The organism is Aeromonas sp. S16(2024), from assembly GCF_041403065.1.
Lineage (GTDB): Bacteria > Pseudomonadota > Gammaproteobacteria > Enterobacterales > Aeromonadaceae > Aeromonas.
Genome location: NZ_JBGLQX010000001.1, coordinates 282,541 through 387,298 on the forward strand (window position 1 = coordinate 282,541; position 104,758 = coordinate 387,298).

Annotated in this window: 95 protein-coding genes and 1 pseudogene (1 of these 96 cut by a window edge); 44 read left to right on the forward strand and 52 right to left on the reverse strand. The window is 62.6% G+C overall.

Annotated elements, in window-relative coordinates:
* A protein-coding gene (gene moeA, locus ACB030_RS01380) for a molybdopterin molybdotransferase MoeA (protein WP_371157546.1) crosses the window boundary here: on the reverse strand, positions 1-455 show its 5' portion. The gene continues 772 nt to the left of window position 1, outside the view; 455 of the gene's 1,227 nt are visible here — the first part of the coding sequence; its start codon is at positions 453-455; the stop codon falls past the left edge of the window.
* A 346-nt stretch (positions 456-801) separates the two neighbouring features.
* Here moeA and folE point away from each other — a divergent pair, with 346 nt between their 5' ends.
* On the forward strand, positions 802-1,458 hold the full coding sequence (gene folE / locus ACB030_RS01385; protein ID WP_106887327.1) for a GTP cyclohydrolase I FolE: 657 nt from the start codon (positions 802-804) through the stop codon (positions 1,456-1,458).
* A 343-nt stretch (positions 1,459-1,801) separates the two neighbouring features.
* A complete protein-coding gene (locus ACB030_RS01390; protein ID WP_371157395.1) occupies positions 1,802-3,451 on the forward strand; it encodes a methyl-accepting chemotaxis protein in 1,650 nt (549 codons plus the stop codon).
* Positions 3,452-3,653: 202 nt separating this feature from the next.
* Here ACB030_RS01390 and ACB030_RS01395 read toward each other — a convergent pair whose 3' ends face one another.
* Entirely contained in the window at positions 3,654-5,384 is a 1,731-nt protein-coding gene (locus ACB030_RS01395) for a formate--tetrahydrofolate ligase (RefSeq protein ID WP_371157397.1), read from the reverse strand.
* 66 nt (positions 5,385-5,450) lie between these two features.
* Here ACB030_RS01395 and ACB030_RS01400 point away from each other — a divergent pair, with 66 nt between their 5' ends.
* Positions 5,451-5,858: a hypothetical protein gene (locus ACB030_RS01400; RefSeq protein ID WP_371157399.1), complete on the forward strand. Its 408-nt coding sequence runs from the start codon at positions 5,451-5,453 to the stop codon at positions 5,856-5,858.
* Positions 5,859-5,876: 18 nt separating this feature from the next.
* Here ACB030_RS01400 and ACB030_RS01405 read toward each other — a convergent pair whose 3' ends face one another.
* On the reverse strand, positions 5,877-6,779 hold the full coding sequence (locus tag ACB030_RS01405) for a LysR family transcriptional regulator (protein WP_371157401.1): 903 nt from the start codon (positions 6,777-6,779) through the stop codon (positions 5,877-5,879).
* Positions 6,780-6,889: 110 nt separating this feature from the next.
* Between ACB030_RS01405 and ACB030_RS01410 the strand changes: the two genes are divergently transcribed.
* From ACB030_RS01410 to ACB030_RS01425, 4 genes are all read left to right on the forward strand, one after another.
* On the forward strand, positions 6,890-7,450 hold the full coding sequence (locus ACB030_RS01410; RefSeq protein WP_371157403.1) for a YceI family protein: 561 nt from the start codon (positions 6,890-6,892) through the stop codon (positions 7,448-7,450).
* Positions 7,450-8,187 carry a hypothetical protein gene (locus ACB030_RS01415; protein WP_371157405.1) on the forward strand — a complete coding sequence of 246 codons (738 nt, stop codon included), beginning with the start codon at positions 7,450-7,452 and terminating at the stop codon, positions 8,185-8,187. The genes ACB030_RS01410 and ACB030_RS01415 overlap by 1 nt, the downstream gene beginning before the upstream one ends.
* Positions 8,188-8,372: 185 nt before the next feature.
* Positions 8,373-9,494 (forward strand): adenosylhomocysteinase, encoded by a 1,122-nt coding sequence (locus tag ACB030_RS01420; protein ID WP_371157407.1) that lies wholly within the window; start codon positions 8,373-8,375, stop codon positions 9,492-9,494.
* The gene (locus tag ACB030_RS01425; RefSeq protein ID WP_371157409.1) at positions 9,491-9,802 is read left to right on the forward strand and encodes a SelT/SelW/SelH family protein; all 312 of its coding nucleotides are present in this window, start codon (positions 9,491-9,493) and stop codon (positions 9,800-9,802) included. Before ACB030_RS01420 ends, ACB030_RS01425 begins: the two co-directional genes overlap by 4 nt.
* 63 nt (positions 9,803-9,865) lie before the next feature.
* Here the strand turns inward: ACB030_RS01425 and ACB030_RS01430 are convergent, their stop codons facing one another.
* Complete coding sequence (locus tag ACB030_RS01430; RefSeq protein ID WP_371157411.1) at positions 9,866-11,593, reverse strand: lysophospholipid acyltransferase family protein; 1,728 nt, start codon at positions 11,591-11,593, stop codon at positions 9,866-9,868.
* Positions 11,594-11,739: 146 nt separating this feature from the next.
* The gene (gene pepT, locus ACB030_RS01435; RefSeq protein WP_371157413.1) at positions 11,740-12,966 is read right to left on the reverse strand and encodes a peptidase T; all 1,227 of its coding nucleotides are present in this window, start codon (positions 12,964-12,966) and stop codon (positions 11,740-11,742) included.
* Positions 12,967-14,029: 1,063 nt separating this feature from the next.
* Between pepT and speA the strand changes: the two genes are divergently transcribed.
* Positions 14,030-15,931 (forward strand): biosynthetic arginine decarboxylase, encoded by a 1,902-nt coding sequence (speA, locus tag ACB030_RS01440; protein WP_205641432.1) that lies wholly within the window; start codon positions 14,030-14,032, stop codon positions 15,929-15,931.
* Between the two features lie 279 nt (positions 15,932-16,210).
* The gene (locus ACB030_RS01445; RefSeq protein ID WP_205641433.1) at positions 16,211-16,399 is read left to right on the forward strand and encodes a hypothetical protein; all 189 of its coding nucleotides are present in this window, start codon (positions 16,211-16,213) and stop codon (positions 16,397-16,399) included.
* 60 nt (positions 16,400-16,459) lie between these two features.
* Here ACB030_RS01445 and ACB030_RS01450 read toward each other — a convergent pair whose 3' ends face one another.
* Entirely contained in the window at positions 16,460-16,750 is a 291-nt protein-coding gene (locus ACB030_RS01450; RefSeq protein ID WP_205643311.1) for a hypothetical protein, read from the reverse strand.
* Between the two features lie 286 nt (positions 16,751-17,036).
* Positions 17,037-18,332, reverse strand: coding sequence for a hypothetical protein (locus ACB030_RS01455; RefSeq protein ID WP_371157416.1), 1,296 nt, complete (start codon positions 18,330-18,332; stop codon positions 17,037-17,039).
* A gap of 248 nt (positions 18,333-18,580) precedes the next feature.
* On the opposite strand from ACB030_RS01455, the gene ACB030_RS01460 reads away from it, so the two are divergent.
* The 4 genes and pseudogenes from ACB030_RS01460 to ACB030_RS01475 all read left to right on the forward strand — a co-directional run.
* Positions 18,581-18,964: a RidA family protein gene (locus ACB030_RS01460; protein WP_111912562.1), complete on the forward strand. Its 384-nt coding sequence runs from the start codon at positions 18,581-18,583 to the stop codon at positions 18,962-18,964.
* 22 nt (positions 18,965-18,986) lie between these two features.
* Positions 18,987-20,276 carry a serine dehydratase subunit alpha family protein gene (locus tag ACB030_RS01465; protein WP_371157418.1) on the forward strand — a complete coding sequence of 430 codons (1,290 nt, stop codon included), beginning with the start codon at positions 18,987-18,989 and terminating at the stop codon, positions 20,274-20,276.
* Positions 20,277-20,331: 55 nt separating this feature from the next.
* A complete protein-coding gene (locus ACB030_RS01470) occupies positions 20,332-20,985 on the forward strand; it encodes a transcriptional regulator (protein ID WP_371157420.1) in 654 nt (217 codons plus the stop codon).
* A 268-nt stretch (positions 20,986-21,253) separates the two neighbouring features.
* Positions 21,254-21,477: pseudogene (locus ACB030_RS01475) on the forward strand (IS66 family transposase); the annotation flags it as partial.
* Positions 21,478-21,601: 124 nt separating this feature from the next.
* Here the strand turns inward: ACB030_RS01475 and ACB030_RS01480 are convergent.
* The gene (locus tag ACB030_RS01480; RefSeq protein ID WP_371157422.1) at positions 21,602-23,707 is read right to left on the reverse strand and encodes a putative bifunctional diguanylate cyclase/phosphodiesterase; all 2,106 of its coding nucleotides are present in this window, start codon (positions 23,705-23,707) and stop codon (positions 21,602-21,604) included.
* Between the two features lie 457 nt (positions 23,708-24,164).
* Here ACB030_RS01480 and ACB030_RS01485 point away from each other — a divergent pair, with 457 nt between their 5' ends.
* Positions 24,165-24,752 carry a histidine phosphatase family protein gene (locus ACB030_RS01485; protein WP_371157424.1) on the forward strand — a complete coding sequence of 196 codons (588 nt, stop codon included), beginning with the start codon at positions 24,165-24,167 and terminating at the stop codon, positions 24,750-24,752.
* Positions 24,753-24,800: 48 nt separating this feature from the next.
* Here the strand turns inward: ACB030_RS01485 and ACB030_RS01490 are convergent, their stop codons facing one another.
* On the reverse strand, positions 24,801-27,944 hold the full coding sequence (locus tag ACB030_RS01490) for a DUF3427 domain-containing protein (protein ID WP_371157548.1): 3,144 nt from the start codon (positions 27,942-27,944) through the stop codon (positions 24,801-24,803).
* A gap of 154 nt (positions 27,945-28,098) precedes the next feature.
* On the opposite strand from ACB030_RS01490, the gene ACB030_RS01495 reads away from it, so the two are divergent.
* Entirely contained in the window at positions 28,099-28,566 is a 468-nt protein-coding gene (locus ACB030_RS01495) for a hypothetical protein (RefSeq protein ID WP_371157426.1), read from the forward strand.
* 114 nt (positions 28,567-28,680) lie between these two features.
* Positions 28,681-29,049, forward strand: coding sequence for a VOC family protein (locus tag ACB030_RS01500; RefSeq protein ID WP_371157428.1), 369 nt, complete (start codon positions 28,681-28,683; stop codon positions 29,047-29,049).
* 13 nt (positions 29,050-29,062) lie between these two features.
* On the opposite strand, the gene ACB030_RS01505 is transcribed toward ACB030_RS01500, so the two are convergent.
* The 3 genes from ACB030_RS01505 to ACB030_RS01515 all read right to left on the reverse strand — a co-directional run bounded on the left by ACB030_RS01505 (position 29,063) and on the right by ACB030_RS01515 (position 31,392).
* Positions 29,063-29,278: a DUF3955 domain-containing protein gene (locus tag ACB030_RS01505; RefSeq protein WP_371157430.1), complete on the reverse strand. Its 216-nt coding sequence runs from the start codon at positions 29,276-29,278 to the stop codon at positions 29,063-29,065.
* A gap of 182 nt (positions 29,279-29,460) precedes the next feature.
* Positions 29,461-30,819: an NADP-specific glutamate dehydrogenase gene (gene gdhA / locus ACB030_RS01510; protein ID WP_371157432.1), complete on the reverse strand. Its 1,359-nt coding sequence runs from the start codon at positions 30,817-30,819 to the stop codon at positions 29,461-29,463.
* 207 nt (positions 30,820-31,026) lie between these two features.
* On the reverse strand, positions 31,027-31,392 hold the full coding sequence (locus tag ACB030_RS01515) for a hypothetical protein (RefSeq protein WP_371157434.1): 366 nt from the start codon (positions 31,390-31,392) through the stop codon (positions 31,027-31,029).
* A 78-nt stretch (positions 31,393-31,470) separates the two neighbouring features.
* On the opposite strand from ACB030_RS01515, the gene rluF reads away from it, so the two are divergent.
* The gene (gene rluF / locus ACB030_RS01520) at positions 31,471-32,484 is read left to right on the forward strand and encodes a 23S rRNA pseudouridine(2604) synthase RluF (RefSeq protein WP_371157436.1); all 1,014 of its coding nucleotides are present in this window, start codon (positions 31,471-31,473) and stop codon (positions 32,482-32,484) included.
* 43 nt (positions 32,485-32,527) lie between these two features.
* On the opposite strand, the gene ACB030_RS01525 is transcribed toward rluF, so the two are convergent.
* Positions 32,528-33,766, reverse strand: a complete 1,239-nt coding sequence (locus tag ACB030_RS01525) for a cyanate transporter (protein ID WP_371157438.1) — start codon at positions 33,764-33,766, stop codon at positions 32,528-32,530.
* Positions 33,759-34,262, reverse strand: coding sequence for a nucleoside deaminase (locus ACB030_RS01530; protein WP_371157440.1), 504 nt, complete (start codon positions 34,260-34,262; stop codon positions 33,759-33,761). The genes ACB030_RS01525 and ACB030_RS01530 overlap by 8 nt, the downstream gene beginning before the upstream one ends.
* A gap of 124 nt (positions 34,263-34,386) precedes the next feature.
* Between ACB030_RS01530 and ACB030_RS01535 the strand changes: the two genes are divergently transcribed.
* Positions 34,387-35,229 (forward strand): LysR family transcriptional regulator, encoded by an 843-nt coding sequence (locus ACB030_RS01535; protein ID WP_371157550.1) that lies wholly within the window; start codon positions 34,387-34,389, stop codon positions 35,227-35,229.
* Between the two features lie 21 nt (positions 35,230-35,250).
* Here ACB030_RS01535 and ACB030_RS01540 read toward each other — a convergent pair whose 3' ends face one another.
* The 4 genes from ACB030_RS01540 to ACB030_RS01555 all read right to left on the reverse strand — a co-directional run bounded on the left by ACB030_RS01540 (position 35,251) and on the right by ACB030_RS01555 (position 36,798).
* Positions 35,251-35,718, reverse strand: a complete 468-nt coding sequence (locus tag ACB030_RS01540) for a GyrI-like domain-containing protein (protein WP_371157442.1) — start codon at positions 35,716-35,718, stop codon at positions 35,251-35,253.
* 49 nt (positions 35,719-35,767) lie between these two features.
* Positions 35,768-35,923 (reverse strand): pleiotropic regulatory protein RsmS, encoded by a 156-nt coding sequence (gene rsmS / locus ACB030_RS01545; protein WP_111912584.1) that lies wholly within the window; start codon positions 35,921-35,923, stop codon positions 35,768-35,770.
* 87 nt (positions 35,924-36,010) lie between these two features.
* On the reverse strand, positions 36,011-36,481 hold the full coding sequence (locus ACB030_RS01550; protein WP_163134852.1) for an acyl-CoA thioesterase: 471 nt from the start codon (positions 36,479-36,481) through the stop codon (positions 36,011-36,013).
* Between the two features lie 14 nt (positions 36,482-36,495).
* Entirely contained in the window at positions 36,496-36,798 is a 303-nt protein-coding gene (locus ACB030_RS01555) for a hypothetical protein (protein WP_371157444.1), read from the reverse strand.
* A gap of 206 nt (positions 36,799-37,004) precedes the next feature.
* Here ACB030_RS01555 and ACB030_RS01560 point away from each other — a divergent pair, with 206 nt between their 5' ends.
* Entirely contained in the window at positions 37,005-37,658 is a 654-nt protein-coding gene (locus ACB030_RS01560) for a tellurite resistance TerB family protein (RefSeq protein WP_371157446.1), read from the forward strand.
* A gap of 60 nt (positions 37,659-37,718) precedes the next feature.
* Here ACB030_RS01560 and ACB030_RS01565 read toward each other — a convergent pair whose 3' ends face one another.
* Positions 37,719-39,137 (reverse strand): PLP-dependent aminotransferase family protein, encoded by a 1,419-nt coding sequence (locus tag ACB030_RS01565; protein ID WP_041204236.1) that lies wholly within the window; start codon positions 39,135-39,137, stop codon positions 37,719-37,721.
* A gap of 120 nt (positions 39,138-39,257) precedes the next feature.
* Here ACB030_RS01565 and ACB030_RS01570 point away from each other — a divergent pair, with 120 nt between their 5' ends.
* The 3 genes from ACB030_RS01570 to cydX are packed head-to-tail and all read left to right on the forward strand — an operon-like array spanning position 39,258 to position 42,094.
* Positions 39,258-40,829 carry a cytochrome ubiquinol oxidase subunit I gene (locus tag ACB030_RS01570; RefSeq protein ID WP_371157448.1) on the forward strand — a complete coding sequence of 524 codons (1,572 nt, stop codon included), beginning with the start codon at positions 39,258-39,260 and terminating at the stop codon, positions 40,827-40,829.
* Positions 40,829-41,956: a cytochrome d ubiquinol oxidase subunit II gene (gene cydB, locus ACB030_RS01575; protein ID WP_371157450.1), complete on the forward strand. Its 1,128-nt coding sequence runs from the start codon at positions 40,829-40,831 to the stop codon at positions 41,954-41,956. The genes ACB030_RS01570 and cydB overlap by 1 nt, the downstream gene beginning before the upstream one ends.
* A 24-nt stretch (positions 41,957-41,980) precedes the next feature.
* Entirely contained in the window at positions 41,981-42,094 is a 114-nt protein-coding gene (cydX, locus tag ACB030_RS01580) for a cytochrome bd-I oxidase subunit CydX (protein ID WP_005310033.1), read from the forward strand.
* Between the two features lie 64 nt (positions 42,095-42,158).
* On the opposite strand, the gene ACB030_RS01585 is transcribed toward cydX, so the two are convergent.
* The 6 genes from ACB030_RS01585 to ACB030_RS01610 form a co-directional block, all read right to left on the reverse strand.
* Positions 42,159-43,331, reverse strand: a complete 1,173-nt coding sequence (locus tag ACB030_RS01585; protein WP_371157452.1) for an MFS transporter — start codon at positions 43,329-43,331, stop codon at positions 42,159-42,161.
* A 519-nt stretch (positions 43,332-43,850) separates the two neighbouring features.
* Positions 43,851-44,654, reverse strand: coding sequence for a 2,5-didehydrogluconate reductase DkgB (gene dkgB, locus ACB030_RS01590; protein WP_371157454.1), 804 nt, complete (start codon positions 44,652-44,654; stop codon positions 43,851-43,853).
* 87 nt (positions 44,655-44,741) lie between these two features.
* Positions 44,742-45,032, reverse strand: a complete 291-nt coding sequence (locus tag ACB030_RS01595) for a putative quinol monooxygenase (protein WP_371157456.1) — start codon at positions 45,030-45,032, stop codon at positions 44,742-44,744.
* A 117-nt stretch (positions 45,033-45,149) separates the two neighbouring features.
* Positions 45,150-45,350, reverse strand: a complete 201-nt coding sequence (locus ACB030_RS01600; protein WP_371157458.1) for a DUF1737 domain-containing protein — start codon at positions 45,348-45,350, stop codon at positions 45,150-45,152.
* 73 nt (positions 45,351-45,423) lie between these two features.
* Positions 45,424-45,780: a VOC family protein gene (locus ACB030_RS01605; RefSeq protein WP_371157460.1), complete on the reverse strand. Its 357-nt coding sequence runs from the start codon at positions 45,778-45,780 to the stop codon at positions 45,424-45,426.
* 38 nt (positions 45,781-45,818) lie between these two features.
* Positions 45,819-46,193, reverse strand: coding sequence for a DUF6404 family protein (locus ACB030_RS01610; RefSeq protein WP_371157462.1), 375 nt, complete (start codon positions 46,191-46,193; stop codon positions 45,819-45,821).
* Positions 46,194-46,388: 195 nt separating this feature from the next.
* Here ACB030_RS01610 and ACB030_RS01615 point away from each other — a divergent pair, with 195 nt between their 5' ends.
* Positions 46,389-47,291 carry a LysR substrate-binding domain-containing protein gene (locus tag ACB030_RS01615; protein ID WP_371157464.1) on the forward strand — a complete coding sequence of 301 codons (903 nt, stop codon included), beginning with the start codon at positions 46,389-46,391 and terminating at the stop codon, positions 47,289-47,291.
* A 164-nt stretch (positions 47,292-47,455) separates the two neighbouring features.
* Here ACB030_RS01615 and glpK read toward each other — a convergent pair whose 3' ends face one another.
* Positions 47,456-48,958 carry a glycerol kinase GlpK gene (glpK, locus tag ACB030_RS01620; protein ID WP_371157466.1) on the reverse strand — a complete coding sequence of 501 codons (1,503 nt, stop codon included), beginning with the start codon at positions 48,956-48,958 and terminating at the stop codon, positions 47,456-47,458.
* 41 nt (positions 48,959-48,999) lie between these two features.
* Entirely contained in the window at positions 49,000-49,848 is an 849-nt protein-coding gene (locus tag ACB030_RS01625) for an MIP/aquaporin family protein (protein ID WP_371157468.1), read from the reverse strand.
* 488 nt (positions 49,849-50,336) lie between these two features.
* Between ACB030_RS01625 and glpT the strand changes: the two genes are divergently transcribed.
* From glpT to tyrA, 6 genes are all read left to right on the forward strand, one after another.
* Positions 50,337-51,695, forward strand: coding sequence for a glycerol-3-phosphate transporter (glpT, locus tag ACB030_RS01630; RefSeq protein ID WP_371157470.1), 1,359 nt, complete (start codon positions 50,337-50,339; stop codon positions 51,693-51,695).
* A gap of 100 nt (positions 51,696-51,795) precedes the next feature.
* Complete coding sequence (locus tag ACB030_RS01635) at positions 51,796-52,554, forward strand: DeoR/GlpR family transcriptional regulator (RefSeq protein WP_005328190.1); 759 nt, start codon at positions 51,796-51,798, stop codon at positions 52,552-52,554.
* A 464-nt stretch (positions 52,555-53,018) separates the two neighbouring features.
* Positions 53,019-54,506, forward strand: a complete 1,488-nt coding sequence (gene glpD, locus ACB030_RS01640) for a glycerol-3-phosphate dehydrogenase (RefSeq protein WP_371157472.1) — start codon at positions 53,019-53,021, stop codon at positions 54,504-54,506.
* Positions 54,507-54,606: 100 nt separating this feature from the next.
* Positions 54,607-55,686: a glycerophosphodiester phosphodiesterase gene (gene glpQ, locus ACB030_RS01645; protein WP_371157474.1), complete on the forward strand. Its 1,080-nt coding sequence runs from the start codon at positions 54,607-54,609 to the stop codon at positions 55,684-55,686.
* Between the two features lie 330 nt (positions 55,687-56,016).
* A complete protein-coding gene (locus tag ACB030_RS01650) occupies positions 56,017-57,090 on the forward strand; it encodes a 3-deoxy-7-phosphoheptulonate synthase (RefSeq protein WP_371157476.1) in 1,074 nt (357 codons plus the stop codon).
* Positions 57,091-57,208: 118 nt separating this feature from the next.
* Positions 57,209-58,348 (forward strand): bifunctional chorismate mutase/prephenate dehydrogenase, encoded by a 1,140-nt coding sequence (gene tyrA, locus ACB030_RS01655; protein ID WP_371157478.1) that lies wholly within the window; start codon positions 57,209-57,211, stop codon positions 58,346-58,348.
* Positions 58,349-58,414: 66 nt separating this feature from the next.
* On the opposite strand, the gene hdfR is transcribed toward tyrA, so the two are convergent.
* From hdfR to ACB030_RS01705, 10 genes are all read right to left on the reverse strand, one after another.
* Positions 58,415-59,290 (reverse strand): HTH-type transcriptional regulator HdfR, encoded by an 876-nt coding sequence (hdfR, locus tag ACB030_RS01660; protein WP_025326467.1) that lies wholly within the window; start codon positions 59,288-59,290, stop codon positions 58,415-58,417.
* Positions 59,290-59,649: a DUF413 domain-containing protein gene (gene maoP, locus ACB030_RS01665; RefSeq protein WP_005328181.1), complete on the reverse strand. Its 360-nt coding sequence runs from the start codon at positions 59,647-59,649 to the stop codon at positions 59,290-59,292. The genes hdfR and maoP overlap by 1 nt, the downstream gene beginning before the upstream one ends.
* A gap of 290 nt (positions 59,650-59,939) precedes the next feature.
* Positions 59,940-60,422, reverse strand: a complete 483-nt coding sequence (gene eco / locus ACB030_RS01670; protein ID WP_005328180.1) for a serine protease inhibitor ecotin — start codon at positions 60,420-60,422, stop codon at positions 59,940-59,942.
* Positions 60,423-60,610: 188 nt separating this feature from the next.
* Positions 60,611-61,168 (reverse strand): DUF1566 domain-containing protein, encoded by a 558-nt coding sequence (locus ACB030_RS01675; protein ID WP_371157481.1) that lies wholly within the window; start codon positions 61,166-61,168, stop codon positions 60,611-60,613.
* Positions 61,165-62,523, reverse strand: coding sequence for a DUF1566 domain-containing protein (locus ACB030_RS01680; protein ID WP_371157552.1), 1,359 nt, complete (start codon positions 62,521-62,523; stop codon positions 61,165-61,167). Before ACB030_RS01680 ends, ACB030_RS01675 begins: the two co-directional genes overlap by 4 nt.
* Before the next feature lie 61 nt (positions 62,524-62,584).
* Positions 62,585-64,999, reverse strand: a complete 2,415-nt coding sequence (locus tag ACB030_RS01685) for a proprotein convertase P-domain-containing protein (RefSeq protein WP_371157483.1) — start codon at positions 64,997-64,999, stop codon at positions 62,585-62,587.
* A gap of 35 nt (positions 65,000-65,034) precedes the next feature.
* Positions 65,035-67,077: a prolyl oligopeptidase family serine peptidase gene (locus ACB030_RS01690; protein WP_371157485.1), complete on the reverse strand. Its 2,043-nt coding sequence runs from the start codon at positions 67,075-67,077 to the stop codon at positions 65,035-65,037.
* On the reverse strand, positions 67,077-69,227 hold the full coding sequence (locus tag ACB030_RS01695; RefSeq protein WP_371157487.1) for a TonB-dependent hemoglobin/transferrin/lactoferrin family receptor: 2,151 nt from the start codon (positions 69,225-69,227) through the stop codon (positions 67,077-67,079). The genes ACB030_RS01690 and ACB030_RS01695 overlap by 1 nt, the downstream gene beginning before the upstream one ends.
* A 259-nt stretch (positions 69,228-69,486) precedes the next feature.
* Positions 69,487-71,334 carry a DUF3413 domain-containing protein gene (locus ACB030_RS01700; protein WP_247626783.1) on the reverse strand — a complete coding sequence of 616 codons (1,848 nt, stop codon included), beginning with the start codon at positions 71,332-71,334 and terminating at the stop codon, positions 69,487-69,489.
* 43 nt (positions 71,335-71,377) lie between these two features.
* Complete coding sequence (locus ACB030_RS01705; RefSeq protein WP_011705556.1) at positions 71,378-71,605, reverse strand: DUF1414 domain-containing protein; 228 nt, start codon at positions 71,603-71,605, stop codon at positions 71,378-71,380.
* Positions 71,606-71,678: 73 nt separating this feature from the next.
* Between ACB030_RS01705 and yejK the strand changes: the two genes are divergently transcribed.
* The 5 genes from yejK to ACB030_RS01730 all read left to right on the forward strand — a co-directional run bounded on the left by yejK (position 71,679) and on the right by ACB030_RS01730 (position 78,139).
* Positions 71,679-72,728: a nucleoid-associated protein YejK gene (yejK, locus tag ACB030_RS01710; protein ID WP_202046239.1), complete on the forward strand. Its 1,050-nt coding sequence runs from the start codon at positions 71,679-71,681 to the stop codon at positions 72,726-72,728.
* A 396-nt stretch (positions 72,729-73,124) separates the two neighbouring features.
* The gene (gene malE / locus ACB030_RS01715; RefSeq protein ID WP_371157490.1) at positions 73,125-74,306 is read left to right on the forward strand and encodes a maltose/maltodextrin ABC transporter substrate-binding protein MalE; all 1,182 of its coding nucleotides are present in this window, start codon (positions 73,125-73,127) and stop codon (positions 74,304-74,306) included.
* 71 nt (positions 74,307-74,377) lie between these two features.
* A complete protein-coding gene (gene malF / locus ACB030_RS01720; RefSeq protein WP_371157492.1) occupies positions 74,378-76,030 on the forward strand; it encodes a maltose ABC transporter permease MalF in 1,653 nt (550 codons plus the stop codon).
* 12 nt (positions 76,031-76,042) lie between these two features.
* Positions 76,043-76,933: a maltose ABC transporter permease MalG gene (gene malG, locus ACB030_RS01725; RefSeq protein WP_025326477.1), complete on the forward strand. Its 891-nt coding sequence runs from the start codon at positions 76,043-76,045 to the stop codon at positions 76,931-76,933.
* A gap of 69 nt (positions 76,934-77,002) precedes the next feature.
* Positions 77,003-78,139: an ABC transporter ATP-binding protein gene (locus ACB030_RS01730; RefSeq protein ID WP_371157495.1), complete on the forward strand. Its 1,137-nt coding sequence runs from the start codon at positions 77,003-77,005 to the stop codon at positions 78,137-78,139.
* A 105-nt stretch (positions 78,140-78,244) separates the two neighbouring features.
* On the opposite strand, the gene ppk2 is transcribed toward ACB030_RS01730, so the two are convergent.
* Positions 78,245-79,060 carry a polyphosphate kinase 2 gene (gene ppk2, locus ACB030_RS01735; RefSeq protein ID WP_371157497.1) on the reverse strand — a complete coding sequence of 272 codons (816 nt, stop codon included), beginning with the start codon at positions 79,058-79,060 and terminating at the stop codon, positions 78,245-78,247.
* Positions 79,061-79,311: 251 nt separating this feature from the next.
* On the opposite strand from ppk2, the gene ACB030_RS01740 reads away from it, so the two are divergent.
* On the forward strand, positions 79,312-80,112 hold the full coding sequence (locus ACB030_RS01740; RefSeq protein ID WP_371157499.1) for an alpha/beta fold hydrolase: 801 nt from the start codon (positions 79,312-79,314) through the stop codon (positions 80,110-80,112).
* A gap of 76 nt (positions 80,113-80,188) precedes the next feature.
* Here the strand turns inward: ACB030_RS01740 and ACB030_RS01745 are convergent, their stop codons facing one another.
* From ACB030_RS01745 to ACB030_RS01755, 3 genes are all read right to left on the reverse strand, one after another.
* A complete protein-coding gene (locus ACB030_RS01745; protein ID WP_371157501.1) occupies positions 80,189-80,998 on the reverse strand; it encodes a MipA/OmpV family protein in 810 nt (269 codons plus the stop codon).
* Positions 80,999-81,184: 186 nt separating this feature from the next.
* Entirely contained in the window at positions 81,185-82,252 is a 1,068-nt protein-coding gene (locus tag ACB030_RS01750; protein ID WP_371157503.1) for an AI-2E family transporter, read from the reverse strand.
* A gap of 80 nt (positions 82,253-82,332) precedes the next feature.
* Positions 82,333-82,575 carry a sulfurtransferase TusA family protein gene (locus ACB030_RS01755; RefSeq protein ID WP_371157505.1) on the reverse strand — a complete coding sequence of 81 codons (243 nt, stop codon included), beginning with the start codon at positions 82,573-82,575 and terminating at the stop codon, positions 82,333-82,335.
* Positions 82,576-82,705: 130 nt separating this feature from the next.
* On the opposite strand from ACB030_RS01755, the gene ACB030_RS01760 reads away from it, so the two are divergent.
* Positions 82,706-84,160, forward strand: coding sequence for a M48 family metalloprotease (locus tag ACB030_RS01760; RefSeq protein WP_371157507.1), 1,455 nt, complete (start codon positions 82,706-82,708; stop codon positions 84,158-84,160).
* Positions 84,161-84,229: 69 nt separating this feature from the next.
* On the opposite strand, the gene ACB030_RS01765 is transcribed toward ACB030_RS01760, so the two are convergent.
* Positions 84,230-84,724: a TlpA disulfide reductase family protein gene (locus ACB030_RS01765; RefSeq protein ID WP_371157509.1), complete on the reverse strand. Its 495-nt coding sequence runs from the start codon at positions 84,722-84,724 to the stop codon at positions 84,230-84,232.
* Positions 84,725-84,782: 58 nt separating this feature from the next.
* Here ACB030_RS01765 and arsC point away from each other — a divergent pair, with 58 nt between their 5' ends.
* Together arsC and ACB030_RS01775 are read left to right on the forward strand one after the other, a co-directional pair.
* Positions 84,783-85,133, forward strand: coding sequence for an arsenate reductase (glutaredoxin) (gene arsC, locus ACB030_RS01770; protein WP_371157511.1), 351 nt, complete (start codon positions 84,783-84,785; stop codon positions 85,131-85,133).
* Positions 85,130-85,513: a DUF2069 domain-containing protein gene (locus tag ACB030_RS01775; RefSeq protein ID WP_371157513.1), complete on the forward strand. Its 384-nt coding sequence runs from the start codon at positions 85,130-85,132 to the stop codon at positions 85,511-85,513. The genes arsC and ACB030_RS01775 overlap by 4 nt, the downstream gene beginning before the upstream one ends.
* A gap of 34 nt (positions 85,514-85,547) precedes the next feature.
* Here ACB030_RS01775 and ACB030_RS01780 read toward each other — a convergent pair whose 3' ends face one another.
* Positions 85,548-86,168, reverse strand: coding sequence for an ACP phosphodiesterase (locus ACB030_RS01780; RefSeq protein ID WP_371157515.1), 621 nt, complete (start codon positions 86,166-86,168; stop codon positions 85,548-85,550).
* Between the two features lie 175 nt (positions 86,169-86,343).
* Here ACB030_RS01780 and iadA point away from each other — a divergent pair, with 175 nt between their 5' ends.
* Entirely contained in the window at positions 86,344-87,474 is a 1,131-nt protein-coding gene (gene iadA / locus ACB030_RS01785; protein ID WP_371157554.1) for a beta-aspartyl-peptidase, read from the forward strand.
* Between the two features lie 80 nt (positions 87,475-87,554).
* Here iadA and ACB030_RS01790 read toward each other — a convergent pair whose 3' ends face one another.
* Positions 87,555-88,457 (reverse strand): lysine exporter LysO family protein, encoded by a 903-nt coding sequence (locus tag ACB030_RS01790; RefSeq protein WP_371157517.1) that lies wholly within the window; start codon positions 88,455-88,457, stop codon positions 87,555-87,557.
* A gap of 531 nt (positions 88,458-88,988) precedes the next feature.
* Between ACB030_RS01790 and ACB030_RS01795 the strand changes: the two genes are divergently transcribed.
* The 4 genes from ACB030_RS01795 (at position 88,989) to ACB030_RS01810 (ending at position 92,329) form a co-directional block, all read left to right on the forward strand.
* Positions 88,989-89,759 carry an ABC transporter ATP-binding protein gene (locus tag ACB030_RS01795; RefSeq protein ID WP_025326493.1) on the forward strand — a complete coding sequence of 257 codons (771 nt, stop codon included), beginning with the start codon at positions 88,989-88,991 and terminating at the stop codon, positions 89,757-89,759.
* Between the two features lie 65 nt (positions 89,760-89,824).
* Complete coding sequence (locus tag ACB030_RS01800; RefSeq protein WP_205641475.1) at positions 89,825-90,598, forward strand: ABC transporter substrate-binding protein; 774 nt, start codon at positions 89,825-89,827, stop codon at positions 90,596-90,598.
* 204 nt (positions 90,599-90,802) lie between these two features.
* Positions 90,803-91,543, forward strand: a complete 741-nt coding sequence (locus ACB030_RS01805) for an ABC transporter permease (RefSeq protein ID WP_371157519.1) — start codon at positions 90,803-90,805, stop codon at positions 91,541-91,543.
* A 93-nt stretch (positions 91,544-91,636) separates the two neighbouring features.
* On the forward strand, positions 91,637-92,329 hold the full coding sequence (locus ACB030_RS01810) for an ABC transporter permease (protein ID WP_371157521.1): 693 nt from the start codon (positions 91,637-91,639) through the stop codon (positions 92,327-92,329).
* A gap of 66 nt (positions 92,330-92,395) precedes the next feature.
* Here the strand turns inward: ACB030_RS01810 and ACB030_RS01815 are convergent, their stop codons facing one another.
* The 3 genes from ACB030_RS01815 to ACB030_RS01825 form a co-directional block, all read right to left on the reverse strand.
* A complete protein-coding gene (locus ACB030_RS01815) occupies positions 92,396-93,037 on the reverse strand; it encodes an energy-coupling factor ABC transporter permease (protein WP_371157523.1) in 642 nt (213 codons plus the stop codon).
* 93 nt (positions 93,038-93,130) lie between these two features.
* A complete protein-coding gene (pflA, locus tag ACB030_RS01820; protein ID WP_371157525.1) occupies positions 93,131-93,973 on the reverse strand; it encodes a pyruvate formate lyase 1-activating protein in 843 nt (280 codons plus the stop codon).
* A 75-nt stretch (positions 93,974-94,048) separates the two neighbouring features.
* The gene (locus tag ACB030_RS01825) at positions 94,049-96,988 is read right to left on the reverse strand and encodes an EAL domain-containing protein (RefSeq protein WP_371157527.1); all 2,940 of its coding nucleotides are present in this window, start codon (positions 96,986-96,988) and stop codon (positions 94,049-94,051) included.
* Between the two features lie 134 nt (positions 96,989-97,122).
* Here ACB030_RS01825 and ACB030_RS01830 point away from each other — a divergent pair, with 134 nt between their 5' ends.
* Positions 97,123-98,811, forward strand: coding sequence for an FAD-dependent oxidoreductase (locus tag ACB030_RS01830; protein ID WP_371157529.1), 1,689 nt, complete (start codon positions 97,123-97,125; stop codon positions 98,809-98,811).
* A gap of 93 nt (positions 98,812-98,904) precedes the next feature.
* Here ACB030_RS01830 and ACB030_RS01835 read toward each other — a convergent pair whose 3' ends face one another.
* The 5 genes from ACB030_RS01835 to ACB030_RS01855 are packed head-to-tail and all read right to left on the reverse strand — an operon-like array spanning position 98,905 to position 104,012.
* Positions 98,905-99,333, reverse strand: a complete 429-nt coding sequence (locus ACB030_RS01835; RefSeq protein ID WP_371157531.1) for an ion channel — start codon at positions 99,331-99,333, stop codon at positions 98,905-98,907.
* A gap of 1 nt (position 99,334) precedes the next feature.
* Positions 99,335-100,363: a DUF2955 domain-containing protein gene (locus ACB030_RS01840; protein ID WP_139434159.1), complete on the reverse strand. Its 1,029-nt coding sequence runs from the start codon at positions 100,361-100,363 to the stop codon at positions 99,335-99,337.
* A gap of 8 nt (positions 100,364-100,371) precedes the next feature.
* A complete protein-coding gene (locus ACB030_RS01845) occupies positions 100,372-101,466 on the reverse strand; it encodes an HlyD family secretion protein (RefSeq protein ID WP_371157534.1) in 1,095 nt (364 codons plus the stop codon).
* Positions 101,459-102,970: an efflux transporter outer membrane subunit gene (locus ACB030_RS01850; protein ID WP_371157536.1), complete on the reverse strand. Its 1,512-nt coding sequence runs from the start codon at positions 102,968-102,970 to the stop codon at positions 101,459-101,461. Before ACB030_RS01850 ends, ACB030_RS01845 begins: the two co-directional genes overlap by 8 nt.
* A 4-nt stretch (positions 102,971-102,974) precedes the next feature.
* Positions 102,975-104,012: an AI-2E family transporter gene (locus tag ACB030_RS01855; protein WP_371157538.1), complete on the reverse strand. Its 1,038-nt coding sequence runs from the start codon at positions 104,010-104,012 to the stop codon at positions 102,975-102,977.
* Positions 104,013-104,758 lie beyond the last annotated feature (746 nt).

Genomic DNA, 104,758 nt, shown 5'->3' on the forward strand with positions numbered 1-104,758 from the left:
GCCAGCACTCGGGATCCTTGCGCCAGATCCTCGCCCCGGCGGCGGATGTTCTGGCCAGGGAAGGGGGTGGTCAGAAAAGTGATCCCGTTGGCGCCTTCCTGCGTTTCTTCCTGCATCACGACCGCCTCCGTACCCGCCGGCACAGGGGCGCCGGTCATGATGCGGATGCAGTGACCGGCCGGCCACTCCCCCTCATAGGGTTGGCCGGCGAAGGCCTTGCCCGCCACCGGGAGCGGGGCGCCGGCGGCGAGATCGGCAAGGCGCACGGCATAGCCGTCCATGGCGGCGTTGTCGAAGGGGGGCACCGACAGGGGGGAGCTTATCTCCTCGGCCAGTATCCGATCCAGCGCCTGGGGCAGCGGCAACTGCTCCGTCTCGCAGCGGCAGCCGAGTTGTTCCAGCATCCCTTGCAGGGCCTTGTCCAAGGGGAGGAGTGCACCGGTATCGAATCCCATCATCATGACCTCTCTGGTGTATAGGGGGCGGATTATCCCAAAAATCCGCCCGTATGGGCAGGCGGATCACGCAGGAACGCGGGGGAACGCCGATTTTTGCCGGGATGAGAGGGAGGTCAACTCCTTGAATTACCTCCTTGTGGGTGGCATGGCAGGGGGCGTTGCCGGACCATTTGCCCTATGCCCCTCGAACGGGGAGGGGGAGAGGGTAAAACAGGGCGGTTTGGCATAAAGTCAGGTGCCGGGCTTGAGTTAGTTTGAATTATGACAATAATCGCCCTGTAACATTGCGCCACGGCATCACGTCGATGGCCAGCACAGTCCCTGAGCGTGGGAGAGAAACAAGATGACGAGCTTTAGCCAGGAAGCCCTGTTGGTCAGGGCAGCGCTCGAGGCCGAGGGCCTGGAGACACCACTGGTGGCCAATGGGTTGAACGGCCAGCAGAAGAAGGAAAACATCGAAGGCCATATGCGCGCCATCATGGAGACGCTTGGGCTGGATCTGGCCGATGACAGTCTGGCCGAGACGCCGCACCGCATCGCCAAGATGTACGTGAACGAGATCTTCTCCGGCCTCGACTACGCCACCTTCCCCAAGGTGACGGTGATCGAGAACAAGATGAAGGTGGACGAGATGATCATGGTGCGGGACATCAGTCTCACCAGCACCTGTGAGCACCACTTTGTCACCATAGACGGGCTGGCCCACGTGGCTTACATCCCCCGTGGCAAGGTGATCGGGTTGTCGAAGATCAACCGCATAGTGCAGTTCTTCGCCCGCCGGCCCCAGGTGCAGGAGCGGCTCACCCAGCAGATCCTGCTGGCGCTGCAGACCCTGCTCGGCACCAGGGACGTGGCCATCAGCATCAAGGCGACCCACTTCTGCGTGAAGGCGCGCGGCGTGATGGATTCGACCTCCTATACCACCACTACCTCCCTTGGCGGGGTATTCAAGACCCAGCCAGACACCCGTGCCGAGTTTCTCGGTGGCCTGAAAGGCTAGTCACCCGGGGGCATGTCCCACCGACATGCCCCGACTTCTTCCCTTCCTGTCTGCCGCCCCGGTTTATTTTCTGAAAAAATCCTAAAGTGATGCCCGTGCGGGCCGATACAGCTCGCAGCGGGATGTCCTGTTTGACACCCGTTTGGCCCCCTTGCCCCGGCGTCCTTGCCAGGCTAGGGCGGCGTGTCGACGGGGAGCGGCACGCCAGGGCTTAAGATGCCCCCTCGTTCGTGCCGACACGGATGAGGTTTGAACGACTGCTATGGATGGCAGCTATCGCGCTCGCGCCTCGAAGGGCCGGCGCCGACGAATGCCATTTGATGACCCATATGCAGGACATGCCATGAACACCATGACGATAGGCAAGAAACTCACCGCCGGCTTTGCCGTACTCGGCCTGATGATGGCCTTTATCGGCGGCTTTTCACTGTTTGAATTCAGCACCATGAACCGGGCCGCCATCGGTTTTACCGACAGCATACTGCCCGCTGTGGTGCGCACCACGGCCATCGGCGAGGGCATCAGTGAGTTGCGCCGCTATGAGCTGGGCTACTTCCTGGTGGCCTCGGATCCGCAGAAAAAAGCGGAGTACCGTAGCGAGACCGCCCGCAAGTTTGCCCAGGTTGCCCAACAACTGGCCGAGCATGATGCCACCATCTGGGCTGAAGATGTGGAGGAGCGCCGCATCTTCGAGGGCGTGAAGGCAGACTGGGCCCGCTATGCGGCGCTGCATGAGCGGGTCAGGCAATTGCAGGAGGGGGATCAGCTGGCGAGTGCCCAGCAGATCTTCATCAATGAGGGGATCCCGCTCTACCTCAGTTTGACCAAGTCGGTTGGTGACCTGGTGCGCACCAACCATGGCTACGCCGATGCCTCCCGCAAGGTGGTGGTGGCGGCCTATGACTCCGCCAAGCTGAGTGTCACCCTGGCCCTGCTGGTCGGTCTGGCGCTGGTGATCGCGCTCTCGGTGGTGCTGACCCGCCAGATCCGCGACCCGCTCATCATGCTGGCCCGTCAGGCCCAGCGCATCGCGAGCGGCGATCTCGGCAAGGGGGAGCTGCAGGAGTGGATCCGCGGCAGCCGCTTCAACCGCGACGAGCTGGGTCAGCTTGGCTCTGCCATCGACCGCATGCAGGGGGCGCTGGCGGACCTGGTGAGCGAGATAGCCGGCTCGGTGAGCCAGCTCAGCAGTGCGGTGGAGGAGGTGAGCGCCATCTCGGAGCAGTCCGCCAAGGGCATGGCCAGCCAGCAGAGCGAGGTGTCCCAGGTGGCCACCGCCATGAACGAGATGCAGTCCACCGTCAATGAGGTGGCTCGCAACACCACGGATGCCATGAGCGCCGCCAAGGATGCCTCCCGCACCTCGACCCAGGGCAACCAGGTGGTGCGCAGCGCCATCGGCAGCATAGAGCAGGTGTCCCGGCAGATAGAGCAGGCGGGCACTGTGGTGTCGCAGCTGGAAGCGGACAGTGCCAGCATCAGCATGGTGCTGGACGTCATTCGCGGCATCGCCGAGCAGACCAACCTGCTGGCGCTCAATGCGGCCATAGAGGCGGCCCGGGCCGGCGAGCAGGGGCGTGGTTTCGCCGTCGTCGCGGACGAAGTGCGCTCCCTGGCCCAGCGTACCCAGGCCTCCACCGCCGAGATCAGCAAGATGATAGCGCTGTTGCAGGAGCGCACCGCCGAGGCGGGCAACGCCATGCAACTGAGCCGCCAGCAGATGCAGGAGAGCGTCGGGCTGGCACGGGAGGCGGGGGATAGCATCGACAGCATCAACGGGGCCGTCACCCAGATCAGCGATATGAACACTCTGATCGCCACCGCCACCGAAGAGCAGAACGCGGTGACCGAGGAGCTCAACCGCAGCATAGTGAACATCCACAATGCCGCCGACGAGAACGCCCAGGGGGCGCAGCAGACCGCCCAGGCTTGTGTCGAGCTGAGCAAGCTGGCCAACAGCCTGCACCAGATGACCCAGCGCTTCACCCTCTGAGCCTTGACCCACGGATAACAGAAGGCCCCGCCAATTGGCGGGGCCTTGTTGTTTCTGGCAGGTTTGTTGATCGTAGGGTCGATTAGCGCAGCGTAATCGGCCGGCGCCAGACTGTTTATCCGATCATTTAGCTCAACCCGACTATCTCGCCGTCGTCGTCGATGTCGATATGACGCTCAGGGAAGGCAGGCTGCCAGGGCTCTTAGCTCAGGCCCACTATCTCGCCGTTATCGTCGATGTCGATATGGCGATAGGCTGGCAGGCTGCCAAGGCCAGGCATGGTCATGATGGGGCCCGCCAGGGCATAGACGAAACCGGCGCCGGCGCACAGGCGCACCTCCTCGATGGGCACCTCGAAGTCCGTCGGTACTCCCTTGAGGGTGGGATCATGGCTGATGGAGAGCGGCGTCTTGGCCACGCAGATGGGCAGGTGATCCCAGCCCTCGGCCGAGAGCCGGGCCAGCTGCTGGCGCGCCTTGTCCGAGAGCCGCACTCCGCGCCCGCCGTAGCCGCACTCCACCAGGGTGGCCAGCTTGGCCGCGAGGCTCATCTCGTCGGGGTAGAGCAGTTTGACCTGGCTCGGCTGCTCGCAGGCGGCGACCACGGCCCGGGCCAGCTCGCTGGCGCCCTTGCCCCCGTCGGTGAAGGCGTGGGAGATGGCGGCGTCGCAGGCGCCGGCGGTCAGCGCCTCGCGGGCCAGCAGATCCAGCTCGGCCTGGCTGTCGCTCGGGAAGCGGTTGATGGCGACTACCACGGGCACGCCATAGCGGCGGGCGTTCTGGATATGCCAGGCGAGGTTGGCACAGCCCTCTTTCAGGGTGGGCAAATCTTCCCCCAGGAGGCTCGCCGGCAGCGGCTGGCCCGGGCGAATGTCCAGCAGGCCGCTGTTGGCCTTGAGGCCGCGCACCGTGGCCACCAGCACCACGCAGGCGGAAGTGATGCCGGACTGGCGGCTCTTGATGTTGAAGAACTTCTCCAGCCCCATGTCGGAGCCAAAGCCCGCCTCGGTCACCACGTAGTCGGTGAGGCCGAGCGCCATGCGATCGGCGATGACAGAGGAGTTGCCGTGGGCGATGTTGGCGAAGGGGCCCGCGTGCACCAGCACCGGGGTCTGCTCCGTGGTCTGCATCAGGGTCGGCTGCAGGGCGTCTTTGAGCAGCACCGTCATGGCCCCCGCCACCTCCAGCTGCTCGGCGGTGATGGGGTTGCCGTGGATGTCCAGTGCCAGCTGGATGCGGCCGATGCGCGCGCGCAACTCTTTCAGATCGCTCGCCAGCGCCAGAATGGCCATCAGCTCGGAGGCGGCCGTGATGACGAAGCGATCGCTACGTTCCACCCCGTCGGCGGGGCCACCCTGGCCCAGGGTGAGGTGGCGCAGGGCCCGGTCATTCATGTCCAGGGTGCGCGGCCAGAGGATGTTGGCCGGGTCTATCTCGAGGCGCGGCAAACCGGTTCTGGTGCTGAACTGGTCGCCGAGTTTCTGCTCGTGGAACAGACGGGCATCCAGGGCCGCCGCCGCCAGGTTGTGGGCGGCGCTGAGGGCGTGAAAGTCCCCGGTGAGGTGCAGGTTCATCTCCTCCATGGGAACCACCTGGGCATGTCCGCCCCCGGCGGCGCCCCCCTTGACCCCGAACACGGGCCCCAGACTCGGCTGGCGTATGGTGGCGATGCTGGGCTGGCCTATGTGGTTGAGCCCCATGGAGAGGCCCAGGGTGGTGACCGTCTTGCCCTCGCCAAGGGGGGTCGGGGTGATGGCGCTCACCAGCACCAGCTTGCCCTGCTTCTTGGGCGGTTCTTTGAGCAGGGCCAGACTGAGTTTGCCCTTGTGGTGGCCCTGGGGGCTGAGCTGGTGGGGCGGGATGGCGAGGCGTTCGGCCAGCGCGTAGATTGAGAGACGGGGGGACTGGCGGGAGATCTCGATATCGCTTAGCATCAGCACCTCGTTGGCATGTCAGGTCAAAGATGCGGCGAAGTCTAGAGGAATCAATAAGGTTATCCAATGAGTAATACTATTTTATCCGGCAGTCGTGAGCCCCATCAAAGCCCCATACTGCTGGATCTCAATGCCCTCTACCATCCGCCCAAGCAGCCGCTCACCGCCCTTGGCATCGTCAGCGCCTTGATCCCGCTGTTCGGCTACGGCTGGCAGGCGATGACCCAGGATCCCGAGACTCACTTTCGCCAGGAGCTCGCCAAGCGCATCAACAAGCGCAAGACCGACGAGGCCAACCTCGCGCTGATCCTGCAATTGGCGGCCATGCTGGACTGCCACTGCCTGCACATCACCCTGCCCTATGCGCTTGGCGAGGGGCAGCTCGCCACCCTGGCGCGGCGTCTGCCGCGCTGGCGGCTGACTTTGCGCGATTTGCTGCTGGTGGCCGAGCTGCCGGTCGTCCCCACCCCCTGATCACCCTCCGGCCCGGGCTCAGGTCTCCCTGTCCCAGTAGTGGGGAGCCAGGTAGCGCTCCTGCACGAACTCGATGAAGCAGCGCACCTTGGCCGAGACGAAACGGCGGTGCGGATAGAGGGCATAGAGGCCCACCTGTCCCTTCTCCCATTCCGGCAGCAGGGACACCAAGGCGCCTGAGCGCAGCGCATCCCCGACGATGAAGGTGGGCTGCAATATGATGCCCTGGTGGTCACAGGCGGCCCGGGTCAGGGCCACCCCGTTGTTGGCGCGAAGGGGCCCCTGGGGGCGCACGCTCTGCTGCTCCCCATCCCGTTTGAAGACCCAGTCCGGCTGGGTCAGGGTGTAGATGAGGCAGTCGTGCTGCTTGAGATCCTCCGGGGTCTTTGGGGTGCCCCTGCGGGCCAGGTATTCCGGGCTGGCGCACACCACCAGCTTCATGGTGGCGAGCTGCTTGGCCACCAGGGAGGAGTCCGGCAGGTTGCCGATGCGCAGCGCCAGATCGAAACCCTCCTCCACCAGGGCCACCCGCCGGTCGCTGTACTCTATCTCCAGCTTGAGCTCGGGAAACCGCTCGCGAAACAGTGGCAGGGCGGGGGAGAGGTGCAGGTAGCCAAAGTCCATGGGCACCGACAGCTTGAGGGTGCCCTGGGGCTGCTGGTTGTTGCGGGTGAGCTGGCTGTGGGTCTCTTCCAGTTCCGCCAGCAGGGCCAGGGAGCGCTGGTAGTAGAATTGGCCCGCCTCTGTGGGGTTGACCTGGCGGGTGGTGCGTGACAGCAGCCGGGTCGACAATGACTCCTCGAGCTGCTGCATCAGCTTGGAGGTCATGGCGACCGAGATGCCGAGCTGATGGGCGGCCTTGGTAAAGCTCTGGCACTCCACCACCTTGATGAAGGTGCGCATGGCGGCTATCTGATCCATATTCCACTCTCGGTTGATAATTATTTTAATAAATCGATGATTATCCATTCCTGCTCGGAGGTTAGCATGTCGGTTATCGATGTGAACCCCCCAATGAAGGAACGATCGGAATGAAAATGACCAAGGCCCTGCTGGCTTCCTGCCTGTTTATGGCGGCTCCCCTGATGGCGGCCGACTACGATGTCGATGCGGCTCACACCACAGTCCAGTTCAAGGTGGGCCACCTCGGCTTCTCCGAGCTGGTCGGCCGGTTCAATACCTTCAGCGGCACCTTCAGCATGGATGATGCCAATCCGACCGCCGCCAAGGCGAGCTTCGAAATCGACGCCGCCAGCGTGGACTCCAACCACGAGGCCCGCGACAAGCACCTGCGCAGCCCCGACTTCCTGGACGTCAAGCAGTACCCCAAGATGACCTTCGTCAGCTCAGGCTATGAAGGCACCAAGGAGAAGGGCGTGCTCAAGGGCACCCTGACCCTGCACGGCGTCGCCAAGGACGTGGCCTTCGACATGGTCCACATCGGTGAAGGCAAGGATCCCTGGGGCGGCTACCGCAGCGGCTTCAACGCCACCACCACCATCAAGCGCAGCGACTTTGGCGTGAACTACATGCTGCCGGGCATTCCGGACGAGATGAGCATCAACCTGTTCGTCGAAGGCGTGCGCAAGTAATGGGCGCAGCACTCTTGCTACAGACCCTGGCGGCCCCTTTGGGGGCCGCTTTGCTGTCATGGCGCTGGCCACGACTGGGCTACCTGTGGGGGGCGCTCGCGCTCTGGCTGGTGGGTTGCCTGCTGGGGGGCGCCTATGGCCTGCCGGTCAAGGCGTGGCAGTGGCTGCCGCTGTGCCTGCTGGTGCCCGCCATGGCGCTGCCACTGGCAGACAAGGGCATAGCCCTGGCACTGTTCGCCGGGCTCGGTGCCCTGGTGTGGTGGCAGGGGCTGGCCTCGGTCCTCGCCATCGAGCCGCGCATCTGGCTGGCGCTGTTGCCCGCCATCGCCTGGTTCGGCTGGACGGGTTGGCGCGGTGACAGCGAGGAGGGGCTGGGCTTTACCCTGGGCTTCATCTGGCTGGCGCTGGTCATCGGCATCGATGGCAGTCTGCTGATCGCCCAGCTGGCGGGGGCCCTGGCCGCCTTCGCCGGTTTCCGTGCCCTGCTCGGTGCCTTTGCGGGCATCAGGGTGAGCCCGGCCGCCCTGGGGCTGGCGCTGGCCTTCGTGCAGATGCTGGCCTGGCAGTATGTGGAAGTCCCGCTGCTGGTGCTGCTGCCGGTCTGGTTGCTGCCGCTGCTGGAGTGGGCCCTGCGCAAGCGCCCGGGCTTGTCTCGTTGGGGGCTGCTGATCCTGGTGGGGGTAATTGGTGCTGGTTTGAGTCTGTGGTGGGTCTGGCCAGAGGCGTCACTTTATTGATTTCTGCATGAAAAACAGGCTATTACCTTATAAATTGATGGGTTAGTCAAAGTCTGTATAGATAAAGATTGAGCCCCATGGCGCTTTCAGATAAAAAGGATTTTCAATTATCTGGACACACACAGAACCCGGCTATGCCGGGTTCTGTTTGCCTGCTTTCTCGCGGCACGCTAAGGAGGCCACAGTTGCGCAGTCAGGGATCTGAGCATCTGTTTTTTCGCCATTTCACCGAGCAGGGACGACTCGGGGATCTCTGCATTCTGCTGGTGACCCACCTGCTTCCCGACCGGCCCCATTTCATCCAGGTGCTCGATGGGGTGGGGCGCGTCGGCGCCATCCTGCCCAAACCCAAGTCCGTGCACGGGCCGACCCTGGCCTGGGCCCAGCAGCACTACCCGGTGCTACCCCTCAATCGCCACTGGACCTCGGATCCCGAGGGGGTCATTGCCCAGATTGCCCCCCTGGTGCGGGAGCATGAGCGGCTCATCATCCTGGACATAGGCGGCTACTTCGCCAAGACCCAGGCGGTGCTCTCTGAACACTTCGGCGAGCGCTTTCTCGGGGTGGTGGAGATGACCGAGAACGGCCATCAGCGCTACGAACAGGAGCTGCTGGCCGCCCCCGTCATCTCGGTGGCGCGCAGCCCCCTCAAGCAGGCGGAAGACATCCAGATCGGCCTGAGTGTGGTCTACTCCGCCGAGTCCCTGGCGCGCACCCTGAGGCGCACCTTCAACGTCTGCCAGGCCGCCCTGTTCGGCTATGGCAAGGTGGGACGCAGCATCGCCCGCGAGCTGCGCTGCCGCAACCTGCATCTGGAGCTGGTGGAGACGGATGCCCTGCGCCAGGTGGAAGCGCTCTCCCACGGCTTCAAGCTGGTGAACAAGGCCGAGGCTCTGGGCCGCGCCGAGCTGGTGATCTGCTGCACCGGCAACGGGGCCCTGGACATCGCCGACTTGCAGGCGCTGCGCCCCGGAGCCATGGTGGCCTCTGTCACCTCGGCAGACGACGAGTTCGCCTTCTGCCTCTCCCAGCTGCCCTGGCCGAGCGAGGAGGTGTGCCCCCATGTGCTGGCGCTCACGCGCCCGGATGGCAGCACCATCTTCCTGCTCAATCGCGGCGAGGCGGTGAACTTCGTCCACGGCGCCGTCATCGGCGAGTACGTCTATCTGGTGCTGGCGGAGATCATCGAAGGGGTGCACCAGCTGGCCGGGCAGAGGCCGGCCGCCGGCCTGTTCGAGCTGCCCCAGGCCACCATGCAGCACATCGCCCGCCACTGGTTAACCGATTTTCATGGAGTCATCGCATGACCGACTTACAGACCCCCGTCAGCAAACCGCGCATCGAGATCCGCTACTGCACCCTCTGCCGCTGGATGCTGCGCGCCGCCTGGCTTGCCCAGGAGCTGCTCTCCACCTTCGACAGCGAGCTCGGGGAGGTGGCGCTGGTGCCCGCCAGCAAGGGGGAGTTTCGCATCCTGGTCAACGGGATCCAGGTGTGGGACAGGGTGGCCGACGAGGGCTTCCCCGAGGCGAAAGAGATCAAGCAGCGGGTGCGGGACGTCATAGCCCCGGAGCGCGACCTCGGCCATGCCGATCGCAAACCTGCCACCGAGTAGGCCGGGGACAAGGGGTTGAACGAGAGAGGGAGGCGCAGGCCTCCCTCTCTTTTTTGCCCGGGGTCAGGCGGCGGCAGGGGACGGGGCGTCGGTCCCGCTCGCGAGAGAGCCTATGTAGCGCGCCCGCTTGTGGGCCTTGATGCGGCTCACGTCCACCCACACCAGGCCGTCGATGCAGTGGTTGAAGTCAGGGTCTATGCCAAAGTCCATGAACTGCACGCCCCCCGGCTCGCACAGCTCGGAATACTGCTTGTAGAGGGTGGGGATGGCGCAGCCCAGGTGGTCGAGGCGGGCCTTGAGCGCCTTGAGATCGGCGCCGTAATCGCGCCCCTCGAACAGGGGCGCCGTCTCGGGATAGGGGCGGCGCGAGGGGGCGAGCGCCAGCTCGGGGGCGAAGTGCTGGCGGTAGAAGCCCACCAGCAGATCCTTGGCCGCCGGCGGCAGGCTGCCGGAGAGGGTCACGGGCCCGAACAGATACCGATACTGGGGGTAGCGGGCCAGGTAGGCGCCGATGCCGAACCAGAGGTAGTCGAGCCCCCGCTTGCCCCAGTAGGCGGGCTGGATGAAGCTGCGGCCAAGCTCGATGGCAAGTTCCAGCCGGGGCAGCAGCCTCTCTTCAAACCCGAACAGGGTATGGCTGTAGAGGCCGGCCAGTCCCTTGCTCGCCAGCAGCTCGGCCACGGGGGCGAAGCGGTAGGCCCCTATGATCTCGAGGCGGGCCGGATCCCAGAGGATCAGGTGGTGGTAGTCATCGTCGAAGGCGTCGAGATCCCGCCGCCTGCCCGAGCCTTCCCCCACGGCGCGAAACGCGATCTCCCGCAGCCGCCCCAGCTCGCGCAGGATCACCGAATGGCCCTGCTCGTGGCGGCGATAGAGCAGGATGCGCTGGCCATCCGGGGTCTGCCCGAGCAGCTCGCAGCCGTCTATGGCCTGTTTGAGCTGACGGCGCTCCTCCGGCAGGGCGATGGGGGCCTCGGTCGCCAGGGGACCTTTCTTCCCCTTGCCGAGGCGATAGAGATGGCGGCGCACCAGGGCGGCGGCGGTCTTGGGGGCGAGCTCCCCGAGACTCTGGGGCGGGATGCGCTCCCCCAGGGTGAGGGAGATGCGTCGCCCCTGCTGGCGAAACAGCTGGCGCACCAGCAGCAGGGCGGAGGCGGGCTTGTGGAGCCAGGAGGCGAGATAGAAGGGGAGGCCGTTGCGCCCGTCCAGATGGATGGGCACCAGGGGGGTGCGGGTGCGCCTGGCGAGCTTGATGAAGCCCCCCTGCCAGGGACCGTCCTTCACCCCCTTGGGGCCGAGACGCGACACCTCGCCGGCGGGGAAGATGATGAGGGCGCCCTCCTGGGCCAGGTGCTCCCCCATGGCCAGGATGGCGCGCCTGTCGGTCTTGCCCCCCAGGTTGTCCACCGGCAGCAGCAGGGGACGCAGGGGGCGGATCTCCGTCAGCAGCTGGTTGGCCACTATCTTGACGTCGGGGCGGATGCGACCGAGCAGGCGCAGCAGGGCCAGCCCGTCCAGGGATCCTATGGGGTGGTTCGCGACTATCATGACCCGGCCGCTGGCGGGGATGTTCTCGAGCTCGGCCTCGCTCACCCTGTAGTCAAAATCGAGGGCGGCGAGTGCCTGCTCGACGAAGTCGAGGCCGCGCAGGTGAGGATGGCGCTCGGCAAACTCGGTGAAGGCCTCCTCGTTGAGCAGCCAGCTCAGCCCCTGTCGGAGCAGGGGACGGATCAGGGGCTGGCTGGCGAGGCGGGGCAGATGCTGCCCCAGCAGGGTATCGACGTTGAACATGGGCAAGGCTCCGCGAAACGTTGCCTCAGGGTGCCGCTCCCCGGTTTCCCCTTTGTGGCAGCGCCGTGACGGTTTGATGACTGGGGCAGAGGGCCCCGCTCATGTCGCCGCCATTGCTCCCGCCAGGCCCGGCCTTCACGGCGGCGTCACTGCTCCCGCCAGGCCGAGGTGAGCCGCACCAGGGCCACCAGGGTGGTGACCGCCTTCTCCATGGATTGCAGCGGGATGAACTCGTGCTTGCCGTGGAAGTTATGGCCCCCGGTGAAGAGGTTCGGGCAGGGCAGACCCATGAAGGAGAGGCGGGCGCCGTCGGTGCCGCCGCGAATGGGCTTGATCTTGGGGACCACGTCGGCGGCCTCCATGGCGGCCCTGGCAAGCTCGACGATGTGCATGTGCGGCGCTATCTGGCTGCGCATGTTGCGGTAGTTGTCCTCTATCTCAAGGGTGATGCGCGCCTTGGGGTTGTCCAGCTGCAGGGAGGCGACCCGCTCCTTGAGCTGGGCCTTGCGGGCGGCAAAGCGGTCGTCGTCGAAGTCGCGAATGAGGTAGTGCAGTGTGCTCTCCTCCACGGTGCCGCTCATTTGGGCCAGGTGGAAGAAGCCCTCGTACCCTGCCGTGCACTCCGGGGTCTGCTCGGGGGGCATCTCGGCGTGGAAGCGAGCGGCCAGGGTCTGGCTGTTGATCATGCTGCCCTTGGCGGTGCCGGGGTGCACGTTGTTGCCGATGAAGCGCACAGTGGCGCTGGCGGCGTTGAAGTTTTCATACTCCAGCTCGCCGAGTTCACCGCCATCCACGGTATAGGCCCACTTGGCCGGGAATCTCTCCAGGGGGAACAGATCGGCGCCGCGGCCTATCTCCTCGTCCGGGGTGAAGCCTATCCAGAGATCCCCGCGGGGGATCTCGGGGTGGGCCAGCAGGTACTGGGCGGCGGTGAGGATCTCGGCGATACCCGCCTTGTCGTCGGCCCCCAGCAGGGTGGTGCCGTCCGTGGTGATGAGATCCTGCCCCAGGTAGTTTTTCAGGCAGCGGTACTGGCGGATGGCCAGCACCTCGTCCCCCTTGCCCAGACAGATGTCGCCTCCCTGATAATTCTCGATGAGCTGGGGCACCACCTGTTCTGCCTCGTAATCGGCGGTGTCCATGTGGGCGATGAGCCCGATGGCGGGCGCCTGTGGCTGGTTGCCCGGCAGGCAGGCGGTGAGGTAGCCGTGCTCATCCAGGGTGACCTGGGTCAGCCCAAGCTGGGTCATCTCCTCGCAGAGGGCGCGGGCGAAGACGATCTGGCCCTCGCTGCTGGGACAGGCAGGATTGGTCGCATCGGAGCGGGTATGAAAAGTCAGGTAACGCAGAAAACGCTCAAGCAGGGTATCCATTGGCAGGCCTCAAACCACAAAAGAGGCACCATTGTGGACAAGACGGCCGGGCTGATTATTGCGTCAGCGCAGTTTTTGATGGATTTGTCGGGCCCGGATCCCGGGGGGACGCTGGGGAAGGGGGCTCAATTCGAGGGCTTGGTGAATAAAAATTCCGAATTTAAAACTCATCATGCATATGCGAAAGGGCTGAATTTCCCCCCGGCCCAGCAGTGGCAAGGGGTCGGGAAAAATGGCCGGTTCCCCTGTTATTTTCAGGGCCAATCCTGAGCGGCCTCATCCCTCGCCATCCCAGAGCCAGCCTTGCTGGCAGCAAGATTTGGCCCATCGTTCAAAACCCGTTTTTTAACACGATTTTTTATTGTCAGTGGCGCCGGTAAGTGTGTACACTCCGCGCCGATCCGAGGGTAACCCTGAGCAGGCAGAGGCCGCCAGACACCGACAGGATCAGACGCCTATAGGGCGAGGCACGCAGAAACGACAGACACTGCTGGGGAATGGTTTCTTTAATACCGGTTAGGCTCCGGTATCAGGGAGAACAACAGACTCTCATCACCTACTGACCGAGTGGGCCAACGGCTCATCATCTTCCCTTGTCATGGGCGGTCACTGGCGTTGAGCGGGCTGTGGTGGTTGTCGTTCATCAACACGCGTGCGTGCTGACGTCTACCCTTCTCTTCCTTGAACCTCTCTCCTTCTGTCGGGATGGCTGCCGAATGATGAACGAACGGCGTGGCTGATGCCGGTTGTCATCAAAGTACCGCGGCGCCCCATTACAGTGGCACCGCATACCGTTGAGCTTGATGTAAAGCCACCAGCCCCACATCAAGACTCGTTACTTCCCAAGATCCACCAGGCAGCCTTGGCTTGCCGCGATGTGCAATAGATGATCTGGCTGTGACAAGGCCGCGGCAGGGTCAGGCGACAACGCCTCCCCCGCTGGCCGTGACGCACCGGGTGCCTGCAGGCAGCCTTTGCTCGCCGCATGTTGCAATCGATGGTCTGGATGTGATTGAGGGTAACGAAGGCGGCCTTCTGGCCGCTCATTTGCGAGGCATAGCCCATGACTAACTGGTCCAGCAAGGACTCCTTGAAGGTCTACAACGTTCCCTACTGGGGTGCGGGTTTTTTCAATATCAATGACGCCGGTCATGTGACCGTCTCCCCCGACAAGTCTCGTCCCGAGGCGCGCATAGTGCTGTCCGAAGCCATCGAACAGCTGCGCCAGTCCGGACTGACTACCCCGGTATTGCTGCGTTTCCCCGACATCCTCAAGAGCCGGGTCGATGCGTTGTTCAACGCCTTCGGTCAGGCCATCGAGAAGTCAGGCTATGAAGGGGACTACCTGTGCGTTTACCCGATCAAGGTGAACCAGCAGCGTCGCGTCATCGAGACCATCAGTCAGTCCTACAGCGACAAGCCGCGGCTTGGGCTGGAGGCCGGCTCCAAACCGGAGCTGCTGGCCGTGCTGTCCCATCATCATGAGCAAGGTTCGGTGATCGTCTGCAACGGTTACAAGGACCGCGAATACATCCGCCACGCCCTCCTGGGCAACCTGATGGGCCACAAGGTCTACATAGTGGTGGAGAAGCCCTCCGAGCTGGAAATGGTGCTGGACGAGTCAGTTCGCCTCAACATCAAGCCCAACATCGGGGTGCGCGCCAAGCTCGCCTCCACCGGCTCCGGCATGTGGGAATCGAGCGGTGGCTCCATGTCCAAGTTCGGCCTCTCCGCCTCCCAGATCCTGGCGCTGGTGGAGCGTCTGCGCAGCCTCGGCAAGCTGGATTGCCTGCAACTGCTGCACTTCCACCTGGGCTCCCAGATAGCGAACATCCGCGACATCCAGGGTGGCATCCGCGAGTGCGGCCGCTTCTACGCCGAACTGCGTCGCCTCGGCGTGCCCATCGACGTGGTCGATGTGGGTGGCGGCCTGGGGGTGGACTATGAGGGCACCCGCTCCCAGAGCCACTGCTCCGCGAACTACAGCCTGTCCGAGTACGCCAACAACGTGGTGTGGGGCATCGGCGATGTGTGCCGCGAGTTCGACCTGCCGCACCCGACCATCATCAGCGAGTCCGGCCGTGCCCTGACCGCCCACCACGCCGTGCTGGTCACCAACCTGATTGGTGCCGAAGGGGTGGAGGTGAACGACATCCATGCGCCGGATGAAGACGCCCCGACCATCTTGCAGAACATGTGGAAAGGCTGGCTGGACCTGCGCAGTGAGGATCCCTCCCTGCTGGAGATCTTCCACGACTCTGTGGCGGATCTGGGGGATGTGAACACCCAGTTCACCATGGGTCTCTTGAACCTGGAGCAGCGCGCCTGGGCCGAGATGCTGCACCAGAACACCTGCTTGGCGCTCAAGGAGCTGCTCAACCCGGTCAACCGCAACCACCGCGCCCTGGCCGACGAGCTCTCCGAGAAGCTGGCAGACAAGTGCTTCGCGAACTTCTCCCTGTTCCAGTCCCTGCCGGATGCCTGGGGCATAGGTCAGGTGTTCCCCGTGATGCCGCTCACCGGCCTCGAGCGCCCGCTCACCCGCCGCGGCATCCTGATGGACATCACCTGTGACTCCGACGGTCAGGTTGAGCACTACGTCGACGGTCTGGGTGTCGAGAGCACACTGCCGATGCCGGAGTACGGCGAGAACGAAGAGTGCCACGTCGGCTTCTTCCTGGTGGGTGCCTACCAGGAGATCCTGGGGGATCTGCACAACCTGTTCGGTGACACCCACTGCGCGGAAGTGTGGCTGGACGAGGAAGGCAAGATGGACATCCGCAACGTGGTGCGCGGCGACACCGTCGACCAGCTGCTGCGTTACGTCAACATCGACCCGTCCGTCATCCGCGAGAACTACCAGCGGATCGTCTCCCACCCGGCGCTGGACGACGCGACCCGCAAGGCCCTGCTCGACGAGCTGGAGCTGGGTCTGCAAGGCTACGCCTACCTGGAAGACGAATAAGCCACGGGCTGGTTCGCCCCGTCGCTGCAAAGACGGGAATGAAAAAACGGCGCCTTCGGGCGCCGTTTTTGTTGCCAGGATCCATGCATCCGGTGAGGCACGGGGCGAATATCCCTCTTCATTTGGAGAGCCGGAGCCGGCCCTGGCTCTGGCAGGCCACAGATCCGGCAGATATCTGCGCCTGCCCGCCGTTTCCCTTGATCCACATCAAATGGGACTCGGACCGGTTATTTTACGGTCAGGAGTGATGTTGATGGGATGTAACAAAAGGATGTGCATATGGAACTGGAAAGGGACCCGAGATGCTATACCGACCTCTGTATCGACGGTAAGTGGTATCACTATGACCACTGCAGCACACATGTCTACATGCTGATGGGGGGCGCGGCCCCGAGTCTGGAGCTGACCCATGAGCCCCGCAGCGAAGAGGAGCTGATCGCCATGCTCCAGCAACTGGCCCGCTGCTGAGCAGGGCTGTCTCATGGCCATCGGGCAATGTGCCGCGATGGCCACCTTCTGTTTTTCCTGTCAGCCGTTTGTCTTGCGACCAAACAGTCTCTTGCCCATCTCCATCAGGGCGCTCGCTGCGGCATAGCTGCTGTCTGACTTGCCCACCTCGTCTGCCACATAGAGAAAGTCGGACTTGTATTTCTCCACCGCCTCCCGGGGGCTGGCGGCATCGATAAAGTCTTCTTGCACCTCGAATCCCTGCGCCAGCAGCGCCGCTTTCTCGGTCAGAAAGCTGGGGGAGGCCATGTCGATAAAGGTGTATTGCTGCCGGTTGGATGCCGGAATGGAGAAAAACTGGTATCTGGCCATCTGCGATTCCTCGCCTGAACGGGTGATAAAAGATGTGACCTTCTGCTCGTCGAACTGTCCCCTTGGGCGTCATGACAATGCGGCATAAAAAGTAACGTTCGAGTCTTGTTTGGCTCGAGAGTACCCTGACCCAGAGCGCGGCACAACGAAGATGGGCGACTTTTTTCACCAAGCGAAGCAATGCTATGGCACAGATGCCACGACAGCAAAAAGCCAGACCCCATCAGGATCTGGCTTGTTCCGTTCTTTTACCGCACGTGTAGCAGGATGTCTCAGTTGAGCGCCATCAGTTGAACGCCAGGAAGGGCGAGACACACAGCAGCAGGCCGGTGACGATGATGATGTAGAGGGAGGTGCCCTTGTACTTGTGCAGCGCCGGTACCTGATAGACCAGATAGGCCGGGATGAGGCAACCCACCATGCCGAAGATGGGGCTGCAGATGGAGGTGAAGCTCAGCACAGGTGCGTTGAGTACGATGGCGCCCCAGGAGAGCATGACGGTGAACACCATGATGCCCTTGCCCACCAGACCCTTGTTGATGCGATCTTCCGGCATCACCCGGCGCAGCAGGTTCATCGCCAGTCCCTGACAGGCTTCACGGAAACCGAGGTAGACGCCAAAGTAGGCGGTCATCACCGCGAAGATGTTGAGGGTCAGGCTCAGGAGCTTGAGGGTCTGGCCCGGCATGCCTTGCGCCACCATGGCCAGGGCGGAGACGTTCTCCTCGGAGGCTTTGACTGCCTGCTCGTGGCCCATGGCCAGGGTGAAGGAGACGGCGTAGAAGAACACCACCACGAACAGGATGCCGAAGGCGATGTTCATGGCGCGCATCGCCTTGAAGCGGGCCACTTCCAGCGACTTCTCCCGGGAACGGTAGGAGATCACCATGGGGCTCAGGCTCTGGATGAAGAGGATGGAGGTGAGGGTGAAGGGCAGCATGATGATGGCGTCCTTCATCCAGTCACCGGCCGCCGGCATGGCGGTGATGTTGGCCGCATCCCACTTGTCCACCATCATCAGGCCGAGCACGGCCACCACGCTGATCTTGGTCAGCACCATAAAGGTGGAGATCTTGAACAACAGGTTCTCGCCGCGCGACGCCAGCGCCACCAGGCCGCAGATCAGCACCAGGCCGTAGAAGGGGTTCTCGGAGAGCAGTTGCTGGGTTACCCCGAAGCTCTGCAGGAAGGAGGCGCTGTCATTGGTGATGGCGGTGGAGTAGACGAAGACCCAGATCACCAGCATCACGAAGTAGAGGGCGCCGAGCAGCATGCCCCAGTTCTTGCCGAGGTAGCCGGTGATGACGCTGGGATAATCCTTGCACTCGGGCGAGGTGGCCAGGGTGTTGATGAAGAGGCGCTGGAACATGTACATGGCCGGGTAGCCGATCACCGCCGACAGCAGGAAGACCCATAACCCCATCAGCCCCACCTGCACCGGTAAAAAGACGATCCCCGCGCCTATGGCCATGCCGATGCTCATGATGATCCAGCCCCAGTCGGTGCTGTCAAAACGAACCGCTTCTTTCCATTCCAGCGTGCCCATGACGGGCCGGGTGAGTGTCGTGCTGTGAGCGTCCATGGTTGACCTTGCTGTTGTGTGAGTGATTGTTGGCGCAAATATAGTTGAATAAAAAACCCTAAACAATGGCGGGTTTCTCTCATCGGCTCAAATCGGAATGGCGCTCACACTTTGTGTTAATGCGGCGTTATCGCGCTAATTTGGTTTTAAATCTATAAAATAGTTGAACGAATGGTTTTAAAAGCAAATAATGTTGCATGAATCGAATTGCGTAAATGCAACATTATTTGAATTTAAGTGGAGCCCATATGAAAACCATCATCACATCAGCCGCAGCACCCGATGCCATAGGTCCCTACAGCCATGGCACCGCCTATGGCGACCTTATCTTTACTTCAGGCCAGCTGCCGGTGTGCAAGCAGCAGGGCGGCGTGGTGGAGGGGGGGATAGCAGCCCAGACTCGCCAGTCGCTGGAGAACCTCAAGCATGTATTGGAGGCCGCTGGTGGCAGCCTGGAGACGGTGCTCAAGACCACCTGCTATCTGGCGGAGATCGGCGATTTCGCCCAGTTCAATGCCGTCTACAAAGACTACTTCCAGCAAGATTGCCCGGCCCGCAGCTGCTTTGCAGTGAAGGATCTGCCGATGGGCGTCAAGGTTGAAATCGAAGCGATCGCCCACATCGCCCGTTAATGCTGATAAAAAGGTCCCCGCAATGAAGCAAGAATGGCAGCAGTATCTGCAGATTATTCAACAGGTTGTCAAACCAGCGCTGGGCTGTACCGAGCCCATCGCCGCCGCTTATGCCGCGGCCGTCGCCGCTCGGCAACTGGGCTGTGAAGTCCGGCGCATCGAGGTACTGGTGTCGGATAATCTCTATAAGAACTCCATGGGGGTCTATGTGCCCGGTACCGGCAAGATAGGGCTGGCCATCGCGGCCGCCGCCGGCGCCATCGGCGGTAACGCCGATGCCGGACTGGAGGTGCTGGCCGCCATCACCCCGGCGCAGGTTGCCCGTGCCCAGACCTTGATCGATGCTGGCTGCGTCCAGGTCAGCCGCACCGAGGCGCCCGAGTTTATCTACTGCCGTGTGACCCTCGTTGGGTGCGATGAGAAGGGGGAGGAGCACAGCGCCGACGTGACCCTGTGCGGCGGCCATACCCGCATCGTCGAGCAGCGCCGCGACGGCGAGGTGACCTTCACCGCCGATCAGAGCCAGCGTGGGGCCACAGGCGCCATCTGTGACGGCGTCGACATCAGCATCGCCGCCATCCATGAGTTCGCTACCCAGGTGGAATTTGAGCAGATCCGCTTCATCCTCCAGGCCTCCGAGCTCAACGGCAAGCTCTCCGACGAGGGGATGAATCACCCCTACGGCCTGGAGATAGGCCGCACCATGCAAAAGAGCATCAGCGCCGGCTTCATCGGCGAGGATGTGATGAACAGCATAGTGATGCGTACCGCCGCCGCCTCCGACGCCCGCATGGGGGGCGCCAGCCTGCCGGCCATGAGCAACTTCGGCAGCGGCAATCAGGGCATAGCCGCCACCATTCCCGTGGTGGTGATCGCCGAGCGCTTTGGCGCCAGCGAGGAGCAGCTGGCGCGGGCCCTCATCATGAGCCACCTGGGGGCCATCTACATCAAGTCCCACTATCCGCCCTTGTCGGCGTTCTGTGGCAACACTGTCACCAGCGCGGCGGCCGCCATGGCCATGGTCTATCTGGCGGGCGGTAGCCTGGCGCAATCCTGTCACGCCATTCAGAACGTGCTGAGCGACAGTGCCGGCATGGTGTGTGACGGTGCGAAAGCCTCCTGCGCCATGAAGGTGAGCACCTCCTCCGGTGCGGCGGTGCGCGGTTTCCTGATGGCCATCAACAGCCATTCGGTGTCGGGGCAGGGGATCGTCTCGCACGATGTCGAGCAAACTATCAAAAATATCGGGCAGATGGTAAAAGACGGCATGTCTACCACAGACACCACCATTATCGACATCATGTCTGCTTGATCACGCGACCTGGCTGCTGCCGGTGACGGGCAGCAGCACTACCATGAAGGCCCCCATGAAACTGCAAGAGTTGACCCCGACTGACTTCGAGATCCTCAAGGCGATGGAGATCATAGTGGACGGCATCGCCGCCATGTATGGTCAGCACACCGAGGTGCTGCTGCACAGCCTGGATGTGCGCAATCCTGCCATCATCAAGATTGCCAACGGCCATATCACGGGCCGCAGTGTCGGGGCCCCCATCACCAACCTGGCGATGATAAAGCTCAAGAGCGGACAGGATATCTCCAGCCCCTACATGACCAAGTGCGCCACCGGCAAGACCCTGCGCTCCCTCACCACCGTCATTCGCAATGGCGAGGGGCAGGCCATAGGGCTGCTCTGCATCAACACCGACATGGACGCCCCGCTGCAATCCGTGCTGCGCACCATGATGCCCGAGTGCATGCAGCACCATGAAGCGAGCGGCACGCCGGAAGTGTTCGCCCGCAACATAGACGAGGCCCTCAACAGCACCATAGATACCGTCAGTGCCGAGGTGCGTGGCAACGACGCCGTGCCGCCGTCCCAGAAGACCCGGGTCATGGTCAAGCAGTTGCATGATCTGGGGATCTTCGAGCTCAAAGACAGCGCCCAGATAGCCGCCCGTCAGCTCGATATCTCGGTGCACTCCATCTACCGCTATCTGCGGGAAATCAAGAAAGGCTGAGCCCGTCCAGCCTGAACACTGTGGCAGGCGCCGGGTCAGCCCTGACCCGTTTGCTTGTCTCTTGCTACTACCCGAGTCTCCAGCTCTTCGCTCATCTGCAATCAAGGCCCTCTCATCGTCACCCTTCACCGAGAGTGGACATGAAAAAGCGACGATCGTCTCTTGCTCCCCATTCACTCGCTGCAGTATCCCGGCCGCGTCCGGCTTCCGGTAAAGAACGCGGTGCCCAGCCCAGCCCCCGGTTTGTCCCTGCTGTGGTAGCAGGGGGCTGGTTGATGACAAAGCTTATCGAGCGAATCCCGTGTTTGACTTGCCAGAGCTGGGCTACTTCGTCACCGAGCATCGACTGTTTCGCCAACGGATCTTGTCGTTGGTGGAAACAGCCAGACGACCCGGGCGTTGTTCCCAGGGGGCGCAGTCGTCCTGGCTTGCATCGAAAAAACGGATGACCCCACTTCTGCCGGCCTGTGTGCGTCAAGGCCCTGCCGATGAACGCTTGCCTTGGTTGGGCCGCCTGTCTCTCGTCAGCAAGAGGCTCAATGGCAGGAGTGTCCGGATCAGGGGAGGGGCCGGGCGCAGCAGGGGGCAATGGGATAGCCCCTGCGCCCGTCAGGGCTCAGGCGAGCACGCCACCCGCACAAGGCGCTGGGTGATGGCTGTGGGTCAGCAACTGCTCTCCCGCCATGGGGCGCCCCAGCAGATAGCCCTGCAGGGTGTCGCAGCCGAGCTCGGTCAGCAGGGCGCGCTGCTCCGCGGTCTCCACTCCTTCGGCCACGATGCGCATCCCCAGGGCCTGGCCCAGGGCGATGATGGCGCCGATGATGGTGGCATCGTCCCCCTCGTGCGCCAGGGTGGCGACGAAGCCTTTGTCTATCTTGAGCTCGTTGGCGGGGAAGCGCTTGAGGTAGAGCAGGCTGGAGTAGCCGGTGCCGAAGTCATCGATGGAGATGCCAAGCCCAAGCTCTGCCAGGCGATTGAGGATGGCCAGGCTCTCCTCGGCGTTCTCCATGGCGGTGGATTCGGTGATCTCCAGGGTGAGGTGGCGCGCCTCGAGCCGATGGCGGGCGAGGGCGCCCTCCACCTCCTCCAGCAGCCCTGGGCTCGCCAGCTGTATGGTGGAGAGGTTCACCGCCACGCTCCAGTCGTGATGACCCGCCTCCCGCCAGCGGCTCATCTGACGGCAAGCCTCGTCGATGACCCAGTTGCCGATGGGGATGATGAGCCGGGTCTTCTCCGCCAGGGGCAGGAAGCTCGCCGGGGAGATGGCGCCATGGTGCGGATGCTGCCAGCGCAGCAGCGCCTCGGCGCCGACCACCTCACCGCTGCGGGCGTCGTACTTGGGTTGATAGTGCAGGGCGAGCTCCCCTCGCTCCAGGGCATGGCGCAGCTCTTGTTGCAGCAAGAACTGCTGGTGGGCGTTGGCATTCATGGCACTGCCGAAGTAGCAGTAGTCGTTGCGCCCCCGCTCCTTGGCGTAATACATGGCGGCATCGGCGTTGAGGGTCAGCTCGTGCAGGCTGGTGCCATCCTGGGGATAGACGGCGATGCCGATGCTGGCGGTGATGTGCAGGCTGTGATGCTCCCAGGGGTAGGGCTGGGCCAGGGCCGCCAGCAGGCGCTCGGCGAAGGCCGTGGTCTGGCTCACATCCCCCGGCGCCAGGGCCAGCACGAACTCGTCGCCGCCAAAGCGCGAGGCGGTATCGCTCCCGCCAAGCTGCGCCTTGATGCGCTCGGCCACCTCGGCCAGCAGCAGATCCCCGGTGTGGTGACCGTGGGCATCGTTGATGATCTTGAAGCCGTCGAGATCGAGAAACAGCAGGGAGAAGCTGCGCTGGTTGTGCTGGCACTCCTGGATGCGCTGCTCCAGCCGGTCGGCAAACAGCAGCCGGTTCGGCAGCCGGGTCAGGCTGTCATGGAGCGCCAGCTTGAGCAGCTCGTCGTGGGCCAGGTGCAAGGAGGTCGAGAGGCGGGCGGCGTGGGCATCCAGCATGGAGAGCACCAGGGCGATGGCGAACACCACCAGGGTCACAACGATGATGACGGTCGCCAGCCACTGGGTATTGAGGCCTGTGTAGAGGGCGCCGCACAGGCTCCCTTCCGGGAACTGGGCCGCCGCCATGCCGGTGTAGTGCATGCCGATGATGGCCCCCCCCATCACCAGAGAGGCGAGAGCCTTGCGAAAGAAGGCTTGCGGGGTGCTGTTGCGCAGGCGAAACGCTATCCAGAGCGCGGCGCCGGAGGCGAGCACGGCGATCAGGATGGAGAGGACGAAGAGGCCGCGGTCGTAATGAATGCCGGGATCTATCTTCATGGCCGCCATGCCGATGTAGTGCATGGTGGCGATGCCGGCCCCCATCAGCAGGGCGCCCCCCGCGATGTGGCGCCAGGGCAGCTCGGGGCGGCTCACCAGCCAGAGCGCGAAGGCCGACGAGCCGATGGCCGCCACCAGGGAGAGGCCGGTGAGGGTCAGATCGTAACCGAGCGCGATAGGCAGGTTGAAGGCGAGCATGCCGATGAAGTGCATGGACCAGATGCCCAGCCCCATGGCGAAGGCGCCCCCCGCGAGCCAGAGGGCGGCGGCCCGGCCCTGACTCTGGCTCACCCGGCTCGTCATGTTCAGCGCCGTGTAAGAGGCGAGCACCGCCACCAGGATGGAGAAAAACACCAGATCCTGGCTGTAATAACTGTCGAGCATGGGGTGGGTCGCGGTCACTTGATTCACTCTGGGATGGATAACGGCCTGAGCCATGGCCGGGTTAGCGGGGAAAATCGGGCTGGGGATTGTACACCAGAGGTGCCCCAAACCGGCCAGCGATACGTACCAAAATGGGCCCTGGATCAGAGTAAAAGCACTGAATTTATCCCTTGATGGCAATGCCCTCTTGCGCCTTATCCAAAGGCGGGTTCCAAATTTTCCCGCTTGAAAATGAGGGGTATGGAAAATCCGGGAATAGATAGCTCCAGTCGTGACTTGCCATTGAAATACTGCTCAGTGCGAGTCCTTGAGGCGCTTTGGGCGTGGTGCTTGTTGCCGTACAGTTGCGTTCACCATGACCATTGGGATGTGATGTCACAGTGCCACATAGGTATCAGGCTTCGTCTTCGTCTTGGCTGACCCGACACAGCTGTTATCATGCATCTCCCGCTTTCGTTATCTCGTTGAACCTGCAGGATAAACCATGTCTCGAACCCTCTATCTGCTGCGCCACGGCCAGACCCGCTATAACGCCGAATTGCGGCTGCAGGGACGCTGCAACTCGGATCTGACCGCCAGGGGCGAAGCTCAGGCCCTCGCCATGGGTGCCCGCCTGGCAGATCTCCTGGTTGCGCCCGCCGCCTGGACTATTTACGCCAGCCCCCTTGGTCGTGCCCGTCAGACGGCGGAGCGGGTATGCCAGCAGCTTGGATTGGATAAGGAGCGCATCGTCTGGGACGAACGGCTGGTGGAGCTGGGCATGGGGGGGTGGGAGAGCCGCCGGGTTCCCGAGCTGTTGGCGGCCCATCCCGAGCTCGATCTGGAAGAGTCGGATTGGTATCTGCAGGCCCCGAATGGAGAGAGCTTTCAGAGTATTCAGCGCCGGGCCCAGGCATGGCTACAGGACGAAGGCATTGCCAAGCAAGCCATCGTCGTCTCCCACGGTCTATTCGGTGCCATGCTGCGCGGCGCCTATGCCGATCTGGATTACATCACCACTTGGACGCAAGAGCTGCCGCAGGATGCCTTCTTCAAACTCAGTGGCGGCCGCATAGAGCGGATTGCCTGTTAACGACAAGAAAACGGCCCGCCCTTGGCGAGCCCTGTTGTGATTGTTCGTTCAGCCAACCGCCAATTTGGCAGCTTCTTTCCACATAAAGGGCGGCATCGGGGTAGTGAGACGCCACTTAATGTTCATCGGTTGGCTGCCGCTGTGGGAGACGTACTCCAGCTCACCAAAGTTCACAAAGCCAAGGGTGCGGCCAAATTCATCTTTGCTCTGCTCACGGACGAACAAAAATAAGCGCTTACCTTCTGCTCTGTGCTGAATGTAACTCAAACCCTTACCCCGCTCGGGGCGAGCGCTGTTTTGGCTCTGCCAATGAAACAGCGACTCGTTGATGGCGTAGTCGTGATAACGGGTGGTGGGGGAGAAGTGCTGCTCCGTTTTGTTCAGAGTCACGAAGAGCAACTCGATATTTTGCTCTGCGATGACATATACCCCTTCGCGAGCAGTAGGTTGTTGCGCAAAGGTGGTCGCACCAAAGCCAACCAGCACCTGTTCTCTGGCATAGCGGGCATGCAGTTGCAGCGGATTGCCGGGAAGGTCAGGCATGGCGCTTTGTTCGTGTTGCACCCGATTGATCAGCATGGGCAACAGATCTGCCAGCTCGGCCCGTAACGCTGGTTGATTGAGTTGTTTCAGGCTGTGCGCCAAGGAGTTAAAGCCTGCAGTGGGGCCGCTCTGTTGCCAGAAGTCGTAATGGCACATCAAGGCCATCCGTTCATCGTGCTCAGCCGTTAAGGTAAAGGCGCTTTCCACCAAGGTTTGTAAGAAGTGCAAGTAATGGAGCGCATCGCACCCCAATAGCCGGGTTTTGATGGCCCGGGTATAGAGGGTCGACAGCTTCTCATCGCTCATTTCAGAAACGCTATGGTTTCGGGCCTGTTTGACCAAGGTGCTCCAATTGCCGCGCTTGTAGATCTCCTCAAGGCTGATGTGAGGGTAAAACTTCAAAAAGTTCGCCAGCGTCAGCGGTAAATCACAATCCTGTGAGAAACGGCGGATCAGGCCTATGAGTCGCGAGGTATTGAGGGTCGCCTTCTTGATATTGTTCAGAATTAACTCTTGGGTCTGTTTTGAGAGCTCGATGCGGCAGCCCAAGGGGGCGTGAGGGAAGCCCTGTTTTATTTCGTGGCTGATTGCCTTATTGGTTTTACCCACCAGTGCCCGGAATTTCTGGGCAAAGTCATACTCCGCACGGGCATTGCCAACAAAATCCAACACGGTGCAGCACTCTTTATCGCTCGCCAGCCGCAGGCCCCGCCCTAATTGCTGCAAGAAGATGGTGAGGCTTTCCGTTGGCCGTAAAAACAGCAAGGTATCGACTTCCGGGATATCGACACCTTCGTTGAAGATATCCACCACGCAGAGAATATTGATAACGCCGGTACGCAAATCTTGTTGTTTACTATGGCGCTCGTCTCGGTTATCGCTGGTGAGAATGTCAGCCTTGATGCCCTTCAATAGAAATGCCTTGCGCATAAAATCGGCATGTTCACGGCTCACACAAAATGCCAGTGCTTTGATCTTGGTGATATCGGTGACGATCTCATAGAGGCTCTGGACTATCTTCTGTACCCGCTGCTGATTGTGGGTATAGATATTGGTGAGCTCAGTGATGTCATAACGGCCATTTTTCCAAGCCACTTGGCGCAAGTCAGTATCATCGTCGATACCAAAATATTGAAATGGGCAGAGGTGGCGACGATTGATGGCCTCTGGCAAACGGATTTCAGCTGCGATCACACCACAAAAGTCAGCGAGAATATCACCGCCATCATGGCGCTCTGGCGTTGCGGTCAATCCCAGTAGAATGTGAGGTTCAAAGGCGGCGAGCAAACCACGATAACTGGCCGCCGCAATATGGTGAACCTCATCTATGACGATGTAATCGAAATAGTCTGGGCTAAGACGCAAACTAGCCAGTTGGTTATTCAAGGATTGCACCGAGGCAAACAGTTGATGGTAGTGGGTTGGCACGGCGCCACCGACCAAGAGTTCACCAAAATTAGATTGCTTGAGCACACCGCGGTAAGAGGCCAATGCTTGGCGCAAGATCTCCTCTTTGTGGGCGACAAACAGAAACTTGGCGTCGGGTTTGGTTTTCAGAAAACGAGCGAAATCAAAGGCGGAGATCAGGGTTTTGCCCGTCCCGGTGGCCGCTACCACCAAGTTACGAAAGCGCTGGTGTAAAGAGCGCTCCATTGCCAGTTGCTCAAGGATCTCCTGTTGATGAGGAAATGGCGTGATATCAAAGAAATAGGCAGGACTATTTTTGTCCCCATCCCCACGGGCTTCTTGCAGCGCATGCTGTAATTTTGTACGGCTTTCGAGCTTGCCATCAAACAGCTCAAAATCATCTGATTCCCAATAGGTTTCAAAGGTACTCAGGGATTTCTCGATGATATGGGGGATCTCTTGCGAGGTGATTTTTAGGTTCCACTCCAAGCCACTGGTGAGGGCAGAATGAGAGAGGTTGGATGAACCTATATAGCCGGTATGAAAGCCCGTATTTCGGCAAAAGAGATAACTCTTGGCATGCAACCGCTCGCGCTGAGTGTTATAGCTGAGTTTGACTTCGGTGTTGGGCAGACTGGCTAAAAATTCGACCGCCTTGGCGTCGGTTGCTCCCATATAAGAGGTGGTAATCACTTTTAATTGGCGGCCGCTGCGGGTGAACTCCTCCAGCTCATGACGGAAAATACGGATGCCTGCCCATCTGATAAACGAGACCAGCCAGCAGATGCTATCTGCCGATAATATTTCTCGTTTAATCTCTGATTCCATCGATAGGCCCGCATTGCTGCCGCAGAACAGCTCACTTTGCGTTAGACCTGTCAGAGGGAAAACATCTTCGGCATATTGCTTTAAATTGGCTGAGATGGGGTTATCCAGCTGGTAGAGCGCCGTTAGGATTTTTCCCTGACTATCGATGAGGTTCTCGCCAATAAAGTCTGGGTCTTGTGTGCGATCCTTTAGCCAAAGCAATAACTGGTTAGCCAGTTCAATTTGCCGTTGCAGCTGATCCTCTCCAGTGACCGAACCCACCGCATATTCCAAAACACGACTCAGAAATCTGGATAACCAGACTGCCGCTTCGGCAGGTTCAAGCTGGCGTTCCCCTACGTAAAAGCGCTCGCGGTCGAGTCGAGATGTCAGCAGTTGAGTAATGAGCTGTTCATAAATACCGCATTGTTGCATCGCACACTGGCCTTGAACGTTGTACATGAGGGTGGCGAGAAGAGTATCATTTTTTCCAACCAAATCAGTAAGCTGTTGTCGCCTGTTACTCGTTTGAAAATCGCTCTGGTTTTCGGTAATACCGCTCGGCAGTGACAACCACAAGGAGGTGGTGATGGATCCGGTTTCTTACCTTTTTTCGGCTTATCTCAACTTGGTGCAGCAGCAGGTGACCGACATCTATGGCACCGAGGTCAAGGCGCTGGTGGTGGAGTATGAGGGGGAGCAAGTCCCCTTCTCTTATCAGCTCTGGCAGATCAAACAGAACAGCGTCTGTCGTCCCTATGAGCAGGATGTGCGGCGCTTTAGTCAGTGTACGGTCAAGGCAAGGGCGCTGTTTGGCAAGCTGTGCGATGAGTTATCGCGCCAGGATGACAGTAGCTGGCAGCTCCCTAAGTACCGCACCATGTACTGCTCGGCCGCCATCGGCTATCGCCCCATGATTGCTGAGATCGCCGATGCCAAGCAGAGCCCGGCGAAGCTCGCGGAGCGGGCCTGCAATCAGGCCATTCTGGCGGCCATGGAGAGCGAGGACGAAGCCCTGCTTGCCCAGCGCGACAAGGCCTGTGCCGCCGTGCGATAAGGCATATTCCTCTTATAAAAGAAATGGTTATGGATGATGGATGTGCGCTAAGGCACAGTCTCTGCCAAGGGAACTGGCTATGATGGGGCGCGATCACCACCACAGGGAGCAAGCATGATCAGCCATATCGACCATCTGGTATTGACGGTCAGCGACATAGAGCGGGCGGTGGGATTCTACAGCCGCGCCTTCAAGATGGAGCCCATTACCTTCGGGGCCGGGCGCCGGGCCCTGCGCTTTGGCAACCAGAAGATCAATCTGCAACTGCTGGGGGAGGAGCCGCGCAACCGGGCACAGGTGGGATCGGGGGATCTCTGCCTCATCACCCGCTGGCCCCTGGATCAGGTGATGGCCCAGCTTGAGAATCAGGGGGTCGAGATAGTGGAGGGGCCGGTGACGAAGAGCGGCGCCTGCGGCCCCATAGAATCTGTCTATTGCCTGGATCCGGATCAGAACCTTATCGAGATCAGCCGCTATCGCTGAGTCCCCTGACGCATCATGGCCGGTTTTCTTCCCCTTTGGCGAGAGCCCTGCGCAGTAGCGGGAGCAAGCTGAGCACCATGCCGGTGAAGAGCAGCAGATAGCCCAGGGGAAGCAGGGCAAAGGGCTCGTGCAAGAATCCCTGTGCATCCACTGTGGTGCCAAGCAGGTTGAAGGCCACAAAGCAGCCGAGCCCGGCCAGGAGCAGGAGGGCGCCTATGGTCGTTGTCATCTGGTTGTCCTCGTTCGCGTATGGAAGAGGGGTGAGGATGTCATGGCTGGGTGAAGTGGGCGTGAAGTGGCGCCGATATCACAGGCGATCGCCCTGATGAAAACCACCTCGACGCATCTAACACAACAGGGCAGCCATGGGCTGCCCTGTTGCTTTGGGGGATGTCACGGGTAATGGCGTGACTAGCAGACCCCTTGCGCCAGCATGGCGTCGGCCACCTTGACGAAGCCGGCGATGTTGGCGCCGCTTTCGTAGTTCACATGGCCGTCATCCTGGCCCTGATCCACCTGGCCATAACGTACACAGGTGGCGTGGATGCTGGTCATGATCCCCTTGAGGCGGGCGTCCACCTCCTCCCGGGTCCAGGAGAGGCGCTGGGCATTCTGACTCATCTCGAGGCCCGAGGTGGCGACCCCACCGGCGTTGGCGGCCTTGCCCGGGGCAAACAGCACCCTTGATTCGTGGAAGAGGCGGATGGCGGCGGCGCTGGAGGGCATGTTGGCCCCCTCGGCCACCAGCTGCACGCCGTTCGCGATCAGGGCGGCGGCATCCGATGCATCCAGCTCGTTCTGGGTGGCGCAGGGGAGGGCGACGTCGGTCGCCAGATGCCAGGGGGTACGACCAGTGAAGAACTCCAGCCCCAGCTCGTGGGCGTAATCCGCCACCCGCTTGCGCTGCTCGTTCTTGAGTTCCATCAATCGGGCCAGCTTCTCTGGGGTGAAGCCTTCAGGATCATAGACGGTGCCGCCGGAGTCGGAGGCGGTGATGACCCGGGCGCCGAGCGCCATCGCCTTCTCGATGGCGTACTGGGCCACGTTGCCCGAGCCCGACACCGAGACTCGCATGCCATCGAGGGACTGACCACGGTGGGCCAGCATGGCCTGGACGAAGTAGAGCAGGCCGTAGCCGGTGGCTTCCGGGCGGATCAGGCTGCCGCCAAAGGAGAGCCCCTTGCCGGTGAAGACGCACTCGGCGCTGTTGGTGAGCTTCTTCATCATGCCCGCCATGTAGCTCACCTCGCGCCCGCCCACCCCGATGTCACCGGCCGGCACGTCGGTGTTGGCACCCAGGTGGCGATAGAGCTCCAGCATCAGCGCCTGGCAGAAGCGCATCACTTCCCCCTCGCTCTTGCCCTTGGGATCGAAGTCGCTGCCCCCCTTGCCGCCCCCCATGGGCAGGGTGGTGAGGGCGTTCTTGAAGGTCTGCTCGAAGGCGAGGAATTTCAGCACCGAGAGATCCACCGAGGGGTGGAAGCGCATGCCCCCCTTGAAGGGGCCTATGGCGCTGTTGTGCTGGATGCGGTAGCCGCGGTTGACCCGCACCTGGCCCTGGTCATCCACCCAGCTCACCCGAAACTGGATGAGGCGCTCCGGCTCCACCAGCCGCTCCAGCAGGCCGTGTTGCAGGTAGCGGGGGTGACGTTCCACATAGGGCCAGATGGAGGCGACCACCTCGCTCACGGCCTGGATGAACTCCGGTTGGTGGGGGTTGCGGCTGGCCACCTGGGCCAGGAATGCCTCCTGAGAGAGGGAATGACTCATCTGTAACTCCTGTAATAAAGGGAAATTGGCCTCTTGCCAGAGAAGGGAACAGCTATGTCCTCCGTTTTATGTTCGATGTTGAAAGTGAATACGGATAAAAATTTGTTTCGCGGCGGCTATTACCGACAATGATGGCGATGACAAGGTTACATGGCTGAAACCAGGGTGATAATTCGCGCTGACTAAAATCTTTTTATGCATTTTTGGTCAATAAATAGCAAGTTTTAGTTCGCCTCTCTCTGTGGGTATCCTTCGACGCTCTCTGCGGCCCTTGGCCTGTCGCTCCAGGCGGGGCGTGGCGAGGCAGGGGAGAGGAGAGGAGGGCGAGAGCATGGGCAAGATGAAGGGGCCAATGAGCAAGGGGAGCCTTATCTGCGAGGCGGCATCCGCCGGGCGGCGCGTCTTCTTCGGGGCGGATAGCAGGATCCGGTGCACGGGGCGGGGCAAGGGATGGCGCAATATGCTACTGTAGCGGCGTTTTTTTGAAGAAAGGGCGGCCTTGCCCTTTTGAAGAGACTGATTGCAGGCGCTTTTGTTGATTCTTTTTGTAGATTCTTTTTTGTAGATGGACATGTATGCAGACCAACCCGACCATGACCTGGCTGACTCAGCCGACACTTCTTCTGAACTCCACGATCTGGCAGGTGACCCATGCTGGCCGATGAATCCATGCGCCTGAACAAGTACATCAGCGAGAGCGGCATCTGCTCCCGTCGCGAGGCCGACCGCTTCATCGAGCAGGGCCATGTCTACATCAACGGCAAGCGGGCCGGGATCGGCGATCAGGTGTTTGCCGGGGATCTGGTCAAGGTCAACGGTCAGGTGATAGAGGCGCGCGAAGCCGACAGCCTGGTCTTCATCGTGCTGAACAAGCCGGTGGGCATCGTCTCCACCACGGAGGCGGGAGAGAAGGACAACATCGTCGATTTCGTCAACCACAGCACCCGCATCTTCCCCATAGGGCGCCTCGACAAGGACTCCCAGGGGCTCATCTTCCTCACCAACCACGGGGATCTGGTGAACAAGATACTGCGGGCGGGCAACGATCACGAGAAAGAGTACCTGGTGACCGTCGACAAGCCGGTGACCGATGACTTTATCCGGGGCATGGGGGCCGGGGTGCCCATCCTCGGTGCCGTCACCAAGAAGTGCAAGGTGAAGAAAGAAGCGCCCTTCGTGTTTCGCATCACCCTGGTGCAGGGGCTCAATCGCCAGATCCGCCGCATGTGCGAGCACTTCGGCTTCGAGGTGACCAAGCTCGAGCGCATCCGCATCATGAACGTCAGCCTCAAGGGGCTGCCGGTGGGGGAGTGGCGCGATCTCACCGACGACGAGCTGATCGAGCTGTTCAAGCTCATTGAAGACTCCTCCTCCGAGGTGAAACCGGCCAAGGGGGAGAAGACCAAGACCCCGGCGGCGCAAACCGCCAAACCAGCCCAGGGCAAGAAGCCGCGCCGGGACGACGATCACGAGATTGGCGGGCGCCCCAATGTGCCGGGCCCGGAAGCCTTCGAGAAGAAGAGCCCCGCAGGCAAGGGCGGTGCGGGCAAGGGAGTCGCTGCTAAAGGCGCCGCTGGCAAGGGGGCCCCGGCCAAGGGAGGCAAGCCTGCCACTGCGGGCAAACCGCGCACCAACCAGGGTGGGCGGCAGAAGAAGGGGCGCTAAGGCGCCCCGTCACTCGCTTTTCAACCTGCTCAATACACCGGCCCTAGGCCGGTGTATTGCTTTGTGCCCTCTGGCCCCGTTGGCTGACAGGAGCCGCAGGCTGTCGCATCACGCGGGCGTAGTGGCGCGGATCCAGGCGCAGCACCATCAGGCTCATCAGCACCAAACCGCCGAGCTGCCACTGCCAGGCGCTGGCGAAGTCACCGCTCAGGTGGTGCAGGCGCGCCGCCACCCAGGGGCCTGTGGCCGCCAGGATGAAGCCGACCCCCTGCATCAGGGCGCTCAGGCTACCGGCGCGTCTGGGGTCTGGCAGGTGATCCAGCGCCATCACCATGATGAGGGAGAAGCTGCCGCCAAGGCCTGCGCCGCACAGCAGGCACCAGAGGATGGGGGCGGCCTCCGGGGCGAGCCAGAGGCCGCCAAAGCCCGCCACCTGCATCACAATGGCCAGCCCCATCCAGGGGCGTCTGTCCTCCTTGCGTGCCGCCAGCAGCGGCAGACCCAGGCCGCTGGCGGTCTGGGCCAGAGCCAGCCAGGCCACCAGCTCGCCCCCCTGCTGGGGGCTCCATCCCAGCGCCAGGTAGGCGGGGGCCAGCCAGGCCACGACTATGCCGTAGCCGCTGTTGATGATGCCAAAGCAGGCGATCAGCAGCCAGGCGCGGGGCAGCGCGATCAGCCGCTGCTCCCCTGATACGGGGGAGTGCGGCGCGGCGGCGGGCAGTCGCACCCGCCAGCCGAGCCAGAGCAGGGCCAGCAGCACCGGCAGGCTCCAGAGGGCCAGCGCCCGTGACCAGTCGAGGTGCAGGGCGACCCTGGGGGTGAGCACGGCGCCGAGCGCCCCGCCCCCCATCATGCAGGCGGAGAAGATCCCCATCACCAGGGGCACCTTGCCCGCGAACGTCCCCTTGATGAGGCCGGGCAGTGTCCCCTGCACCAGGGCCGACCCCAGCCCGCACAGGGCGGCGCTGACGATAAGCAGGGTACCGCTCGCGAGATCGAGGCGCAGGGCGCTGCCCAGCATCAGCAGCAACAGGGCCGCGCCGAGCAGGGGGCGCGGCCCGGCTTTGTCGAGCAGGGCCGGGGTGAGCAGGACGCCGACCCCGATCAGCAGCAGCGGCAGCAGGGTGACCCAGGCCAGCCTCTCCATGCCGAGGCCCAGCTGGGCGTCTATCTGCCCCGCCAGTGGGCCTATGGCGGTGAGGAAGGGGCGCAGGTTGATGCCAATGAGCACCACCAGCACCAGCAGGGCGCCGCTGCCGGAGGGGAGATGGCGCTTAACCATGGGACTGGGGGCCGTAGAGGGCGGCGGCCGGTATGGAGCTTGGCAACTTGATGAGGGGCAGGGGCGGCGGGCAGAGCGGCAGTCGCAGCCTGTGGTAACTGGCGCTGCTGTCAAAGCCGAAGGGGGCCGCATCTTCATTGTCGAAGGCGTAGTAGACGGCGCTGATGCCGTTCATCACCAGGGCGCAGAGGCACATGGGGCAGGGGTGGCCGCTGGCATAGACGATGGCGCCCGCAAGCGGGCCCTTGCGGCTCCCGTCCCGCAGCGCCTCCAGCTCGGCGTGACGGCTGGGATCCCCCGCCTCCAGCATGCGGTTGACGGCGCTCGCCACCAGCTGGTTGTCTCGCACCAAGAGGGCTGCGAAGGGGCGGCCCCCTTGCTGGCGGTGGGTCAGGGCCAGCTGCAGGGTCTGCTCCAGCCATGCCTGATGGCTGGGGGCCGAGACGGCACTGAGGGAGTTCACTGGGCGGGCACCGGACTGGGGAGGCTGTGACATGGGATCATCCTGGCAAAAGAGGGGGGTGACGGCAGCCTAACGGGCCCGCAAGTCATTTGGAAATTAAATGATAAAATGACTTTCAGTGATTTTATAAATGGAGAATCCCCCCATGGAGCGACCCTTGCTGGATCCCCACCTGCTGCAGAGCTTTGTCGCCATCGTCGAGACCGGCAGTTTTACCCGTGCCGGCGAGCGGATGCACCTGACCCAGTCCACCATCAGCCAGCAGATGCGCCGCCTCGAGCAGCAGCTCGGTTGCCCGCTGCTCGACCGATCCGGCCGCCAGGTGGTGACCACGGCCCAGGGGGAGACACTGCTCGGGCTGGCGCGCCGCATCCTGGGGCTGCTGGCCCGGGCGGGTGAGCGGGTCAGCGAGGCCAGCCTGCCGCTGCGGATCGGGGTGCCGGAGGATTTCGTCGCCGGCGCCATGACGGCTGTGCTGGCGACTTTCGCCCGGCAATACCCCGAGGTGAGGCTGGAGGTGCAAAGCGGTCTTAGCCACGTCCTGTGGCAGGCCTTCGAAGGGGGGGAGCTGGATCTGGCGCTGATCAAGCAGGGGCGGGGACAGGGGGATCCCATCGCCCGTTGGCGCGAGCCGCTGGCCTGGGTCGACAGCCGCGACTGGCCTGCCTGCGAGCGGGAGCCTGTTCCCCTGGTGGTGTTTCCGAGCGAAGGCCTCTATCGGCGCCAGATCACCGAATCCTTGGATGCCAGGGGGATCCCCTGGCGCATCGCCTACGTGAGTGCCAGCCTCGCCAGCCTGCAGGGGGCGGTGAGCGCGGGCATAGGGGTGAGCCTGCTGCCCGCCCGATTGCTGCAGCCCGATCAGGTGGCGCTGGTGGACTGGCCGGCGGTGCGCTCGGTGGAGCTGGCCCTGCACCTGGGGGCCGGGGAGAGTGAGCCCCTCAGCCGGCTCTGCGAAGCGCTGATCGCGCTCTGTGACGAGGTGATGGGGCCCAGGTAGGTACAAGCCAGGCCCGAGGCCTCAGGCCAGGGCTTGCCTCGGCACCACCGCGAGCCAGAGTTCCACCTCGCCGCTGCCGCTATCCGGGTCAAAGGCGTCGCCGTAGCGCTCAAAATCCGGCTGGTGGGCCGACTCGTAGCCTGAGTGCGCCAGCCACGCCAGCGCCTGCTGCCAGGTTTGGGGCAGGGCATCGACATGGCCCAGATGGCGAAAGACCGCATAGGTCTGGGGAGTGATCCGCATCCGGCCCAGGGTCTTGGGCAAGACCTCCAGCGCCGCGACTTCCACCGCGCACATATATTCGCACTCGGTGGCAGTGGCGGCGCAGATGACGCCGTAGGCGTGCTCCCCCAGTTGACCCGGCAGGGGGCCAAGGGCGCTGAAGTCGCGCCACTGGCCACCGAAGTCGCCGTGCTGGAAGCTGTGATGGCGGCGCAGGCCGCCAAGCAGCATGGCCTTGCCGGTTTCGAAGCGAACGGGTTCTGACATGGGGCCTCCTGGGTTGGAAGGGTGAAGGGACAGAGTCTAGGTGAACACGTCAGTGCGCCCGGCCTTCCTCGAGCTTGCGCTCATAGTCCCGGCGGACGATGGCGAGCGCCGCCAGGGCGAGATCAGGGGCAATCTGGTTGGTTTCCAGCAGTTCTATCAGATCCACCGCGAGTTTGACCTCGGGCGGTGCATTTTCCAGTGACATCTTGGTTTCTCATGGGGGCTGGGTGTGCGCCATTATAGCGCCGCGGGCCGTGAAGACACGCCCCGGGTGCCCGGGGCTTGAAGGGCTTCACATGTGCTGGCGCATCTCCTTGTCGAGCTCTTCGCGCAGGGCCATCAGTTTTTTGGCGTACTGTTGCAAGCTCAGATCCTGCTCGCTCACCGGCTGCCATTGGGGCACAGGGCTCGGCTTGCCGTGCTCGTCCATGGCCACGAAGATGATGATGCAGTGGGTGGTCTTGTGGCGCGCAGGGTCGGTGGGGTGGCGGCTGTAGACATCCACGGCCAGGTGCATGCTGGTGGTGCCTGTGTGGATCACCTTGGCGTGCACCTCCACCAGTTGGCCTATCTGGATGGGGCGCAAAAAGCGGATGCCCCCCACATAGACGGTGACGGCATAGCCGCCACACCAGCCGGCGGCGCAGGCGTAGCCGGCCTGATCGATCCACTTCATCACCATGCCGCCATGGACCTTGCCACCGAAGTTGACGTCGGCGGGTTCGGCGAGAAATTGCAGGGTCAGCTCGTGGGGTGGGGTCATATTGTTTCCTCGGTTCATTGCCGGTCACTCTTGCGGTAGGCCTCGGCCTGCTGGCAGGGAGGCAGGGATGACACATAGGGGCGTTCATTGCCGGTGCGCTGGCCGAGGCTGGCGTACTCCTGCTGGCAGCGGGTCGTCTTGCCCCCGGCCCTGGCGCAGGCATCGATGCGCTGCTGCCTGTCTTGAATCGTCTGTTGTTGCCGGGCGTTGTCACAGGCTCTGTCCAGCCCGGCCTGATGGGTGTTCCTGTCAGGGGTTGCGGCGAACAGGCCGCCCCAGAGGGTGCCGCCGAGCAGCAGTATGACCAGCTTCATCATGGGTTCTCTCCTTGTGTGGGGCGCCTCGCCATGCTCAGGGCTATGCCCCCCAGAATGCCCAGTGATGACAATAACAACCGCAGCGGTCAGGACTCATCCAACCAGAGTCGGCGGGTCAGCGGCACCAAACGGGGCGCGGGCATCCATTCACCTTGAGTTCAGCGGTGGCGGCCCAGCATGGCAGCTCATGCAAATGAGGAGGCCCCATGAAACAGATGCTGGAGCAATTGATGGGAGCTGGCAAGGGCTGGCTCAACGATGGCGGCGACACGCGCAAGGCCCAGATGAAGGGCATGGCCCAAGGGGGGCTGGCCGCCGGGGCCATGGCGCTGCTGCTTGGCAACAAGAAGATACGCAAGTACGGCACCAAGGTGGCGGCGGTGGGCGGGGCGGCCGCCCTCGGCGGGCTGGCCTACAAGCTCTACCAGGACTGGCAGCAGAACCAGAGTGCGCCAGCGGCCAGCACGCCCCATCCCCTCAACGAGCTGGCGGGCGCCGAACTGGATGCCCGCGCCAGCCTGCTGGTGCGCGCCATGGTTGCGGCGGCCCGGGCCGACGGCCACATCGACGGCAATGAGCGCCAGAAGATCCAGCAGTACCTGACCGAGCAGGGCCAACCCGACGCCGCCCGCTGGATTGACGCCGAGCTGGCCCGCCCGCTGGACCCGCAAGCCTTGGCCCGGGAAGTCACCGACATGGAGCAGGCCACCGAGGTCTATCTCGCCTCCCTGCTCGCGGTCGAGGTGGATCACTTCATGGAGCGCGGCTATCTCGACGAGCTGGCCCGCGCCCTGAAACTCGATGACAACCTGAAAACCAGCATAGAGCGCCAGGTGGCCCAGCTGGGGGCGCCGGGTTGAGCCCGCCCTGCCATCAGGATTGTCCACAAGGCCCCGTCATGGGGCCTTGTCGTTGGTGGTCTATTGATGGGGCGCGAGCTGCTGGTGGACCAGGGCCGCCAGCCGGGTGAGGGCGGCCTCCAGCGCCGGGCTCCAGGGATGGGCGCTGTTGAGGCGCAGGCAGTGGTTGTGCTGGCCCTGACTCGAGAACAGGGCCCCGGGGGCCAGTGAGAAACCGCTGGCCAGCGCCTGGGCATAGAGTGCCCGGCTATCGAGGCGCTCGTCGAATGTCAGCCAGAGGAAGTAGCCGCCATTCGGGGTCGAGATGCGCACCTGGTCCTGGAAGAGGCGCAGCAGGGCCGCCCGCATCTGCTGCTGGCGCTGGGCCAGGGTGTGGCGCAGGCGGCGAAAGTGGGCATCCACCCCGCCCTGGCGCAGCATGTCGGCGAGCGCCAGCTGGCTCGGCACATTGGTCGACAGGGTCGACATCAGTTGCAGCCGCTGGATGCGCTCGGCATGGGGTCCCGCCACCACCCAGCCGACCCGAAAGCCCGGCGCCAGGCACTTGGTCCAGGAGCCACACAGCAGGCTGTCGCCCCGGGCATCCCAGCGTTTGATGGGACTGGGGCGCTCGCGGCCAAAGTAGAGCTCGGCGTAGACGTCGTCCTCCACCAGGGGCACTTCATGGGCGTTGAGCAGCGCCATCAGCCCCTGCTTGTGGCCATCCGGCATGGTGTGGCCGAGCGGGTGCTGGACGTTGCCCATCAGCCAGCACGCCTTGATGGGGCGCTGGGCCAGGGCCTCGGTGAGCAGGGCAAGATCGATGCCCACCCCGGGGATCACCGGAATTTCCACCACCTTGAGCTGCAAGCGCTCTATGGCCTGCAGGGCGCCGTAGAAGGTGGGGGACTCCACCACCACCCAGTCCCCGGGCTCGGTCAGCACCTGCAGGCTTAAGGAGAGGGCCTCCATGGCGCCGGTGGTGATGATGATCTCCTGGGGATCCACCGCCAGGCCGTCGCTGGCGTAACGCTGGGCGATGGCGCGGCGCAGCGCCTCGTTGCCGGGGGGGAGGTCTGCCACAGTGCTGAAGGGGTCGAGGCGGCGCATGCAGCTCGCCAGTGCCCGGCCGAGCTGGGGATGGGGGAAGAGGGCGGGATCCGCCACCGCGAGCCCCAGCGGCACCAGCTCCCGGGACTTGCTCGCCTGCAACACCTCGAACACCAGATCGTTGATGTCCACCGAGCCGCTGTAGTGGGCCTGCTGGGCGGCGCTCGCCTGCAGCGGGGAGGTGGCGGCCTTGACGTAGTAGCCTGACTGGGGCCTGGCCAGGATGAGGCCGCGGCTCTCGAGCAACTGGTAGGCCTGCAGCACCGTCATGGGGCTGAGGTCATGGGTCTTGCAGCTCTGGCGGATGGAGGGGATGCGCTCCCCCGGCTGCCAGAGGCCGCTCTCTATCTGCTGCTGCAACAAGGCAGCCAGCTGACCGTAACGGGACATGGTGTGTCCTAACTGTTATAGGTGGATTTCACTATAACTGCATCTGTTATAGGTGTCATGGCGCGTGTTGTACTTAACGGGCGAAAACCTGTCTGTTAAATGCAACATAGAGAGTCATGCATGATAAGCCTGGATGATGTGGTCAGCCTCTCCCGAATACAGTTCGGCGCGACGGCGATGTTCCACTTTCTGTTTGTGCCCCTCACCCTGGGGCTGTCCTGGATCCTGGTGATCGCCGAATCCGCCTACGTGATGACCGGCAAGGTGATCTACAAGGACATCACCCGCTTCTGGGGCAAGCTGTTTGGCATCAACTTCGTCATGGGGGTCACTACGGGGATCACCCTGGAGTTCCAGTTCGGTACCAACTGGGCCTACTACTCCCACTACGTCGGCGACATCTTCGGCACCCCGCTGGCGGTGGAGGGGCTGATGGCCTTCTTCCTGGAGTCCACCCTGGTCGGTCTCTTCTTCTTCGGCTGGGACAAGCTCTCCCGGGGCCAGCACCTGCTGGTGACGGCGCTGGTGGCGCTCGGCTCCAACCTCTCCGCCCTCTGGATCCTCATCGCCAACGGCTGGATGCAGAACCCGGTCGGTGCCGAGTTCAACCCCATGACGATGCGCATGGAGCTGACCGACCTGGCCGCCGTGCTGTTCAACCCGGTGGCCCAGGTCAAGTTCGTCCACACTGTGGCGGCGGGCTATGTGGCCGCCTCCCTGTTCGTGATGGGGGTGAGCAGCTGGTATCTGCTGCGCCGCATGGAGGTGCGCTTCGCCCTGCGATCCTTCGCCATCGCCTCGGGCTTTGGTCTCGCCGCCATCCTCTCTGTCATCGTGCTCGGGGACGAGTCGGGCTATCGCACCGGGGAGGTGCAGAAGGTCAAGCTCGCCGCTATCGAGGCGGAGTGGCACACCGAGCCGGCGCCCGCCTCCTTCACCCTGTTCGGCCTGCCGGATCAGCGCGCCGAGACCACTCACGCTGCGGTCAAGATACCCTATCTGATGGGCATCATCGCCACCCGCTCCCTGGATGAGCAGGTGACGGGTTTGAAAGATCTGAAGGCGCAGCACGAGGTGCGCATTCGCAGCGGCATGCTTGCCCACGACGCCCTGGAGGCGCTGCGCTCAGACGGTAGCAATGCCGAGGCGAGAGCCACCTTCGAGCGCCACCGCGCGGATCTCGGCTACGGCCTGCTGCTGACCCCCTACGCCGCCGATATCGGCAAGGCGGACGAGGCGGCCATCGCCCGGGCGGTCGACGACTCCATCCCCCAGGTGGCGCCGCTTTTTTGGAGCTTCCGGCTGATGGTGGGGATAGGGGTGGTGCTGCTCGCGCTCTTTGCCGCCGCCTTCCTGCAGCTGTGCCGGGGCAAGCTGGTGCAATCCCCCCGTTTGCTCAAGGCGCTGTTCTGGAGCATACCGCTGCCCTGGGTTGCCATCGAGGCGGGCTGGTTCGTGGCGGAGTTCGGCCGCCAGCCCTGGACCATCAGCGACGTGCTGCCGGTGTCGGCGTCCGTCTCCTTGCTGCAACCGGGCCAACTCTGGTTCAGCCTGATCGCCATCTTCCTCATCTACAGCAGCCTGCTGGTGGTGGAGCTGTTCTTGTTGCGTCACGTGATCCGCAAAGGGCCCGCGAGCCTGCAGACGGGTCGTTATCAAGGTGAAGTGTTGAAAAACGGGAGTCCTGTCTGATGGATTACGAAACCCTGAAACTCATCTGGTGGGGGCTGGTGCTCTTCCTGCTCATCGGCTTCGTGGTGATGGACGGCTTCGATCTCGGGGTCGGCATGCTGCTCCCCGTGGTGGCCAAGAACGACGAGGAGCGGCGGGTGCTGCTCAACAGCGTGGGGCCCGTGTGGGAGGGTAACCAGGTGTGGCTCATTGCCGGTGCAGGTACCCTGTTCGCCGCCTGGCCCCTGGTCTATGCCGCCGCCTTCTCGGCGCTCTATGTGCCCTTCATGTTCCTGCTGTTCGGCCTCTTCCTGCGCCCGGTCGGCTTTGACTATCGCAGCAAGCTGCCTGACCCGCTCTGGCGCCGCTGGTGGGACAGGGCCCTGGTGATGGGGGCCCTGCTGCCGACCCTGGTGTTTGGCGCGACCCTGGGCTTTCTGTTGCAAGGCTTGCCGTTTCGCTTCGACTCGGCCCTTCGCATCCACTATGGCGCCTTCGATTTCAACTGGCCGCTGCTCTTCACCTGCATGGGCACGGCGCTGGCCCTGCTGATGCTGCACGGCGCCAGCTTCCTGCAGTGCAAGACTCAAGGGGTGATAGCCCAGCGCTGCGCCCGCCAGAGCCTCTGGCTCGGGCCCCTGGCGAGTATTCTCTTTGCCCTCGGCGGTTTCTGGCTCAGCCAGATGCGTGGTTACCGGATAGCCGGGATTGGGGATCTCAACAGCGCCCTGACGCCGCTGATGAAGGAGGTGACGGTGCTGCCTGCTGGCTGGTTTGGCAACTTCGTGGTGCACCCAGAGCTCTGGGCGGTGCCTGCCCTCGGCCTCTTGCTGCCGCTCTTGAGCACGCTGGCAAGCACCCTTGGCCGGGCGCGGCTGGCCATTCTCGCCAGCGGCGGTGCCTGCGCCGCCATGATGCTGACCGTGGCCATTGCTCTCTTCCCCTTCGTGCTGCCCTCGTCCCTGGATCCGTCGAGCAGCCTGACTCTGTGGGACGGCACCTCCAGCGAGGGTACCCTCTTCATCATGCTGGGCATAGTCGCGGTGCTGATGCCCATCAACATTGGCTACACCCTCTGGGTCTACTGGGTGGCACGGGGCAAGATGAGTACCGAGCAGGTGCGCGAGCAGGGCCATAGCCTCTACTAACACCGGAATTGAGGAGTCTTCGATATGTGGTATTTCACCTGGATACTGGGGCTGGGGTTTGCGCTGCTGTGCGGTCTGGTCAATCTGCTCTGGCTGGAGGCGCGCTGGGCCGCCGATGAGGATCTCAAGGAGTCTTGAGCCCCCCTGAAAAGGAGAAAGGCCGACACCAGGTGTCGGCCTTTTTGTTTTTTTGCGCGGCGGATTAGATTGCCAGCGCCAGTCTGGCCTCGCGCTTCTCGCTTGCATGGGTGAGGCCATAGGCCAGCAGCACTATGAGGGCCCCAATCCAGGGGGTGTGCATCAACCCCAAGTGCTCCACCACGAAACCGCCCACCACGGAGCCCAGCGCTATGCCGACGTTGAAGGCGGCGATGTTGAGGCCGGAGGCCACGTCCACGGCGTTCGGGGTATGGCGCTCGGCCTGTTTCACCACCAGCACCTGCAGCCCCGGCACGTTGCCAAACGCAAAGGCGCCCCACACCAGCACGGTGAGCACCGCCAGCACCGGATGGGGCGCGGTGAAGGTGAGCATCAGCAGGATGAGTGCCAGACCGCCAAACATCAGCTTCAAGGCGGGCAGCGGGCCCATCTTGTCCGCGAGCTTGCCGCCCCAGATGTTGCCGACGGCCACCGAGACCCCGTACACCAGCAGGATCAGGCTCACCGCATTGGCACCGAAGCCGCTCACCTGCTGCAAGATGGGGGCGAGGAAGGTAAAGGCGGTGAAGGCGCCGCCATAACCCAGGGCTGTCTTGGCGTAGACCATCAGCAGGGGCTTGTGGGTCAGTACCGAGAGCTGTTCACGAATACTGGAGGCCGTGCCTTTTGGCAGGTTGCTCGGGATGAGCAGCAGGCTGCCCAGCATGGCGATGAGGCCCAAGAGGCTGACCACCAGGAAGGTCTCGCGCCAGCCGAACTGCTGACCAATCCAGGTGCCGAGCGGCACGCCTGTCACCAGGGCGACAGTGAGGCCGCTGAACATGATGGCGATGGCGCTCGCCGCCTTCTCCCTGGCCACCAGACCGGTGGCGATGGTCGAGCCCACCGAGAAGAAGACCCCGTGGGCCAGGCCGGTGAGGATGCGGGCCACGATCAGGCTCTCATAACCGGGGGCCTGCCAGGCCAGCAGGTTGCCGGCGGTGAAGAGCGCCATCAGGCCCACCAGCAGCCACTTGCGTGGCAGCTTGCCGGTGAGCGCCGTGAGCACAGGGGCGCCGATGGCCACACCCAGGGCGTAGAGGCTGACCAGCAGGCCCGCCGAGGGGAGCGAGACATTGAGCTGCTCGGCTATGGTGGGGATCAGCCCCACGATCACAAATTCGGTGGTGCCGATCGCAAAGGCACTCAGGGTGAGGGCAAATAACGCCAGTGGCATACAAACTCCTTGGATAGTGGCTCCCGACGGGAGAATGGCGCCAGTATGCCGATGAGCTTTGTTGGCAAAAATGACGGCAACGTCAAATTACTTTTGTTTAATCAGCAGCAATGGGGCCGTGGAGTGGGGCAGTGGGAGTGGCTGAGGCTGCGCAGACAAGAGCGCGCCGTACAGCGCGAGTTGAGTGCAGAGGCAAAGCGCGTAGAAGCAAGGCGTACAGACCGAGCTGGGAACAAAGAGGAAAGGGGCGAGGGCAGGTTGCAGGGGAGGCAGTGGCGCACGGTATTGGAGGCAAAAAAGCGGAAGGCACAGTGCCTCCCACTTGGGTTCTCGTCGATGGTGTCGGGTTTTCTTTGCTCCCTTCTCCCCTTGCGGGAGAAGGGTTGGGGATGAGGGGGGAGGTAGCTTGCCCTCACCCTAACCCTCTCCCACAGGGAGAGGGGATAGCCCGTGGTTGCAATAGGCTTGAGGGTTGCCGCTATCCGCTGCCGAAGCAAGAGACCATGCCTCCCCTCCCGCTTAATCCCAATCTGGCGCAAAGTCCGGGTTGGCGCAGCGCTCGCCTCGATCCAGGGTGGCAATCTGTGCCATCTCCTCGGGGCTGAGGCGCACCTTGAGGGCGGCCAGGTTGGCGGCCAAGTTCTCCCGCTTGGTGGAGCTCGGGATCACCGTCATGCCCTGGGCCAGCAGCCAGGCCAGGGACACCTGGGCCGCCGAAACGCCGTGGCCCTTGCCGATCTCCATCAGCAGCGGCTCGGTGAGCACCTTGCCATAGGCCAGCGGCATATAGGCGGTGATGGCGATGCCGTGATCCTGGCAGAACTGAACCACCTTGCGGTTTTGCAGCAGGGGATGGATCTCCACCTGCTGGTGGGCGATGGCGCCCGGCCCCAGGATCTCGATGGCCTGCTGGAGCTGAGCCACGGTGAAGTTGGAAACCCCTATCTCCCGGGTCAGACCCCGGGCCTTGGCCTCGGCGAGCTGCTCCAGATAGACCGCCATCGGCACCTCATCCTTGGGGGAGGGCCAGTGAATGAGCGCCAGATCCAGATAGTCGGTGCGCAGCTTTTCCAGGCTCAGCTCCAGGCTCGGGATCACCTTGCCCGGGCCGAACTCGCTGATCCACACCTTGGTGGTCAGGTAGATATCCTGGCGGGGCACGCCGCTTTCGCTCATCAGTTGGCCCACTTCGGCCTCGTTGTCATAGATCTGGGCGGTATCGATATGGCGATAGCCGAGATCCAGCCCCTGCAGCAGGGAGTCGCGCAGGGGCTGATCCTTCAGGCGAAAGGTACCAAGACCCAGGTTGGGCATCTTCATCATCATAATCCTCAAGTTATTGTTTCTACGCTCAATATTGTATCGGCCCATCCTGCATCCAGGGCGGGCAGGGGCAGGCCGTCGCTGGATTCAGGCTAGTTGATAGCGGCGAATGCTGGTGCTGGCAAACCAGCCCCGAGTGTTGGCCACGAAGGCGAGAAAATGGGGCTGCTGCTGGTGGGCGCTGAGGGCTGCCTCGCTCTCCCACGCCTCGTGGATCATCCAGCCGTGGGGGCTCTCCAGGCTCTGGTGCAACTGGTAGCCCAGGCACCCGGGCTCTTGCCCGCTGGCGTTGACGAGCGGCACCAGGGCGGCGCGACACTCGGCGGCAAATTCAGGCTTGGCCTCAAGCTCGGCAATCACAATCAGGGGGGATGACATCTGCACCTCCTTGCTAAAACGACGGTCAGTATGCCCCCGGCAGACTGGGGGAAACAGGCCAGCAGCCGCAAAACACTATTGAGGAAAGAACAGCAATAGGGAGGGAGAACCCACACATTAGTATTTCGTTAGATCTATGGGCGTTGCGAATTCTTCGCCAGCGACTTCTTTAGTTAAGGCTTGCCCTGCAATGCAACTATTTCCATTGAAGGTCAATGTCGGACCATGGTGAAGCTCCCAGCCCTTGTTCATCAGTTCAGAGATCCGCATGCAAAAATCTTTATCATCAGGGCCAGTAATAAATCGATAGAGCTTCATAGGTAACGCCTTGATTTAAAATTGAAAGTAAAAATATGATTTCTCTGGAAGAAGAGGTCTGCTGCGCTGAGGGTTATCCCTCTGACCAGACCGCAAATTCGTTGCCGCTGGGTTCGACAAAGTGAAAGCGGCGGCCGCCGGGGAAGTCGAATAGCGGGCGGTTGAGGGTGCCGCCATGCTGGCTCACCTTGGCCTGGGTTGCCGCAATGTCGGCGCTGTAGAACACCAGCAGGGCGCCCCCCTGAGCCGTGTGGCTGCAGAGATCCGCGCGGTAGAAGCCGCCATCCAGCCCCTCCCCCTCAAAGGCGCAGTAGTCGGGGCCGTAGTCGGCGAACTGCCAGCCAAAGACGGCCTGAAAGAAGGCCTTGGTGGCGGCGAGGTCTCTGGCTGCAAATTCCACATAGTTCAGTTTTTCATGGGCCTTGGTCATGAGGGTCTCCTTGTCGATGTCGGCGGTTATGTCGGTTGTCAGCCTTGCTGGGTGCGGCGCGTGGAGTGCGCCAAGGCGTCCCAGGGGGTCAGCCTGAGCTGCTTGCGGCGCACCCAAACGATGATCCCCATCAGCAGACCGAACCCTATGCCGAACAGCAGGCTCTGGCGCAGGGCGAAGGCCGGGCTCACCTCATCTTGCCAGCCAAGGCACCACATCAACATCCCCCAGATGGCACCTGTTGGCAGACCAAAGGCAAGCAGGTTGACCAGAAAGCGTTCATAGTGGGGCGGTCTCAGCCGCAGGCCCAGCCTGCGCAGCAGTCGGAGCAAGGGGGGGGTGTAGTTGGCGTGCCACACGCCTTTGCTTTCAAGCTCCTGGTGGGCTGCCGCCAACCGATCTTCGAAGTTCATGATGTTTATCCTTGCGATGGCGTGGCGCCATACGGTGCCTTAATGGCGGCATTGTATCGACAAAGCGTGTTGGCGGTTTGCGCTGGCTATCACGTTATTTATCTGTGGAAATAAAGAATGTGGCACCCTGTCTGCCTTGCCAACCCAGGGCCATTGCGCCTATAAAGCCCCATGACTCTTGCCAGGACAACAACAATGAAGACCCATTCCGATGAACTGACCCTGTTCGTGGCCGTGGTGGAGGCGGGCAGCTTTCGCCAGGCGGCGGAGAACCTGGGGATGGACAATTCTGTGGTGAGCCGCGGCATCAAGCGCCTCGAAGAGAAGCTCGCCACCGTGCTGCTCAACCGCACCACGAGGCGGGTCAGTCTGACCGAGGAGGGGAGCTGGTTCTATCAGCGGGCGGTGAAGGTGTTGACCGAGATGAGCGAGGCGGAGAGCCATCTGCTGATGCGCCGGGAACAACCCGAAGGGGTGTTGAGGGTCGACGCCGCCACCCCCTTCATCCTGCACCGGCTGGTGCCCATCATAGGCGAGTTTCGCCGCCGCTACCCCGGCATAGAGCTGCAACTGCACAGCTCAGAGGGCTTCATCAATCTGATGGAGCGACGGGTGGACATGGCCATTCGCATCGGCGAGCTGACGGACTCCTCCCTGCGCGCCCTGCCGCTCGGGCGATCCAAGCTGCGGCTGCTGGCGTCCCCGGACTATCTTGCGGAGCGGGGCACCCCGCGCCAGCCGGCTGACTTGCTGTCAGGTCACGAGCTGCTCGGCTTTTTGCACCCCGATCACCTCAACCACTGGCCCCTGCTCAGCACAGAGCAGGGGGATCGCTTTGCCATCACCCCCAGCCTGCGTGCCAGCAGCGGCGAGACCCTGCGCCAGCTGGCGCTCAGAGGGCAGGGGATCGTCTGCCTGTCGGACTTCATGACGGGGGAGGACAGGGCGATCGGCGCCCTGGTGGAGGTGCTGGCCCGCAGCAACAGCGGCGCCTCGCGCCCCATCAACGGGGTCTTCTACTCCGATGCCCAGCGGGACATCCGGCTGCGGGTCTGGCTCGATTTCCTCAAAGAGCAGCTCGGCGCCGAGGCGTTGTAGAGGGCATGTCGACAGTGCCAACCCCCTCCACGAGAGGAGGGGGCATTTTCTCCCACCCCTTGGCAAGGGGTGGGGGCCGAGGCTTGCGAGCGCCAATAATAAAGAGGCCGACATCGCTGTCGGCCTCTTTGTATTTTCATCTCGGAAAGATGTCGGTTGCCCGATTAATCCTCTTCGGCCCAGCGGCGTGAGCGTTCCACCGCCTTCTGCCAGCCGTGGTAGAGCTTGTTGCGCTCTTCGTGGCTCATCTGCGGGATGAATTCCCTGTCCACGCTGAACTTGTCTTCCAGCTCGTCCGAGCTCTTCCAGAAGCCGACGGCCAGACCTGCCAGGAAGGCGGCGCCCATGGCGGTGGTCTCGATGCGGGTCGGACGCACCACAGGGGTGTGCATCATGTCGGACTGGAACTGCATCAGGAAATCGTTGGCTACCGCACCGCCGTCTACCTTGAGCGCCGCGAGCTTGATGCCGGAGTCCTGCTGCATGGCATCCAGCACGTCGCGGCTCTGGTAGGCGATGGACTCCAGCGCGGCACGGATGATGTGGTTGCGGTTGGCGCCACGGGTCAGGCCGACCATGGTGCCGCGAGCATACGGGTCCCAGTAGGGCGCGCCCAGACCGACGAAGGCAGGGACCAGGTAGACGCCGTTGGTGTCACCCACCTTGGAGGCGAAGTAGTCGGTATCGCGGGCATCGTGGATGAGTTTCAGCTCGTCACGCAGCCACTGCACGGTGGCGCCGCCCATAAAGACAGCCCCTTCCAGCGCGTAGTTCACTTCCCCTTTCGGGCCGATGGCGACCGTGGTCAGCAGGCCGTTGCTGGAGCGAACCGGCTCTGTGCCGGTGTTCATCAGCAGGAAGCAGCCGGTGCCATAGGTGTTCTTGGCCATCCCTTTTTCGAAGCAGAGCTGGCCGAACAGGGCAGACTGCTGGTCACCGGCAATGCCGGCGATGGGGATGCGGGAGCCGCCGCCACGGGTGGTGTAGCCGTAGACCTCGGAGGAGGGCTTGACCTCTGGCAGCATGGAGGCGGGGATGCCCAGCTCGTCCAGCATGCGCTCGTCCCACTTCAGATCGCGGATGTTGTAGAGCATGGTGCGCGACGCGTTGGTCGGGTCGGTGACGTGTACCTCGCCGTTGGTCATCTTCCACACCAGCCAGGTGTCTATGGTGCCGAACAGCAGCTCGCCGTTCATCGCCTTCTCGCGAGCCCCTTCCACGTTGTCCAGGATCCACTTCACCTTGGTGCCGGAGAAGTAGGCGTCCAGCACCAGGCCGGTGTTCTCGCGCACGTACTCTTCCAGGCCGCGGGCCTTGAGCTCTTCACAGATGGCCGCGGTGCGGCGGCACTGCCAGACGATGGCGTTGTAGATGGGTTTGCCGGTGGCTTTCTCCCACACCACTGTCGTTTCACGCTGGTTGGTGATGCCGATGGCGGCGATCTGCTCGCTGTGCAGGCCGCTCTTGGCCAGCACCTCGGTGAAGACGGAGGACTGGGTCGCCCAGATCTCCATGGGGTCGTGCTCGACCCAGCCCGCCTTGGGGTAGTGCTGGGTGAATTCGCGCTGTGAGGTCGCGACTATGTTGGCATCCTGATCGAACACTATGGCACGGGAGGAGGTGGTACCTTGATCCAGCGCGACGACGTATTTCTTTTCAGCAGACATGATGTTCTCCACGTTCTTATTTTCCACGTAAGGGACCGCTCTTAGGCGGCGGCCTCTTCTTTATTGGACAGCTTGGCGGCTTCTTCGGTCACGACACGGTTGCCCGGGACGCAGGGAGCCAGCACTTTCACATACAGGGCGGTACCCAGCTGGGCGCCGACGATGGGGCCGAGGATGGGGACCCAGAAGTAGGGGTTGTCACGACCGCCGGTCAGGGCCACATCGCCCCAGCCAGCAAAGAAGGCGAACAGTTTGGGACCAAAGTCACGGGCCGGGTTCATGGCAAAGCCGGTCAGGGGGCCGAGGGAGGCGCCAATCACCGCGATCAGTATGCCGATCAGCAGGGCGGCGGCGAAGCCTTTGGGGGCGCCGTTGTTGTTGTCACCCAGGGCCATGATGCCCAGCATCAGGACGGCGGTGATCACCAGCTCGACCGCGAACGCCTGCATGTTGCTGAGCAGGGCATTGGGGTAGGTCGAGAAGATGCCGGCGGTGCCGAGGCTCTCTACGCTGCCGCGCACCACGTTGTGGGTCAGTTCCCACTGGGTGAAGAGGTTGCCATAGAGGAAGTAGACCAGGGCGGCGGAGGCGAAGGCACCCGCTATCTGGGCGATGATGAAGGGCACCACCTTGCGCTTGTCGAAGCCGCAGAAGGTCATCAGCGCCAGGGTCACGGCCGGGTTCAAGTGGGCGCCAGAGATGCCGCCGGTCACGTAGATGGCGATGGCAACTCCCAGGCCCCAGGTAATGGAGATTTCCCATTGCCCGAAGTTGGCGCCAGCCAGCACCAGGGCGGCCACACAACCGACGCCGAAGAAGATCAGCAGGCCGGTGCCGATAAACTCGGCGATGCACTCGCCGAGCAGGGTATTGGGTCTTTGTATGCTCATAGTTGTTATTCCTTATATCCACCCAGAGTAGGTTTGATGTTCCGTTTCGTTATCTTGCATTCCCATTTATTGCGTCCGAAAACGTTTCTTCTTGTTATTTGAGCTGACGCAAACGTTATGCTCGTTTGCGCTCGTTCTTGGACGAGAGAGAAAATAAACCTTCTGTGCCAATTCACCAGACCCCCGCCACCGGAAATGTGGACAAGATCCCATTCATTGCTAAGAAAATGTGACGAAAAGCAACTGTTAGCGGTGTTAATACTCCTTAGTGGGTATCCGTATTCCTTGCCCTGCAAGGGCTGGAGGCCGATGAGCGATCACTCACCAGGTGATATTTTCTGTAATAAAACTGCAATAATTCAGCCTTCATCACAGATTGAATGTTCACATGTGAGCACAATAGGCTCGCTTGCGAATAAGGACTCATCTGGTCGCATGCATTATCGGGGCACCCTCAACCGCCCATAACAACAATAAGGAAGCAGAACATGCTTAGTCTCTTCAGGCCTGCACCCCACATAGATCGGCTACCGGCCGACAAGGTGGATCCCTTCTACAAACGCATGCGCTGGCAGGTGTTTTTCGGGATCTTCTTCGGTTATGCCGGCTACTACCTGGTGCGCAAGAACTTCAGTCTGGCGATGCCCTACCTGATCGAGCAGGGCTTCTCCCGCGGTGATCTGGGCCTGGCCCTCTCCGGCGTCTCCATCGCCTATGGCCTCTCCAAGTTCCTGATGGGGAACGTCTCTGACCGCTCCAACGCGCGCTACTTCCTCTCCGCCGGCCTGCTGCTCTCGGCCGGTATCATGTTCATGATGGGGACTGTGCACTGGGCGACCTCCAGCATCGCCATCATGTTCGTGCTCTTGTTCCTGAACGGTTGGGTTCAGGGCATGGGCTGGCCGCCCTGCGGTCGCACCATGGTGCACTGGTGGTCACAGAAGGAGCGTGGCGAAGTGGTCGCGGTCTGGAACGTGGCGCACAACGTGGGCGGCGGCATGATAGGTCCGCTGTTCATCCTCGGCATGGGCTGGTTCAACGACTGGCGCAGTGCCTTCTATGTGCCGGCTGCCGCGGCGGCCGCCATCGCGGTCATCGCCTTCTTCGTGATGCGCGACACCCCGCAATCCGTGGGTCTGCCTCCCATCGAGGAGTACAAGGACGACTATCCGAAGGACTATGACGCCAGCCACGAGCAGGAGTTTTCCGCCAAGGAGATCTTCGTCAAGTACGTGCTGCACAACAAACTGCTGTGGTACATCGCCATTGCCAACGCCTTCGTCTACCTCATTCGTTACGGTGTGCTGGACTGGGCTCCGACCTACCTGAAAGAAGCCAAAGACTTCAGCGTGGATCACTCCTCCTGGGCTTACTTCCTGTATGAGTGGGCCGGTATTCCGGGCACCCTGCTGTGCGGCTGGATCTCTGACAAGCTGTTCCAGGGCCGCCGCGCCCCGGCCGGCATCCTCTTCATGGTGCTGGTGACCCTGGCCGTGCTGGTTTACTGGCTCAACCCGGCGGGCAACCCCACCGTCGACATGCTGGCGCTGGTGGCCATCGGCTTCCTCATCTACGGCCCCGTCATGCTGATAGGTCTCTATGCGCTGGAGCTGGCGCCGAAGAAAGCAGCCGGTACTGCGGCAGGCTTCACCGGTCTGTTCGGTTATCTGGGCGGCGCGGTCGCGGCCAACGCCATGCTGGGCTACACCGTTGACCACTTCGGCTGGGATGGCGGTTTCATGGTGCTGACCGCATCTTGCGTGCTCTCCATAGTGCTGCTGGCAATGACCCTCAAGCACGAGAACATCGCCGTCGCTGCCAAGAAGGCCGCTGCCGACAAGGCATAAAACGTGATCCTGCCCTTATCAGTCCGAAAAGGGATAGGGTACACTGCCAAAGGCCCCGCAATGCCGGGGCCTTTTTTCGTCTCTCAAGCGGAGTGCAAGCGTGAAGCAAACCCAACGACATCTGGAGATCCTGGACGTTCTGACAAGGCAGGGCTTTGTCTCGACCGACGATCTGGTGACCCATTTTGACGTCAGCCCCCAGACCATTCGCCGGGATCTCAACGATCTCGCCGAGCAGAACAAGATAAGGCGCCATCACGGCGGGGCCTCATTGCATTCGAGTACCGTCAATACCGCCTACAGCGCCCGCAAGGTGATGCAGCTCAAGGAGAAGGAGCGCATCGCTCGCGAGGTGGCCGCTAATATTCCGGACGGCTCGTCGCTCTTCATCGACATCGGCACCACCACGGAAGCCATCGCCCGTGCCCTGCTGGACCACAGGGAGCTGCGCGTGGTCACCAACAACCTCAACGTCGCCAGCATACTCACCGCCAAGGATGACTTCACCGTCATCATCGCCGGTGGCGAGATCCGCAACCGGGACGGGGGCATCGTCGGGGAGGCAACCCGTGACTTCATCGGTCAGTTTCGCATGGACTATGGCGTCATCGGGATTTCGGGGATCGACAACGATGGCTCCTTGCTCGATTTCGACTACCACGAGGTGAAGATAGCCCAGGCCATCATCGCCCACTCCCGCCAGGTGTTCCTGGCCGCCGACCACACCAAGTTCGGGCGCAATGCCATGGTCAACCTCGGCAACCTCAACCAGATCCACGCCCTGTTCACGGATCAGGAGCCGCCGGAGAAGCTGATGCGACTGATGTCCCAGCATCAGATAGCCTGCCACATCTGCTGAGTCTCCCCACGCCGCACTAGCATCAGGCCGCCGTCAGGCGGCCGCTTTCTTGCTGCTCTCTCACGGGGCCTTCCCCATGCGGGGCGCCTTGCCCCTGCAACCTCTCTCCTTCTGTCCCTGTGGCGCCGTCTTGGTCGGCCGCTGCCTGCTTGAGCTAAAAACAACGGCTCTCCTCTCGTCCCAGGTGGTTTGCCTCTGGTCAATCTCAGCTTCAGGGCCGGGCTCCTTCGGCCTCGGCCAGTCGCGCCCGCATCCGTTGAGGCAGCTTGGTCCCGGGCAGTAGGGGCTATGGCGAGGGCTTGGGGTGGCACTTTGTCACCGATCGGCAGCATTTTTAGCATTGTCAGAACAATCGCGATCACATTTCTCTCACGAAATGTTCGTTTATTGGTTTTTCATGTTCTAATATGAGCGAAATCAAACATTGCCGGCATGGCGAACACAAAATAAGAAAGTAGGTGAACATGAGCGAACATTATGATCTGGTCGTCGTCGGCGGCGGCATCAACGGGGTCGGCATTGCGGCGGATGCGGCGGGGCGGGGGCTGAAGGTGGCGTTGTTCGAGGCGCAGGATCTCGCCTCGGCCACCTCGTCCAACTCCAGCAAGCTGATCCACGGCGGCTTGCGCTATCTCGAACATTACGAATTCAGGCTGGTGAAAGAGGCGCTGGCGGAGCGGGAGGTGCTGCTCGGCATGGCGCCGCACATCGCCCGTCCCATGCGCTTCCGGCTGCCGCACCGCCCGCACCTGCGCCCGGCCTGGATGATCCGTGCCGGCCTCTTCCTCTACGACAACCTGGCCAAGCGCGACAAGCTCAAGGGGAGCTGCGGCCTGCGCTTCCTGCCGCAAGATGGCCTCAAGAGCGGCATCAACAAGGGGTTCGAGTACTCGGACGCCTGGGTCGACGACGCCCGCCTGGTGGTGCTCAACGCCATGATGGCCCGGGACAAGGGCGCCGACGTGCAGACCCGCACCCGCTGCGTCAAGGCGGTGCGCGGATCCAAGCACTGGACCCTGACCCTGGAGCGGGAAGGGGGCGAGCAGTTCAACGTCACCTGCCGTGGCCTGGTCAATGCGGCCGGTCCCTGGGTCAAGACCTTCTATGACGAGAGCCTGCACGAGAAATCCCCCCGTGGCATTCGCCTCATCAAGGGCAGCCACATCATAGTGCCGCGCATCCATGAGCGCGAAGAGGCCTATATCCTGCAAAACGAGGACAACCGCATCGTCTTCGTCATTCCCTACCAGCAGGACTACTCCCTCATCGGCACCACGGACGTGGAGCACCATGGCAGCCCGCGGGAGGCCAAGATCAGCGAGGCCGAAATCAGCTACCTGTGCAAGGTGGTCAACGCCCACTTCACCCGCCAGATTGCCCCCTCCGAGGTCATCTGGACCTATGCCGGGGTGCGGCCGCTCTGCGATGACGAGTCCGACTCTCCCCAGGCGGTGACCCGCGACTACACCCTTGAGCTCTCCGGCGAATCCGATGGGGCGCCGCTCTTGTCGGTGTTTGGCGGCAAGCTCACCACCTATCGCAAGCTGGCCCAGGCTGCCTGCAACAAGCTCAAGCCCTGGTTCAGCCAGATGGGGGATGACTGGACGGCCAGCAGCCGTCTGCCCGGTGGCGAGTTCGACTGCTCCACCACAGAGCTGGCTCGCGCCTATATGCTCGAATTCGACTGGCTGGACGAGCGCAACGCCCGTCGCATCGCCGAGGCCTATGGCAGTCATGCCCGTCTCTGGCTGCACGAGGAGCGCGGCCAGCACTTTGGTGCCGGGCTGTACGAGTCGGAAGTGCGCTATCTGATCAGCCGCGAGTGGGCCCATTCGATGGAAGACATACTGTGGCGCCGCAGCAAGCTGGGGCTGCGCCTCTCCGAGGCCGAGCAGCAGCAACTGCAGGCCTGGCTGGAGCAACACCATCACGCCCTGCCCAAGGCTAGCTGATGACAAGGCGGGCGGCCCTGGCCGCCCGCCGTTAAACTGCAATAAACCTCTGCTATAACAACTACCTACATCCAATAAACAATAACAAAGAGCCGCTTTTATGAAACAACCTCACCTCTCCCTGGTGGCCCTCGGCCTCGGGGTTGTCCTCGCATTGCCCGCCCTGGCCGCGGATGACGGCAAGATAGTGATCGCCCACCGTGGCGCCTCCGGCTATCTGCCCGAGCACACCCTGGAGTCCAAGGCCCTGGCCTATGGCATGGGGGCCGATTACCTGGAGCAGGATCTGGTGATGACCAGGGATGACCAGCTGGTGGTGATGCACGATCACTTCCTCGACGGCATCACGGACGTGGCGACACGCTTCCCCGGCCGCGCCCGCGCCGATGGCCGCTACTACGTGGTGGACTTCACCCTGGCCGAGGTGCGCTCCCTGCGCATGACGGAGCCCTTCCAGCTGGTGGAGGGCAAGCAGGTGCCCGTCTATCCGGCCCGCTTCCCGCTGTGGAAGTCCGACTTCAAGATCCACACCTTCCAGGAAGAGATAGAGATGATCCAGGGGCTCAACAAGAGCACCGGCAAGAACATCGGCATCTATCCGGAGATCAAGGCCCCCTGGCTGTTCCGCCACGAGGGCAAGGACATTTCGAAAGCCGTGCTTACCGTGCTCAAGGAGTACGGCTACACCGGCAAGAGTGACAAGATCTATCTGCAGAGCTTCGACGTGGACGAGCTCAAACGCATCGACACCGAGCTGATGCCGGCGCTGGGCATGGACCTGAAGCTGGTGCAGCTGATGGCGGAGACCGACTGGAACGAGACCATGGTCTACGACGCCAAGGGCAAGGCGACCCCCTACGACTATGGCTGGATGTTCAAGCCGGGTGCCATGAAGACCATAGCCGGCTACGCCGACGGCATAGGTCCCTGGAAGCCCATGGTGGTCACCGAGCCGGGTACCTCGGGCAAGCCGGTGTTCACCGCCATGGTGAAGGAGGCCCACGCCGCCGGTCTCAAGGTGCATCCTTATACCTTCCGCCAGGATGAGGGGCAGATCCCGGCCTATGCGAAAGACTTCACCGACCTGCTCAACATCTTCCTCTATCAGGCGGATGTGGACGGGGTGTTCAGCGACTTCCCCGACAAGGCGGTGGCGGTCATCAAGGCGCACGGCAAATAATAAAAGAAGAGCAACACGGGAACGCAAGCGGGGCCAGGTGCCCCGCTTTTTTATGGCGGCAGGCCGGCAAAGGAGTGATGAGGTATAGGGTGTAATTATTTGTTTACGTTTTTCATGGTGCAGTGGGTCTCTCACACGCTACTTTCTGGCTGTTTTGGTCACGACAGTGGTCGTTAATCCATCTATTGATGCACTGCACCGCTAGTTTCACTTGATTGTTTGTTTTTCCTTGGTAAGGTGAGGGCGGTTGCGTAACAAAGCGCTGACTTGTGTAAACTAATAAATACACCTTGGCGCAATTGGCTTAAATACAGTAGAGAGAATGAGAAAATGCAAAGAGATCCCCTGAACAACATCCATATCCAGTCCGAACAAGTGATGATCACGCCTGCCCAGCTCAAGGAGAAGCTGCCCATCTCCGACAAGGCGCTGGCATTCGTGCAAGGGGCCCGCACTACCATAGCCGACATCATCCACCGCCGGGATCACCGCCTGCTGGTGATCTGTGGTCCCTGCTCCATCCACGACATGGACGCCGCCAAAGAGTACGCAACCAGACTCAAAGCGCTGCATGATGCCTACCAGGACTCTCTCTACATTGTCATGCGGGTCTACTTTGAGAAGCCACGCACCACTGTCGGCTGGAAGGGCTTTATCAACGATCCGAATCTGGACGGCACCTTCGACGTTGAGCTGGGGCTGCACCGCGCCCGCGAGCTGCTCTGCTGGCTGGCTGAGCTGGAGTTGCCGCTCGCAACCGAGGCGCTGGATCCCATCAGCCCCCAATACCTGGCTGAGCTCTTCTCCTGGTCGGCCATAGGCGCCCGTACCACAGAATCCCAGACCCACAGGGAGATGGCTTCCGGCCTCTCCATGCCGGTCGGCTTCAAGAACGGCACCGACGGTAACCTCGGCACCGCCATCAACGCATTGCAGGCGGCCTCCAGCCCCCACGCCTTCATGGGGATCAACCAGCAGGGCCAGGTTGCCTTGCTGCAGACCCAGGGCAACCCGGACGGCCACGTGATCCTGCGCGGTGGCAAGCACCCGAACTACGATTCGGTCAATGTGTCGCTGGCGGAAGAGGCGCTGGAGAAGGCGGGCCTGCTGCCCGGCCTGGTGGTGGATTGTAGCCACGGCAACTCCAGCAAGGATCACCGCCTGCAACCCAAGGTGGCGGACAACGTCATCCACCAGATCCAGGAGGGCAACCGCTCCATCATAGGGGTGATGCTCGAATCCAACCTGTTCGAGGGCAACCAGTCCAGCGAGCAGCCCAAGTGCGAGATGCGCTACGGCGTCTCCATCACAGATGCCTGCATCGACTGGGAGACCACGGCGGACCTGCTGGCCCGCTGCCACAGCCAGCTGGCGGTGCCGCTCAAGAGCAGAACCGCGCTGTAAGTCGTGGTATCTTGTCGTAACTGATTGAACCATAGAGGTATCACTGCCTACGCAGTGATACCTTGTTGCCTCTTGAATCACAGGGCGCCGCCGCCTGCGGCGCCGGCAGGGACTGGATATGGCTGAAGAGTTGAATGTCCTCAGGGACAAGATAGATGCGGTGGACAGGCAGCTGATTGATCTGCTGGCCGCCCGTCTGGCCCTGGTGGGGGAAGTGGGTGAGGTAAAGAGCCGGCACGGCCTGCCCATCTATGCACCGGACAGGGAGGCGAGCATGCTGGCCCGCCGCCGGGCAGAGGCCGAACTGCTGGGGGTGCCCGGGGATCTCATCGAGGATGTGCTGCGCCGGGTGATGCGCGAATCCTATATTCTGGAATCCGCCAGTGAAAAGGAGCACCACTTCAAGTGCATGAAGCCGGATCTTGGCAAGGTGGTCATCATCGGCGGCCAGGGTCAGCTTGGCCGCCTGTTCGGCCAGATGTTCGGCCTCTCCGGCTACCGGGTCGAGACCCTGGAGCAGGGGGACTGGCCGCGCGCCGACGAGATCCTTAGCCGTGCGGGGCTAGTGATGGTGGCGGTGCCCATCGACATCACCTGCCAGATCATCGACCGGCTCGGCAACTTGCCCGCCCACTGCCTGCTGGTGGATGTGACCAGCGTGAAAGCGGCGCCGCTCGAACACATGCTGGCGGTGCACCAGGGGCCTGTGCTGGGGCTGCACCCCATGTTCGGGCCGGATGTGGCGAGCCTTGCCAAGCAGGTGATCGTCTGCTGCCAGGGCCGCGACCCTGCCGCCAGCCAGTGGCTGCTGGATCAGATGACCATCTGGGGCGCACGGCTGCAGCAGGTGGAGGCCAAGGCCCACGACGAGGCCATGACCCTCATTCAGGCGCTGCGCCACTTCGCCACCTTCGCCTACGGCTGGCACCTCTCCCGGGAGCAGGCCAACATCGACCGACTGCTGGCCTTGAGCTCCCCCATCTACCGGCTGGAGCTCGCCATGGTGGGGCGGCTGTTTGCCCAGGATCCCCACCTCTATGCCGACATTATCCTCTCGTCACCGCAGAATCTGGCGATGATCCGCCGCTACTACCAGAACTTCGGCGAGGCGCTGGGTCTGCTGGAGCGAGGGGACAGGGAGGGTTTCATCGAGGCCTTCTCGCAAGTTTCCGGCTTCTTCGGCGAACATGCCGACGAGTTCCTGCGCGAGAGCCGCACCCTGCTGGCCCAGGCCAACGACCGTCGTCACCATGGTTGACGGCACGCATCCATAACAAAGGGGCCGCTTGGCCCCTTTTTTCATGCTGGTCAGGCTGAGGCCCGGCTACTCGGCGGATGGCAGCCGCAGATCGGCGCCATCCCAACCGAGCGGCAGGGTGAGCAACTGATCGATGAGCTCCCGACGATCGGATTTTTCCAGATAGGCGAGGTAGAGCGGGCGGCTCAGCGCCTGCCCCCCTTCCACCAGGTGCAGTTGTCCCTGCTCCAGGAAGGGGCTCACCATACGCCGCGGCAGATAGGCGGCGCCCCCATTGGCCAGCACGAACTGCAGCGCCATGCTGGCAGAGCTCGAGTGCAGTACCGGGGTCTTCTGCAGGCTCTGCAACCGGCTCGAGGGCGGCTCGAAACTGGTGCCCCAGTCGAGGTGAATATGGGGCATCTGCATCAGGCTGTCGGCGTTGGCGGCAGGCTCCCGGCTCACCAGCTCGAACACCAGCTCGCCTATGGGGTGCAGGGCTATCTCGTCTATCTTGGTCGGCTCGGAGAGCAGGGCGAGATCGAGGGAGCGCTCGAGCAACTGGCGGCACAGGTGCTCGCGGGAGGCGGTCTCGAGCCGCACCGCGAGGCCGGGGGCCAGGGCATAGACGTGGTTGAGCCAGTCATTGAAGTCGAGCTCCCAGAACACCGCGGGTGCACCTATGGCGAGCTGCTGACTGAAACCGGGGGAGAGGGCCACGTCCTGCTTGGCGCGGCCCAGGGTATGCAAGATGGCGTCTGCGTAAGGCAGCAGACGCTCACCGGAGGCGGTCAGACGGATATTGTTGCGATGGCGGGCAAACAGGCTGACCCCGAGTTGTTGCTCGAGCTGGCGGATCCGAAAGCTGACCGCCGACTGGGTCAGGTAGAGATTCTCGGCAGCCCGGCCAAAGTGCCGGGTCTTGCTGACCTCGATGAAGGTCCGAAGCAGCTCGGTATCCATTAATCGAGGGACTCGTCGCTGCCACCGCCGCCACCGCCCTCAAAGCTGCCGCCCGCATCCTCATTGGCGCCACCCGCGACTGTGCACAGACGGTGCACCCGCTTGGGACCAATCACCTTCAGGTACTTGAACCATACCTTGGCGTGGGGGTTGCTGCCGGCTGCGCCAGACTTGACCTGCTCGATGAAGGCGCTTTCTACGTCATCGCGGGGGGCCAGGTTGCCCTGATAGAGCGCCAGCATCACTGTGCCGTACTTTTCCAGACTGTCCGCTTCGGCCACGGTGAATTCGCCACTGCGACGCAGGCCACGGGGAAAATGTTTGAAGTCGTTGAAACGCTTGTCTGATTCGAAGCTCATAGTGCTCTTGTTCTGGTTAGTTTGACCTTTGCGGGCAAGTATCATCAGGCCGTCGCAGAGTGCAAAATCAATTTTCTTACTATGTTAATAAATATCTTTTATCGAACACCCTTTGTCTCATCCCGAGGGAGAATTTTGCGGTCCGCAGCACAAAAAGCCTGAAAATTAGTGGAGTTATGTCAGGTTTTGTACAGCTGGACCCGGTTTCTGCAGGGTGAAAACAATAAAATAAAGGCGCCATACGGCGCCTTTATTTGTTCATGGATTGGCTGAACCTGAGCGTCGGGCACTCATTCAATCATGGCTGGCTGCGCCAGGTTGTCGGCACGCCACAGACGGTAGCGCACTTCATACTCCTGCGGCACATAGATGACGAACGGTAGCTTGGAGTTGTAGTTCACGAAGAAGCCCTGACCATAGATCTGGACGAAGCTCTCTTTCTTCTGGCCATCCGGGCAGGCCATCAGGGTGCTGACAGGACCCGAGACCTGGCCCAGGGTCAGGTAGTTGTAGCCCCAGCCCTTGACGCTGTGCTGTTCCAGGTTGCCGGCGAAGCGGGGCAGGTTGCAGTCCACCAGCATCTTCTTGCCCACTTGCAGCTCGACCATCATGTCGGCTTCGTTTTCGACTTCCGGCAGGCGGATCACGACACGTTCCTGGTTCACTTCGGCGGCAGGGAACATGCTGATATCAAATTTTTTCGGTTCGGCGGCGAAGGCATGGCCGCCCAGTAACAAGGCGCCCAGCAGGCTAAAACGCAATACGGTTTTCATCTGTACCTCATGGGATTGGTTCAACGCCGCTAGACTAACCGCTCTGCCCGTTTCACGCCAGCGCTCCGGCGCGCAAAACCAGCCTGAACCGGCACAGGGTGACGTAATTTGATGCTTTTTTTGACGCCTTCCACCCCAAAGGGGCCATTCGGGGGTAAACCGGGCAGGGGAGTCCCCGCCCGGACTGCTCACCTTACCAGCAGCACCTGCTTTGCCCAGGAGCCGGGGGCCCGCATGCCGACGGCGCCACTGGTGATGTCCAGATAGGCGACACCCTTGCTGGCGGGCACCGGGGTCGAGGACCAGAGGTAGACATAGCCGTCGTTCACCTCCTTGCCGTCTCCGGCCATGGCGCGGGGGAAGAGGGTCTCGTTCAATGCCGGCTTGTAGCAGGCGGATTCCAGTATGCTGGTGAGCTCCTTGATGGTGGGCAGGCGCCAATCGGTATGCCCGCCGAAACCGTGGAGGGCATGGCTCGGCTCGGCGCGGATCCGCTCTGCGGTCAGCAGGGCCTGCTGCCAGTAGAGCCGGGTCGGCTCGCCGCTGCAGCTTCCATTCTGCCAGCTTTGGCCGAGCTGGCAGCGCATCCAGGTGAGGCCGGAAGCCCGGTCGGTGACGGTGCCGTTGCCGCGATCCAGGAAGCGGGAGCTGGGGCTGGTGCGCGGCATGGTGTCGTCGCAGATGGCGATGGCCAGTGCCAGGGGGCTGCACAGGGTGAGCAGCAGGGTCAGAAGATACTTGTTCATCGGGTTACCTCCGCCACCAGTCGCAGTTGCAGACCGTTGGCATCATCGCTGTTTTGAACTGTGGTGGCGTAGTCGGTGCCGGCGTCATCGCCGAGGAAGATGTGGGCGATGGCGCTCAGGGGGGCGCTCTCGAGGCGTCGGGACGGAGTCAGGGTCTGGCTCCAGTAGTAGCCGCTGAAATCCTTGGTCGTGGTGCCGACATCGGGGAAGTAGCGCACATCCAGGCTGACCAGCTTGCCATCCTGGCGGGCGAGGGAGCCGTAGTGCTGCAGGCTCATCAACTCGCGGGAGTGGGGCAGACGCCAGCCCTGGATGCCGCACAGCTGCTGCGCATCGAGCCATTGGCGATACTGCTCGGTGGTGCAGATGGCCTCCCCCTCGGGGCAGGCGTAGTCCAGCTCCTCCTGGGTGGGCACATAGTCGCCGAGGGCCCAGGCGAAGGTGCGGTGCTTGTCTCGCGGACTGTCCGGATCATCGAGCTTCTTCTCCCAGATGAGGCCGGTGTTGAGATCCTCCACGCACTCCCACTGGTCGGCATTGTCCGCCAGGGGCTGCCCCTTGCCGTCCAGCTTGCGATAGCGCAGGGGCGCCTGGCCCAGGCTCGCCTCCTGACCCGGGTGATCCGCAGGCTCCTGGGTCAGCAGGTAATCCACCCCGTCCGTGTAGGTGGTGACGCCGCCAGCGGTCACCAACGCCCGGGGTTGCTGCTGCATCAGCACGGCGGCGAGTCGGCTCTGCTGGCTCAGGAGCTCGGGGCTGGCGGCAAAGTGCCGGGCGAGCTCGGGCAGCAGGGTGACCAGCCCCTGCCAGATCTGGCGTTGGCGCTCGCCGGTGGCGAGAGCAGGCAGGCTGGCGGCGTCATCCCGTGTCGTCAGGGCGAGCGCCTCCAGTGCCCCGTTGAACTCCTCCAGCTGCGCCAGGGCCGCGAGTCCCTGACCCGGTTGCAGGGGCGCCAGGGCGAGCAGCAGCTCGGCCAAGGCCTGGGCCGGCGGTATCCCGTCCGCGACCCGGGTCTGCAATAGTGTGCTCAAGGGGGTGGGGGTGAGGTGCTGATCGTCCAGGCGCGCCGCCGGGTGGGTCAGGGTCAGGTCGCCCGGCTCCCGGGGGAGGAACAGCAAGGGGCTGGTGAGCAGGCCGGGGGCGCTGGCGCTCAGCTGACGGGCGCCGGCCTCGCCACTGACCACGGGCTCGCCTGGCTCGCAGTTGTCGTTCTGGTTCAGGTTGACGCACAGGGTGCCCGCTGCGGGCAGGTTGACCGTCAGACGGTAGTCCGGCGCGGTCAGGGGCGCCTCATCGGACTCGCCACCACCACAGGCGCTGAGCAGGGGGGCCAGCAGACAGGCCAGCGGGGTCATTCTTATCTTCATTTCTTGTCCTTGGAGGGGCCTTGGCCCTCTTTGCTTTTATGGGGATGGATCAGGTGCGACGGCTGAGGCGGCGCCAGAGGGTGAGCGGCAGCAGCCAGAGCAGGTTGACAGTGCCGCCCCCGCTGCTGTCCGCGTTGTCGAAGTGGATGATGCCGTCATCCGGCGGGGCGACGGGCTCACCACACTGGGCGCCGGTGCGCTGGCTGATGCTCCAGCCGTTGATGCGCCCCTGATGGCCCGGCTTGCTGTCCACCACCTCCAGGGTCCAGCGACCGGCCAGCGGTTCCCCTTCCAACGCGCTGAAGGGTTGCAGGGGCAGCAGCTCGGTGGGGAAGACCCCCTTGAGCCGTGGCAAGGGGCTGTATCCCTTGTCCCAGATCTGGATGCGGGTGCCTGAGGGGGAGTTGAGCCAGATCTCCAGCTCATCCAGGGCCTGGTGTTGCAAGTCCAGGTTCAGCAGCAGGCGATCGCTCACCCGGGCGTCGCTCTTCTCCAGCACCAGGCTGGTTTCGCTGATGCCGCGCACCTCCTCGCTCTGAGCATCCTTGAGGGTCAACGGCTGGCCGTTGGCCCGGCTGATGACGGGGGTGCCTATGGGCAGGATCAGGGACTGCTGCCACTGACGCTCGGTCGGGCTGGTGCCGCTCATGGCGAGGCTCACCGGCAGGCTCACCTCGTCGCCACAGGTCAGCGGGCTGGCGGCCAGCAGTCGCAGGGTGGCGGTGGTACTGGCGCCAGCCGCCAGTGTGGTCGCTGACCAGGCCAGGGGATCGGCCTGCAAGCCAGCGGGCAGGGACAGGGTCAGAGCATTGAGGGTCACTGGGGTGCTGCCGGCGTTGCTGAGGTTCAGCTGCACCGACTGGCGCTGTTCCAGCGCAAGGGCGCTGCCCTCGGCCAGGGCGACGTTGACGGGGGCCTGCAACAGGCCGTGCTGGCGAAACGCCTGCTCCAGATGGCGGGCATAGGCGCGCGCCGGGTAGAGGCGCGCCGCCGTGTCCACGGTAATGCGGGCCAGCTGCGGCATGCGGATGGCGGGCCCTAGGCCGAAGTGAGATTCGATGATGACGCGGTCGAACTCGTCCCGCGCCCCTTCTCCGTGCTCGGCCACCGACGCCAGCAGGGCCTGGAACAGCGGGGTGCCCCACAGCTGATCCCCGTTGCTGCCGTTGATGGTGCGGTGGGCCGGGTAGTTGTAGTCCGGGTGGTAGCGGGCCCGAGCATCGTCCAGCTGGCGCGGGGTGCGGTCGGTGAAGCGGGCATCCCAGTTGAACACCATGGCTGGCTCGAACTGGCGGCCCGCCTCGCTGCGCTGGCGATGGCTGGCGGCCAGGAAGTCGCCGAAGCCCTCGCCGATGGCGCCCCAGTCACCCTCTTCCCCGAGATCCGGCAGGATGTGGTGCTGCACCCCGTGGCCGAACTCGTGCCAGATCACCATGGGATCCTCGGCATCGGGGACGCCGCTGCGGCCCAGCTCCAGCCTGCGCTCGAACGGATCGTAGAGGGAGTTGTCCTGATAGCCTGCGTCCGTGTCGACGTCGAGGGCGCCGGGGATGAGGTCGGTGAAGCCGAGCGCCTTGAGGTGGCGCTGGGCGAGATCCAGGTGGTAGTAGGCGTTGATGTCGGCAAAGCCCGGGTCGTCCCGGGTCAGGCGAAAGGCCTGCTGGTTGTCCGCCTGGTAGGGGGCGGTGGTGGGCTCGATGGCATCCACTACCCTGGCATGGGGGCCGCTCAGCACATAGTCAGAGCCCTGCAGGCTGACCGGCAGGGAGACCTTGTCCTGATAGGCTGCATCCGCCAGCACCAGGGCCTCGTGCCAGACCAGGCTGGCGTCTTGCAACTGGGTGCGGGGATCGGGATCGAACACCCGCGCCAGGACGCGCTGATCCCCCGCCTCGGGGGTACGCAGCGCCTGGGTGCTCGCCTGATCGCCCCAGCGGCCGAGCTCGCGATCCCCCTCGCAACTGGCAAACAGCTGGACCCGGGTGGCCTTGGCATTGCCCTCCTTGTGTTCGCTCACCCGCTGGCGCAGGGCCGGCACCAGGGTGTCGCCGTCGCGCCAGTACCAGGCTTCGACCGGCCCCAGCGGGTCTATCTGGCTGCCGTCGGCGCGCAGCTGGTCCAGCAAGGGATCCAGACTGGTGCTGGCATCACAGCCGGGCGCGGCGCTCTGCAAGGGGCGCAGATTGTGATAGAGGCGCCAGGGTCTGCCGGCGCCGTCTATGCTGACGGCGGCCTGGGTGGTGGCCACCGGCAGGCCGTTGACCAGCATGCGGAAGCTATGGTGATGGCCGAGCAGGCTGGCCCTGTCGTAGTCGGGGGCGAGCGTGACGCCGAGGCGCTGCTCCAGCCAGGCCTGGGGCGTGGTGGTCAGGGGTGGCTCATCGACAAACTGCAGCTCGGCCGCCAGCAGGGGCTGGGGGAGCAGGGTTGCCGCCAGCCAGAGGGCCAGGGAGGAGGGTTTCATGGGTGACTCCAAAACAGAAAAGGTGAATGCGGACATCAGTGACGGACCCCAGCCAGGGAGAGCAGGAAGGCATATTCACGGGCAGCCTTCTGCTGCGCGGTGCCCGCACTGGCGAGATGGCCGCCGTCGAGTTCGGTGTGCAGCAGATAGGGACCGGCCCCTGTGCTGTGGGCCCGCAGGCGGGCCAGCCACTTGAGCGGCTCCCAGTAGGGCACCTGGCTGTCGTGCAGCCCGGCCGTCACATAGAGGGGCGGGTAGGGGGCCGCGTGCAGGTTGTCGTAGGGGCTCAGGCGGCGCATGACCGCATAGTCGGCCGGGATGGCCGGATTGCCCCACTCCCCGTACTCCTGGCGGGTGAGGGGCAGCTCGGGATCCTGCATGGTGCCGAGCAGGTCGACGAAGGGGACCTGCAACACGGCCCCGGCGAAGCGGGTCGGTGCCTGATTGAGGGCCGCCGCCACCAGCAGGCCGCCGGCGCTGCCCCCCATGGCGAACAGCCGGTCGGGATCGATGGCGGGATCCCGGGCCAGGCTGTCTGCCACCGCCAGGAAATCGTCCACGCTGTGTTGCTTCTGCTGGCCGCGGCCATCCTTGTACCAGGCCTCCCCCAGCAGGCCGCCGCCGCGCACATGGGCGATGGCGTAGACGAAGCCGCGATCCAGCAGGCTCAGCACCTGGGGCTGATAGTAGGGGCGCATGGGGGTGCCGTAGGCGCCATAGCCGTAGAGCAGCAGCGCCTTGGGCGCCTGGATGTCCTTGCGCCACACCAGGGAGACAGGCACCTTGACGCCGTCCTTGCCGACGACCCAGCGCCGCTCGCTCTGATAGAGGGGGCTCGCGACCGGTTTGTCAGCGGCTTGCCATTGACCGGAGGCGAGATCCAGCCAGCGCTGGTGCGGCGCCTCGGCCATGCCCTGGCGGCGGATCAGGATCTGCTGGCTGGCGGGATCATGGGCCCCCTGGATCCAGGCCGTGCCCGCCCCTTCGGTGAGCGCCAGGCTGTGGGTCAGCTTGCCGCCTGCGTCCAGCACGTCGAGCCAGTCGTCCCCTGCCTTGCGGTATTGCAGCACTGTGTGGCGGGCAAACAGGCGCCACTTCTCGAGCTCCCGGCCCTCGCCGGACCAGAGGGGCTGCCAGGGACCAGCCGCCAGGCTCGCCAGGCTGGGCGCCTGATAAAGCCCCATGGCCCCGTCCCGGTTGCTCTTGACAAGCACCCTGTCCCCCTGGGTATCCAGGTAGTATTCGAGCCCGGGCTGACGCACCTTGATGAGGGTTGCCTTGCCCTCGTCCAGCAGGTATTGCTCCGAGCTGTCGTGGTTGTTGCTCTGCAGCACCAGGTGACGCTTGTCCGTGGTACGATAGAGGCTGAGCAGCCAGGCGGGATCGGCCTCCTGGTGCACCAGCGCCTCCTTGCCTGCCTGCCAGGCCCACAGCTGCCAGGGGCGCAGGGTATGGCGCTCGTTGGCGACCGTATAGAGGGTCTTGCCATCCAGGCTCCAGAGCAGATCGCTGGCGCGGTGTGGCAAAGAGGCGAGCGTCTCGCCACTCGCCAGATCCAGCACTGTGATGCGGTAGTCCCTGTCCCCTCGGTGGTCTTCGGCCAGGGCAAGCAGGCGGCCATCCGGGCGCAGGGACCAGGCGGCAATCTCGTAGTAACCCTGAGCGGGCTGACGGGGGGCCAGCCGCTGGCGGGGGGCGGAGCGGGCGTCGCTGCGCTGCCACAGGCTGCCGTCCGCCTCCATGCGCCACTGGCTGCCGGCCGCGCTCAGCCACTCCTCCGGCATGGGCTCGCCCCGCTCCCTGGCCTGCCACTCCGCTTGCAGCGTTGTTTCGAGGGGCTTTTGGGCGGCGAGTTGCTTTTCGGTCCAGCGGTTCTGCTCGCGCAGCAGCGCCAGCAGCTCGGGGGCGCGGCGACTGTCGTCACGCCAGCCGCCATAGGGATCGAGGCGGGCTATCTCCCCCTTCATCAGTTGTGGACGCTCGGGGATAAGGGGCGCTGCCTCCTGGGTTGCCTCAGGAAGCGGGGCGGCAGGGGCCGGGGTGGCCAGCAGACTGGCCAGTACAAGCAGGCTGTGCATCAGATCCCCACGAAGGTGTAGCGCAGGCTGGCACTCAAGGTGCGGCCGCTCTGGGTGAAGAGTCCGGCGTCGGTACCGGCTTGCAGCCCGGCCACGTCCTGATAGCGGGTGTAGCGGGTGTCGAACAGGTTATCGAGCTTGAGGTTGACCTTGAGGGCATCGGTGATCAGCCAGTCCGCCGTCATGGCGAGACTGAACCAGCCTGCGCTCGTGAGGCAGGCATCCTGGCTCTTGGTCAGGCTGTTGCCGCAACTGGGCACCCGGCTCATGGCCGCGGCGTAGTCCGCCTGCACCCCCAGGCTCCAGTCATGGGTCTGGTAGCTCAGGCGAGTGTTGCCCTCCAGCGGGGTCAGGGTGCGCAGTGCCTCGCCCTGGCTGTCTTCCCCGTCGACCCAGCCGAGCTTGGTGGCCAGCTCCCACTCCTGGGTCAGCCAGTAGCTGGCGGCGATTTCCGCGCCCCAGGTCTCGGCCTTGGCCACGTTGCGGTACTGGCGCAGGGTGACGCCGTCACTCAGGCGCAGCCCCACCTCGCGCCAGTCGATGAAGTTGTAGTAGCGGTTGTAGAAGAGGGCCGGCTTGATGCTCCAGTTCTCCCCCTCGCCGCTGAGCCCCCACTCAAGGCTGTGGCTGGTCTCCTCCTTCAGATCCGTGTTGGCGATGATCTGGAATGGCGGCAGGGCGAAGTAGTGGGGAATGTTGCCGTACACCTTGTCGTAGGAGGGGGCCCGAAAGCCGTTGGCATAGCTGAGCCAGCTGCGCCACTGCTCGTTGACGCGGTAGCTGGTGGCCAGGCTCGGGGAGAGATGCCAGCTGTGGTTCTCGCCCTGATTGCCATCTTGCGGGCGCAGCCACTGGTGATCCATGCGCAGGGTGGGGGTGAACTGCCACCGGCCCAGGGTCGCCACGTCGCCGAGCCAGACGCCGGCCCGGTCGGTGCGGGCACTGCTGAAGGGCTCGGACTGGCTGGGCTGGGGCACCCCCGCCTCCAGGCTCAGCTTCTCCACTGGCCGCTCATGGCGGGTACGCTCCAGCTCGACGCCGTAGCTCAGCTTGTGGGCGATGGCGCCGGTGACGAGATCCCGGCGCACGTCCAGCTCGCTGCCGACCCTCTCTTCGGTGAAGGTGGAGAGCTCCCGCTCGCTGCGGTAGCGGGGATAGCCGCTCAGCAGGTCGTTTTGCAGCAGGCTGCGCTTGTTGGCGCTGTTCTTGGCGTGGTTGCCATAGAGGCTCCAGGTGAACTGATCCGCCAGCAGACTGCCGAGATCGCTCGCCTCCCAGCCAAGCTTGCCCCCCTGGGTGCGCTGGCTGCCCTGCTCGTGGTATTGGCGCACCTGCCACTTGCCGTCGGGCTGGGGCACTTCGCGCGGCCCCTGATCCCGCTTCGCATTGTCCTCGAAGTAGTCGAGCTCCAGGCGCAGCAGGTGGTGATCGCTTAACGGGAAGCGGGAGCTGGTGGAGGCGCTGAAACCGTCCAGATCCGCCGGGATGCGGCTCTCGTCATAGTTGGCGGTCTCGTGCCCCTGCCAGCCGGAGACCCGCAGCAGGTGCTCGCTATCCAGTACCCGGGCGGCGCCGGTGGCGCTCAGCTTCTGCTTGTCGCTGCTGCCGTCCTGCAGCACCTTGCTGCCGAGATAGGCATCCTGTCCCTGCAGGTAGTCCTCCGGCTGCTTGGTGGAGATGACTATGGTGCCGCCGATGGCGTCGGAGCCATGCAGGGAGGAGCCGGCACCCTTGGCGACCTCTATCTGCTTGACGTCATCGAGATCGAAGCTGAAACGGCCCACCTTGTCGTTGAGGTCGTCGGCGCCGAAGCCGTCGCTGACCCGCACCCCATCCTTGATGATGAGCACCCGGTTGCCGCCCATGCCGCGGATGATGATGTTCTGCGGCCGACCGGCGGAGCCGGTCACCGAGACCCCGGGTTCGTTCTTGAACACGTCGGTGAGCTCGGTGGCGACCTGGCGATCCAGATCTTCCTCCGTGATGACGGTGATGGAGCCAGAGACATCGGACAGCTTCTGCTCGATGCGCTGCCCCTTGACCACTATGGTCTCGTGGGCCCTGTGTTCGGGATCTGTCCCGGCGGGATCGCTGGCGGCCAGGGCTGTACCGGACAGCAGCATGGGCCAGTAGTGAAGCAGAGTTTTCATTGTTGATAATGATTTTTATTTAAGCCTGAAGGGCGCGGATTATTGCAGATGAATCCCTTTGCTTCAATGATTGATAATCATTATCATCTTTGTTTTATGATCTTGATCGGACTGAGTTTTTTGAGAGATGAATCAGTAGTTGCAGGGCATACGTTTGCGAAGGGCACTGGTCGGGGGAGGGGAGAAAGGCATCTCGCCTGGATCTCGAGACAATAAAAAGCCCGCCGAGAAGGCGGGCTGATTGGAGCCGTGCTAGCACCTAGGGGGTGCGATAGAAGCGGTTGAGCTCGTTCATCACCTGGATCATGGCCCCCATGTCCGGGGTGCCGTGCTTGATGGGGCGATAGGTGGCGCGATCCAGCAGCTCGAAGTCACCCTGCTTGTTGAACTGGGTGATGGTGTTGTCCTGATAGATGGCAAAGTCATTCTGATCGCCAGCCAGCAGCCAGTTGCGCGGGCTGGTGTCGAACAGGCTGCGCCCCGTGCTGTAGTCGCGAGGGGGGTTGCGTACCCCCAGCATGCCCTTCATCAGGGTCGGCACCAGATCCAGGTGGCTGCTTGCCTGCTCCTGTGGCTGGCTCTCGACGCCGGGCCAGGCGAGGACCAGGGGAACCTGCACCTGATAGGGGGAGTAGTTGCTGCCATAGCCCCAGCTGTTGCTCTGGGTTTCGTTGAACTCCTGGCCGTGATTGGAGGTGATGACGACTATGGTCTGCTCGCTCAGCCCCTGCTGCTGCAGCTGGGAGAGCATCTGCTCCAGCAGTTGGTCGGTGTAGAACACCGAGTTCTTGTAGCGATTCTCCAGCTTTTGCAGATTCTCGGGTCTGTAGGCGGTAGCCGGGTTGAACCGGGTCAGCTCGGGCTGGAAGGGGCCCTTGAGGCTGGCTGGCACCTGATAATCTCCCGGGCTCGAGAGATAGACCAGGGAGAACCAGGGCCTGTCCGCGGTGCGCGTGCCAAGCCACTGCTGCCAGTCGCCGATGAGGCGAGTGTCATCACTCTGGCGGGAGACAAACACCTGCTTGCGCAGGCCGGCGAGCAGGCTCTGCTGATATTGCTTGGCGTCTTCCAGGGCACCGAACAGGCCGAACTGGTAGTCCTGGCGCAGCATCTCGTCGAACAGCACCGGCGGGCGCTTGTCGGCACGGATGTCGCCATAGTAGTGGCCGGGCAGCCCGTAGAAGAGGCCGAACATCCCCATGGCGTCATCGTTGCCGCCACTCATATGGCGTCTGTAGTTGAGGTGCTGATCCGCATAGCGCTGCAGATTGGGCATGTTGATGTTGTTGAGCATGTCGGCCCGCAGGGAGTCGACCACCACCACCAGCAGGTTCTTGTGCTCGCTCGGGGCACTCACGCTGAGGGGGCGCAGGGGATAGAGCAGGCGATGCTCGGCGCTGCCCTGGTTCTCGGCCTTCTTCTCATACTGCTCGAGATCAAGCCAGCCATGTTTGGCCAGGAAGCTTCGGGCTGTCATGGGGTAGGAGAGCGGGAAGTTGGCGCGCTGCATGGTGATGGGCTGATACAGGGTCGCATCGGCCCAGCTGTTGACCAGGTGAGTCAGCATGAAGCAGACCAGCAGGGCCAGCCCCACCTGATTGCCGTACTGGCGGCGTTTGCGCTTGTTGATCTTGCGCCACACATAGGCCGACAGCAGCAGTTGCAGCAGGAAGATGGTGGGCACGGCGACGAAGATGATGCTCCAGATAGAGCCCTCTTCGGTCTGGGCCTGATCCAGCAGCAGTTGCCACACCTGGCCATTCAAGTGGAACTTGAACAGCTGGAACACCTGGGTGTCGATGAGCAGCAGCACCTGCGCCAGGGTGGCGATGATGGCCGAAATGAAGCGCAGTGGCTTCTCCCTGGGCAGCACGAAGCTCAAGGGGAAGACGGTCAGCAGATAGGTGACGAAGCTCAGGAACGAGAAATGGCCTATCCAGCTGACGATGAGATAGGTGACCCCGAGCGTGGTCGATGGCCAGCTGATGGAACCCAGATAACGGGTCGCGATCAGCATGGCCAGGATGATGTTGAAGAAGGAGAACCAATGCCCCCAGGTGATCAGGCGAGAAACGTTATCACGATAGGGGTTGCCGGTTTCGACCATAATGATCCATCTGCTTGAAAAACATCAAAGAATGCGAAGAAACTCAGTGAGCATCGTGGCGATGATCCACCGAGGCGGTGAGCGCCTGGATGTACTTCTCGGTGATCGCCTGACGCTGGGCCGGGGCCATACCGTTGATGATGTTGGTGGTCAGGTTGCCAAGCACCATGAGACTGAGATCCACCGGCGCCTTGTGTTTCTCCAGGGCGGTGATCAGGTCGTTCATCAGGGCGTCAAACTGCTCGTTATTGTACTTTGATACGATGGGCATAATCTTGGGTTCATCTCGGTTCAAAGCGCCTTATAATACTTCACCCTTTCGGCTAACACTATGGCTTTGTGACATGAGTCTCGATATCGACAAGATCATTCTTCACTCCCTGCGCGCCGGCAATGACGGTCAGCCCCACGCCGATACCCGCAGTCAGACTCTGCCTGCCGACGAGGCGGTGCAAGGGCTGATGGCAGAACTGCATCGCATCTACAACGGCAAGGGTGGCAAGGGCTTCGGTTTCTTTGCAGACCCGGAAGCCGACGTCGCCGAGCTGGCAGAAGGTGAAGAGGCTCCCAAACAGCCGTCTCCGGCCTTTCGCATCGCCCTCGAACAGCTGCTTGGCGAGCAGACCGAATTCGTCCCCTTCTCTATTACCCTGACCCAGATGCTGGTCAAGCAGCTGGTGGAGCACGCCCTCGATGAACAGGGGGTGCTGCTGATTGCCAAATACAACTATGTGGGGGTCGATTATCTGATGATCGCCCTGCTGGAGGGCAAGGAGAGCGTCACCGTCAGCGAGGCGCTGGACCTGCGTCACATTCATTATCTGGATATCGGCAAACTCAACCTGGTGGCCCGCATCGATCTGACCGAGTGGAAAACCCAGCCGGACTCTCGCCGTTATATCACCTTCAGCAAGGGGCGGGTCGGTCGCAAGCTGGGGGACTTTTTCATGGACTTGCTGGGTGCCCGCGAGGGCATGGATGCCAAGGTACAAAATAAAGGCTTGCTGCAGGCGGTGGACGATTACTGCGACAGCCGCCAGCTCGAACCCGCCGAGCGCAATGATTACAAGAAGCAGGTCTTCAAATATTGCACCGAGCAGGCGAGCGCCGGTGAAGAGATCGAAATCAAGGAGCTCTCGGCGGAATTGCCGGGGGACGGCGATCTCGATTTTTACAGCTTCATCGGTCAGGAATATGAACTGGAAGATCGCTTCCCGGCCGATCGATCCACACTGCGCGGTCTGACCAAGTTTGTCGGCTCAGGTGGCGGTCTGACCCTGAGCTTCGAGCAGAAATTGCTGAACAGCCGGGTCTTCTACGATCCCCAGACCGACACCCTGACCATTCGTGGCGTGCCGCCCAACCTCAAGGATCAGCTGCTGCGCCAGTCATAATGTGATCCAGTCACCATTTCTGGCAAAAAGGCACCGGAGTTCGCTCCGGTGCCTTTTTATTTAAGGGGGAGATGAGTCTGGAATCCGGCTTGGTACTTTTGTTAACACATTAAACAAAATAATGGAGTTGAAAGGGTTTTCAATGGGGTGAAACCCCTTTCAATGGTGTAAATTTATTTCTTTTTGGTAATTAATTTTCCACGCAAGGCCAAAAATATGGCGATAAATCCCGATAAGTCGCTGAAATAAGAAAATGTTTTCATAACTTTCTGGAAGAAAATACGTAATTGCATTTCAAAAATGCGAGGCGTGTCATGTGAGGCGTTGCAGGCTTGGGATAATATTCATCTCGCACACAATGCTCTTACAGCGCGGAACTAATACAAGGAAAGGCTCATGAAAAAGAAATTGCTGTCATCCCTGATCGGTCTGGCTACCCTGGGTGTGGCTTGCTCAGCCACTGCTGCGATTGACGAAGGTCAGCTGACCATCTGGATCAACGGTGACAAGGGCTACAACGGCCTGGCCGAAGTAGGCAAGAAGTTTGAAGCCGAGACCGGCATCAAGGTGACCGTTGCGCACCCGGACCAGGTAGAAGTGAAGTTCCAGCAAGCCGCCGCCACCGGCAACGGCCCGGACATCTTCTTCTGGGCTCACGACCGTTACGGTGAGTGGGTCAAGGCCGGTCTGCTGGTGCCAGTGACGCCGAACGCCGCCACCAAGGCCAAGTTCGAGCAGTTCGCCTGGGACGCCATGGCAGTCGATGGCAAGACCTATGGCTACCCGGTCGCGGTCGAAGCCGTCAGCCTGATTTACAACAAGGATCTGTTGCCCAACCCGCCGAAGACCTTCGAAGAGATCGCCAAGATCGACGAAGAGCTGAAGAAGAGTGGCAAGCGCGCCATCATGTGGGCCTATGACACCCCCTACTTCAGCTACCCCCTGGTGGCTGCCAACGGTGGTTATGCCTTCAAGAAGACCGCTACCGGTTATGACGTGAAAGACACCGGCGTGGCCAACGCGGGTGCCAAGGCCGGCGTCGGCTACATCTCCGAGATGATCAAGTCCGGTCACCTGGAGAAGGGCATCGACTACGGTGTCATGGATGCCAAGTTCAACAAGGGTGAAGTGGCCATGATGATCAACGGCCCCTGGGCCTGGAGCAACCTGGACAAGAGCGGCATCAAGTACGGCGTAGCGCCGCTGCCGACTCTGAAGGGTAATCCGGCCAAGGCCTTCGTCGGCGTGCTGGGTGCCACCATCAACGCCGCCAGCCCGAACAAGGATCTGGCCATCGAGTTCCTGGAAAACTACCTGCTGACCGATGCCGGTCTGGCGCCGGTGAACGCCGACAAGCCGCTGGGTGCCGTGGCGCTGAAGTCCTTCCAGAAGACCCTGGAAACCGACCCCAACATCAAGGCCACCATGCAGAACGCCCAGAATGGCGAGCCGATGCCGTCCGTGCCCGAGATGAGCCGTTTCTGGTCTTCCTTCGAAACAGCCCTCAAGAACGTCACCTCTGGCCGTCAGAGCGTTGACGAAGCCCTGGATACCGCTGCCAAGCGCATCGTCCAGTAAGCTAGCACCTGGGAGGCCTTCGGGCCTCCCACTCTCTCCAATCTCTCTTGGCGCAATAAAGGTTAATTGGCATGGAAGTTGTACCTTCTATCGAATCCTATGCCGGTCCGAAGAAAGACAAGTACGTCTGGCTGAAGTGGACCATGGCGGCACTCATTGCAGTGCTTAATGGTTATGCGGCCGTAATGATGTATGCCAGCGGCGAGTGGGTGTTTGCCCTGCTCGATCTGGTGGTCGTTTCCGTCGGTCTCTATGTCTTCATGAACAAGAAGACCTATGCCCACCGCTATATTTTCCCCGGTGTGGCAGGCATGGTTGTTTTTATCATCTTCCCTCTTGCCTACACGATCGGCATCGCCTTCACCAACTACTCGGGTGCCAACCTGCTCTCCCTCGAGCAGGCACGGGATTTCCATCTGAAAAAAATCTATAAGGTGACCGGCGGTGAATTCGATTTCACCCTCCTGGGTGGTGAGAACAATCAGTTTCAGCTGCTGCTGCAACAGGACGACCAATCCTTTATCAGTCAACCCCTTACCCTGCTGAACAACAAGGCGCGTACCCTGGCCGTCCGTGAGGGACGGGTCCGTGACGAGCCACAGGTTGTTCAGTTGCAACCCCTGAACGGGGAAGCGCTCGACAAGGCGGCACCCATACGTGCCATCGTCGATCACCGCACTCACCTGAGCGCCCTGGATCTGGTTCTGCCGGATGGCACCATCCACCTGACCCTGAGCAGCCTGCGCAAGTTCGCGGCGCAAAAGCCCCTCTATACCCAGCTGGTGGACGGAGCCGTGCTGAAGTCAGGAGTCGTTATCAAGGACGGCAACCTGCTGCGGGACAACCAGAACGGCGAGCTGATGCTGCCCAACGGCGATACCGGCTTCTATCAGTACATAGATGCTGACGGTCACTTCGTCGGCAAGGGCATGGCCCCTGGCTTCGTGGTGAGCGTGGGCTGGAAGAACTTCGTCCGCATCATGACAGACCCGGGTATCCAGGGTCCCTTCATGCAGATCTTCGTCTGGACAGTGATCTTCTCCGCCTGCTCCGTGGCCTTCACCCTGGCCATCGGCATGGTGATGGCCTGTCTGGTGCAGTGGGAGCAGCTCAGAGGTCGCGGTTTCTACCGGGTCATGCTGATCCTGCCCTATGCGATACCGGCGTTCATCTCCATCCTGGTGTTCAAGGGCTTGTTCAACCAGAACTTCGGCGAGATCAACCTGTTCCTGGAAGCGGCGTTCGGCATCAAGCCGGACTGGTACACCACCCCCTTCCTGGCCAAGGTGATGATCCTCATCGTCAACACCTGGCTCGGCTACCCCTACATGATGATCCTCTGCATGGGGCTGCTCAAGGCCATCCCGGAGGATCTCTATGAGGCGTCCGCCATGGACGGTGCGGGTCCGGTACAGAACTTCTTCAAGATCACGGTGCCGCTGCTGATGAAGCCGCTGACCCCCCTGTTGATTGCATCCTTTGCCTTCAACTTCAACAACTTCGTGCTTATCCAGTTGTTGACGAACGGGGCGCCGGACATCATAGGGGCCAGTACCCCGGCCGGGACCACGGATCTGCTGGTGAACTACACCTACCGGATCGCGTTCCAGGGCTCGGGTGGTCAGGACTACGGTCTGGCCAGTGCCATCGCCACCGCCATCTTCCTGATCGTCGGCGCGCTTGCACTGCTCAACCTGAAATTGTCCAAAGCGGACAAGCTGTAAGGAGGCTTCTCAATGGCTATCGTACAACCCAAATCAGTGAAATACCGGGTGTGGGCAACCCACCTGGTCATGTGGGGCTTCCTGGCACTGATCATCTTCCCGGTGATCATGGTCATCGCCATCTCGTTCCGTAACGGCAACTTCTCGGTGGGGGAGATAATCCCCTCCAATCCGACCCTGGATCACTGGAAGCTGGCGCTCGGCATGTCCATCACCAACGCCGATGGCAGCATCACGCCGCCGCCGTTCCCGGTGCTGACCTGGCTGTGGAACTCCATCAAGATCGCGGGCATCACCGCCCTGATGATAGTGGTGCTCTCCACCACCTGTGCCTATGCGTTTGCCCGCCTGCGGTTCCGTGGCAAGCAGACCATCTTGCAGGGCATGCTGATCTTCCAGATGTTCCCGGCGGTGCTGGCACTGGTGGCCATCTATGCGCTGTTCAACAAGATTGGCGACTACATCCCCTGGCTGGGTCTGAACACCCACGGCGGCCTGATCCTGGCCTACATGGGCGGCATAGCGCTGCACGTCTGGACCATCAAGGGCTACTTCGAGACCATAGACTCCTCCCTGGAGGAGGCGGCGGCCATCGATGGTGCGACCCCCTGGCAGGCATTCAGGTTGATCCTGCTGCCCCTGTCGGTGCCCATCCTGGCGGTGGTCTTCATTCTGGCCTTCATCGGCTCCATCACCGAGGTGCCCGTGGCCTCCATCCTGCTGCAGGATGTGAACAACCTGACCCTGGCGGTCGGTGCCCAGCAATACCTCTATCCGCAGAACTATCTGTGGGGTGACTTCGCCGCCGCCGCCGTGCTGTCCGGCCTGCCCATCACTGTCGTCTTCCTCATGGCGCAGCGCTGGCTGGTGGGTGGCCTCACCGCGGGCGGTGTGAAAGGTTAAGGTTTTAATGGCCGGGGGAGTGCTCCCCCGACTATCACGATTTGCACAGATTTCAGAGCGGAGCTCGTCATGGCTGAAGTAGTACTCAACAACGTTCGCAAAAACTACGATCCGGCTGTCCACAAGGACACGCTGCGCAACATCAACCTGGCCATCAAGGAAGGGGAGTTCATCGTCTTCGTCGGCCCGTCCGGCTGTGGCAAGTCCACCCTGCTGCGGATGATCGCGGGGCTGGAGGACATCACCAGTGGTGAGCTGACCATAGGCGGTCGTTACATGAACGACGTGCCGCCGGTGGAGCGCAACGTGGGCATGGTGTTCCAGTCCTACGCCCTCTACCCGCACATGAACATCTACGAGAACATGGCCTTCGGCCTCAAGCTCAAGAAGATGGACAAGGAGAACATCCACAAGCGGGTGATGCGTGCCGCCGAGATCCTGGGGCTCGAACCCCTGCTGGACAGAAAGCCCAAGGCGCTCTCCGGCGGTCAGCGCCAGCGGGTGGCCATCGGCCGCTCCATCGTGCAGCAACCCCAGGTGTTCCTGTTTGACGAACCCTTGTCCAACCTGGACGCCGCCCTGCGGGTCAAGATGCGCATCGAGATCGCCAAGCTGCACAAGGAGCTCAACTCCACCATCATCTACGTGACCCACGATCAGGTGGAGGCCATGACCCTGGCCAACCGCATCGTAGTGCTGAGCCCGCTCAAGGGCGAGGCGACCACCAACCTGGAGCAGTTCGGCACGCCGCTCGAGCTCTACCACAACCCGGACAACAAGTTCGTGGCGGGTTTCATCGGCTCCCCCAAGATGAACTTCCTGGCGGGCGAGCTGCTGGAGATTGGCGAGCAGGAGTGCGTGGTCAAGCTGACTTCCGGCGATACCGTGCGGGCCCGGATCGATGCCCGCAGCGGCGCTGTCGGTGACAAGGTGGAGCTGGGCATTCGTCCCGAACACCTGGTGCCGCTCGATCACGCCCACGCCGACAGCAAGGTGAGCGGCGTGGTGCAGGTGGCCGAGCATCTGGGGGCCGAGTCCTTCGTCTACATGGATGTGGATGGTCACGACTTCACCGTCAAGGCCAGCTCGGATGTGGATGTGGCCACCGGTCAGCAGTACAGCGTCGGCATTCCGGCGGAGGCCTGCTACCTGTTTGATGCCAAGGAGCAGGCGTTCCCCCGTACCGCCAGATATATCCGCACCTGATGGTTTTATTGCGCTGGTTTTCCTTAGTATTCAATGCCTTTTTGCCGGTCGAAAGACCGGCTTTTTATTGCCTGCCGTGCGGGCAAGCGGGCAGGGTGACGGGGATCAGGTATCGAGCGCGGCGGTGATGTCGGGCACGAAGGTCTGGCTGGTCAGGGGCGGGCGCTCATATCCCTCGGTCTTGATGGGGGGGAGCTTGATGGGCTCGTAATGGATCGCCTCGTAGGGCACCTTGCCGAGCAGATGGGCGATGCAGTTGAGGCGGGCGCGGCGCTTGTCGTCGGCATCGACCACGAACCAGGGGCTGTCCTGGGTATCCGTGTAGGTGAACATGTCATCCTTGGCGCGGGAATACTCCACCCAGCGGGAGCGGGACTGCAAGTCCATGGGGCTGAATTTCCAGCGCTTGATGGGGGTGTTGATGCGCTCCTTGAAGCGTTTCTCCTGCTCTTCGTCACTGACCGAGAACCAGTATTTGATGAGGGTGATGCCGGCGTGAGTCAGCATCCGCTCGAACTCGGGGCAGGCACGCAGAAACTCGCGGTATTCGGCGTCGGTGCAAAATCCCATGACCCGCTCCACCCCGGCCCTGTTGTACCAGGAGCGATCGAACAGCACCATCTCCCCCGCCGAGGGCAGGTGGGCGGCATAGCGCTGGAAGTACCACTGGGTGCGCTCCCGGTCCGAGGGGGCGGGCAGGGCGGTGACCCGGCAGACCCGGGGATTGAGGGGCTCGGTGATCGCCTTGATGACGCCCCCCTTGCCGGCGGCGTCGCGCCCCTCGAACAGCACCACCACCTTGAGCCCCTCCTGCTTGACCCACTCCTGCAGCTTGACCAGCTCCTCCTGCAGCTGGGCCAGGTGGTGTTCATAGGTCTTCTTGTCCAGGCGCGGGCGTTTCTTGCTCTTTTCCTTCGGCATGATCTTCTCCTGTTCGAGTCCTTTTTGTGGGCCACCCCAGCTTGCACCAGGGAGGCGCCACTGCCAAGGGTGGCGTGTTACACTGCCGCCCCGTCGCTGCCAGCAGAACAGAAAAAAACATGAAGCCATTGTATGGGTATGGCGATTGATACTGCCGCCTCATCAGCCGCTGGCAACAGAAAAAACATGAAGCCATTTATGGCGATTTTGCACGGCCGTCTCATCAGCAGCCGCTGGCAACAGGAGATAACATGAAGCATTTTATGGAGATAGCGGGCCGCCGCATGGCCTATCTGGACGAGGGGCAGGGCCCTGTGCTGCTCTTTGGCCACAGCTATTTGTGGGACAGTGCCATGTGGGCGCCACAAGTCGAGGCGCTCAAGGGCAGCTATCGCTGCATCGTCCCCGAGCTCTGGGGCCACGGTGATTCCGACGTGCTCCCTGACGGTGGCTGCACCCTGGCAACCCTGGCCCGGGATCACCTGGCACTGCTCGATGCCCTCGACATCGAGCAGTGCGTGCTGGTGGGGTTGTCCATTGGCGGCATGTGGGGCGTGGAGCTGGCGCGCATGGCGCCCGCTCGCCTCAAGGGGCTGGTGCTGATGGATACCTTCGTTGGCTGGGAGCCCCAGATCCCCTGCGAGCGCTACCTCGGCATGCTGGCCACGATCGAACAGCTTGGCAGTCTGCCGGCCCCCGTCATCGATCAGGTGGCGCCGCTGTTCTTTGCCCATGAGCCGGATCCCGCCCTGATGGGCGGCTTCAAGGCGCGGCTGGCCCAGTGGCCCGCCGACAAGGTGGCGAGCCTGGTGGCGGTGGGGCGCAGCTTCGTGACCCGGGAGGATCGCATCGAGTGGCTCGAAGAGATGACAGTGCCGAGCCTGGTGATGACAGGCTGCGAGGACAAGGCGCGTCCCGTGCTGGAGGGCTATCTGATGGCCGAGGCGCTGGCCTGCCCCTTCAAGGAGATCCCGGCCGCGGGCCACATCTCGACCCTGGAGAACCCCGAGTTCGTCAACCGGACCCTGGCCGAGTTTCTGGCCGCCCTGTGACGGCCCCTTGCCGTGCGCTGATCACACCAAACAAGAAGGGAGCCATGGGCTCCCTTCTTGTTGGTTGGCGGCGGAGTTACCAGATGTAACCCAGGGCGAAGCCGGCGTAGAGCTCCCCCTTGTGCTGGACGATGGGGCTGTCTGCGATGTCGTCGTCGTAGCGCTCGTAGTTGGCGGCAAACATGCCGATCCAGTGGGGGCTGAAACGGTAGCTGGTAATGATGGCCGCCATGGGGGAGAGGGTGGTGCCCGTGTCCCACTCTGGGCGCAGCCCCGTGGCCTCGCCCCCCGAGACGCCGCCAAAGTAGTAGTTCGCCATCTTGCTGCTGCGGATCATCATCCCCATGCCGGGCATGATGAGCAGCTTGTCCCGCAGTATGGGGAAGTCGGCCCACAGCAGCAGCTCCTGGCCGTTGCTGCGCCCGGTCACGTCCGTGCTGAGACGGGTGCTGAGCAGGGCGTAGGGGGTGATGAGGCTGGCGCCTACGCCCCCTTCCAGCTCCCACTTGCGCCGTTCCATGCCGGCCAGCTCGGGGGCATCGTCGGGATCCAGGTTGCCAAAGCGCATCCTGCCGTAACCGTAGGCGGCGAAACTGTCATCCTTGTGAAAGTAGTAGCGGGCCCTGTCCCCGAGGAACATGAACTGCTCGCCGAAGTAGATAAAACCGGGCACGGCAAGGGCTGTGTCATCCTGGCCCTGATAGCGGGCATCGCCCCCGATGACGGCGCCGCCTAGCACCAGCCCCTTGGGCACCGGGCTGATGGGGCTGTCCTGCACGAAGATATCGAGGGAGCCGAGATCGACCTCGGCCCGGGCCTGGGTCGCGAACAGCAGGGTCAGGAGCGCGCCAAGCGCGGCGCTGTGCAGGGGGCGAACAGGGAACATGGATTGATCCTTCAGAGTCGGGGCTGGCAGAGCATACTGCCGACAACCTGGTCAGTGAAGCCTGTTTCTATTTTAAATTCAAGCCGATAGCATCATTGTGTTCCGCCTGGATTCAGGCGGGAACTGAGTCTGCGGTCGACGAGATCGCGGGAATAACAGAAAGAGAGGCGGCGGCCCCTCTTCTCATCAGGGGGCGGGGGAGGGCGCATCGTCCCGTTTGGGCCAGGCGTTGAGCACGGCTTTCACCAGGGTTGCCAGGGGGATGGCGAAGAAGACGCCCCAGAAACCCCAGAGACCGCCAAACACCAGCACGGCGATGATGATGGCCACAGGGTGCAGGTTGACCGCCTCGGAGAAGAGCAGGGGCACCAGCAGGTTGCCGTCGAGGGCCTGAATGACCAGATAGGCCACCATCAGCCAGGCGAAATCCGGGGTCAGCCCCCACTGGAACAGGGCTACCATGGCGACCGGCACCGTCACGGCGGCGGCACCGATATAGGGGATGAGCACGGAGAAGCCCACCGCCACCGCCAGCAGGGCGGAGTAGCGCAGCCCCATCAGGGCGAAGGGGATGTAGGTCGCCACCCCGACGATGAGGATCTCGATCACCTTGCCGCGGATGTAGTTGATGATCTGGTCGTTCATCTCCACCCAGACCCGGTTGACCAGGGTGCGGTTGCGGGGCAGGAAGCGGCGCAGGCTGCCCATCAGCACCTGCTTGTCCTTGAGCATGAAGAACACCATCAGCGGCACCAGGATGGCGTAGATGAGGATGGCCACCACGTTGATGAGGGAGCTGAGTGAGGCGCTCACCAGCTGTTCCCCTCCGGTCAGTATGCGCTGGCGAATGTTGTCTATGATGGTCTCGACCAGGCTGACGTCGACTATCTCGGGGTACTTCTGTGGCAGGGTGCGCACATAGTCCTGGGCATGGGCCAGCATGGCCGGCGCCTCCTTGGCGAGGTTGACGCCCTGACTCACCAGTGTGGGGATGAGGCCCAGCAGCATCAGGGTGGCCACAGTGATGAACAGCAGCACCAGGCTGGTGGCCAGGGGGCGGGAGAGCCCGGTGCGTTGCAGACGGCTGACCGGCCACTCCAGCAGATAGGCCATCACCACGGCCACCAGCAGGGGCGCCAGCAGATCGCCGAACAGCCAGAGCACGGCGAAGCAGAACACCAGCAGCAGGAAGAGGGTGACGGCATCGGGATCGGAAAAACGGGTCTGATACCAGCGCTTCAATACATCTAACATCGAGGCTTCCTTGGTTTACCGGGTCATGGCGATGGAAAGGGGCTGCCCGGAGTCTGGCCATATCATGGGCATTGGCGCCATCATGATGGCGTGCTCCGGACGATGAGCAGCAGGGCGAGACCGGCTTGCGACTCCTGCAGGCGCTGCACCTGATGACCCTGCCGCAGCAGCCAGGCCGGAATGTCCTGCCTGGAGCCGGCATCCCCCAGTGTGAGGTGCAGGGATTGACCGGCCCGGGCGCCGCGCAGCCACAGCTTGAGCCGGATCAGCGGCTCTGGACAGCGCCAGGGTGTCAGGTCGAGCTGTTCCCAGTGCGGTTCCATATCGGGGGCGGCTCCATGGTGCGTGATGGCCGTCATTATGGCCGTGATGGGAGGACGAAACAACGCTTGTGGGCCTTGATGGGCAAGGGTATTCTGCCCCCGAGCACTTTCTGATGGAGATAGAAACACTGTGGCCCGTTTTTCCCCCTTGATGGCATCGCTTCCCCTGCTGGTATCCCTGATGAGCGCGACCTTTCAGGCTCAGGCGAACAACCAGCTGCCCGACATCGGCACCGCCGGGGTTGCCGCCCTGCCTATCGAGCAGGAAGTGCGCTATGGCAACGCCTTCATGCGGTTCGCCCGGGCGGGTTTGCCCATCATCGATGATCCCGTGCTGAACGAATACATCGACGATCTGGGTCAGCGCTTGCTCACCAATGCCGACGGGGTGCGTTTCCCCTTTACCTTCTTCCTCATCAACGACTCCAGCATCAATGCGGCCGCCTTCCTCGGCGGGCGGGTCAAGGTGCACACAGGCCTCTTCCTCTACGCCGACAGCGAGAGCGAGCTGGCCTCGGTGCTGGCTCACGAAATCACCCACGTGACCCAGCGCCACATTGCCCGCTACATGGAGGCGCAGGCGAGCAGCTCGGCCATGACCCTGGCCGGCCTGGTGGGCTCCATTGCGCTGGCGGTGATCAACCCCACCGCCGGTATAGCCGCGCTGCAGACTACGCTGGGGCTCTCCATGCAGTCGGCCATCAACTATACCCGTGACAACGAGTACGAAGCGGACCGCATCGGCATGAAGACGCTCTATGATGCCGGTTTCGATCCCATGGGCATGGCCAGCTTCTTCCAGAAACTGGCGGCGGAGTACCGCTACGCCAGCAAGCCGCCCGAGATGCTGCTCACTCACCCCCTGCCGGAGACCCGGATCAGCGAAGCGCGCGCCCGCGCCAACAGCTATGGCCGCCGTGCCTTGCCCCCCAGCCTCGACTTCTGGCTGGCCAAGGTGCGCATCCAGGTGCGTTATGGCACCGAGAGCCCCCAGGCGCTGCTCACCTATTTCGACAGCCGCCTGCAGAAGGGGGACTACCCCTTGAAAGACGCCGCCACCTATGGCAAGGCGCTGGCCCTGCTGCAGCTCAAGCGCACCGACGAGGCCGATACCCTGATGCAGAGTCTGGCCGCCCGCCATCCGGAAGATCTCTTCGTGGTGGATGCCCTGACCGACATCGATCTCGCCAAGGGGCGCAGCGCCCAGGCCATCGCCCGGCTGGAGCGCTTCCGCACCCGGATGCCGGACAACGAGGTGGTGGTGGTCAACCTCGGCAACGCCTATCTGGAGGCGGGCAACTACCAGAAGTCCATCGCCCTGCTGGATCCTTATGCCCGGGAGCACGACGAAAACAGCCTGGCCTGGAGCCTGTTGTCGGATGCCTATCGCAAGGCGGGACGGATGACGGACTTGCACATGGCGCGGGCGGAGACCCTCTCCCTGCGTGGTGACTACCAGGCGGCCATCGACGAGCTGATCGTGGCCCGTGGTACCACCAGCGACAAGCTGACCCTGGCCCGCATCGAGGCGCGCATCACTCAGCTGGAGCGGGCGAAGAAGGATCTGGACAGCCTGAAGGGCTAGTCCGGCTGACCACTCCTGCATGAAACGGGGTGCACCAGAGATGGTGCACCCCGTGTCGTCATGGGGCCATCAGGGCCGTGTTTCGGAGGGCTGTGTGGCGGCCCAGGCCCGGATGGCGGCGAGCTTGTGTTCATCGAGCTCCCCCACCAGGGTCTTTTGCAACTGCCCCTTGCCATCGAGCAGGTAGCTGGTGGGCAGCGCGCCGGGTCTTGGGAAGGGGAGGCTGGCCTCATCGAGGGGGACCATCAGGGGCACGGCTATCTGATGGCGCCGGGCCAGCTCGGCCAGCTCGCCGGGGGAGGCGGGATCATAGTTGATGGCGATCACCCCTATCTGTCCCTCCCGGTGCAGCGCCGCGAGCAGGGGCATCTCCCGCAGGCAGGGGGCGCACCAGGGGGCGAAGTAGTTGACCAGCAGCGGCTTGCCCGCCAGGGCGCTCAGGCTGACGTTTTTTCCCTCTCCGTCGATGAACTGGGGGGCCGGCGAGCAGGCCCCCAGCAGAGTGGCCACAATCAGCCAACATATTCGTTTCATTTCCACCGCCCTCCCGCTTACCCTGCCCATCCGTTTCCCCTACAATAGCGCCATTTGTTGTCCCATCTTGCAATATCAGGGAGTTACCATGAGCGAGACCCAAATCTATCACAACCCGCGCTGCTCCAAGAGCCGTGAAACCCTGGCCTTGCTGGAACAGCACGGGATAGCCCCGGAGGTGGTGCTCTATCTGGAACAGGCGCCGAGTGAGGATGATATCCGCACCCTGCTGGGCCAGCTGGGCTTCACCGATCCGCGCCAGCTGATGCGCACCAAGGAAGATCTCTACAAGGAGCTGGGGCTCGGCGATGTCAGCGGCGATGCCCTCATTCGCGCCATGCACCAGCATCCCAAGCTCATTGAGCGCCCCATCGTCATCAAAAATGGCCAGGCCCGCATCGGCCGCCCGCCTGAGCTGGTGCTGGAGATCCTCAAGTGAGCACCCGCTTCGCCCGTCTGCTGACCCTGGTCGGCTTCTTCGGCCTGCTGGCCTGGGTCATCCTCTGGCATCTGTGGCTCTCGCCCCACCCGGATCTCAACCCCTGGCTGCTACCGGTGATCTGGACTGTGCCGCTGCTGTTCCCCCTGAAGGGCATAGTGCAGGGCAACCCCTACACCCACGCCTGGGGCAACTTCGTGCTGATGCCCTATTTCCTCCACGCCCTGACGCTCATCACCACGGATGAAGGGGAGCGGTGGCTGGCGGTGGTTGAGCTGGTGTTCACCACCCTGGCCTTCATCGGCACCATCTATTACGCCCGCCTGCGCGGCCGTGAGCTTGGCCTCAGCATCCGCAAAAAAAAGGATGACGCCCGGTAATACCACCCTCTCAACGCCCCGCTCGGGGCGTTTTTCATTGTGTTGACCCTGCCTCGTCCTGGCCCCTGCGGTAGTGAGTGAGTTGCCGCTCGCTAAAGCGCATCAGCTCGGGATAGAAGCGCAGAAACCCTTGTTCGCAGTCGCGCCAGCGCTCCTCATCCAGGGTATGGAGCGCCTCCCCCAGCAGCAGGGGACGACGCAGGCGCCGGCCTATGCCGTTGAGGGCCTGACCCAGCCCTTCCCGGCGCCGGTAGGAGGCGATCCAGTCCTGCTCGGCCATCCGCCTGAGGGCCATTGGCAGCCCCTCCGGCAGGCGGGCGTGATCCGCCAGCAGCTGGCCATAGCTCTGCTGCAGGAAGCGGGGCAGGGGATCCCGACTGAATTGCTGCCAGTGGTGGCTTAGCCAGTGGTCGTAGAGCATGTCCACCAGGATGCCGCCAAAGCGGCGCCAGGGAGCCTCGAAGCAGGCGACCGCCGCCCTGTGCTCGGGGTGGGAATCGGTGAAGGCATCTATCTTGCGGTGCAGCCAGATCCCCTCGTCGAAGGGAGCCGCGAGGCCAGTGGGCAGCGGCCCCTTGACGAAGTCCCCCAGCAGGTTGCCGGTGAGGGAGCTGCGGGTGTGGGCCGCCAGATGGAGGTGCGCCAGGTAATTCATGGGATTAGGGTCGACCCGTCAGTGAACATTGCCGCTGAGCCTAGCGGATCTGGCGCCCCTTGCCCACGGCGGACGATGGCTGCGTGCAGGAAGTGCTTTCACCCGTGTGCGGATGCTGGGTACAGTGCGCCATGGCCACCTCTGTGGCGCAGTTCTCTCACAAGGAGCATGCATGATGTTGACCCTGATCGAGGGTGCGGAAATTCATAGCCCGGCCCCGCTCGGCCAGCAGGATCTGCTGGTGGCCGACGGCCGCATCGCCTGGCTGGGCAAGGGGCTGACTGTCCCCTCTGACTGGCCGCTGGTGCGCGTCGACGGCCGTGGCAGCTACCTGGTGCCCGGGCTGGTGGATCCCCTGGCTCACATTACCGGAGGCGGTGGCGAGGGGGGCTTTGCCTTTCGTACCCCTGAACTCGCGGCGGGGGAGGCCCTCAGGGCCGGGGTCACCACGCTCGTGGCGGCGCTCGGCACCGACAGCCTGACCCGCACCCCGGCCCAGGTGCTCGGCAAGGTGCGCGAGTTTCGCGCCGCCGGGGTGAGCGCTTACATGTACACCGGCTCCTATCACCTGCCGGTCAAGACCCTCACCGGCAGGGTGGAGTCGGACATCATGCTGATCCCCGAGGTGTTGGGGGTGGGGGAGCTGGCCATCAGCGATCACAGATCCAGTGCGCCGACTCATGACGAGCTGGCGCGGCTGGTGAGCGAGGCGCGGGTGGCCGGGCTGCTTGCGGGCAAGAGCGGGGTCAGCTTCTTCCACGTCGGGGATGGCCGCGGGGCCCTGGCGCCGCTGCGGGCCCTGCGCGATAACACCGACATCCCCCTGCGCCAGATCTATCCCACCCACTGCAACCGCAACCCCTGGCTCTTTGCCGAGGCCATCGACTGGGGCAGGGCGGGGGGCTGGATCGATCTCACCACCTCGAGCTTCCCCGAGCTGCTGGACGATGGCGAGCAACTGGCGGCAGAGGCGCTGGTGGCGCTGCTGGCGGCCGGGGTGCCTGCCGATCGCATCAGCTTCAGCTCGGATGCCAACGCCAGCCTGCCGCGCTTTGACGGCGAGGGGCGTCTTGTGGAGATGCGCAGCGGCCAGATTGCCAGCCTGTGGCAGGAGTGCGTTCGCGCCTGCGGCCTCGGGGTATCGCTCGAGGTCGCCCTGGGGGTGGTCACGGCCAACCCGGCGCGAGCTCTGGGGCTGGCTGGCAAGGGGGTGATAGGGGTGGGGCAGGATGCGGATCTGCTGCTGATAGCGCCGGGGAGCCTCGCTATCGAGAGGGTGATGAGCGGCGGCCAGTGGCGAACCTGATCGTCACTGCGCGCCCGTCAGTAAACGAAAAGCCCGGCACTGCTGCCGGGCTTTTGTTCGCCTGGGGGCTGTCTCCAGGCTCAGATAGCGAGAAAGCCCAGGATCAAAATGGGGCCTAGCAGGCTCAGGATAAAGCCGGAGACGATGGCCACCGGCACCACCTGGATGCCGCCGGATTTCTGGATGACCGGCAGGGTGAAGTCCAGCGCGGTGGCGCCGCCATAGCCGATGGCGGCGGAGGGGTGGCGACGCATCAGCACCGGAATGATGAGGATGGCGATGAGCTCGCGTCCCAGATCGTTGATGAAGGCGGCGGAGCCGAGCACCGGGCCCAGCTTGTCGGCCACCAGTATGCCGGACAGCGAATACCAGCCGAAGCTGGAGGCGAGCGCCAGGGCGTGGCTCGAGGGCATGCCCAGCAACTGGGCCGCCAGCAGGCTGCCGAGCCAGCTGCTGAGGATGACGGTGGCGGCTATCTTCATGCCCCAGGGGTTGAGCAGGATCTGGCGCAGCCGCATGCCGGAGTTGCGCATCTGGATGCCGATGAGCAGCAGCAACAGCATCAGGGCCCACTCGCTCCACTTGTCGATGGGCAGGGCGCGCAAGTCCACCAGCAGCCCCAGCAGCACGCCGCCGAGCACCACGAAGCAGAGCTGGAGTGACTCCCAGAGCAGATGCAATTTGCTAGGCATCTTGGCGTCGTTCGCCTCGTGGGTGGGGGGGCTGCGTCTGTCTAGCCACCAGAGCGCCAGCAGGTTGCAGGCGGTGATGGCGGCCAGCATCACCCCGGCCACCTTGAAGATCACCGCCAGGTTGCTGCCGAGGTTCTCCACATAGGCCAGCCCCAGCCCCATCAGGAACAGGATGAGATAGACCATCTTGCCCAGCGACTGATTGATCAGCTTGATGAGCCGGGGGGAGGAGAGGGGGACAAGATAGCCGATAACCAGCGGCAGCAGGATCAGCAACACATTCAGCAACATTGGGGCCTCGGTCACAAAACTGGGAAAACGACACATTACCACTACTTATTGGTCAAGAGTCATAAATCCATGAGTTTGTATGCTTCATTCGACCCTTTTTTTATCGGTTTGTTATTTTTACATTGCGAGGCCGCCTTCCCGGAGCCCCCTGGCCTCGGGTCGTCATCGCCAATGAAATCAATTCCATTTAGAAAAAAGTGCGTTTTGCTCGGCTGAGTCGGGGTGAATAAAGTGACTCTGAATGGCTTCTGGCTGAAATGGCTTAATCTTCTTGCTACTGGTGCGCTCAGGGTATAAAAAGGCGGTATCTCAGAGGTGGCGCAAAGCGGATTTTATGCAGACAAAGTGCTGAAAAATACCGCCAAGGCCAATAAAAATACAGATAAACCACTAAATACCTCGGTTCTGTATTGTTTTTTAACTACCTGAATGATATTTTCGCTGAAGGTTGCCATCGGTTAACTTTTTGTTAAATTTGAGATGGTGGAGTCACGCCGTAGCGGCGTCTAGGGACAGACAAGGTTGTAATGGATGAGCGACGTTGCCGCACTGGAAGTTCGTGAACTGCACAAGTATTTTGGCACCCACGAAGTGCTCAAGGGCATCGATATGACGGCCCGCAAGGGGGATGTGATCTCCCTGATCGGCTCCTCGGGCTCGGGGAAGTCGACCTTTCTACGCTGTATCAATCTGCTGGAAACCCCCTCTTCCGGCACGGTATCACTCCATGGCGAGCTTATTCGCATGAAGAGCAATCGGGCCGGTGAACGCCTGCCTGAGGACATGCGTCAGGTGGAGCGTATTCGCAGCCGCCTGGCCATGGTGTTTCAAAGTTTCAACCTCTGGTCGCACATGACCATCATGCAGAACATCATCGAAGTCCCGATCCAGGTGCTCAAGGTGCCCCGTGCCGAGGCCATCGCCAAGGCGGAGCAACTGCTCAACCGGGTGGGCCTGTGGGAGCGGCGCGACTACTACCCCGGTCACCTCTCCGGCGGTCAGCAGCAGCGGGCGGCCATCGCCCGTGCCCTGGCGGTCGAGCCCGAGGTGATGCTGTTCGATGAACCCACCTCGGCGCTCGATCCCGAACTGGTGGGGGAGGTGCTCGGCCTGATGCGCGAGCTGGCCGAAGAGGGGCGTACCATGCTGGTGGTCACTCACGAGATGTCGTTTGCCCGTGACGTGTCGAACAAGGTGATGTTCCTGCACCAGGGGCGGGTGGAGGAGGAGGGTAATCCCAAGGAGATCTTCGCCCATCCCAAATCCGAGCGCTTCAAACAATTCATCTCGTCCATCTATTGATGGATGGGCGGTTTTTTCAATATTCTGCGTTTTCAACGATCGACGTGTTTATCAAGGAGAGATACATGAACAAGCTGATGCTGGCGACTGCCGTGATGACGGCCCTGTGTTCCGGTAGCCTGATGGCCAAGGAGTGGAAAGAGGTGCGGATCGGGGTGGAAGGGGCCTATCCTCCCTTCTCCTGGACCGAGCCGAGCGGCGAGGTGAAAGGCTTTGACATCGACATCGCCAACGCCCTGTGCGACGAGATGAAGGTGAAGTGCACCCTGGTCAAGCAGGACTGGGACGGCATCATTCCGGCGCTGCTGTCGCGCAAGTATGACGCCATCATCGCCACCATGGACATCACCGAAGAGCGCAAGAAGAAGGTGGACTTCACCCAGAAGTACCAGCACATTCCGGCCCGCTTCGCCGCCAAGAAAGGCACCGAGGTGCAGCTCGACAAGGCCTTCATGGATGGCAAGACCATCGCCGTGCAGCGCGCCACCTCCATGGACACCTACATCACCGACAACTTCCCCAACGCCACCATCAAGCGCTACGGCACCGCAGACGAGGCCTATCTCGATCTGAAATCCGGCCGGGTTGACTATGTGATGGCCGACTCCGCCGCCATCAGCGATGGCCTGCTGAAGAAAGAGGGTGGTGACGCCTTCGAATTCGTCGGCCCGAAACTGACCGATCCCAAGTGGTTTGGCGAGGGTGCCGGCATAGCGGTACGCAAGGCTGACAAGGATCTGAAAGAGAAATTCAATGCCGCCATCCTGGCCCTGCGCGCCAACGGCAAGTACAAGGAAATCAACGACAAGTACTTCGACTTCGACGTTTACGGCGAGTAACCCCCAGGCGCGCTACCTTGGGTAGCCGCCGAAGGGATTGCGGCGGATCATCACGACAGGTTGACCCTCGTCTGTCCTCACCGGGCCCGTTGTCTCTCGCAAGGGAGCGATGGGCCCGCTTAGTTGCAATGGAGCTGCATGTGTTTGGTTTGAAAGGATATTGGGACGGGCAAGCCCGCTCAATGCGTTGCAATGGAGCCGCATATGTTTGATTTGAAAGGATACGAAGCCTCCCTGCTGGAGGGGGCCTGGGTCACCCTGGAGGTGGCGCTCGCTTCCCTGCTGCTGGCGCTGGTGCTCGGCATGCTGGGTGCCCTGGCCAAGCTCTCCCCCTACAAGTGGGCGCGCGGCATCGCGACCGCCTACACCACAGTCATTCGTGGCATTCCGGATCTGGTGCTGATGATGCTGCTGTTCTTCGGTGGCCAGGTGCTGATCAACGGGATCTGCAGCTGGGTCAACGAGGCTTACAACAACTACCTGCTGGAGAGCAATCCGAATCAGGAGTGGGTCTCCCTGCTGCCGGATTACATCGACATCAGTCCCTTTGCGGCCGGGGTCGCCACCATAGGCTTCATCTTCGGTGCCTACATGACCGAGACCTTCCGCGGCGCCATCCTGGCGGTGGACAAGGGAGAGCTGGAAGCCGCTCGCGCCTTTGGCATGCGGGCGACCCAGGTGTTTGTGCGGATCCTCTTCCCCCAGATGATGCGCCACGCCCTGCCGGGCTTTGGCAACAACTGGCTGGTATTGCTCAAAACTACGGCCCTGGTCTCCATCATCGGGCTCGATGACATGGTGCGAAAGGCGTCCCTGGCGGCGGGCTCGACCCAGCAGCCGTTTACCTTCTACATGGCGGTGGCGTTGATCTTCCTGATCTTCACCGCGGTCTCGACCTCGGCGCTCAAGTGGGCCGAGCGTCACTACGCCATCAAGACGAGGTAAGCCATGCCGTATTCAATGCAGTCATTCGTTTACTGTGATAGTCGCGGTGTCAGTGCCGAGCGTATCTACATCACGATCAAGACGAGGTAAGCCATGGATTTCTCCATCATTCTCAAGGAGTGGCCCACCTACTGGGAGGGCTTCTACACCACCATCTGGCTGGTGGCGGCCTCCCTCATGCTCGGCCTCATGCTGGCGGTGCCCATGGGCATTTTGCGCAACAGCCGCAACTGGCTGATCAAGGGGCCGATCTGGGCTTATATCTACTTCTTCCGCGGCACCCCGTTGCTGGTACAGCTGTTCATCATCTACTACGGCGCCGCCCAGTGGGAGTGGCTCAAGAACGGCCCCGCCTGGGTGCTCTTCTCCGAGGCCTGGTTCTGCGCCCTGCTGGCGTTCACCCTCAACACCGGTGCCTACACCGCCGAGATAGTGCGCGGCGCCGTGCTGAACATGCCCAAGGGGCAGATTGAGGCGGCCAGTGCCTTTGGCATGAGCCGCTGGCAGACCCTCACCCGCATCATCTTGCCCAACTCGTTTCGCCGTGCGCTGCCCGCCTACAGCAACGAGGTGATCTTCATGCTGCAGGGTTCGGCGGTGGCGGGCATCATCACCATAGTCGACCTGACAGGTGCGGCGCGGATCATCAACTCCCGCTACTACAGCCCGTTCGAGGCCTTCCTGACCGCAGGCCTGCTCTACATGCTGCTCACCTTCGCCATCGTCTGGCTGTTCAAGAAGTGGGAGGCCCGCTGGCACGCCCACCTGCGCCCCCGCAGCGTATGACCTGATACAAAAGCCAGAGACAAAAAAGCCCGCAGTCGCGGGCTTTTTTTGGATCACGGGGCAGGCTTACCGTCCCAGATATTCCCTGTCGAAGAAGGTGTTGACCCAGTGGGGCCGGTAGACGGCGAGCAGTGTCATGGCCATGCCGTTGAGCAGGGCCTCGGGGAAGAGCAGCAGCGGCCAGATGGAGAGGTAGTCGGCACTGATGGTGTGCCAGGGGTGGGCGCCGCTCATCCCCATCAGTAGGGCGCTGGCGAGGATCTTGACCGAGATGCTCAGCGCCCCCCCAAGAAAGGCGGCCACGAACAGGTAGACGAAGAGGTGGCGGGGCAACCAGGCCCAGCTTGCCAGAAACAGCAGCCAGCTGGTGGCCACCGGCAGCGCGACGCCGATGAGCGCCTGCCAGCCGAACTCCGCCAGGTCGGTGACACCAAAGGCCCCGAGGATCAGCAGGGTGAGGCAGGGGGCGAGCAGGGCGAGGCGCCAGCCCAGCAGCAGGGTCAGGCTGGTGAGGCCGAGAAAGTGGATCTCCAGCCCCTCATGAAGGCCCGCCCGCAAGGTCCAGAGCGGCACCAGGGCGATGGCGCTCCCCAGGCAGAGGTGCTGATAGAGGGGGTTGGCGTGGAGGGTGCGCAGCAGGGAGGCACTCAGGCTGAAGGCGAGCAGCACCAGCCAGAGCAGGAGGGCGGCGACTTGTCCTTCACTCATGACATGTTCCCCCGGATCTCACTGCCCGGTGATGAACCCGGGCGCTGGCGGCGCAATAAAAAGAGGCCGCCCAGTCCCGGGCGGCCTCCTGTCTCAATACTTCACGTTGGGGTGGTACTTGCCGAGGATGCCCTGGACCCTGTCCATGGTCTCCTTGCTGGGGGGCTTGATCCCGGTCAGATCGTAAGTGTCTCCCAGCACGTCCCACTTGTGCTTGCCGAGTTCGTGGTAGGGCAGCAGCTCCACCTTCTCGACGCAATCCCCGAGCTCTGCGATGAACTGGCCGAGCCCTTCGGCGCTCTCGTCATCATCGGACCAGGTGGGCACCACCACGTAGCGGATCCACATGGTCTGGCCGCGGGACGCCAGGTAGCGCGCGAACTCCAGGGTGTACTTGTTGCTGACGTGGGTGAGCGGTATGTGCTTCTCGTCATTGATCTGCTTGATGTCCAGCAGCACCAGATCGGTGTTGTCGAGCACCCGATCGAGCAGCTCGTCGTAGTGACGCACGAAGCCGTTGGTATCCAGGCAGGTGTGGATCCCTTGCGCCTTGCAGGCGGCAAACAGCTCGGCGATGAACTCTTGCTGCAGCATGGCTTCCCCACCGGAGGCGGTGACGCCGCCGCCTGAGGCATTCATGAAGTGGCGGTAGCTGGTGAGATCCTGCATCAACTCGGGCACTGTGACCTCGCGGCCCCCCTGGGTGTCCCAGGTGTCCCGGTTGTGGCAATACTTGCAGCGCATCAGGCAGCCCTGCATGAACACGATGAAGCGGATGCCGGGGCCGTCGACTGTGCCGCAGGTCTCGACGGAATGGATCCGGCCAATGATGTCGGGACTGCTGGCGTCGCTAACGGTGGTGGCAGGGATCCGCTGAGTACCCTGATCGGCAGGGCCGCTGGTTTCAACGGCAGGGATCCGGTTAATGACTGACATAGACGACTCCAATTGTTCGGACAGGGTTCGAGCGGTCGTTATTTTATGACATAAAGCCCTATAAATCCTACCAGTTTAGCCCGCCGGGGTGGCACCCAGCAGACTCTCCAGTGCCTTGACGGGGAGCGGGCGGCTGGTCAGGAAGCCTTGGTAGTGCTGGCATCCCAGGGCCTTGAGCACGGCCAGCTGCTCCTCGTCCTCCACCCCTTCGGCGGTCACCGTGAAGCGAAACACCTTGGCGAGATCCAGGATGGCCTTGACGATGGCCTTGTCCTGCTCGCTGTGCACCAGCGTCTGGATGAAGCTCCTGTCCAGTTTGACCTCATCGGCGGGCAGATCGCGCAAATAGGCGAGAGAAGAGTAGCCGGTACCGAAGTCATCGATGGAGATGAGGATGCCCAGGGCCTTGAGCTGGCGGATCTTGGCGATGCTGTCCAGCCGGTTTTCCAGCACCACGGACTCGGTGACCTCCAGCAGCAGGCGCGAGGGGGGCACCCCGGTATCGCGCAGCACGTACTCCACCTGTTGCACGAAGCCGGCGGTGTGGAACTGGCGGGCGCTGACGTTGACCGACAGGTGGGGGATGGCGAGGCCGTTGTTGAGCCAGAAACTGTACTGGGCGCAGGCGGTCTTCATCACCCAGTAGCCTATCTCCTGGATCAATGTGGTCTCTTCGGCGATGGGAATGAAGTCCCCGGGGGGGATCATGGTGCCGTCCATCTTCTGCCAGCGCAGCAGGGCCTCCACGCCGGAGAGGCTGCCGTTGTCGACTCTGTACTGGGGCTGATAGTGCAGCACCAGCTCGTTGTTGCGCAGGGCATCGCGCAGCTGGTTGCTCAGGGAGAGCTTGCTCTTCTCCTTCTCCGCCATGGCCTCGCTGAAGAAGATGTGGTTGCCCTGGCCGGCCCGTTTGGCCATGTGGACGGCGGTGTCGGCCTGCTGCATCAGGATCAGGTGATCCTTGTCATCGTCGCTGAACAGGCTGATCCCCACGGAGGCGCTGCAGTGCAGCTTGTGATCGCCGATGTCGAAGGGGAGCCGGAAAATCCCCATCAGCTCCCGGGCGAAGTGCTCCGCCAGTATCTTGGCGGTGACATAGCCCTGACCCAGCGCCGTGAACAGCAGGGCGAACTCGTCCCCCGAGGTACGGGCCAGCACCAGGTTCTCCTGGGGCAGGGACTTGAGCCGCACCACCACGGCCTGGAGCAGCAGATCGCCGCAGGCGTGGCCGAGGGAGTCGTTGATCGACTTGAAGTTGTCGAGATCCAGCAGCAGCAATGCCCCCCACTGCCCGCTCTGGCTTTGCAGGGTGCGCTGCATGATGTCGTTCAGGCTGCGCCTGTTGTAGAGGTCGCACAGATCGTCGTAATAGGCGAGCCGCTCTATGTGGCGGGCCGTCTCCCTCTCCTGGGTGATGTCGTGGAAGCTGCAGACGAAATGGCTGATCTCGCCCTCCTCATCCTTGACGCCGCTCACCATGAGGCGCACCGGGAAGAGATGCCCGTCCCTGTGCAGGCACTGCTCCTCGCCGAGCCAGTATCCCTGCTCATCGACGGCGACGATGACCTCCTCCCTGAGGCTGTCGCCATAATAGGTGGGCCTCAGGGCCTCGATATGCTGACCGAGCATCTCATCGTCCCCGAACCCTGTGATGCGGCTGAAGGAGGCGTTGACCTTGAGGATTATGCCGCCGTGATCCATCACCAGCAGACCGTCGTGGGTATTGAAGGCCACTTCGGCCAGGCGCAGGGCATCGTCGTTGGCGAGGCGCTGCAACTCGATGGCAGCCCGTTCACGCTGCTCGTAGAGGGCATCGAGCAGGGGCATGGGATCGTCCAGCGGCCCGTCGAGCAGCAGGGTGAGCTGACCCAGGGGGGCGCCGCCTTGACCCTGGAGGGGAATGCCGATGTAGGCCTTGGCGTTGAAGGCCAGCAACTGGGTGGCCTGGGGATAGCGCAGGGGCAGGTCTTCCACATAGAGGCTCTGGCCGTGCTGGAAGATCTCCCGGCCTGGGCCTATCTCCATCCGCATGGGCTTGACCGCGGAGAAGGTCTCTCCTTCCAGCACGCAGCGGGGGATGAGCCAGAGATCCTGGCCGCGCAGCTGAAACTCCCCGAGCCAGCCGATGCGGGCGCCGCTCGCGGTCATGGCCCAGCGCACCAGGGCGCGGCAATACTCATTGCCGGTCTTGCAGATGAGCCCGGCAGGCAGGGTGAACGGAGAGGCCTCGCTCACCTCGGGTTCGGGCTGCCAGTGGCCCAGCAACTGGGCGCAGTGGCGCACCAGTTGCAGCGTCTCGTCACCTATCAGGGTCGTCTCGGCGTATTCGAGGCTGAGCACGCCGATGAGCTTCTCCTGCTCCAGCAGGGCGCCGTCCAGGCGGGAGCTGACGTTGGCATTGGCCAGATAATAGTGCTGGCTCAGCATGGGCTGATGGGCGGCCTCCGAGAAGCTCAGGGCGCCCCGGGTACGCAAGGCCCGGATAAAGCGGCTGTCACCGCGAATGGCACCGACAGAGTCCGCATTCAGGGTGAAGACAGGGGTCAGCTGCTCGCTGCCAAGGGGGCCGTTGGCCTGGTAGTGCCAGAGGATCAGGCGATCGGCTCCCAGGCACTCCCTTAGGCTCTCCAGCATGGCGGCATACTGCTGCTGACTGGCCATCTGGCTCAGGCGCGGCAGTTGCAGCGACAAGCTGGCCGCACTCTCCTGGGGCTGGGTCTGCAGGCAGATGAGCCAGAAGGCGTCCTGTTCATGGGAGAGAGAGATGTGCCACTGCTGGGCGGCAAAGCGCAGCAGCAGTTTGCCCCCCTTGCCGCTGGCGAGCCGCTGCTCTATGGGCTGGCGCAGGGCATCGGGCAACTGGGCCGGCCAGGCGCTGCGGGGCTCATCGAGCCAGTGGAGCGGGGTCTGCATCACATCGGTCAGGGCGACCAGCCGTTGACTACGGGTATCCAGGCGAAAGAACAGGGGGGCCTGGCTGGCTGTCGGGAGATGACTGAGCGCGGTAGACGACATGAACTGACACTATCCTGTTGAGCAATTGTCGGAGGGCAAGAATACTGCAAATCCGTGGCAAACAAAATTTCATTGAAACCTAAATTAGATGGGTCTAATTTATTGGTCATTTCCTGTTGAGTGGAGTCTTGCAGATGAAACGGATCCTGATTGTGGGTGGCGTCGCAGGGGGCGCCTCGGCGGCGGCCCGCGCCCGTCGGTTGAGCGAAGAGGCAGAGATAGTGATGTTCGAGCGGGGGGAGTTTGTCAGCTTCGCCAACTGCGGTCTGCCCTATCACATCGGGGGGGATATCCCCAGTCGGGATGCCTTGCTGCTGCAGACGCCCCAGAGCTTCAAGCGCAGGTTCAACGTCGATGTGCGGGTTTTCCACGATGTGATCGAGATAGACAAGGCGGGCAAGACCCTGCTGGTGCGCAACCTGCAAACCGGTGACGAGCAGCGCGAACCTTACGATGTGCTGTTGCTGAGCCCGGGTGCGGCGCCCATTCGCCCTCCCTTCCCCGGCATCGACAGCCCCCACGTCTATACCCTGCGCAACATCCCCGACATGGACCGCATCCTGGCGGCTTTGCACCATGACAAGCCGCGCCATGTCACCGTGGTGGGGGGCGGCTTTATCGGGCTGGAGATGATGGAGGCGCTGCATCAGCGCAAGCTGGAGGTCACCCTGCTGGAGCTGGCCGATCAGGTGATGGCGCCGGTGGATAAAGAGATGGCCAACATGCTCCACGCCCGCATCCGGGAAGAGGGGATCGACCTGCGCCTGCGCACCGGCCTCACCGCCATCGAGAGTCTGGATCTGCCTGCCGAGAAGACCTCCGCCGTGCCGACTGCTAAAAGCGGTGGCCTGCGCCTGACCCTCAATGACGGCAGCCACCTCGACACCGGTCTGCTGATCCTGGCCATCGGCGTCAAGCCCGAAACCCTGCTCGCCGCCAAGGCGGGGCTGGAGCTGGGCCCGCGCGGCGGCATCAGGGTGGATGCCGGCATGCGCACCTCGGATCCCTTCATCTACGCGGTGGGGGATGCAGTCGAAGAGACCGATTTCGTCACCGGCGAGTCCGTGCTGATCCCGCTGGCGGGCCCCGCCAACCGGCAGGGGCGCATCGCCGCCGACAACATGCTGGGCCGAAGCGAAACCTACAAGAAGACGCAAGGGACCGCCATCTGCAAGCTGTTCGACCTGGCGGTGGCAAGCACAGGGCTTAACGAGAAGCGACTGGTGCAGCTGGGGCTGCCGTTCGAGAAGGTCTATGCCCACCCGGGCAGCCACGCCGGCTACTACCCCGGCGCCCATCCGGTCAGCCTCAAGCTGCTGTTTGCCCCGGATGGCAAGATTTACGGCGCCCAGGCCATCGGCAAGGATGGCATCGACAAGCGCATCGATGTGCTGGCGGTAGCCCAGCGCGCAGGTCTCACCGTCTTTGACTTGCAGGATCTGGAGCTCACCTATGCGCCGCCGTTCGGCTCGGCCAAGGATGTGATCAACATGGCGGGCTTCGTGGCGAGCAACCACCTGAAAGGGGACACCATCCTCTGCCACGCGGCCGAGGTGCAGGCCCGCAACCCTCACCAGATGGTGGTGGATGTGCGAAATGGCCCCGAGCTCGACAAACTGGGCCGCATCCCGGGGGCCCTGCATATTCCCCTCGACGAGCTGCGCGGTCGTCTCGATGAGCTGCCCAAGGATAAAGAGCTGCTTATCAGCTGTCAGGTGGGCCTGCGCGGTCACGTGGCCTGCCGCCTGCTGAGCCAGCACGGCTTCAAGGTGAAGAACCTCTCCGGCGGCTTCAAGACCTGGCAGATGGCCTTCGCCGAATAGCCCTGCCCGGCCGACATGGCCCAATCGTCTGCTGTGCATGAAAATGGGCCACTCCATGGAGTGGCCCTTTTCTACACCCTGAGCACCGCCCGATCAGGGGGCGCTGTCATTGAGCTGCTTGCGAATGTGGTGCTGCAAGACCGCCAGCATGGAGGCGCCGGAGAGGCCTATCATCAGGGCGCCGTTGACCGCCTCCAGCGGCCCGAGCAGCTTCCACTGCGGGCTCATGACGATGTCGCCATAGCCCAGGGTGGCGAAGTTGACCCCGGAGTGGTAGATGGCCTCCTGCAGGGTGTCGAACTCCCCGAGCCACAGGAAGAGCCCTCCCCAGACGCCGATCTGGGCCAGGTTGCCCAGCATCACCAGGGTGATGATGCCAAACAGCGCCAGCATGCCGGCCAGGGCCCCCTCGCGGCGATGGAACCGCCTGATGTAGAAGCGGATGCACCAGACGGACACCAGGGATTGCAGCAGCATGTTGACCAGGATCACCGGGATACCGACCAGAAAAATCGTAAACATATCAATCTCCTAACTGGGATTCCGTCAGCGGGCGGCCGACCGGCCACCACTGCTCGAGCAGCAAGATACACAGCCAGCCATAGCCGGCCACCACCAGATAGAGGCCGCAACGCATGGCGGCCGCCAACCACACATCCTTGCCGGTGGCGCTGTCCTCTATGGCCGGGCCAAACAGGATGAGCGCCGTGATCCAGGCGTTGCTCCAGAATGAGGGCGGGAAGCGCCCCGCCACCAGCCGGATCAGACGCCGCGCCAGCCACAGGGTCATCAGGGAGAGCATCAGCACCAGCATCAGGAGGGAGGGCCAGAGGCTGAGTCCCATCCAGAGTGCGAACGCCAGCAGGGCGCCCGCCAGGGTCGAGAGCACCAGCTCCTGGCCCGCCTGTCTGGCGTTGAGGGAGGTGCTCTGCTGGGCCAGCGCTACCGTCTTCATCACCGCCGGAATGTAGAACGCCGGGTTGCCGAGGGCCAGCAGCCACACCGGCAGCACGATGGCGACGGCGCGCAGCGCCAGCCGCTCGGGATGTTCGGGGGGCAATGGCACCGGCCTGGCCGCCCCCCCTGCCACCGGCAGGGGGGGAAAGAGGGCGTGGGCCATGCGGTTGACCAGGGTGCCTATCAGGATCCCCAGTCCCATCATCTGGGCGATGGCGATGGCAAGGGACTGCTCGATGAGCCCGGCCACCGGGATCACCGTAATGGCCATGATGAGCAGCATGGCGGCGGCCCCCTTGCCGGCCATCGACTGCTGCATCAGCAGGTAGAGCAGCAGGGCGATGAGCAGCACGGCCGCCAGGGCATAGTGGGTCAGCAGGGGGACCAGCAGCACCCCGGCGGCCATGATCCCCAGCAGCAGTAGCCCCCCTGCCAGCCCCTTCTTCAGGCCAAGGGCTTCCCCGGGTCGGCACAGCACCACCCAGGCCATGATGACGCCGAGGTGGGGCATGGGCAGGGCCAGGCCGTAACAGATCCCCGTCGCGAGTCCGATGCCGGTGCCAATGCGCAGTACAGCCCTGTCGGCGTTATGCATATGGCGCCTCAATAGAGGAAGGAGAAGAGGCTCATCAGCCGGATATAGAGCGCCCCCAGGAAGTGCATCACCCCGCTCTCGCCGGTGTAGACCAGCACATCGGCCTGGCCGCCGACCCGCAGCGCCTCGACCGGCGGAAAGTCGTCACTCTGGAAGGCGACCTTGACCGGGAAACGCTGCGCCTGACGCAGCCAGTCGCGGTTGTTGTCCACCGTGGGCAGGGCCCCGGCGGGCTGGCTCTTGCCATCGCCCACCCCGTAGCCGACGCTGCGGATCTCCCCCTTGAACAGCTGTCCGGGCAAGCTGTCGAGCAATATGGTGACCTTGTCCCCTGGCCGAATGTTGCCGAGGTTGTTCTCCGTCAGATCCGCCGACACCCAGACGTCGTGGATGGCGATCAGTGTCATGGCCGGTGCGCCGGCCCCGATAAACTGGCCAGTATCTGTGCTCAAGTCGGTGATAAGCCCGCGTCCTGGAGCCGTGACCAGAGTGTTCTTGCGATCCAGCTCGGCCTTGTGGACCGCCGAGCGGGCGCTGAGCAACTGGGAGTTGTCATCGCCGCTCGCCCCGGCGGCTTCGATGGCGCGGCGGACGTCGGCCTCTGCTGCCGCCACCTGGCTTTTGGCCGTCTCGCGGCTGGCCTGGGCCACCTCGAGGCGACGCACCGAGATGGCGCCCGGATCCTCGCGATAGAGCCGCTCCTGTCGCTCCGCATCCTTGGCCGCGTTGTCATAGGCGGCGCGCATGGCCATCAGGGAAGCTTCGGCCGCCTTGACCCCTTCGGTGTTCGCCTTGACGCCGCTCAAGACCGTCTGGTAGTCGGATCTGGCCTTGGCCAGGGCGATGTCATAGGGCTCGGGGTCGATCTCGAACAGGGGGGAACCTGCCTCCACATCCTGATTGTCGTGAACATAGACCCGCTTGATCTGGCCGGACACCTCGGCGGCGACGGGGACCACGAAGGCCTGCACCCGGGCCTGGGCGCTGTACGGGGTCAGCCGGTCCGCCAGCAGATACCAGATGAGCAGGAGGAGGATGGCAGCCAGCAGCCCTAGGGTGGCGCGGCGGCTGGCCTGGCCGGGAGATGCAGTGCTGTCAGTCATGGGGGCTTGCCTTCTGTGTCATGGGAGAGTGGGTTGCGTCGAGCAGGGGCGCCCAGTCGGCGCGCGTGCGCAGCTGGGCCTCCACCTCGGGGGTCACCAGGGGACGTTCGCGCCCCTGTTCCCAACCGCCACCCAGCGCCTTATAGAGCGTGATGAGATCGCGCATCCGGGCGCCACGGCTGTTGACCAGGCGCTCCTGCTGGTTGAACAGGGCGCGCTGGGAGTCGAGCACCCGCTGGAAGTCCGCCATCCCCTCGCGATACTGGGTGTTGGCTATCTCGAGGGAGCGACGGGCGGCCTCGCCGGTCTGGGTCAGCAGGACGATCTCGTCCTGGCCGTTGGCGTAGGCCACGGCCGCGTCATCCACCTCGCGGGCCGCCTTGAACACGCTGTCACGATAGCGCTCGTGCAACTGCTGGAAGCGGGCGTCCTGCACCAGGATCTGGTTGCCGAGCCGTCCCTGATCGAGCAGGTTCCAGCTGAGCGAGGGACCGAGGGCCCAGGAGAAGGTGCCGCTCTCCCCATTGGTGGCGTTGACGCCCAGGGTGCCAAGCAGGGTGATGGAGGGGTAGAGCTCGCTCTCGGCCACGCCGATCAGGGCAGACTGGGCGGCCAGTTGCCGTTCCGCGACCCGCACGTCGGGACGTCGGCGCAGCAGATCGGCCGGCATCTCGGTGACCAGGGCCAGCTCCCCCTGGGGGATCTTGCCGGTGTTGGTGGCCATCTCGGGCAGGGGGCCCGGGGGCCTGGCAATCAGGGTCGAGAGGGCATTCTGGCTCTGGCGCAGGCTGGTCTCGAGTTGCGGAATGCCGGACAGGGTGCCGAGGTACTGGGTCTTGGCCTGCTGCACGTCCAGCTCGGCGCTGTTGCCGCTCTTGAACAGCCGCTCGGTGATCTCCAGGCTGCGCTGCTGGAGGCGGGCATTCTCCCGGGCTATGTAGAGGCGAGCCTCCAGGGTGCGGATGCTCACATAGAGCTGGGCCACCTGGGCGGCCATCAGCACCTGGATGTCATCATACTGGGCCAGGGTGGCGAAGTAGTTGGCATCCGCTGCTTCGATGCCGCGTTCGAACTTGCCCCAGAAGTCGAGCTCCCAGCCGAGGTTGAACCCGGCGCCATAGCTGCTGCCGGCGCTGCTGTGGCCGCCCCGGGTCTGTCCGGCTTGCAGGAACTCGCCCGTGCCCACGGTGGCCTGGGGGCCGAGCAGGCTCTCGGCAATGCCGAGCTGGGCCTGGGCCTCGAGGATCCGCAAGCCGGCGATCCGCACATCCGGGTTCTTTCGCAGCGCTTCCTCTACCAGGGCACTCAGCACGGGGTCGTTGAGCCGGTTCCACCATTGGCGATAGTCGGCGGTCGCGCTCGCCTGCTGACCCTCGCTGGCGCTGTGCCAGCCGGCCATCTCCTCGACTCTGGGGGCTTGGTAGTCGGGGCCCAGCACTGTGCAGGCACTCAATAACAGGCATGCGCCCCCCGCGAACAGGGGGCGGTGACGTTGGACGGCCATGGGGTTATTTATCCGCAGAAGCCAGACCTTCGTTGACCCAGGCCATGAAGATGCGATAGCCGATGGAGAGCAGGGTGGCGCCGATGAACATGCCGAGGATGCCACTGGCCGCCATGCCGCCAAGGGCGCCCAGCAGCACCACCGGCATGGGGGCATCGACACCGCGACCCAGCAGCAGCGGCTTGAGCACGTTGTCGGCCATGCCTGCGACGATCAGCAGGACGCTGTAGATGATGTTCACCGCAGTGCCGTGATCACCCGTGCTCCACATGTAGGCGATGGCGGGCGCCGTCACCAGGATCACGGGTACCTGGGCGATGCCGAGGATCAGCGCCAGCACGAAGAAGATACCGACGGCCGGGATCCCCGCCAGCATCATGACGATACCCGCCAGCAGCGCCTGGATGAAGGCGACCCCGATGACCCCTTGAGCGACGGCACGTATGGTGCTGGTGCACAGCTTGGTCAGCGCCAGCCCCTTGCGTTCATCCGTGATGCGCATGGCGATGCGATCGGCGCTCAAGGCGCCCGGTGCACCCCAGGCCATCATGATGCCGGCCACGATGAAGGAGACGACGAAACCGAGCAAGCCACCTCCCATGCTGGCCAGGATGCCGACGACCTTCTTGGCGAGATCCCCGAGCTGCGGCTGGTAGCTGACGATGAGGCTGGGCAGGTCCACCGAGGCTTTCAGCCAGACGGCATGGAGCTTGGCGCCCACCAGCGGGATCTCGGCGATGTCGGCGGAGGGGGCCGGGATCACCAGGGTGTTGTTCTCCACCTTGTCGACCAGGGCGCTGACGCTGTCACCCAGGGAGCTGATCATGACGACGGTAGGGGCCACGATGAGCAGGATGCCCAGCAGCACCAGCAGGGTGGAGGCCCGTCCCTGCTTGCCGCCCAGGCGCGCGGCAAAGCGCTGGTGGAGGGGATAGAGGGTGACGGCCAGGATCAGCGCCCACAGCATCATGTTCATGAAGGGAGAGAACACGGTGAAGCAGAAAGAGCCCAGTGCCAGGATAAGGCCAAACTTGATGAACATATCCAGGAATCTGGCAACCAACCTTTTTTCGACTATGGACAGATCGTTATTTTCCATTCTGGTATGACTCCGACGGGGGATGAGCACACAACCATGCTGGCCCGACATAGATGTCGGGCCAGCAGGCATGGGTTGTGCAGTAATAAATAACACTGAGTTCAGCCTGTGTGGGTCAATCTGACCTTGCCTGCATTTAATGTATGGCACAGGAATTCAATGTTTAAAAAGTTTTTAACTGGTTGATATTAGGTTGATTGATGCAACCTCTTCAGAGGGGCTAAACCACAGGTTCTAATAGTGCTGCACCTTGCCGTAAGCCTTGTAGTGTAAGGCTTTACTGCTATCAAGCGGCGAGGTCTGACATGACAAGGCTGAAACCGTGATACGTGTGCAGAGCCACTTGTAGAGGCTACAAGAGTGCAGTGTTCTACTATTCGGAAAAGCTATTTAGAGAATAAAGAGTCCCCTTGTGCCGCACAAGCGAACTGTTGTTCCCAGTTTGGCTTGGGTTCAGAAAACGGGGAAAGTTTGCCTATATAAAATAGCCGTCTAAAAAAAGAGTTTCGAATGAACAATATTATTTGATACCTATTAATGGATGTTTAAGCGAGCAATGGCGGCCCAGGGTGAATGAGCAGGGCGAGATCGTGAACATTTTGTTAAAAATTAAAAATAGTTTTTTGCCTACAAAACAAATACTTATAGGCCTGTGATATGCAGTTAACTTTATAGTCAGGATCGCCTTC

Excerpts from the sequence above, each read along its gene's own strand:
- folE (WP_106887327.1), top strand. The coding sequence starts at position 802 with ATGACGAGCTTTAGCCAGGAAGCCCTGTTGGTCAGGGCAGCGCTCGAG.
- ACB030_RS01390 (WP_371157395.1), top strand. The coding sequence starts at position 1,802 with ATGAACACCATGACGATAGGCAAGAAACTCACCGCCGGCTTTGCCGTA.
- ACB030_RS01395 (WP_371157397.1), bottom strand. The coding sequence starts at position 5,384 with ATGCTAAGCGATATCGAGATCTCCCGCCAGTCCCCCCGTCTCTCAATC.
- ACB030_RS01400 (WP_371157399.1), top strand. The coding sequence starts at position 5,451 with ATGAGTAATACTATTTTATCCGGCAGTCGTGAGCCCCATCAAAGCCCC.
- ACB030_RS01405 (WP_371157401.1), bottom strand. The coding sequence starts at position 6,779 with ATGGATCAGATAGCCGCCATGCGCACCTTCATCAAGGTGGTGGAGTGC.
- ACB030_RS01410 (WP_371157403.1), top strand. The coding sequence starts at position 6,890 with ATGAAAATGACCAAGGCCCTGCTGGCTTCCTGCCTGTTTATGGCGGCT.
- ACB030_RS01415 (WP_371157405.1), top strand. The coding sequence starts at position 7,450 with ATGGGCGCAGCACTCTTGCTACAGACCCTGGCGGCCCCTTTGGGGGCC.
- ACB030_RS01425 (WP_371157409.1), top strand. The coding sequence starts at position 9,491 with ATGACCGACTTACAGACCCCCGTCAGCAAACCGCGCATCGAGATCCGC.
- ACB030_RS01430 (WP_371157411.1), bottom strand. The coding sequence starts at position 11,593 with ATGTTCAACGTCGATACCCTGCTGGGGCAGCATCTGCCCCGCCTCGCC.
- pepT (WP_371157413.1), bottom strand. The coding sequence starts at position 12,966 with ATGGATACCCTGCTTGAGCGTTTTCTGCGTTACCTGACTTTTCATACC.
- speA (WP_205641432.1), top strand. The coding sequence starts at position 14,030 with ATGACTAACTGGTCCAGCAAGGACTCCTTGAAGGTCTACAACGTTCCC.
- ACB030_RS01445 (WP_205641433.1), top strand. The coding sequence starts at position 16,211 with ATGGAACTGGAAAGGGACCCGAGATGCTATACCGACCTCTGTATCGAC.
- ACB030_RS01450 (WP_205643311.1), bottom strand. The coding sequence starts at position 16,750 with ATGGCCAGATACCAGTTTTTCTCCATTCCGGCATCCAACCGGCAGCAA.
- ACB030_RS01455 (WP_371157416.1), bottom strand. The coding sequence starts at position 18,332 with ATGGACGCTCACAGCACGACACTCACCCGGCCCGTCATGGGCACGCTG.
- ACB030_RS01460 (WP_111912562.1), top strand. The coding sequence starts at position 18,581 with ATGAAAACCATCATCACATCAGCCGCAGCACCCGATGCCATAGGTCCC.
- ACB030_RS01465 (WP_371157418.1), top strand. The coding sequence starts at position 18,987 with ATGAAGCAAGAATGGCAGCAGTATCTGCAGATTATTCAACAGGTTGTC.
- ACB030_RS01470 (WP_371157420.1), top strand. The coding sequence starts at position 20,332 with ATGAAACTGCAAGAGTTGACCCCGACTGACTTCGAGATCCTCAAGGCG.
- ACB030_RS01485 (WP_371157424.1), top strand. The coding sequence starts at position 24,165 with ATGTCTCGAACCCTCTATCTGCTGCGCCACGGCCAGACCCGCTATAAC.
- ACB030_RS01490 (WP_371157548.1), bottom strand. The coding sequence starts at position 27,944 with ATGCAACAATGCGGTATTTATGAACAGCTCATTACTCAACTGCTGACA.
- ACB030_RS01495 (WP_371157426.1), top strand. The coding sequence starts at position 28,099 with ATGGATCCGGTTTCTTACCTTTTTTCGGCTTATCTCAACTTGGTGCAG.
- ACB030_RS01500 (WP_371157428.1), top strand. The coding sequence starts at position 28,681 with ATGATCAGCCATATCGACCATCTGGTATTGACGGTCAGCGACATAGAG.
- ACB030_RS01505 (WP_371157430.1), bottom strand. The coding sequence starts at position 29,278 with ATGACAACGACCATAGGCGCCCTCCTGCTCCTGGCCGGGCTCGGCTGC.
- gdhA (WP_371157432.1), bottom strand. The coding sequence starts at position 30,819 with ATGAGTCATTCCCTCTCTCAGGAGGCATTCCTGGCCCAGGTGGCCAGC.
- ACB030_RS01515 (WP_371157434.1), bottom strand. The coding sequence starts at position 31,392 with ATGTCCATCTACAAAAAAGAATCTACAAAAAGAATCAACAAAAGCGCC.
- rluF (WP_371157436.1), top strand. The coding sequence starts at position 31,471 with ATGCTGGCCGATGAATCCATGCGCCTGAACAAGTACATCAGCGAGAGC.
- ACB030_RS01525 (WP_371157438.1), bottom strand. The coding sequence starts at position 33,766 with ATGGTTAAGCGCCATCTCCCCTCCGGCAGCGGCGCCCTGCTGGTGCTG.
- ACB030_RS01530 (WP_371157440.1), bottom strand. The coding sequence starts at position 34,262 with ATGTCACAGCCTCCCCAGTCCGGTGCCCGCCCAGTGAACTCCCTCAGT.
- ACB030_RS01540 (WP_371157442.1), bottom strand. The coding sequence starts at position 35,718 with ATGTCAGAACCCGTTCGCTTCGAAACCGGCAAGGCCATGCTGCTTGGC.
- rsmS (WP_111912584.1), bottom strand. The coding sequence starts at position 35,923 with ATGTCACTGGAAAATGCACCGCCCGAGGTCAAACTCGCGGTGGATCTG.
- ACB030_RS01550 (WP_163134852.1), bottom strand. The coding sequence starts at position 36,481 with ATGACCCCACCCCACGAGCTGACCCTGCAATTTCTCGCCGAACCCGCC.
- ACB030_RS01555 (WP_371157444.1), bottom strand. The coding sequence starts at position 36,798 with ATGATGAAGCTGGTCATACTGCTGCTCGGCGGCACCCTCTGGGGCGGC.
- ACB030_RS01560 (WP_371157446.1), top strand. The coding sequence starts at position 37,005 with ATGAAACAGATGCTGGAGCAATTGATGGGAGCTGGCAAGGGCTGGCTC.
- ACB030_RS01565 (WP_041204236.1), bottom strand. The coding sequence starts at position 39,137 with ATGTCCCGTTACGGTCAGCTGGCTGCCTTGTTGCAGCAGCAGATAGAG.
- ACB030_RS01570 (WP_371157448.1), top strand. The coding sequence starts at position 39,258 with ATGATAAGCCTGGATGATGTGGTCAGCCTCTCCCGAATACAGTTCGGC.
- cydB (WP_371157450.1), top strand. The coding sequence starts at position 40,829 with ATGGATTACGAAACCCTGAAACTCATCTGGTGGGGGCTGGTGCTCTTC.
- cydX (WP_005310033.1), top strand. The coding sequence starts at position 41,981 with ATGTGGTATTTCACCTGGATACTGGGGCTGGGGTTTGCGCTGCTGTGC.
- ACB030_RS01585 (WP_371157452.1), bottom strand. The coding sequence starts at position 43,331 with ATGCCACTGGCGTTATTTGCCCTCACCCTGAGTGCCTTTGCGATCGGC.
- dkgB (WP_371157454.1), bottom strand. The coding sequence starts at position 44,654 with ATGATGAAGATGCCCAACCTGGGTCTTGGTACCTTTCGCCTGAAGGAT.
- ACB030_RS01595 (WP_371157456.1), bottom strand. The coding sequence starts at position 45,032 with ATGTCATCCCCCCTGATTGTGATTGCCGAGCTTGAGGCCAAGCCTGAA.
- ACB030_RS01600 (WP_371157458.1), bottom strand. The coding sequence starts at position 45,350 with ATGAAGCTCTATCGATTTATTACTGGCCCTGATGATAAAGATTTTTGC.
- ACB030_RS01605 (WP_371157460.1), bottom strand. The coding sequence starts at position 45,780 with ATGACCAAGGCCCATGAAAAACTGAACTATGTGGAATTTGCAGCCAGA.
- ACB030_RS01610 (WP_371157462.1), bottom strand. The coding sequence starts at position 46,193 with ATGAACTTCGAAGATCGGTTGGCGGCAGCCCACCAGGAGCTTGAAAGC.
- ACB030_RS01615 (WP_371157464.1), top strand. The coding sequence starts at position 46,389 with ATGAAGACCCATTCCGATGAACTGACCCTGTTCGTGGCCGTGGTGGAG.
- glpK (WP_371157466.1), bottom strand. The coding sequence starts at position 48,958 with ATGTCTGCTGAAAAGAAATACGTCGTCGCGCTGGATCAAGGTACCACC.
- ACB030_RS01625 (WP_371157468.1), bottom strand. The coding sequence starts at position 49,848 with ATGAGCATACAAAGACCCAATACCCTGCTCGGCGAGTGCATCGCCGAG.
- glpT (WP_371157470.1), top strand. The coding sequence starts at position 50,337 with ATGCTTAGTCTCTTCAGGCCTGCACCCCACATAGATCGGCTACCGGCC.
- glpD (WP_371157472.1), top strand. The coding sequence starts at position 53,019 with ATGAGCGAACATTATGATCTGGTCGTCGTCGGCGGCGGCATCAACGGG.
- glpQ (WP_371157474.1), top strand. The coding sequence starts at position 54,607 with ATGAAACAACCTCACCTCTCCCTGGTGGCCCTCGGCCTCGGGGTTGTC.
- ACB030_RS01650 (WP_371157476.1), top strand. The coding sequence starts at position 56,017 with ATGCAAAGAGATCCCCTGAACAACATCCATATCCAGTCCGAACAAGTG.
- tyrA (WP_371157478.1), top strand. The coding sequence starts at position 57,209 with ATGGCTGAAGAGTTGAATGTCCTCAGGGACAAGATAGATGCGGTGGAC.
- hdfR (WP_025326467.1), bottom strand. The coding sequence starts at position 59,290 with ATGGATACCGAGCTGCTTCGGACCTTCATCGAGGTCAGCAAGACCCGG.
- maoP (WP_005328181.1), bottom strand. The coding sequence starts at position 59,649 with ATGAGCTTCGAATCAGACAAGCGTTTCAACGACTTCAAACATTTTCCC.
- eco (WP_005328180.1), bottom strand. The coding sequence starts at position 60,422 with ATGAAAACCGTATTGCGTTTTAGCCTGCTGGGCGCCTTGTTACTGGGC.
- ACB030_RS01675 (WP_371157481.1), bottom strand. The coding sequence starts at position 61,168 with ATGAACAAGTATCTTCTGACCCTGCTGCTCACCCTGTGCAGCCCCCTG.
- ACB030_RS01680 (WP_371157552.1), bottom strand. The coding sequence starts at position 62,523 with ATGACCCCGCTGGCCTGTCTGCTGGCCCCCCTGCTCAGCGCCTGTGGT.
- ACB030_RS01685 (WP_371157483.1), bottom strand. The coding sequence starts at position 64,999 with ATGAAACCCTCCTCCCTGGCCCTCTGGCTGGCGGCAACCCTGCTCCCC.
- ACB030_RS01690 (WP_371157485.1), bottom strand. The coding sequence starts at position 67,077 with ATGCACAGCCTGCTTGTACTGGCCAGTCTGCTGGCCACCCCGGCCCCT.
- ACB030_RS01695 (WP_371157487.1), bottom strand. The coding sequence starts at position 69,227 with ATGAAAACTCTGCTTCACTACTGGCCCATGCTGCTGTCCGGTACAGCC.
- ACB030_RS01700 (WP_247626783.1), bottom strand. The coding sequence starts at position 71,334 with ATGGTCGAAACCGGCAACCCCTATCGTGATAACGTTTCTCGCCTGATC.
- ACB030_RS01705 (WP_011705556.1), bottom strand. The coding sequence starts at position 71,605 with ATGCCCATCGTATCAAAGTACAATAACGAGCAGTTTGACGCCCTGATG.
- yejK (WP_202046239.1), top strand. The coding sequence starts at position 71,679 with ATGAGTCTCGATATCGACAAGATCATTCTTCACTCCCTGCGCGCCGGC.
- malE (WP_371157490.1), top strand. The coding sequence starts at position 73,125 with ATGAAAAAGAAATTGCTGTCATCCCTGATCGGTCTGGCTACCCTGGGT.
- malF (WP_371157492.1), top strand. The coding sequence starts at position 74,378 with ATGGAAGTTGTACCTTCTATCGAATCCTATGCCGGTCCGAAGAAAGAC.
- malG (WP_025326477.1), top strand. The coding sequence starts at position 76,043 with ATGGCTATCGTACAACCCAAATCAGTGAAATACCGGGTGTGGGCAACC.
- ACB030_RS01730 (WP_371157495.1), top strand. The coding sequence starts at position 77,003 with ATGGCTGAAGTAGTACTCAACAACGTTCGCAAAAACTACGATCCGGCT.
- ppk2 (WP_371157497.1), bottom strand. The coding sequence starts at position 79,060 with ATGCCGAAGGAAAAGAGCAAGAAACGCCCGCGCCTGGACAAGAAGACC.
- ACB030_RS01740 (WP_371157499.1), top strand. The coding sequence starts at position 79,312 with ATGAAGCATTTTATGGAGATAGCGGGCCGCCGCATGGCCTATCTGGAC.
- ACB030_RS01745 (WP_371157501.1), bottom strand. The coding sequence starts at position 80,998 with ATGTTCCCTGTTCGCCCCCTGCACAGCGCCGCGCTTGGCGCGCTCCTG.
- ACB030_RS01750 (WP_371157503.1), bottom strand. The coding sequence starts at position 82,252 with ATGTTAGATGTATTGAAGCGCTGGTATCAGACCCGTTTTTCCGATCCC.
- ACB030_RS01755 (WP_371157505.1), bottom strand. The coding sequence starts at position 82,575 with ATGGAACCGCACTGGGAACAGCTCGACCTGACACCCTGGCGCTGTCCA.
- ACB030_RS01765 (WP_371157509.1), bottom strand. The coding sequence starts at position 84,724 with ATGGGCAGGGTAAGCGGGAGGGCGGTGGAAATGAAACGAATATGTTGG.
- arsC (WP_371157511.1), top strand. The coding sequence starts at position 84,783 with ATGAGCGAGACCCAAATCTATCACAACCCGCGCTGCTCCAAGAGCCGT.
- ACB030_RS01780 (WP_371157515.1), bottom strand. The coding sequence starts at position 86,168 with ATGAATTACCTGGCGCACCTCCATCTGGCGGCCCACACCCGCAGCTCC.
- iadA (WP_371157554.1), top strand. The coding sequence starts at position 86,344 with ATGTTGACCCTGATCGAGGGTGCGGAAATTCATAGCCCGGCCCCGCTC.
- ACB030_RS01790 (WP_371157517.1), bottom strand. The coding sequence starts at position 88,457 with ATGTTGCTGAATGTGTTGCTGATCCTGCTGCCGCTGGTTATCGGCTAT.
- ACB030_RS01795 (WP_025326493.1), top strand. The coding sequence starts at position 88,989 with ATGAGCGACGTTGCCGCACTGGAAGTTCGTGAACTGCACAAGTATTTT.
- ACB030_RS01800 (WP_205641475.1), top strand. The coding sequence starts at position 89,825 with ATGAACAAGCTGATGCTGGCGACTGCCGTGATGACGGCCCTGTGTTCC.
- ACB030_RS01805 (WP_371157519.1), top strand. The coding sequence starts at position 90,803 with ATGTTTGATTTGAAAGGATACGAAGCCTCCCTGCTGGAGGGGGCCTGG.
- ACB030_RS01810 (WP_371157521.1), top strand. The coding sequence starts at position 91,637 with ATGGATTTCTCCATCATTCTCAAGGAGTGGCCCACCTACTGGGAGGGC.
- ACB030_RS01815 (WP_371157523.1), bottom strand. The coding sequence starts at position 93,037 with ATGAGTGAAGGACAAGTCGCCGCCCTCCTGCTCTGGCTGGTGCTGCTC.
- pflA (WP_371157525.1), bottom strand. The coding sequence starts at position 93,973 with ATGTCAGTCATTAACCGGATCCCTGCCGTTGAAACCAGCGGCCCTGCC.
- ACB030_RS01825 (WP_371157527.1), bottom strand. The coding sequence starts at position 96,988 with ATGTCGTCTACCGCGCTCAGTCATCTCCCGACAGCCAGCCAGGCCCCC.
- ACB030_RS01830 (WP_371157529.1), top strand. The coding sequence starts at position 97,123 with ATGAAACGGATCCTGATTGTGGGTGGCGTCGCAGGGGGCGCCTCGGCG.
- ACB030_RS01835 (WP_371157531.1), bottom strand. The coding sequence starts at position 99,333 with ATGTTTACGATTTTTCTGGTCGGTATCCCGGTGATCCTGGTCAACATG.
- ACB030_RS01840 (WP_139434159.1), bottom strand. The coding sequence starts at position 100,363 with ATGCATAACGCCGACAGGGCTGTACTGCGCATTGGCACCGGCATCGGA.
- ACB030_RS01845 (WP_371157534.1), bottom strand. The coding sequence starts at position 101,466 with ATGACTGACAGCACTGCATCTCCCGGCCAGGCCAGCCGCCGCGCCACC.
- ACB030_RS01850 (WP_371157536.1), bottom strand. The coding sequence starts at position 102,970 with ATGGCCGTCCAACGTCACCGCCCCCTGTTCGCGGGGGGCGCATGCCTG.
- ACB030_RS01855 (WP_371157538.1), bottom strand. The coding sequence starts at position 104,012 with ATGTTCATCAAGTTTGGCCTTATCCTGGCACTGGGCTCTTTCTGCTTC.